This window comes from Streptomyces sp. GESEQ-35, from assembly GCF_017948485.1.
GTDB lineage: Bacteria > Actinomycetota > Actinomycetes > Streptomycetales > Streptomycetaceae > Streptomyces.
Genome location: NZ_JAFFSX010000033.1, coordinates 1 through 112695, shown reverse-complemented (window position 1 = coordinate 112695; position 112695 = coordinate 1). Strand labels below are relative to the sequence as shown.

Sequence of the window (112695 nt, the reverse complement as noted above, 5' to 3'; positions counted from 1 at the left end):
GTGCGGAAGTCCTTCGTCGTCGCGTACAGCATCTTGTTGTACGTCGATCCGGTGTGGCCGGGGTCGTCGTCGGCGTACAGCTTGGACGCCCAGAAGACGACGTACTCGCCGAGCGTGTCGTCCCAGTAGGCCTCCGGCGCCCAGGTGTTGCCCGCGCTGTCCGGGGACACCTTCACCAGGCGCTGGTCGGTCCAGTGGACCAGGTCGGTGGACTCCCAGACCATGATGGACTTGCTGCCGTGCCGCTGGACGTCGTCCCAACTGCCGCTGCTGTTCTGGTACATGCGCAGATCGGTGGCGATCAGATAGAACTTGTCGCCCTCGGGGGAGCGGATCACGAACGGATCGCGCAGGCCCTTCTCGCCGATGGTGGAGGTGAGGACGGGTTTGCCCGCGTTCAACTCGCGCCAGTGCAGCGGGTCGTTGCCGCGGCTGAGGGCGTAGCGGATCTGCTCGCCGTCGGCGGTGCCCTCGCCGGTGAAGTAGGCGAAGAGATAGCCGGCGTACTTGGACTGCTGGGTCACGGGTGGTGCTCCGGACTGTGCGGAACTGGGCGGTGCGGCCAGCAGGCCCAGCAGAAGGGCAAGGAACGGGATCAGGAACGTGCGGGCGGAACGGCGTCTCTGGCGTCGCATGACACATCCTGTGTGACTGTGGGGGTTTCTGTTGCCTTCGGAGTGTCACGGGGCAGCGGCAGGGCGTCAATCGGTGGAGCGGCAGGACCGGGTGAGCGAAAGTTTCGGTGGGACGCGGCAACCTCGTCCGGCTGCGGCGGCGACTGGAACGCGTAACTTCCCCTAGGAAAGGAACGCTCCGTGCGTCAGAGCATCGGACGCCACCGCAGGACCCGCACCCTCTCGATCGCCGCGGCGGTCGCCGTCTCCGCGGGGCGGGAGGCGTCTGTGTCGGCCTGTCGAACGGCGGCGCCCAGGCCGCATCGACGACGGTCACCGTCTCCTCCACCGCGCAGCTGGAGTCGGCCGTCGCGAGCGCGACCGCCGGTACGACCATCCAGGTCCGCGGCGGCACGTACACCCCGGCGACCACCCTCAAGTCCACGGCGAACGGCACCGGTTCGGCGCGGATCACGCTGGAGGCGTACGGCGGCGAGAAGGTGAAGATCGACGGTTCCAAGCTGGGCGACGGCTCCTGGCTGGCCGGGATCTACGGCGACTACTGGACCGTGCAGAACCTCACCTTCCAGAACTCCCCGGCCCAGGGCTTCGTCGCCACGTCGTCCGTCGGCGGCGTCTTCAAGAACCTCGTCACCGCGAACAACGGCGACTCCGGGTTCACCCTGCGCGGCGACGGCACGACCGGCAACCTCGTGCAGAACCTGGACAGTCACGGCAACTACGACCCGGCCGGGCATGGCCAGAACGCCGACGGGATCGCCGTGAAGTTCGGCTCCGGCACCGGTAACAAGATCACCGGGGCGCGGCTGTACAACAACTCCGATGACGGCCTCGACCTGTGGCAGTTCTCCTCGCCGGTCACCATCGAGCACACGTGGGCCTTCGGCAACGGCAGGAACCGGTGGGGCGACTCCGCGTTCGAGGGCAACGGCAACGGGTTCAAGCTGGGCGGCGGGGGCGTTGTGGTCGCGCATGTCGTCAACAACAACGCGGCCTGGGACAACACGTTGAACGGGTTCACCGAGAACTCCAACGCCGGGGCGATCGTGCTGAACCGCAACACCGCGTATGCCAATGCCGAGGCCGGGTTCTACTTCGCCACCGGTAAGGCGCGGTTGGCGCGGAATCTTGCGGTGAGCAACAAGGGTGGGTTGTCGAAGGTGGGTTCCGGCACGGTGAGTGTGGCGAACAACTGGGACGGTGGGGTGAGTACGCCGGGGTTCAAGTCGATGGATGCGAGTACGGCGTACGGGGGGCGTAAGGCGGATGGATCGCTGCCTGCGACGGTCTTTCTGACGACTGGTTCTACGACTATTGGGTCGACCATGAACTGAGTTGTCGGCTGCGGGTTCGTCGTGGCTTGTCGCGCCCACGCGGCGGAGCCGCACATTGATACAGCCCCGCGCCCCTATGGGGCGCGAATGGCCCCGCCGATCGTCATCGGCGGGGCCATTGCTTTGCCGGCTGAGGGGGGCTCAGGCCGGCTCTGCTGACCGAGGGGGGCTCAGGTCAGCAGGTCTATGCAGTCGAACTGCGAGGCGTCCCGTCTTCCACGCACTGGTAGGGACGTTGAAAGTGAGGGTGTGGTTGTTCCCCCGGTGCGAACCCGTTGTGAGACGGCCGTTCGCGAAGGCTAAACGAGGATACCGTCGTTGACGTCTTTCACTCACTGGTACGTGAGGTCGGATGCCGTGAACTTGCAGGAGGTTCCGTCCGGGCCTGTGCCGACTTCGGTGGGCTCGGCGCCCGTGTTGTTGCCCTTGAAGCGGACGCACGTCTTGATCTTCTTGCTGCTGTCGCCGTGGATACGGACCTTGCGCAGCGCGGCCGTGTCGCCGTAGTTCGAGTTGATCCCGACGATCGAGTTCATCGGCGCGGTCACGTCCACGTCGTTGATGATGACCGTGCGCTGGTACTGCGTGGAGCAGTTGCCGCAACTCCGCACCAGCTTGCCGGAGTTGGCCACCTGGAACTTGGTCACGACCAGCTTGCCCGCGCCGTTGAACTGGAGGACCTTGTCCGCCCCGTTCTTCGCACCGCCGCCGTAGACCGTGTACACGGATGACGAGGACTTGCCCTTGAAGGTCGCCGCGTCCTCGCCGACGTCCGTCCACCACACGTTCTGGATCGTGCAGCTGCCCAGGCAGTGGACGCCGTCCGCGGCCGGGGTGCCGATGATCACGTTCTTGAGGACGGCGCCGTCCGCCAGCTGGAAGACCGGGTCCTGACCCTCGTCCTGGCTGTCGCCCCCCAACGCCCCGCTGCCGTAGAACTCCTTGTTGCCGCCGTCGTACGTGCCGGAGACCTTGATGGTGCTGCTCACGGCCTGCTTGCCCGTGGCGGTCGGCCAGGCGGACGCGGCGCCCGCGGAGGACAGCATCGCCGTGGTGACGATCGCCGCGCCCGTGATGCCGAGGGCGGTCGCTCCACCGATCACCGCCCGCCGCCTGGTGACCCGGCGACGGTGGCGGACGCGCTGTTCAGCTCGTGCAGTCATGCCCATTCCTTGCGTGGGAGGGGATCCTTACGTCTCCTGGTCGCCACGTGTGCGGAAAGGGTTGCCGCGTCCTCGGAACTTCTTTACGAATCGCCCTCGGCCGTCGAGTCGTCGCCCTCGTGGGCCGCGAAGTCGCCCGCCACGGACAGCTGTTGGCCGCCGGCGGTGGCCGTCGCCGCGTAGCCGTCGTCGGCCGCGTCACGGCCGCCGCGGGCGTGGTTGTACTGGCCCGCGAACACCCACTCGCCCTTGGCGACCGTCCGGTCCTCCTTGAGCACCCAGGTGTAGACGAGGAAGCCGTCCTGCTCGCCGACGGTGAGTGTGAAGTCCTGCTCGGGCAGCGACCGCCAGGCACCGGCGGAGCTGATCCCGCCGGTCTGCTTGACCTTCAACCGGACGGTCAGCGCCGTCAGTTGCTCATCGACTTCCAGGGTCACATTGCTCTGCGCCCAGAAGTCATTGCTGTGCGGGTCGACCGAGCCGTCCGACCGGAGCGGGCCGTCCTCCTCGCCGTGCGCGGGCGCCAGGGTGGCGGAGGGCGCGGACGGGGACGGCGATGTCTCGGGAGTGCTCGGCGCCTTGGACTCCGGTGGGGTGCTCGGCGTCGGGTCCACCGGCGGGACGGGGGCGCGGCTCGTCGCGTCGGGCGACGGCGCGGGGGTCGGCGAGACGGCGACCGACTGCTGCGGGGAGGGTTCGTCCTGCACGGCGGACGCCACCGCGTAACCGCCGACCGCCAGTACGCTCGCGACCGCGGCGGTGGCACTCACCACCCGCACCCAGCCGAACACGGGCGGGAGGGTGGCCCGGTGGTCGGGCCGGGTCTGCTCGGTCATACCGCGTTCGACGCGGGCCAGGATGCGCGCGCGGTCGGGCTCGTGCTGTCCGGCCGCCTCGTGCAGCCGGGCGCGCAGCTCGTCGTGCACGTCCCGCCGCATCGTCATCGGTTCCTTCCTCCGGCGTCACCGGTGCGGGCCATCGCCGCGTGCACCCTCTGCGGAGCTCCCTGTGTGCCGAGCAGTCTTTGCAGCTCGGCCATTCCCTTCGAGGTCTGGCTCTTCACCGTACCCACCGAGACGCCCAGGGCGAGCGCCGTGTCCTTCTCCGAGAGGTCGAACGCATGCCGCAGCACCACACAGGCCCGTTTGCGGAACGGCAGTCTGCGAAGCGCCTCTTGGACATCGACCACGCCCGCTATGTCAGGGTTCTCGGTCTTCTCCTCGCGCTGCGACCAGAACAGGGCGATACGCCGCCGCTCGCGGACCGCGCTGCGGATCCGGGTGCGGGCGAGATTGGCGACGACTCCGCGGGCGTACGCCACCGGATGGTCTGCGGCACGCACCCGGTCCCAGCGGTGCCACAGCGCCAGCAGCGCATCGGCCGCCAGATCGTCGGCGGCGTCCGACTCACCCGTCAGCAGATGGGCGAGACGCGACAGTTCGGCGTAGTGACGCTCGAAGAAGGCATGGAACTCCACGGAGGCGGCGTCGTCGACGACTGTGCCCACGGGCGACCTCTCCTGGCTGTGCGTGGCGTGTGTTGGACATGTGATCGTCCGGCGATCATCCGGCCGAGGTGCGGAAGCGTAACAGTGCTCGAATGTCAGGTTCGTACGAGGCTTCGAACGACGTGTGGCAGGCCGCACGGTGAGCAGCTCTGATTCCGTAACACGGAGAAAACCTGAAACAGGTTCAACACGGGAACAATCCAGCCAGCACCCGCACCGATCATTCAGGCAACAAGGAGTACGTGACCATGTCCGATTCGCAGAAGGTGGCCGACCGGCCAAGTCCCACGCCATCCGCGGCGAGCAGCCTCGACCGGTTCTTCAAGATCTCCGAACGGGGCTCCACCTTCGGCCGTGAGATACGCGGCGGCTTCGCCACATTCTTCACGATGGCCTACATCCTTGTCCTGAATCCGATCATCCTCGGCAGCGCCAAGGACAAGTTCGGCGAGCAGCTCGACGCCGTCCAACTGACCACCGCCACCGCCCTGGTGGCCGCGGTCATGACGATCATCATGGGCATCGGCGGCAATCTGCCCCTCGCCCTCGCCGCCGGCCTCGGCCTCAACGCGGTCGTCGCCTTCCAGATCGCCCCGCTGATGAGCTGGGACGACGCGATGGGCCTGATCGTCCTGGAAGGCCTGCTGATCTGCGTCTTGGTGGTGACCGGCCTGCGCGAGGCCGTCATGCACGCCATCCCGCAGCCGCTCAAGCAGGCGATCAGTGTCGGCATCGGCCTGTTCATCGCGTTCATCGGCTTCGTCGACGCCGGCTTCGTCACCCGCATCCCCGACATCGCGAACACCACCGTGCCGGTTCAGCTCGGTGGCACCGGCACGCTCACCGGGTGGCCGATCCTCGTCTTCTGCCTCGGAGTTCTGCTCACCGTCGCGCTGCTCGCCCGGAAGGTGAAGGGCGCGATCCTGATCAGCATCATCGCCATGACGATCGTCGCGCTCATCATCAACTCGATCGCCGACATCAAGGCCTGGGGTCTGACCACGCCCGAGTGGCCCGACAAGATCGTCGACACCCCCGACTTCGGACTCCTCGGCCAGTTCAGCCTGTTCGGCGCCTTCGGCGAGACCACGGCCATCACGGTCGTCCTGCTGATCTTCACGCTGATCCTGTCGGACTTCTTCGACACCATGGGCACGGTCGTCGGTGTCAGCGCCGAGGCGGGCCTCCTCGACGAGCAGGGCAACGTCCCGAACCTCGGCCGTGTCCTGCTCATCGACGGTGCGGCGGCGGTCGCGGGCGGCGCGGCATCCTCGTCCTCCGCGACCTCCTACATCGAGTCGGCCGCGGGTGTCGGCGAGGGCTCGCGCACCGGCTTCTCCAACCTGATCACCGGCGGTCTCTTCGCGCTCGCCCTGTTCCTGACCCCGCTGCTGACCATCGTCCCGCTCCAGGCGGCCGCGCCCGCGCTCGTCGCCGTAGGGTTCCTGATGATGACCCAGGTCAAGCACATCGACTGGGACAAGTACGAGATCGCCATCCCGGCGTTTCTCACCATCGCGGTGATGCCGTTCACGTACTCGATCACCAACGGCATCGGGGCGGGGTTCCTGGCGTACGTGGTGATCAAGTCGGTGCTGGGGAAGGCGAAGGAGGTGCACTGGTTGCTGTGGGCTGCGAGCGCACTGTTCTTGGTGTACTTCGCGATCGACCCGATCGAGCAGGTTCTCGGCGTGAAGTGAGGTTTCGCTGCGCGATCGGCTGCGGGTTCGTCGTGGCTGGTCGCGCAGTTCCCCGCGCCCCTGAAGGGGCGCTACTCGATCGCTGCTTCCATCATTGCCTTGGCCACCGGGGCCGCCAGGCCGTTGCCGCTTACCTCGGACCTCGCCGCATCCGACTGCTCGACCATGACCGCCACCGCGACCTGCTTGTCACCGGCCTTCGCGTACGACGTGAACCAGGCGTACGGCGTCTTGCTGTTGTTCTCGCCGTGCTGGGCCGTACCGGTCTTGCCGCCCACCGTCGCGCCCGATATCTGGGCGTTGGTTCCGGTGCCCTTCGAGACCACCGTCTCCATCGCGGACTGCAACTGATCGGCCGTGTCCGAGCTGACGATCCGCGTGGTGTCGGCCCCGTCGTCGTAGTTCTCCAGCACATCGTCACCGCTGTCGGTGATCTCCGACACCATGTGCGGGGTGACCATCTCGCCGCCGTTGGCAATAGCGGCGGACACCATGGCCATCTGCAACGGCGTGGCCGTGACGTCGAACTGGCCGATGCCCGTCAGCCCGGTCTGGGCCTTGTCCATCCCGGACGGGTACACGCTCGTATAAGCCCGCACCGGCACGTCCTGCGTCTCGTCGTTGAAGCCGAACTTGTCGGCCATCGCCTTCAGCTTGTCCTGGCCGACGTCGACGGCCATCTTCGCGAAGACGTTGTTGCAGGAGTACTGAAGCGCGGTGCGGATGTTCGCGTTCTCGCAGGGGGCGGAGGAATTCTCGTTCTTCAGCACGGTCGTCGTGTCCGGCAGCGTGTACGGGTTGGGGCTGTCCGTCTTCTCGTCCACGGACGAGTACAGCCCGTCCTCCAGCGCGGCCGCCGCCACGACCAGCTTGAAGGTCGACCCCGGCGGCAGCGGCTGGCGCAGCGCCCGGTTGGTCATCGGCTTGTCCGAGTCCTTGTTGAGCTTCGTCCAGGCGTCCCCGGCCGTGTCCGCGTCGGTCAGCGACGACGGGTCGTACGACGGGGTCGACACCACCGCGAGGATCTTGCCGGTCGTCGGGTCGATCGCGACGGCCGCGCCCTTCTTCTCGCCGAGCGCGTCGTACGCGGCCTTCTGCACGGCCGGGTCGATCGTCGTGACCACGTTGCCCGGATCGGCCCGCTTGTCGGTGACCGTGTCCATCATGGTCTTCAGCCGGGTGTCCGTGCCGTTGAGCAGGTCCTGGTAGATGCCCTCCAGCTGCGTGGGCGCGTAACTCTGCGAGGCGTAGCCCGTCACCGCGGCGTACAGCTCGCCGTCGGTGTACGTGCGCTTGTACGCGAGGTCGCTGCCCTTCGTCGGTGCGGAACCGGTGATCGACTCCCCGGCCACGATGATGTTCCCGAGCGGCGACGAGTACGTCTCGATCGCGTTCCGCCGGTTCTTGCTGTCGTCTGCGAGTGCCTGGCCGTCGTAGAACTGCACCCAGGTCGCCCGCACCAGCAGAGCGAACACCAGCAGCAGCGCGAAGACCGATGCGCGCCTGATCGTCTTGTTCATCCCGCCAAGAAGACGATCGAGGCGGTGCGGATCGTTCCATTCCGCCCGCCATTCTCATCGGGTGTTCATGAAGCCGGTCAGGACGACTTCAGGAATCCCGCCTCGTACGCGGCGATCACCGCCTGTGTACGGTCCCGGGTGCGCGTCTTCGCCAGGACGGCCGCCACGTGCGTCTTCACGGTGGCGGGGCCGACCCCCAAGCGCCGCGCGATCTCCGCGTTGGTCAGCCCGGCCGCCATGTGCCGCAGCACGTCGCTCTCCCGTCCGGTGAGCCTCGCCACCCAGGCCGGCGGCGTGGCGTACGCGCGCGCGTGCTCGGCGGCGAGGGCCCGTACGGCCGACGGGAACAGCAGGCTGTCGCTGTGCGCGACCAGCCGTACCGCCTGCACGAGCGCCTCGGCCTCCGCCCGCTTGAGCAGGAACCCGGCGGCTCCGGCACGCAGTGCGTCGTACACATAGGAGTCGTTCTCGAAGGTGGTGACGACGACGATGCGGGGCGGCGCGTCGAGCGTGGCGAGGATCTGCTCGGTGGCCCGGATGCCGTCTGCCTCCGGCATGCGGACGTCCATGAGGACCACGTCGGGGAGGAGGTCCCGTACGACCGACACTGCCTCCGCGCCGGTCGCCGCCTCGCCCACGACCTCCATGTCCGGCTCGGCGGAGAGGATCGCGCGTAGGGCGGTGCGGACCATGCGTTCGTCGTCGGCGAGGACGATGCGGATCGGGGGGCGGGTCATGCGGGTCCCTTCGTCGGCAGCCGTACGTGCAGGTGCCAGGTCCCCTCGGCGGCACCTGCCTGCGCCGTGCCGCCGAGCAGGCGGGCCCGGTCTGCGATGCCGTGCAGTCCGCTGCCGGGACGGGTGGGGGCGTTTGGAGGCCGTCGTCTGTCTGCGGGTTCGTCGTGGCTGGTCGCGCAGTTCCCCGCGCCCCTAAAGGGCGCTGCACCGAGGTTGCTCAGTGGGTTCTCCAGGGTGATGTCCAGGTGGGCGCCCTTGACCTCGATGTGCAAGGTCACTTCCTGGTCGTCCGCGTGCTTGACGGCGTTGGTGAGGCCTTCCTGCACGATGCGGTAGGCCTCGCGGGAGACGACGGGCGGCAGGGTCCCGGGGTCCACGGCGATCATGTCGGTGATGTGCAGGCCGCCCGCGCGGGTGCGGCGCAGGAGGCCGTCGAGGTCGGTGGCGAGTGTCGGGGCCGGGACGGTCGAGTCGCCGTCTCTCAACACGCCCAGGACGGCGTCGAGTTCGCCCACCGTGCGGCGTGTGGTGTCCTCGATGGCGGCGAGGGCCTCGCGGACGAACTCCGGGTCGGTGTCGAGGACGCGGCGGGCGGCGCTCGCCTGGAGGGTGACGGCGCTGAGGGCGTGGCCGACGGAGTCGTGCAGTTCGCGGGCGAGCCGGTTGCGTACGGCGAGGTCGGCGGCGCGTGCCTCGGCGGCCGCGAGCCGGTCCTCGGGGGTGGGGCCGAGCAGGGCGGGCGCCCAGCGGGCCAGCAGCGCGCCGGCGCCGACCGCGCAGGCGGCGAGGGCGACGAGCATGGCCACGCCCGCGACCGGCGACAGCGCCAACGCCCAGGGGCGGTCGAGGGCTTCGGGCAGCCCGAGCCGGGTGTCGCGCAGCCCGGCGAAGACCGGCAGCACGATCAGCACGACCGCGAACGGCGGCACCGCGAGCGACATCCCGGCGATGATCCCGCCGAACCCGAGATGCAGCGTGAACCAGGCCGCCGTACGCCCCTTCGCGGACCGGGTCCGCGCGGGCCCGTCGGCGAGCCGGTCCCCGTCCACACCGCACAGCGACCGTACGGCGGCGGCCTCGAGCGGCCGGGTCAGCGGGAACAGGGAGGTGAGGGCGGCGAGGGGCAACCCGATGGCGAACGAGAGGAGTTGGAGGGCGAAGGAGCCGAACACGTTCGTGGAGCCGGTCGCCGGGCCCGCGACCACCGAGCCGACCAGAACGTACGGCATGGCGAGCGCGCCGCCGAGAATCAGATGGATCCAACGGCGGCGGGCCTGCCCCGCGAACAGGAACCGGCCGAACGCTCTCACGCCGGTCGGTCCGCCGGGGCGGTGGACGGCTCGGCCGGCGGTGTCCGTGCCGTCGTGGCGACGGACCGCTCCGGTACCGGCACCGGTCGCCGCACCGCCCCGGCGGACCGCTCCGCGAGGAAGTGGGTGACGAGAGTCGCCACGAGGATGCCGACGATCATCTGGCCAGCGTAGGCGAGGTGCATCACCGGCGTAGGACGGTCGGCGATGTCGTCCACGCCCGGGAGGGACGCGAACGCGAGCCAGCCGCCCCAGCAGGCGGCGACACCCGAGCCGACCCAGGTGAGGGCGAGGGGCACCTTGACGGGCAGGGAGGGGGCGCTGCGGTAGGCGAGCAGCCAGGCTCCGGCCACGGCCGCGACGAGGAAGACGGCGGTCATGGCTTCCAGGACGTAGAAGTCGGAGGTCCGGTCGTCGGCCCGCCCCGCGCTGAGCCCGGCCGCACTGCCGAAGGCCCACAGGAGGTGCAGGGCGATCGGCAGCAGGGCGAGTACGGCGGCCGCGCCGGCCGTGACGCGCTGGGCGGCGCCGACCGCACCGAGGGGCAGCTCCCACACCCGTCCGCGCCAGAGGTGGCCCCAGCGGTCGCGGGCGTACAGCACGAACAGCGTGCCGAGGGCCAGGCCCTGCACGATGAACCCGGTGTACACGACCCCGAACACCCACTCGTCGAGGAAGGGCTCCCGGCCGGTGTCGGAGGCTTTGTTCACGCTGCCGCCGAGCGCCTTCACGAGGAGCTGCAACGGAAACCCGGTCATGATCGGCGCGAGCAGCCCGGTCGCGACCCACACGGGAAACGCCGGCAGCCACGCGGGCAACCGCAGACCCCACGGCCGGGTCAGCACCAGCGCCAGCACGATCACGGCACTGTCCAGCACCACGGAGAGAGTGTTGGCGACGGCCATGGAGGTCCGGTGCTCCAGCAGCGAACTGCCCTCCGGAATCCCCACCCGACTCCCGGCGACCCAGGCGGCCTTGAGGGCGAGATACGGCACGCAGGAGACGACGGCGACGGCACGGAGGAGCCGGCGGGACCTGGTGGCGACGAGTGTCTGCGTCATACGCCCACGCTCCCGCGCGGACCTCGGGGAGCGCCTCCTGCCCCACGACGATCCGCCTCCGCCGGACGGGGGAGGCGGCCTCAGCTCTCCGGTCTCAGCCCTCCGGCTTCAGCTCTCCAGCGTCAGGACGACCTCGTCGATCTCCTCGCCCCGCGCCTGGGCGAAGCCCCTGTCCTGGCCGGTCACCCGGAATCCGCACTTCTCCAGGACCCGCCGGGACCCCTCGTTGTCCGTCGCCGCCCGCGCGTACACCGGGCGTTCGGGCACCTCGGCCAGCAGGTCTCGCAGGGCCGCGGTGGCGATGCCCTGCCCCCAGTAAGCCCGGTCGACCCAGTACGTCACCTCGCGCTCGCCCGGCTCGCCGTAGACCGCCGCGTGCCCGACCACGTCACCGTCCGCCAGGATCGTCCGCAGGACGACGTCCGCCGAAGACCGGTTCCGCTTCCAGTGCGCGTCGAAGGCGTCCCGGTCGGCCGGGTCCTTCGGTGTGAAGGCCGCCATCCGCAGGGCCTCCGGGTCGTTCAGCAGCCGGTAGAAGACCGGCAGATCGCTGTCGTGGACCTCGCGGAGAACGATGTTCATCGGTCAGAGCCTCCTGGTCGCCAGTGTCAGCCGGTCCCGCGCATCGAACAGTGCGTCCTTCACCATCTGCTCGTGGGCGGGGGTCAGCCGCGCCACCGGCACCGAGCAGCTGATCGCGTCCCGGGCCGGGGTGCGGTACGGGATCGCGACGCCGAAGCAGCGCAGCCCCAGCGTGTTCTCCTCGCGGTCGACGGCGAAGCCCTGCTCCCGGACCTGGTGCAGCTCCTCGATGAGCTTCTCGCGGTCCGTGATCGTGTTCTCGGTGAGGGCGGGGAGCGTCTCCGGGAGCAGCTTGCGGACCTGTTCGTCCGAGTAGGTGCTCAGCAGCGCCTTGCCGAGGGACGTCGAGTGCGCGGGCAGCCGGCGGCCGACCCGGGTGAAGGGGCGCAGATAGTGCTGCGACTGCCGGGTGGCCAGGTAGACGACGTTCGTGCCGTCCAGCCGGGCGAGGTGGATGGTCTCCGTCGTGTCGTCCGACAGCCGGTCCAGCGTCGGCCGGGCCGCCGCGACCACCTCGTCACCGTCGATGTACGACGTGCCGACGAGCAGGGCCCGTACGCCGATGCCGTAGCGCGTGCCCGTCGCGTCCGTCTCCACCCAGCCCAGCTCGACCAGTGTGCGGAGCAGCATGTACAGGCTGGACTTGGGGTATCCGACGGCCTCCTGGACCGCCGCGAGCGAGTGCATTCCCGGGCGTCCGGCGAAGTATTCGAGCAGTTCAACCGTCCGTACCGCGGACTTGACCTGCGCTCCGCCCCCCGTCTCGACAGCCGACATCGCCCTTGACCCCTTCGTTCGACGGGAAATAGTCTCCGACAGCATATTCACCATCAGAGACAGCGTTCAGTATATCGAACGACCCTGGTGAATGACCCGTACTGCGGCATTACATGTGTGGAGGGACCCGCGGTGGCAGCAGCACCAGTCTGGAGTGTCGACCCCCGAACCGGGAAGCAGCGGGAACAGGTTGCGGTGGAGGCCACAGCCCAGGAGGTGGACGCCACTGTGCGCGCCGCGCAGGACGCGCGCGGTGCCCTGGCCGACCGTACGGTCCGCTCGGCCTTCCTGCGTACCGCCGCCGACCGGCTGGAGTCGGCCAAGGACCAGCTCGTCGAGGCCGCCGACGCCGAGACCGCGCTCGGCCCGGTCCGGCTGACCGGTGAACTCGCCCGCACCTGCTACCAGTTGCGCGCTTTCGCCGGCATCGTCGACGAGGGTGCCTTCCTCGACGTCGTCATCAACCACCCCGACGCCACCGCGACCCCGCCGATCCCGGACCTGCGCCGCTACAAGGTGTCCCTCGGCGTCGTCGCCGTCTACTCGGCCTCCAACTTCCCCTTCGCCTTCTCGGTCGCCGGCGGCGACACCGCGAGCGCGCTGGCCGCGGGCTGCCCCGTGGTGGTCAAGGCCCACCCCGACCACCCGGCCCTGTCCGAGCTGGTCGCGGCCGTACTGCGGTCCGCCGCCGCGGCGCACGGCATCCCCGCCGGCGTCGTGGGCCTCGTCCACGGCTTCGAGGCGGGCATCGAGCTGATCAAGCACCCGCTAGTCGCCGCGGCCGGGTTCACCGGTTCGGTACGAGGCGGACGTGCCCTCTTCGACGCGGCGGCCGCACGTCCGGTCCCGATTCCCTTCCACGGCGAGCTGGGTTCGCTGAACCCCGTGCTCATCACGGAGGCCGCGGCCGCCGAGCGCGCGGAGGCCATCGGTACGGGGCTGGCCGGTTCCATGACGCTGGGCGTCGGGCAGTTCTGTGTGAAGCCCGGGCTCGTGCTGGCGCCGCAGAGTGCGGCGGGCGACCGGCTGGTCAAGTCGCTCACGGAGGCTGTCAGCGACACCGAGGCGGGCGTGCTGCTCGATCACCGGATGCGCGACAACTTCGTGGCCGGAGTCGCCGAGCGGGCCGAACTGCCCGACGTGGACTCGCCGGTGACACCGGGCGCGGGCAGTCAGCACACCGTCAGCGCGGGGTTCCTGACCGTGCCCGCGCAGAAGCTGGCGGCGGAGGGTGAGCACGAGCTGCTCCTCGAGGAGTGCTTCGGGCCGGTCACCGTCGTGGCCCGCTATGAGGACGAGGCCGAGGCCACGGCCGTGCTGTCGCGCTTGCCGGGCAACCTCACCGCGACCGTGCATCTCTCTTCCGAGGAGGCGGCGGGGGAGGGGCGTGGGCCCGAGCTGCTGGCGGAGCTGACGCCGATTGCCGGGCGTGTGCTGGTGAATGGGTGGCCGACGGGGGTTGCGGTGGCGCCCGCGCAGCATCACGGGGGGCCGTATCCGGCGACGACGTCGACGTCCACGTCCGTGGGCGGTACGGCTATTGAGCGGTGGCTGCGGCCGGTTGTGTATCAGGGGGCGCCTGAGGCGCTGCTTCCTGCGGAGCTGCGGGACGAGAATCCGCTTGGGCTGCCTCGGCGGTTCAACGGGCTGTTGGAGCGGTAGCGGTTGCGCCGTAGGGGTGCGGTCGTCTGCGGGCTGCGGGCCGGCTGTGGCTTGTCGCGCAGTTCCCCGCGCCCCTGGGTGGGCCCACCGGGCCTGAGACAATAGAGCGATGGACGTCCAAGTTCCCGAACTTCCTTTCCCCCTCCGTGCGTATGGACCCGACGGGCACTGGGCCTACGAGGACGGGTTCCTCTCCGGGTGGGCCGGGTCCCGGCAGGATCGGTTCGTGCCGCCCACCGGTGAGGGGCTGGACCCCGCCTCTGATGCGCCTCGCCTCCTGGGCGCCCCTGTCGGGGACTTTCAGCTGATCGCCCGGGTCACCGTCGGGTTCGCGGCGGCCTTCGACGCGGGGGTGCTGTACGTCCATGTCGGTGAGCGGGCCTGGGCCAAGCTGTGTCTGGAGTACTCCCCGGACGTGCCCACCGTCTGCACGGTGGTCACCCGGGGACACTCGGACGACGCCAACTCCTTCACCGTGGAGGGCAGTTCCGTCTGGCTCCGGGTGAGCCGGACCGGTCGTTCCTTTGCCTTTCACGCCTCCCGTGACGGCGAACGCTGGACCTTCGTCCGGCTGTTCACGCTGGGCGGGGCGGAGGAGACCGGCGCCGCCCTGGTCGGTTTCATGACGCAGTCGCCGATGGGGGAGGGGTGTGTGGTGACGTATGACCACATCGAGTTCAGGGCCGACTGGCCGAAGGACCTGCGAGACGGCAGCTGAGCGACCTGGCTAACCGCCGTCGGCCAGGTTGTTGCGGTAGGCGTATCCCACCGCCTGGGCGCGGTCGTTGGCGCCGATCTTCGCGAAGATGCGGTTGATGTGCGTCTTCACCGTGGCCCGGCTCACCACGAGCCGGGCGCAGATCTCCTCGTTGGACAGCCCCTGGGCGATGAGGGTGAGCACCTCGGCCTCGCGCGGGGTCAGACCGTCCGGCAAGGCATCCCGTCGGGTGTCGGACGCGGCGGCCTCGGGCTGGAGGTGGGCGACGAGCCGAGCCTGGACCACGGGGTCGAGCCAGGTGCGTCCGCGGTGGACGTTGCGGATCGCGGCCTCGACCTCGTCGTCGTCCGCGTCCTTGGTCAGATAGCCACGGGCACCCGCGCGCAGCGCCGGGAAGACGGAGTCGTCGTCGGCGTAGGTGGTCAGCACCAGCACCGCGCTCTCCGGCGCCCTCTCCCGTACGGCAGACGTGGCCGCGACGCCGTCGAGCACCGGCATGTTGAGGTCCATGAGGACGACGTCGGGACGCAGCCGCTCGGCCAGTTGGACGGCCTCCGCGCCGTCACGCGCCGCGCCGACCACCTCGATGCCGTCCAGCATGCCGATCAGCAGGACGAGTCCGCCCCGCACGACCTGCTGGTCGTCCGCGACCAGGACCGTGATCCGCTCGCCGTCGTGCTCGGTCATACCGGGACCTCCATCCGCACCCGCCAGCCCTCCGGGGTCGGCCCGGCGCTCGCGCTGCCGCCGACCGCGCTCAATCGCTCCCGCATGCCCCGCAGCCCCAGGCCGGAGCCCTCGACCGGCGCGGCCGGAGGCGGCTCGGGTGTGGTGCGCCGGTCCTCGACCGTCAGGATCGTGCTCCCGGCGTCATAGCGGAGGGCCACCGTCGTGCAGGCCCCGCGGGCATACCGGGCCGCGTTCGTCAGCGCCTCCTGGGCGCCGCGGTACAGCGCGAGGTCGGCGTCCGTGGACAGGGCACGGCGTGCCCCCGTCACGGACAGCGTGACGTCGAGTTCCAGATCGACGCGGTAGCGCTCGACCAGCTCGGGCAGACGGTCCAGCGAGGGCGTCTGCTGTCCGCGCAGCGCGCCCACCGCGCGGCGTGCGTCGCCGAGTCCCTCCTTGACGAGCTTCCCGGCCCTGTCGAGGAGTTCCCGCAGGTCATCGCCGGCGCCGTCGCGCCGCGCCATCCGCCGCGCGGCCTGCACCTGTACCGCGAGACCCGACAGGGTCTGGGCGAGTACGTCGTGCAGGTCCTGGGCGATACGGGTGCGCTCGGCCAGCGCGGCCGCCTCGGCCTCGGCCGCCCGGGCGTCCGCCAGCTGCGCGAGCAGCAGTTCCGCCCGTTCCTCGTTGTCACCGGCCTGCCGCAGGGCGATCGCCATCAGGGCGAGGACCACGCAGAACAGCAGCTGGCTGAGCACGTTCCCCGCGCTGACGTCCGCCCCCGCGAGCTCGGCGGCGACGAGACCGCCCACCACGACGCAGCCGAGTACGACGGCCTGGCGCCGCGGGAGTACGAGAAAGGCGGACAGCACCGCCACCGACGGCGGCAGGACGGACGTGGAACCGGGCTGGACGACACCGAGCGCGAGCCCGAACCCGGTGATCAGCAGGCAGAACAGAACACACGACGCAGGGGCCACCACCTGCCACAGCCCGGAGGCGACGGCGGCCAGCGGCAGCAGGCAACCGGCCAGGACGAGGGTGACGACGAGGTGCTCCCCATGCAGGCCGGGCGCCGGGTCGGAGTACAGCGCCTGCACCACGATGGTGGCCATGATGCCCCACAGCACGGGCCGCAGCCGCCGGCTCCGGCGCTCGCGCCGGGCCCGGACGTCGGCGAGCGCCACGGCCAGTCGCGGACTGACCACGGCCGACGCGCCGCCCGCGAGATCCGTCATGGTCTGAAGGATAGGGAGACGCCCGGTGGCAGGCGCGACGGGCACCGGCCCGGACCCGGGAGGCCGGGGCCGAGCCGATGGGTTGCCGCCGGGTCGGGGACGTTGCCGGAGCGCCATCGGGCTCAGACCCGGGCCGCCGCCGTGGGGGCGTGCGAGGAGATCTGCCGGGCCTTGAGCCGCACCACCGCGAGCCGGAACATGACCTGGGCCAGGGCCATCAGCAGCAGCGCTGCCGTCCAGGCGGCGGCACCGGTGATCAGGTTGTCCTCGCTGAACCGGGCGATCGCCGTGGCGCCGCTGTGGTTGGCCCAGTACTCGAACCCGGCGCGCGCGGCCATGCCCACGATCCACAGGGCCGCGGCCACCGCCCCGGCCTTCGCCAGGGCGACGCCGTCCGAGGCACGGCTCAGCCGCGTGGTGGCACCACAGGCGATGCCCAGGACCGCACCGGCGACGACACCCACGATGTACAGCTGGACGTCGTGCCCCTCGGTCGGGAAGGACTTCAGGTAGTAGGAGGCCGCGGCGGCGACGCACACCACGGGCAGCAGCGCGTTGCGCAGGGTCTGGCGGGTGCCGCGGATCTGCGGGATGACCAGGAGGACCAGGGCCGCGGAGATCAGATAGTCGGTCGTCGTCATGCCCACGAGCGTGCCGCGCGGGACGCCTTTGAACGTCGGCCCGCGAGTTGACCGCGGGGTTGATCCCGTCCTCAACCCACGGGTTGACGTGCCCGCCCCGGGAGCCGGCAGCTGAGCAGCAGTGTCACCGCCAGCAGGGTCGCGCTGATCCCGAGGCTCCACCGCATCCCCGCCACGAAACCGTCGGAGACCAGCGTCCCGAAGGCGGCGATCCCCAGGGCTCCGGCCATCTGCCGCGCCGAGTTGAGCACCCCGGCCGCCAGCCCCGCCCGCTCGGCGGGCACGGCGTCCATCATCGCCGCGGTCAGCGGGGGCACCGTCAGTGCGCAGCCCAGCGCCATGGGGACGAGGAGCAGGGCCACCACGACCGCAGGCGTGCCGGTGTCGACGTACAGCAGGACGAGCAGTCCTACGACGGCCAGCGCCTGCCCCGCCACCATGGGCAGCCGTGCGCCGTAGCGGCCCGCGAGCTTGCCCGCCACCACGTTCGTCACCGCGATCAGCCCGGTCATCGGCAGGAACATCAGCCCGGCGGCCAGCGCCGAGCGGCTCTGGACCTGCTGGAAGAAGAGCGAGAAGACGAACACCATGCTGTAGAAGGCCACGCTGACCGCGGCTCCCGCGGCGACCGTCACCGCGACGGTCCGGTTGCGGAAGAGGCCGAGGGGCACGACCGGATGCGGCCGGCGTGCCTCGACTCGGAGGAACGCGGCAGCGGCGACCACGGCCACGCCCAGCGCCGTCCATCCCGCCGTCCCCCCTTCGATCACCGCGAACGTCAGTGCCGTGAGAGCCACCACCGCCGTCACCTGACCGGGCACGTCCAGCGGTGCGGGACGGCGCTGTGAGCGCGGGGCCCGGAGCAGCAGCGCGAGGATCAGCGCACCGACCGGCAGATTGACGAAGAAGATCCCGCGCCAGTCCCAGGCCGTCGTCAGCACACCGCCCACCACCGGACCCAGCGCCACAGCCGCTGAACCGCCCGCCGCCCACACGGCCACCGCACGCGCCCGCCGCGCCGGATCGGCGTACGCCTGCCGCACCAGCGCCAGCGAGGCAGGGAGCACGACGGCCGCCGCCACGCCCTGCACCACCCGCGCGCCGATCAGGGCGGGCAGATTCGGCGCCAGACCGCAGGCCGCCGAGGCGAGCGTGAAGACGGCGGCCCCGAGCGCGTACGCCCGGCTCGCCCCCGCCCGGTCCGAGAAGGCACCGGTGGACAGCATCAGCGCGGCGAAGGCCAGGGTGTAGGCCTCCACCACCCACTGGAGACCGGACATCCCGCCACCGAGAGAGGAACCGATCGCGGGCAGGGCCACGTTCACGATGGACGCGTCGAGGCAGACCAGCGCGAAACCGAGGAGGCCGGCGGTGAGGGTGAGGGCAGGGGAGGAGCCGTCGGGCTCCAACTCGCCCTCGACAGAGACGAGTTGGTCACCCTTGAGGGTCCGGTTCGTTGGCATGTCCTCATACTGCGGATCTCGGCCCCGGTACAGTAGTGACCGGATTGCCACACACCCGGAGGTTCTGGCCATGTCTCGACCACCCGGCCCGCGCCGTATCGCCGTCGTCGCGCCGTCGCCCGTGTCGATGTTCAACCTCGCCATCCCGGAGATGCTGTTCGACAAGGTCGAGGTGGACGGACGGCCCGGCTACGAGGTGGTCATCTGTGCGGCGGAGCCGGGGCCGTTGCCCACCAGCGGCGGGCTCGACCTGTACGTACGGCACGGACTCGAAGCCGTGCGGGAGGCGGACACGGTGCTCGTCGCGGGGACCGGGGAACCCTTCGAGCCGGAGTCGCGGATCGTCACCGCCGTACGTGAGGCCGCCGCCGACGGCAAACGGATCGCGTCCCTGTGCACAGGCGCCTTCCAGCTCGCCGAGGCGGGCCTGCTGCACGGGCGCGGGGCCACGACGTACTGGGCACACGCCGAGGAACTGCGCCGCCGGTACCCGCAGGTCGACCTGCGCGGCGACGTGCTGTACGTCCAGGACGGGCCGTACCTGACCTCGTCCGGCTACGCCGCCGGCATCGACCTGTGCCTGCACATGATCCGCACCGACTACGGCGCCGCCGTCGCCAACGAGGTCGCCCGCCTCGCCCTCGTCGCCCCCGTACGCCCCGGCGGCCAGACCCAGTTCACCCAGACCCCGCTGCCGCCCGAGCGCGGCATCGTCTGCGCCGACACCCGCGGCTGGGCCATGCGCAACCTCGACAAGCCGCTCACCCTCACCGACCTGGCCCGGCACGCCGGCGTCAGCGTCCGCACCCTCACCCGGCGCTTCCACGCCGAGAGCGGCGTCAGCCCTTTGCAATGGCTGCTGCACCAGCGCATCGAGCGCGCCAAGGAACTCCTGGAGACCACCACTCTGCCCATGGACCAGCTGGCCCGCGCCTGCGGCCTCGGCACCGCCGACTCCCTCCGCACCCACCTGGTCCGCCGCACCGGCCTCACCCCCAGCGCCTACCGAACCCAGTTCACCCGCCTCGGAACCACAACGCAGACACTCACGTCCTCGGCGGCATGATCAACGACAAGCGCCTCCGGGTTGGACCACCCGACTGGGTCGGAGGCGGACGCACAAGCACCCGCAGTCGCGTACGGCGAGAAGGGGACGTGGTGGGGGTGTCCGCCCGCAGCGGTTGGCGCGTCAACACGGGCAAGTTGGTAAGAAACCGATTCCGCGCCGTTCCGAGGACGGACACCCCCACCACGTCCCCGACCCACCACACACACCCGCAGGCGCAACGCGCACCCCACCGAACCCGCACGGGCCGCCGCAGGCATCCCAACCCCACAGCCGCAGGCACCCGCGGAATGAATCCCCGCCGTTTGAACGTTCACCTACTCCGGCGGAGGGAGTCTCCGCTCCCGTGCGACCTGGAGAGCCGAAGACATGCGCGTCGAGATCTGGAGCGACATCGCCTGCCCCTGGTGCTACGTCGGCAAGGCCCGCTTCGAGAAGGCGCTCGCGGCCTTCCCGCACCGGGACGAGGTCGAGGTGGTGCACCGGTCCTTCGAGCTGGACCCGGGCCGCGCCAAGGACGACATCCAGCCCGTGATCACGATGCTCACGAAGAAGTACGGCATGAGCGAGGCCCAGGCGGAGGCCGGTGAGGACAACCTCGCCGCGCAGGCCGCCGCCGAGGACCTGGACTACCGCACCCGCGGCCGCGACCACGGCAACACCTTCGACATGCACCGACTGCTCCACTTCGCCAAGGAACAGGGCCGCCAGAACGAGCTGATCCAGATCTTCTACCGGGCGAACTTCGCCGAGGAGCGCTCCGTCTTCAACGACGACGAACGGCTCGTGGAACTCGCCGCGGAGGCCGGCCTCGACGCCGGCGACGTCCGCAAGATCCTCGCCGACCAGGACGCCTACGCCGAAGACGTCCGCGCCGACGAACGCGAGGCGGCCGAACTGGGCGCGAACGGCGTGCCCTTCTTCGTCCTCGACCGCAAGTACGGCCTCTCCGGCGCCCAGCCCGCCGAGCTCTTCGCCCAGGCCCTCACCCAGGCGTGGGGCGAGCGACCGCCGCTGAAGCTGGTCGGCGAGGGAGCCGAGGCAGACGCCTGCGGCCCCGACGGCTGCGCGGTGCCTCAGGACTGAAGTCGCAGGTCGGGCACGACGTATAAGGATTCCTTCGCGGAACCACGCAGAAATACGCAATGGACTACGACTTCATCGAGGCCCAGAGTGGACCCATGGAGACCTTCGAGAGCTTCGTCCGTTCCGAGTTCGCCCCGAAGAACACCTATCTCAACACCGCGAGCACAGGGCTGATGCCGGCCCGCACGGTGGCCGCCATGCAGACCGCCGTGGAGGCTTCGGCCGCCGGTCGGCCGACCGACATGTTCGCCGACGTCGAGGCCGCCCGCGCCTCCTTCGCGCGCCTGACCCGGGTACCCGACCGCCGGGTGGCGGCGGGCGCCTCGGTCGCCGTCTACACGGGCCTGATCGCCGCCTCCCTCCCCGAGGGCGCCGAAGTCCTCACCGCCGAGGGCGACTTCAGCTCCACGGTGACGCCGTTCCACATCCGCGGCGACCTCAAGGTGCGCACCGTGCCGCTGGAGCGGATCGCCGACTCCGTACGGCCCGGCACCGCGCTGGTCGCGGTGAGCGCTGCGCAGTCGGCCGACGGCCGGATCGCCGACCTGCCCGCGATCCGCGCGGCCGCGCACGAGCACGGGGCGCGTACCTACGTCGACGCGTCCCAGGCCACCGGCTGGCAGGACCTCGACGCGGACGCCTACGACTACGTCACCTCCGTCGCCTTCAAGTGGCTCGTCTGCCCGCGCGGCGTTGCCTTCCTGGTCGTCCCGGAGGACCTCGGCGCCCTCACCCCGGTCTTCGCCGGCTGGGTCGCGGGGGAGGAGCCCTGGGACTCCTGCTACGGCCCGGTCGAGGAACTCGCCCACTCCGCACGGCGGTTCGACGAGAGCCCGGCACTCTTCGCCTACGCCGGCGCCCGCCACTCCCTCGCCCTGCTGGAGGAACTCGGCGTGGACGCCGTGCGCGCCCACGACCTGGCCCTCGCCGACCGGTTCCGCGGCGGCCTGGCCGCCCTCGGCCACGCACCCGTGCCGGCCCCCGGGTCACCGATCGTGTCCGTGCCCGGACTCGGCCACCGGCAACCCGACCTGAGCAGGGCCGGAGTCGAGGTCTCCGACCGCGCCGGCAACCTGCGCGCCGCCTTCCACGTGTACAACACATCCGCCGATGTCGACCGTCTGCTGGACGTCCTGTCTTCGTGAACCACTGGCGCGGGCCGCGCGAGGACGCTAGGAAGGGCACCAGGGGTGGTGGTGCCGTGGAGTCCACGGGCAATACGTCCGTCGAGCTGCCCGCCGACGCGGAGCTGCACCGGCGGCTGGTCTACGGCGACGAGTCCGCGCTGGCCGAGGCGTACACGGCGTACGGCGGCCTGGTGCGGCGCGTCGCCATGCGGGTGACCCGCAGTCCGGCCGCCGCCGAGGACGTGGCGCAGGAGGTCTTCGCCCAGCTGTGGAGCAGACCGTACGCCTTCGACGCGGGCCGCGGCTCGCTGCGCACCTGGCTGTCCATGCTGGCCCACCGGCGGGCCGTGGACTGGGTGCGCAGCGAGGCCCGGCACCGTAAGCACGCCGGAGCCGACGACTCCATGCTCCAGGCCATCCCCGACGCCCGCCCCGGACCCGACGAGACGGTCGTCGACCGCGAACGCTCCCTCCTCCTGCACTCCGCCCTCGCCGAACTCCCGCAGCCGCAACGGGAGGTGGTGCACCTCGCGTACTTCGCGGGCCGCACCTACCGCCAGGCCGCCGTCGAACTCGGCATCCCCGAGGGCACCGCCAAGACCCGGCTGCGCACGGCTCTGCGCACCTTGGCCGAATCTTTGGCCGACCCGCCCGATCCGGCGCTGGAAAGAGGCGCATGATGGCCATGGACAGGGTGCGAGGAGGTGCGGGGTGACCACGGAACACGACGGTGTACGGGATCTGCTGGCCGCCTGGGCGTTCGGCGCCCTGGAACCGGCCGACGAGCGGACGGTCCCGCCGCACCTGGCCCAGTGCGAGAGCTGCGCCGCGCAGGCGGAGCGGTGGCGCCGGACGGTCCGTCTGCTGGACGGCCCGCGCCCGAACGACACCCCCGAACTCCCCGCGTCCGACGTCCTGTCCGGCGCCCTGCGCACCCGCCCCGCCGCACCCCGCGTCGCCGCACACGCGGCCCCGTACGCGGCGGCCGTCGCCGGTCTGAAGGCGCTGCTGCCCGAGGCCGCCGGCCGCTGGGGCACGCCGGTCGTACACGACTGGGACGTGCACGCGACGATCGCCCACCTCCTCGCCGCCGACGAACACCTCGCCGGACTGCTCGGCGTCGACGCGCGGGTGCCGCCCTCGACGATCGTGGACGGCGCACCCTGGGGGGACGCCTGGAACCGGCGGACCGCCGACGTCATCGCCCACGAGTACCGCCGCAGCCCGGACGAGACGGTCGCGGACTGGTCCGCGCAGGCGGGCGCGCTGCTCGCCACCCCCGAGGCCCTGGACGCCGAACGGGCCTCCCACGCCGTGACGTTGATGGGGACACGGCTGCCGGTCGCCGACCACTTCGTGGTGCGCGCCTTCGAGGCGTGGATCCACACCGACGACATCGGCCGCGCCCTGGGCCTCGCGGTCCCGCCGCCGCCCGAGCGGCACCTGTGGCAGCTGGTCCGCCTGGCGGTCCGCATCCTGGGCCGGGCCCTCGGACCCACCGCGCCGCCGGTGCTGTTCGCGATCACCGGCGGCGAGGAGTGGGTGCTGGGTTCCGAGGACGAGCCCGTACGGGCCGAACTCGTCCTGGATCCCCTCGACTTCTGCCTGCTGATCGGCGGCCGTCACACCGCCGACGAGGTCCCGCACGGCGCCACGGGCGACCGGACGGCCGTACGGAACGTGCTGGAGCGGGCGGCGTCACTGGCTTGGCTGTGACACCGCCCGCTCACTGAAGGGCTGCTACTTGACGGGCGTGAAGTCCGTGGCCCCGATGAATTCCGGCCGCCGGATGGGCGCCGCGAACGGGTCGACCGCCGCGTTCTCCACGCTGTTGAACACGATGAACACGTTGCTGCGCGGGAACGGCGTGATGTTGTCGCCCGACCCGTGCATGCAGTTGCAGTCGAACCAGGTCGCCGAACCCGCCCGGCCGGTGAACAGCTTGATGCCGTACTGGCCGGCCAGCGCGGTCAACGCCTCGTCGGACGGCGTGCCCGCGTCCTGCATCTGGAGGGACTGCTTGTAGTTGTCCTTCGGCGTGGCCCCCGCACAGCCGAGGAACGTCCGGTGCGACCCCGGCATGATCATGAGGCCGCCGTTGGTGTCGTAGTTCTCGGTCAGCGCGATCGAGACGGACACCGTGCGCATGTTGGGCAGACCGTCCTCGGCGTGCCAGGTCTCGAAGTCGGAGTGCCAGTAGAAACCGCTGGCCCCGAAGCCGGGCTTGACGTTGATCCGCGACTGGTGGACGTACACGTCCGAGCCGAGGATCTGCCGGGCCCGTCCGACGACCCGCTCGTCCCGCACCAGCGCGGCGAACACCTCGCTGATCCGGTGCACTTCGAAGACCGAGCGGATCTCCTGCGACTTGGGCTCGACGATGGACCGCTCGTCGGCGCGGATCGCCGGATCGGTGACGAGCCGCTCCAACTCCTGCCGGTACACGGCGACTTCGTCCTCGGTGATGATCTGTTCGAGGGCGGCGAAGCCGTCCCGCTCGAAGGCCTGGAGGTCGGCCGCCGAGAAGGGGCCCGGCGTGCCGGGCGCGGACCAGACGACCGGGTCCTGGCGGGGTACGGCCACCTCGGAGGCGCCTCGGGTGGGGTACAGGTCCGTGATCGTGGTCATGAGATGTCAGCCCTCCTCGGTGAGCAGCGGGTACACGCCGTTCTCGTCGTGGTCCTCCCGTCCGGTCACGGGCGGGTTGAAGACACAGATGCAGCGGAAGTCCTGCTTGATCCGCATCGTGTGCCGCTCGTGTCCGTCGAGGAGGTACATGGTGCCGGGCGTGATCGTGTACTTCCGCCCGGTCTCGTCGTCGGTCAGCTCGGCCTCGCCCTCCACGCAGACGACGGCCTCGATGTGGTTCGCGTACCACATCGACGTCTCCGTACCCGCGTACAGGACCGTCTCGTGCAGGGAGAAGCCGACCTTCTCCTTGGCGAGGACGATGCGTTTGCTCTCCCAGGTGCCGGATTCGGCCTTCACGTGCCGGTCGGTGCCTTCGATGTCCTTGAACGAACGGACGATCACGGTGTTGAACAGCTCCTTATCTCGGGTGATTCACACGGTTTCGCGTACGGCACGAGCGAGGACACGCAGGCCCTCGTCGAGCTCTTCGGGGGTGGTGGTGAGGGCCGGCAGCAGTTTGACGACCTCGCTCTCGGGGCCGGACGTCTCGATGAGCAGCCCGAGTTCGAAGGCGCGCTTGGCGACCCGGTCGGCGCGGTCCTTGTCGTGGAACTCCAGGCCCCACACCAGACCGCGGCCCCGGTACTCCTTGATGTCGGCGAGGTTCTCCTCGGTGATGGAGATCATCGCCTGCTCGATCTGCTCGCCCTTGGACCGGGTCTGCTTCTCCATCGCGGAACCGTCGGCCCAGTACGCCTCCAGGGCCGCGGTGGCCGTGACGAAGGCGGGGTTGTTGCCGCGGAAGGTGCCGTTGTGCTCGCCCGGCTCCCAGATGTCCAGCTCGGGCTTGAACAGGCACAGCGACATCGGCAGTCCGTAGCCGCTGATGGACTTGGACACGGTCACGATGTCGGGCGTGATGCCCGCCTCCTCGAAGGAGAAGAACGCGCCCGTCCGTCCGCAGCCCATCTGGATGTCGTCGACGATGAGCAGCATGTCCTGCCGCTCGCACAGCTCGGACAGCGCCCGCAGCCACTCCGGGCGGGCCACGTTGATGCCGCCCTCGCCCTGCACGGTCTCCACGATCACGGCGGCGGGCTTGTTGAGCCCGGACCCCTGGTCCTCCAGGAGCCGCTCGAACCACAGGAAGTCCTCGACCGTGCCGTCGAAGTAGTTGTCGAACGGCATCGGCGTGCCGTGCACCAGCGGGATGCCCGCGCCGGCCCGCTTGAAGGCGTTGCCGGTGACGGCGAGCGACCCCAGCGACATGCCGTGGAAGGCGTTGGTGAACGACACGATCGCCTCGCGGCCCTTCACCTTCCGCGCCAGCTTCAGCGCGGACTCGACGGCGTTGGTGCCGGTCGGCCCCGGGAACATGACCTTGAACGGCAGATCACGCGGGCGCAGGACGAGGTCCTGGAAGGTCTGGAGGAAGCTGCGCTTGGCGGTGGTCGACATGTCGAGCCCGTGCGTGACGCCGTCCCGCTCCAGGTAGTCGATCAACGCCCGTTTCAGCACGGGGTTGTTGTGCCCGTAGTTCAGGGATCCGGCGCCGGCGAAGAAGTCCAGGTACTCGTGGCCGTCCTCGTCGTACATACGGCTGCCCTGAGCACGGTCGAAGACGGTGGGCCAGCCGCGGCAGTAGCTGCGCACCTCGGACTCCAGGGTCTCGAAGACGCTGAGGTCGGGCTGGGTGATGGTCACGACGAATCGCTCCTCGAAGCGTAAGTGTGTGGGGGGAGGTCAGAGAGACAGGGGCCCGATGCGGTACAGCACCTCGGGATCGTGCGGACCGTCGGGGAACTGCCCGGTCTCGAAGAGGACTTCACGCTCGACGCGCGCACCGTGGCGTTCGGCGTACGAGATGAAGAGCCGCTCGGACGCGGTGTTGCCCGGCGTGATGGTGGTCTCGACGTCGGTCAGCGGACGCTCGGCCGCGACGCGCGCGGTGAGCCCGTCCAGCAGTCGGGCGGCGAGCCCCTGTCCCTGGTGCTCGGAGTCGACGGCCACCTGCCACACGAGCAGGGTCCGCGGGCGCTCGGGCCGCACGTACCCGGTGACGAAGCCGACGGGCCTTCCGTCGACGGCGCGCGCCACGGCCGACGTACCGGCGAAGTCACGGCACCACAGCAGATAGCTGTACGAGGAGTTCAGGTCGAGCTTCCCCGAGTCTCTGGCGATTCGCCAGAGTGCGGCGCCGTCCGACACCGCCGGACGGTCGATGTGCAGGTCTGCTTGTGCGGCAGTCATGCGAATTGAATTTACCGAGGGGAAAGCCGAATTGCATGGCCGGACGGGGTTACGTGTCGACGATACATGTGTTATCACGCGGGCGCGAGCCAGGAGGCGGAGGTGCGAGGTATGGCCCGGTTTGCACGGCAGATAAGGGGCAAATCGGCGGCGATGTGTAACGCGTCACAACCATGTAACCCTCACGAGATCTGCCCGAATTACACCGGTTGACGTTCGCGAAATCTTAGTGTTTAGGTCGGGGGAAAGCGGGCAGAAGAATACGGGAAGCTGCTCTCGATTGAATTCCCGAATTGCACGCCGTGAATCCTGTGATTCAATACGCAATTCAGGCTCCGGTCACCCCGTCGATCCGCTCCCGCAGCAGGTCCGCGTGGCCGTTGTGCCGGGCGTACTCCTCGATCATGTGGATGAGCACCCAGCGCAGACTGACCTCGAGACCGGCCACCGGCTGGTCCACCATCCGCCCGGTGTCGTCGAGCGAGTGCCCGGCACACAGCTCGTCACTCCGGGCGATTTCCCGCCGCCACACCGCGAGCGCCTCGTCCAGCCCGCGCTCCGGATCCAGGACGTACCCGGTCGCCTCCCCGTACACCGGCGGCACGTCAAGACCGGCGAACACCCGCTGGAACCAGTTCCGCTCGACCTCGGTGACGTGCTGCACGAGCCCGAGGAGCGTGAGCGAGGACGGCTCGACGGACGCCAGCCGTGCCTGGGAGTCGTCCAGTCCCGAGCACTTCAGCGCGAGCGTGGCCCGATGAAAGGCCAACCAGCCCTGGAGCATGGGGAGTTCGTCACCGGTCATGAAGGGGATGGGGCGACCGTCGGGGAGGGTGAGAGGTGTGTTGGTGGTCATGGGGCGAGCATGGCACGGGGCACTGACATCGGCGCCTTGCTTCGGTACCGCCCTACCGCCCTACCGCCCTACCGCCAGGCAGCCTCAGCCGCCCGCCGAGCCCCGTCCGGATCCACATCCAGCCCCTTCTCGGACAGCGCCGCCCCCAACGCCGCCAGAGACGCCTGGACGACCCCTCGCGTCGCGTCGACGCCATAGTGGTTCACCCGGATCATCTCCTTGGCCAGCGCGCCCCCGCCCGCGGCCAGCGGCAGCGCGGGATCCGACGCCAGCGCCCGGGCCACCAGCTCGGACGCCACCGTCCCGGCCGGTGCCCGCAGGGTCGTGGCCACCGGCGCCGCGTCCGCTGCCTCGTGCACGTACGGCTCCAGCCCTCCGCCGAGCGCCGACGCCCCGGCCCTCGTCGCCGCTGCGGCACCCGCGTGCCGGGCCATGACGGTGTCCGGACCGTCCGCCTCGATCCGCTCCACGCACGCTTCCAGTGCCAGCATCTCCAGCTGGGCCGGGGCATGGAGCAGCGCACGGCGTCCGCCGTCGATCCACCGCTCCTTCCAGTCGAGCAGCGACAGATACGACCGGCGCGGTGCCTGGGGATTCGCCGCCATCCGAGCCCACGCCCGCTCGCTCACCGACACGGCCGACACCCCGGCCGGTCCGCCCATCGCCTTCTGGGCCCCGATCACGCACAGGTCCACGCCCCACGCGTCCGGCAGCACCGGCTCGGCCCCGATGGAGGCGACGGCGTCCAGATAGAAGAGGGCACCGTGCTGCCGTACGACCTCACCGATCTCCCCGACCGGGTTCGTGTTGCCGGTCGCCGCCTCCGCGTGCACCAGCGACACGAAGTCGATCTCCGGGTGCTCGGTGAAGGCGTCCTGGATCTGCGCGGCCGTGACCGCCGTGTGGAAGGGCACGGCCAGATCGATCACCGTGGCGCCGCAGTCCCGCAGCCAGTCGCCGAAGGTCTGCCCGTACGGCCCGGTGATCACGTTCAGTGCGGTCGTGCCGGGCCCGGCGGTCCCGCGGATCGCCCCCTCCAGCGGCAACAGCGCCTCGCCCTGCATGATCACGACGTCCTGCCGGGTACGCAGCAGTCGTGCCACACGGTCCTCGATGGACGCGAAGTGCGCGGCGCTCAGCGGGGCCAGGTCGAGGAAGGGGTGGGTCACGGCGGTGCTCTCTTCGCTCACGGGGATCGACGGAAACGAGGGTAACCGGGTCCCGGATTCCGGACTGGACCGGCGACTTCTTAGGCCGGGCGGCCGCTTGGCCATCGGTTTGGTTTGAGGCGCTCAAACGTTTCCTTATAATCGGAACTCTGCCTTTTCATCGTTCCCCCCACAGGAGGTCCCCCGTGATCACGGTCCTCGGGCGCCGGGCCCGCATTCTGGCCGCCACCACCGCGACGGCCGGGCTGGTGCTCGTGGCCGGCTGCTCATCGGACGACGGCGGCAGCGGCACCCAGACCGCCGCCGGCGGCGTCACCCTGGTCAAGGGCGGTCAGCTCACCACCTGCACGCACCTGCCGTACCCGCCCTTCCAGTCGGAGATCGACGGCAAGGTGCAGGGCTTCGACGTCTCCCTGATCGACCTGGTCGCCAAGGACCTGGGCGTGAAGCAGGAGATCCTCGACACACCGTTCGAGAACTTCAAGACCGGCGCGTTCCTCAACTCCGACGAGTGCGACCTCGCCGCGGCCGGCATGACGATCACCGCGGAGCGCAAGAAGAACGTCGACTTCTCGGACCCGTACTTCGAGGCCACCCAGGCCGTCCTGGCCGACAAGAAGAGCGGCATCAAGTCCTTCGCGGACCTCAAGGGCAAGAAGGTCGGCGCCCAGGCGCAGACCACCGGCGAGGACTACGCCAAGAGCCAGGGCCTCGACCCGGTCTCCTTCGAGTCCTCCGACGCCGTCCTCAACGGTCTGCGCACCGGCCAGGTCGAGGCCGTCGTCATCGACTACCCGGTCGTCCAGGGCTGGCTGAAGGACAAGGCGAACGCCGCCGCCTTCGAGGTCGCCGAGCAGGTCAACACCGGTGAGCAGTACGGCGTCACGGTGAAGAAGGGGAACACCAAGCTCCTCGCCGCCATCAACAAGGCGCTCGCGGACGCCAAGGCCGACGGGACGTACAAGAAGCTGTACGAGCAGTGGATCGGCCCGTACGACGAGTCCGCCGCGTCGCCCTCCGCCTCCTCATGAGCGGCACCACCAAGAGCACTGAAGTCCAGCCCCGCAGGAAGGGGTTGACCCGGAGTCAGAAGCGGCGTGTCTCGCGCGGCATCCAGTACGCCGTCTTCGTCGCGGCCGTGGTCGCCTTCGCGGTCTCGGCCGACTGGGACCGGCTGAAGAACCAGTTCGCCCAGTGGGACATCGCCGAGCAGATGTTCCCGGACGTCATCACGCTGGCGCTGAAGAACACCGTGCTGTACACCCTGTCCGGCTTCGTCTTCGGACTGGTCCTCGGCATGGTGATCGCGCTGATGCGGCTGTCGTCCGTCGGTCCGTACCGCTGGCTCGCGAGCATCTACATCGAGATCTTCCGCGGTCTGCCCGCCCTGCTGATCTTCATCTTCGTGGGCGTCGCCGTGCCGCTCGCCTTCCCGGGCACGGAGATCCCCGGCGGCACGTACGGCAAGGTCGCGCTCGCGCTCGGCCTCGTGTCCGCGGCCTATATGGCGGAGACGATCCGCGCGGGCATCCAGGCGGTGCCCAAGGGGCAGATGGAGGCGGCCCGTTCACTGGGCTTCTCACCGGCCCGGGCCATGGTCTCGATCATCGTCCCGCAGGCGTTCAGGATCATCCTCCCGCCGCTGACGAACGAACTGGTGCTGTTGTTCAAGGACTCCTCGCTGGTGCTGTTCCTCGGCGTCACCCTGGAGGAGCGCGAACTGTCCAAGTTCGGCCGCGACCTGGCCAGCCAGACCGCCAACTCCACGCCGATCCTGGTCGCGGGCCTGTGCTACCTGCTCGTCACGATCCCGCTCGGCTTCGTCGTGCGTCGCATGGAGACGAAGGCCCAGGAGGCCATCAGATGAGTCGTCCAGAGATCCAAGTCCGGGACCTGCACAAGTCCTTCGGCGACAACGAGGTGCTGCGCGGCATCGACCTGGAGATCGGCCAGGGCGAGGTCGTGTGCGTGATCGGCCCGTCCGGCTCCGGCAAGTCGACGCTCCTGCGCTGCGTGAACCTGCTCGAAGAACCCACCAAGGGCCAGGTCTTCGTCGGCGGTACGGAGGTCACCGACCCGGATGTCGACATCGACGCCGTACGTCGCCGTATCGGCATGGTCTTCCAGCAGTTCAACCTCTTCCCGCACCTCTCGGTGACCGAGAACCTCGCACTCCCGCAGCGCCGGGTGCTGAGGCGGGGCAAGGCGGAGGCCGCCAAGGTCGCCGCCGAGAACCTGTCCCGTGTGGGCCTGTCCGAGAAGGCGGACGCCTACCCGTCGTCCCTGTCGGGCGGCCAGCAGCAGCGCGTCGCCATCGCCCGCGCGCTGGCGATGGGCCCCGAGGTGATGCTGTTCGACGAGCCGACGTCGGCGCTGGACCCGGAACTGGTCGGGGACGTCCTGGCCGTCATGCGCATGCTGGCGAACGAGGGCATGACCATGATGGTCGTCACCCACGAGATGACCTTCGCCCGCGAAGTCGCCGACCGCGTCGTCTTCATGGACGGCGGAGTAATCGTCGAAGAGGGCAACCCGGAGCAGGTCATCACCAACCCGACCCACGAACGCACGCGCCACTTCCTGTCCCGCCTACTCGACCCGGCGATGGCAGACGTGGAGGAGGACAGCGCCCCGTAAGGGGCACGGGGCTGTATCGATTTGCGGCTCCGCCGCGTGGGCGCGACCAGCCACAACGGACCCGTAGCCGACGAACTATCGTGCCTGGCATGAGCAATCAGGCGGTGCTGCATGTAAAGGGGCGGGTCCTCGTCGGCCCAGAAGACATCCGCGACGAACTCTGGGTGGTCGGCGGAAGGGTCACCTACGACCGCCCGGCCCGCGCCGGCGACATCCGCACGGTCGACGGCTGGGCCCTCCCCGGACTGGTCGACGCCCACTGCCACGTCGGCCTCGGCCTGCACGGCCCGGTCGACGCGGACGTGGCCGAGAAGCAGGCGCTGACCGACCGGGAGGCCGGCACGCTGCTCCTCCGCGACGCGGGCTCGCCCTCGGACACCCGCTGGATCGACGACCGCGAGGACCTGCCGAAGATCATCCGGGCCGGCCGGCACATCGCCCGCACCCGCCGCTACATCCGGAACTTCGCGCACGAGATCGAGCCGGACGACCTCGTCGCGTACGTCGCCCAGGAGGCCCGCCGCGGCGACGGCTGGGTCAAGCTGGTCGGCGACTGGATCGACCGCGACCTCGGCGACCTGTCGGCCTGCTGGCCGCGCGGGGCGGTGGAGGCGGGGATCGCCGAGGCGCACCGCCTGGGCGCCCGTGTGACGGCCCACTGCTTCGCCGAGGACTCGCTCCGTGACCTGGTCGAGGCGGGCATCGACTGCATCGAGCACGCGACGGGCCTCACCGAGGACCTGATCCCGCTGTTCGCCGAGCGTGGCGTCGCCATCGTCCCGACCCTGGTCAACATCGCCACCTTCCCGCAGCTGGCCGCCGGCGGCGAGGCCAGGTTCCCTCGTTGGTCGGCCCATATGCACCGGCTGTACGAGCGCCGCTACGACACGGTCCGCTCCGCCTACGACGCCGGTATCCCGGTCTACGTCGGCACGGACGCGGGCGGCTCCCTGGCCCACGGCCTGGTGGCGGGCGAGGTCGCCGAACTGGTCACCGCCGGTATCCCACCGGTCGAGGCCCTCTCCGCGACCGTCTGGGGCGCTCGGAGCTGGCTGGGCCGCCCCGGTCTCGACGAGGGGGCACCGGCGGACCTCGTCGTGTACGAGGGCGATCCGCGGGCGGACGTACGGGTCCTGGCGGCGCCGCGGCGGGTGGTGCTGAACGGGCGGGTCGTCGGCTGAGCGGCTCGCGGTCGCTCAGTGCGCGGCGTTCTGCGCCGGCAGGTTGAAGACGTGCTGCGGACTGACGATCTTGGTGATCGCGTCGCCGAGGAGCGTGCTGGGCTCCGTGTTCTTGTAGTTGATGTCGGTGTTCAGCAGCACGACGATGCCGGCCCGGGCCGACGGAAGGTAGATCGTCAGGGACTCGTAGCCCGGCAGTGAGCCGTTGTGCCCGATCCAGCCCTGGACGTTGAAGATGCCGAGGCCGTACCCGGCGCCCGGGATCGTGGTGGGCGGTGTGGTGAGCCGCTGCTTCTGGGTGGCGGGGCTGATCAGGGTGGTGCCGTCGGGCAGGACGCCGGTGGCGACGGTCGGCGCCCACAGGCGCAGATCCTCCAGCGTGGAGATCATCGCGCCGGCCGCCCAGGCCCAGGAGGGGTCCCAGCCGGCGCTGTCGGCGACCTTCCCGTCCGCGGTCTGGTTCGTGTACCCCTGGGCGTGCGGGTCGGGGAATGTCGCGTCGGTCGGGAAGATCGTGTCGTCCATGCCGGCCGGATCGAGGATGTTCTCCTCGATGTAGTCGTTCAGCGGCTGATCGCCGGCCTGCTCGACGACCAGACCGAGCAGGATGAGGTTGGTGTTGCAGTAGTAGAACTCCGCGCCCGGCGCGAACAGCACGGGGTGCTTGAACGAGTAGGCGAGCAGTTGCTGCGGGGTGAAGGGGCTCTCCGGATCGGACGTCAGCGCCTTGAAGAAGTCCGGGTCCTCGGAGTAGTTGAAGAGCCCACTGCGCATCCCGGCCAGCTGACGCAGGGTGATCTTGTCGCCGTTGGGCACGTCGTCGACGTACTGGTCGATCGTGTCGTCGAGGTTGACCTTGCCCTCGTCGACCAGCTTCAGCAGCGCCGTCACGGTGAAGGTCTTGGTCTCGCTGCCGATGCGCGTGAACAGGTCCGGCGACATCTTCCGGCCGTCGCTCTTGTCGGCGACTCCGAACGACTTCACGTGCGTCCCCTGGTCGGGCGTCCATATCCCCACGGTCACTCCGGGTATGTTCGCTTCGGCCATGACCTTCTGCACGGCGTCGTCGACCTGCTGTTTCACCGCGGGAGTGAGCGTCTCGAAATCGTCCGTCGCCGCGGGGGAGGGCGACGGTTGTTCGGTACTGGTTGTGGGGGTGGGCAGCGGCGCCCCGAAAGCGGTTCCGCCCCCGACGGGAACCGCGAGTATGCCTACCGCCGCGGCGGTGACGGCCCCCTTGCGCAGTCGTCCGCACGAACGCGTCATGGGCTGACTCCAAGCACCCGAAGCGAAGCCCGCGACCAGGGCCGCAAGGCCCTTTCCCTCAGCATAGGAGCGCTCGTGCCGCGTTGCCTGTCGGCGCGTGGCGCGGCGTCGTGTTGACGTTTGCGCCCCTTGGTGCTCCGGAGTGTCAACCGGCGCGTTCGAGTCAAGGCAGTTGAACGAGTGACTATGGGGAACATCCGTGCCGACTGATTCGAAAAGGTTCACGGAAAACCCACGATGGGGTGAAGTGGCACCGGAATGCCGCCGGTTCACCCTCAGTGCGTAATCCTTGCCGGGTCCCAGGCAAGTCTCCTTTGGGGGTCCCCACCTTGAATGGCACCAACTTCCGTATGCCCGCACGGCGTCTCGCCACTGTCGCGACGGCCACCGCCCTGGCCGCCGGTCCCGCGGCCCTGGCCGGCGCGGGCCCCGCCCACGCGACCGACGACGGCCGCGCAAGCGCTGTCGTACTGCGCACCGGGCTTGATGTGTCCCTGCTGAACAAGACCGTGAACGTCCCGCTCACGGTCTCCCTGAACGAGGTTCAGGCGCCGCAGAGCGCCGAGAAGACCGCGCTCACCGCCCAGTTGAACGGCGTCGAGGGCGGACAGCCGATCCAGGTGCTGCGCGCGGACGTGGCGGCCTCGAAGGCGACGGTCGCCGACGGCAAGGCGGAGGCCTCCACCAACCTCGCCCATGCGAACCTCCACGTCCCCGGACTGCCGCTGCTGTCGCTCATCGAGGTCGAGGGCGTGACGTCGAAGGCGACCTGCGAGGCCGGTGAGACGCCCAGCGCCTCCTCGAACCTGCTGGGAGCCGTCACCGTGCTCGGCAAGAAGGTGACGGTGAGCACCGGCGGCACAACGGACGTGAAGGTCCCCGGCGTCGGCGAAGTCCGGCTGGATCTGTCGAAGACCGAGACGACGACGACCAAGGCGGCCGCCACCGCCCTCGAACTCAAGGTCTCCGTCAACCCGTTGAAGCTGAACGTGGCCGAGGTGACGGGCACCCTCACGCTCGCCGAGGCGACCTGCGAGGCACCCGCCGCACCCGCCGCCCCCAGCCAGGAGCCGGGCGCCGAGGTCGAGCCGCAGGGAGACCAGGCCGCTCCGGCCGAGGACGGGCTGGCCGAGACCGGCGGCAGCTCGGCGACCCCGTACCTCGCGGGCGGCGCGATCGCCCTGGTGCTGGCGGGCGGAGGAGCGGTGCTGCTGTCGCGTCGACGCCGGAGCTGAGTCCCTAGACCTTCTGCTCAGCGCTGGGCCAGTGCCCGGCCCAGCGCTTGAAGGAACGAGTCGGCCGTCCCCCGGTCCCGCACCGCCAGCCGCAGCCACTCCTCGTCGAGGCCCGGGAAGGTGTCCCCGCGCCGCACCGCGAACCCCAGCTCGCGCAGCCGTCGCCGTACGTCGGCCGCGCGCGGCAGCCGTACGAGGACGAACGGACCTTCGGCGGGCTCGACGACCCGCAGCCCGTCTGCGGAGAACTCCTGGAGCCCGGCCACCAGATGGGCCCGGTCGGCGGCGACGCGGTGTGCGGCGTGCGCGGCCTCAGCCAGCGCCTGTGGCTCCATACAGGCCTCGGCCGCGGCCAGCGCGGGCGTGGACACCGGCCACAGGGGCTGGGCGCGCTCCAGGTCGGCGATGGTCTCCGGGGCGGCGAGCACGTAACCGATCCGCAGGCCCGCCAGCCCCCATGTCTTGGTCAGACTGCGCAGGACGACCAGGCCCGGTACGTCCGTCCGCCCGGCCAGCGTCTCCCGCTCACCCGGAACGGCGTCCATGAACGCCTCGTCGACCACCAACGTCCGCCCGGGACGGGCGTGTTCGGCGATCGTGTCGGCCGGATGCAGCACCGACGTCGGGTTGGTCGGGTTGCCGATCACCACCAGGTCTGCGTCCTCGGGTACGGCGGCCGGGTCCAGCCGGAAGCCGTCGTCCGCCCGCAGCAACACCCGGTCGACGGTATGGCCCGCGTCCCGCAGCGCCGCCTCCGGCTCCGTGAACTGCGGGTGCACGACGACCGGTTGGCGCACCTTCAGCGCCCGAGCCAGCAGCACGAAGGCTTCGGCGGCTCCAGCGGTCAGCAGCACCCGTTCCGGCGCGAGCCCGTGCCGCGCCGCCACCGCCGCACACGCGCGGCGCCCGTCCGGGTAGGCCGCGAGCCCGCCCAGCGAGGCGGCGATCCGCTCGCGCAGCCAGGACGGAGGCGTGTCGGCGCGTACGTTGACGGCCAGGTCGACGAGGGCCGAGCCGTCGTCCCGCACCTCGGCGTCACCGTGGTGCCGCAGGTCGTGCCCGTCCTCAGTGCGCATGCGCATGTCCGCCGTGGTGGTGCCCGTGATGGTGGTGGCCGTCGTCGTCCGGGTGGAAGTGCGGCTGCTGCGGCAGACCCACCTTGTCCTCGAAGCCGGGCAGCGCGATCCGGTAGACACAGGAGTCGCAGTTCATCCGCAGGTCGCCCCGCACGGCCTCCTCGTACCGTTCCATCACCAGATCGAGCAGCTCCGGCTCCGGGCCGATGACCTCGGCCGAGCGCACCTCGATCTCGGGATGCGCGGCCGACCACCCCTCGGTCTGCGCCTTCACCCGGTCCGGCAGGATGCCGGTGAACAGGAAGTAGGGGAGTACGACGATCCGGCGCGCGCCCAGCTTCACGCAGCGGTCGAGGCCGCTCGGCACGTCCGGCGCGGCGAGCGACACGAACGCCGTCTCCACGCCCGCGTATCCGCGCCCTTCCCACAGCAGCCGGGCCGCCTTGTGCACCTCGGCGTTGGCATCGGGATCCGTGGACCCCCGCCCGACCAGCAGCACGGTGATGTCCGCCCGGTCGTAGGGCGTGCGGGCCGGACCGCCGAGGGCCTCGTCGAGCCGCCGCTCCAGCACGCTCAGCAGCGCCGGATGCGGGCCCAGCGGACGGCCGTAGGTGTACGAGATCCCGGGGTGCCGCTCCTTCTCGCGGGCCAGCGCCGCCGGGATGTCGCCCTTGGCGTGCCCGGCGGACACCAGCATCAGGGGAACGGCGGCGAACCGTTGCACCCCCCGCTCCACCAACTCGGCCACCGCGTCGCCCAGCGGCGGCGGGGACAGTTCGATGAAGCCGCCCGCGACAGGCAGTTCGGGGCGGCGTAGCCCCAACTCCCGTACGAAGTCACGGAACGCCTCGGCTCCGGCTTCGTCCCGGGTGCCGTGGCCGGCGATGAGCAGGGCGGGCGGAGCGGTGGTCACTGTTTCTCCTCGGCATATGAAGTGGGGTGGTGCGGCAGGGTGCGGAGACGGTTCACAGGGCCTCCTCCTGCCAGCGGTAGCCGCGCGGCGTCACCATGCGCCCCGCGATGTCCCGGGTCGCGGTGTTGCCCACGGTGACGACCGTCATCATGTCGACCGTCGCCGGATCCAGGGCGTCCAGGGTCGTCAGCCGGCCTGACTCGTCCGGCCGTGAGGCATTCCGTACGACTCCGACCGGCGTCGTTCCCGTCCGGTGCTCGGCGAGGATCGTGAGCGCCTTCGGGAGCTGCCAGTCGCGGCCGCGGCTGCGCGGGTTGTAGAACGTCACGACGATGTCCGCCTCGGCCGCCGCCCGCACCCGCCGCTCGATGACCTCCCACGGCGTGTGCAGGTCGGACAGGCTGATCGACACATGGTCGTGCCCGAGCGGCGCACCGAGGATCGCGGCGGCCGCGAGCGCGGCGGTCACGCCGGGTACGCCCACCACGTCGATGTCGTCGGAGGCCTCGGCGAGCGCGGGGGAGGCCATGGCGTACACGCCGGCGTCGCCGCTGCCGATCAGGGCGACGGCCTGTCCGCGCCGGGCCTCCTCGACCGCGGTCCGCGCCCGCTCCTCCTCCGCGCCGAGCCCCGACTCCAGCACCCGGGTGCCGGGCCGCAGCAGGTCACGGATCTGGTCGACGTACTGATCGAGGCCGACGAGTACGGAGGCGCGCCGCAGTTCGGCCTTGGCGCGCGGGGTGAGCAGATCCCGGGCGCCGGGTCCGAGCCCGACGACCGCGAGGCGCCCGCGCGCGGGGCGTCGTACGACGGCACACGTGACCATCGCCGACTTCCGCTTCGGCACGAGGAGTTCACCACCGCCGATCAGCGCCGACGCCTCCGCCACGGAGGGGGTGCCGACGGCGGCGAGCGGCGCGTCGGAGGGGTTGGGCACCTCGACACGGGCCAACTCCTCGGCGGAGTACGTCACCAGCGGCACCCCGAGCCGCTCGGCGGCCGCGACGATCCCTGGCTCCTCGGCCTTGGCGTCGACGGTGGCGAGTGCGGCGAGGCTACGGCCGGACAGTCCCGCCTCCAGCAACGTGCCCTCGACGAGCCCGAGGACCTCGTCGACCGGGGCGTTCCTGGAGGCGCCCACGCCGACGACGAGCGACGGCGGGCGCAGGACCACCTCGTGCCCGGAGGGCTCGACCGCGCGATCGGTGACCCGGATGGTGTACGCACCGTGCGGTGCCACGGGGAGGGGCGGCAGCGGCCACGGCACCTCGGTCTCCAGGGTGACGGCTTCGCCGTCCAGCAGCGCACGGGAGACCGCGGGTACCGCCCCCTCCACCGGGAACCCGAACGTGTCGAGACCCGGCACCCCGACGGAGTCGGTCGCCGTGGTCACCACCGGCTCGGCACCCAGCAGCTCGCCCACTTCCAGGGCGAGTTCATTGGCCCCGCCCCCGTGCCCGCCGACCAGCGACACGGCGAACCGCCCGCCCTCGTCGACGCACACCACTCCGGGATCGGCCCGCTTGTCGGACAGCAGCGGCGCGATCAGCCGTACCACCGCCCCCGTGGCCAGAAAACACACCAGCTGCTCGCACTCCGCGAACGCGGTCCGTACGGCGTCCCCGACCGGTCCGTCGTACGCGCGAGTCCGATCCGGCCACGCCGCGGCCAGCCGGTCCCGCGCAGCCGCGCCCGCCGTGGTGGCGGAAATGAGGCCGATCACTGGGCAACTCCCTTGATGTCGTCGGGTTCTTGAGGTCTGACGCCCCACAGCAGAAAAACGGGATTGGTCGCCGCGAGCCGGGTCACGTCCCCCGGCAGCGGCGCCAGCCGCGACGACTGGAGCAGCACTCCGTCGCAGCCGAACCCGGCACCGGTGAGCGCCTCGCGCACCGCCGGTACCCGGTCGAGGGCGGCCATGGCGACGACGACCGTCCGCCGGGCGCGTAGCGCGCATCCCGCGACGATGGCGGGCAGGTCGCGCCCGCCCCCGCCGACGAACACGGCGTCGGGATCGTCGAGTTCGGACAGCACGCCGGGCGCGCTCCCGTGGACGGTCCGCACGTCCACCCCGTGTGCGGCGGCGTTCGCGCGGATCCGCTCGATGCCGTCCCCGGCCTTCTCGACGGCGACGACGGCGGCGCCGAGCCGCGCGCACTCGACGGCCACGGAGCCGGAGCCCGCGCCGATGTCCCAGACCAGATCGCCGAGACGCGGCCCGAGCCGGGCCAGGGCCAGCGCCCGTACCTCGAACTTGGTGATCATGGAGTCGCGGTGGGCGAACCCGGCCTCGTCCAGCGCCCATCCGGCGGGCCCGACGCCGGGTCCGGCCACCGTGCGCACGCCCTCCGAAGTCCGCGCCTCGTCCAGGCACAGCACCACACTCACCGCCGTGCCCCAGTCACGCCCGGCGGCCTCGCGCGGCGTCACCCGCTCCACCCGCTCACGCGCGGGGTCGCCCAGCGCGGACGCGACGACGAGGACGCGCTCGCTGTGCACCAGGGCGGCCCCCAGTTCGGCCGGACCGGACCCAGGACCCGTCAGCACCGCGACCTTCGCCTGCGCCCGGCAGACATTGACCGCCGTCCGCAGCTCCCGCCCGTGCGCGCTCACCACCACCGCGTCGTCCCACGTCAGCCGGGCCCGCGCGAAGGCGGCGGCGACGGAGGACACACCGGGCCGGATGTCGAGCAGCCCGGCACCGAAGCGCTCGGCGAGCACCCGGACGATTCCGAAGAACCCGGGGTCACCGGAGGCCAGTACGACGACCGGCGCCTGCTTGCCGACGTACGCCTCGATCCGGTCGAGCGCGGGCGCCAGCGGACCGAGCACGACCCGCTCGGCTCCCGACGGCAGCGGTACGGCGTCCAGATGGCGCTGCCCGCCGACCACCAGCTCCGCGGCGCCGAGGACATCCTCGGCAGGCGGCGCCCCCGTCCCCGTACCGACGACCGTGATCATGTACTCGCCCCTCGCTCGCGCAGCGCCTTGCGGGCCTCGGGGTCGGCCTTGCGGTAACCGTGGAAGTGGCCGGGGTGGTACAGGTGCGAGCGGGTGCCCTGGGCGTCGAGGGCGGGGCCGACGAGGAAGAGGGTGTGCTTCCAGAGCTTGTGCTCCTTGACGGTCTCCTCCAGGGTCTCGATCGTGCAGCGCACGACCAGCTCCTCGGGCCAGGTCGCCTGGTAGGCCACCACGACCGGCGTGGTCGTCGGATAGCCGCCCTCCAGCAACTCCCGTACGAGCTGCCCGCTGCGGGCGGCCGACAGGAAGATCGCCATGGTCGTGCCGTGCTTGGCGAACTCGCGGACCTCCTCGCCGGGCGGCATGGGCGTCTTGCCGCCGCCGAGCCGGGTGAGCACGACGGACTGCGCGACCTCGGGGATCGTCAGCTCCCGTTGGGCGAGCGCGGCCACGGCGGAGAAGGCGGAGACACCGGGCACGATCTCGGTGGCGATACCGAGCGAGGCACAGCGGTCGACCTGCTCCTGTGTGCCGCCCCAGAGAGCGGGGTCGCCGGAGTGGATACGGGCCACTCTGAGGTTCTCGTGACGGGCCCGCTCGTAGACGGCCACCACGTCCTCCAGGGACATCGTCGCCGAGTCGAGGATCTCCGCGTCCTCACGCGCATGCTGGAGGACCTCCTCCTGGACCAGGCTGGCCGCCCAGATCACGACATCGGCCTCGGCGATGGCGCGCGCGGCACGGAACGTCAGCAGATCGGCGGCGCCGGGGCCGGCACCGACGAAGGTCACCTTGCCGGCGGTGGCATCGGCCATGGGGAATCGGTCCTCTCGTACAAGCAAAGCGGTCCTACAAGCTGCAAAGCGGTCTTGCGAATTCGGCGGTCCTACGAAGTCGGGCGAAAAGTCAGTGCGTACGGGAGTGCCGGACATGCGCGCACGCACAGTGATCCGATAGCAAGGCCCTATGGCGGTCTTCGTCGCGCTCGGCGCGTTCCTGATGACGCTGGCCGGCGGCTGGACGGCACAGCGCGTGACCGACCGCCGTCATCTGGTCCTGGGCCTGACCGGCGGCCTGATGCTGGGCGTGGTCGGCCTGGACCTGCTGCCGGAGGCGCTGGAGGCGGCGGACACGGACGTCTTCGGCGTACCCGCGGCCCTGGTGCTTTTCGTGGCCGGTTTCCTCCTCGCCCACCTGGTGCAACGGCTGCTGGCCGCACGAGGAGCGGGCCGTACCCCCGAGGTGGGCATGTCGGCGGGGGCCGCGATGGTGGGGCACAGCGCCATGGACGGCGTCGCGATCGGTGCCGCGTTCCAGGTCGGCGGGGACATGGGCGTGGCGGTCGCCCTCGCCGTCATCGCACACGACTTCGCGGACGGCTTCAACACGTACACGATTACCCGCCTGTACGGGAACGCCCGCCGCCGGGCGATCGCCATGCTGGTGGCGGACGCCGCGGCCCCCGTCCTCGGCGCGGCCTCGACGCTTCTGTTCACCATCCCGGAGGAACTGCTCGGCTACTACCTCGGCCTCTTCGGCGGCGCACTGCTCTACCTCGCCGCGTCCGAGATCCTCCCCGAGGCCCACCATGCGCGTCCCGCCCGCTCGACGCTGCTGTGCACGATCGCCGGAGCGGCCTTCATCTGGCTGGTGGTGGGCATCTCCGGCTGAGCCGCCCGCACCGCGGCCGTTCACAGCTTGCCGCCCCGCCCGCCGTCGCGTCGCGCGGGCGCGATGAGCGTCGACAGATAGGGGAGGGGCGAACCGTCGAGCTCCGCGGCAGGCCGCACCGACTCCTCCGGCAGCCCGAGCGCCGACCCCCACACGGCGTCGTCGAGCCGCCCGGTCTCCCTGAGCGCCTCGGCGACCTCCCCGGCCTGCCGCCCGAACTTGTAGGCGACAACGGTCCCCGGCCCGGCCAGCGCGTCCTTGAGCACCGCGGCCCCGGCGGTCACCGGCACGAGCGTGAGCGGCTCGGTCCCCTCGGTGAGCACGGCCCCCGACCGCGCGGCGAGATCCTGCATGGCGGTGATGCCGGGCACGGTCTCCACGACCGTTCCGGGCACCAACTCGCCGATGGTCTGCGCGAGATAGGTGAACGTCGAATAGACGTTGGGATCGCCGATGGTCGCGAAGGCAACGGCCCCGTGTGTCCCGAGGAGTTGCGCAACCCGCTCCCCGGCAGCGTCCCAGGCGGCCTCCCGCCGCCCCCGGTCACTCCGCTCGTTCAGTGCGAAGACGACCCGTACGACCTTCTCCTCGGGCACGTAGTGCAACACGGTGGCCTCGGCCCGCCCCCGCTCGCCCGTATCCATCACGGGCACGACGACGACATCGGCGGCACGCAGAGCATTGACGCCCTTGACGGTCACCAGCTCCGGATCGCCGGGGCCCACCCCGACTCCGATCAACCTGCTGCTGCTCATGACGTCCGGCACCTCTCCACGAACCGACGGGCCACACCGGGCTCGGACGCCCAGTGCGTGTGCAGATAACTCGCGTGCACACCCTGTTGTACAAAACCTTCGACCCGCCGGTGAGGGGAGCGAACCCCCCAGGCGGGAGCCGCCCCCGAGCCCGGCTCGACGACCGTCCGATGAAACTCGTGCCCCCGCATCCGCGTCCCGGCCACAGCGAGCACACTGTCGCTCACGGCCACCGCGTCCCGATACCCGAGGCTGAGCCGCTCACTCATCCGGGCCGTCGCGTCCAGCACCCCGCACATCGGCCGCCCGTCCAGCTCCCGGCACAGATACAGCAGCCCGGCACATTCGGCGGCGACGGGAGCGCCGGTCTCCGCGAGGGCGGCGACGGTTTTACGCAGCGGTTCGTTGGCGGACAGCTGCTCGGCATACACCTCGGGGAAACCGCCCCCGATCACCAACCCGCGTGTCCCGTCCGGGAGTTGCTCATCCCGCAGGGGGTCGAACGTGACGACTTCGGCACCGGCGGCGGTGAGGAGTTCGGTGTGCTCGGCGTAGGAGAAGGTGAACGCTTCTCCGCCGGCGACTGCGACGACGGGCCCTCGCTTCTCAGCCGACCGAGTCGGGTGGTCGTGGGTGGGCGAGGCAAGGACCTCAGCCGCATCCCAAGCCGCACACGACAACGCACCCGCACTCCGCGCCAGCGCCACCAGCGCACCCAGGTCGCAACCGTCGGAGACCTGCGCGGCCATCGCCGCCACGGCATCCACCGCCTCCGCCCGCCGCTCCGCGACCGGAACCAGTCCGAGGTGCCGGGACGGCGTGTCCACCTGCGGGGCCCGCCGCAACGCACCCAACACCGGCACCCCCACCGACTCCAACGCCTCCCGCAACAACCCCTCATGCCGATCCGACGCGACCTTGTTCAGGATCACGCCCCCGACCCGCACCTCCGGATCCCACGACACGAACCCGTGCACCAACGCCGCCACGGACCGCGACTGCGACGACGCGTCGACGACCAGCACCACCGGCGCCCGCAACAGCTTCGCGACCTGAGCCGTAGACGCCAGTTCACCCTCCCCCGCGGCCCCGTCGTACATCCCCATCACACCCTCGACCACGGCGATGTCACACCCGTGCGCCCCCTGCGCGAACAACGGCCCGATCAACTCCGGCCCGCACATGTACGCATCGAGATTCCGCCCCACCCGCCTGGTGGCGAGCGCGTGATACCCGGGATCGATGTAGTCCGGCCCCACCTTGTGCGGAGACACGGCAAGCCCCCGCGCGGCGAACGCGGCCATCAAGCCCGTGGCAACGGTGGTCTTGCCGCTGCCGGACGAGGGCGCGGCGATGACCAACCGGGGAACGGACGTCACCACTCGATGCCTCTCTGGCCCTTCTGCCCGGCGTCCATCGGATGCTTGACCTTGGACATGTCGGTCACGAGATCGGCGAAGTCGACCAGCTTCTCGGGCGCGTTCCGCCCGGTGATCACGACATGCTGGTTCCCCGGCCGGTCCCGCAGCACGGCCACGACCTCATCGACGTCGACCCACCCCCAGTGCATCGGATAGGCGAACTCGTCCAGCACATACAGCTGGTACGTCTCGGCGGCCAGATCCCGCTTGACCTGCTCCCAGCCCTCGCGGGCCTTCTCCTCGTTGTCCATCTGGGAGTCCCGCTGGACCCAGGACCACCCCTCGCCCATCTTGTGCCAGGCGACGGACCCGCCCTCCCCGGAGTCCCCGAGCACCCGCAGCGCCCGCTCCTCGCCGACCTTCCACTTGGCCGACTTGACGAACTGGAACACCCCGACGGGCCAGCCCTGGTTCCAGGCCCTGAGCGCCAGCCCGAACGCCGCGGTGGACTTGCCCTTCCCCACTCCCGTGTGCACGACGACAAGAGGACGGTTACGGCGCTGCCGGGTCGTCAGTCCGTCGTCCGGCACCACACTCGGCTGTCCCTGAGGCATTACGCGGCCCTCCTCTGTACGTCCTTCACGAGCCCGGCGATGGAGTCCGCCCGCAGCTCGTCCAGCGTCACGGCCGTACCCCCCAGCTCACCCGCGAGCTGCCCGGCGAGCCCCAGCCGCACGGGCCCGGCCTCGCAGTCGACCACAACGGACGCGACCCCGTCGGCAGCGAACAACCGGGCCGCCCGCCCGGCCAGCGCAACGGGCTCGGGCCCACCGGTGGCCCGCCCGTCCGTCACCAGGACGACCAGCGCGCGCCGAGCGGGATCCCTGAGCCGCTCCACCCGCAGCACGTCATGCGCCTTCAGCAACCCGGCGGCCAGCGGCGTCCGCCCACCGGTCGGCAGGGACTCCAGCCGAGCGGCCGCGGCATCCACAGAGGACGTCGGCGGCAACGCCACATCGGCGGCGGACCCGCGGAAGATCACCAACCCCACCTTGTCCCGCCGCTGATAGGCATCGAGCAGCAGCGACAGCACGGCCCCCTTAACGGCGCTCATCCGCTGCCGGGCCGCCATCGACCCGGACGCGTCGACGACGAACAGCACGAGATTGCCCTCGCGCCCTTCCCGGGTCGCCTGCCGCAGATCGTCCCGCCGTACGACGAGCCCACGCCCGACCCGCCCACGGGCCCGCTGATGCGGGGCGGCCGCCTGCACGGTCGCCGCCAGGTGCAGCTTGGTCAACGCCCCTCGGGGCCGCCGCGACCCCGTCGTCCGCCCGTGCTCGGTCCGCGCCCGCGAACGCCGCCCGGCGGCACCCTCCCCGATGCCGGGGACGCTCAGCACCTTCGTACGAAACGGTTCCGCGGCCCGTACGGCGGACTGCTCCCCGGGGCCCGAGGGCTGCGGCTCGCCATCCTCACCGGCCTCGGGCCGGGCGCCCGTGTCACCGCCGCCCTGCGGACCGTCGTCCTCGGGCGGCTGCCCGCCGCCCCCGCCCGGTCCGCCGTCGTCGGGGTCGGGGTCCGGGTCGTCGTCGCCGGAGAACTCCTCCAGCGTCTCGTCGAGCTTGTCCTCGTCAAGTCCCGGCGCGTCAAAGGGATTCCGCCGCCGCCGGTGCGGCAGCGCGAGCAGCGCGGCCTGCCGTACGTCCTCCGCCAGCACCTCGGTCCGCCCGGCCCAGGCGGCGAGCGCGGTGGCCGTCCGGGCCATCACGATGTCGGCGCGCATTCCGTCCACCTCGAAGGCCGCGCAGGTCGCCGCGATCTGCCGCAGCGCACCGTCGCCGAGTTGCACGGACGGCAACAGCTTCCGCGCCGCCACGATCCGCGCCCGTACGGCGGCCTCCTCGTCGGCCCAGCGGGCGGTGAAGGAGGCGGGATCGTCGTCGTAGGCGAGCCGTCGCCGTACGACCTCCACCCGCTGGTCCGGCTCCCGTGACGCCGCGACCTCGACGGTAAGACCGAACCGGTCGAGCAACTGCGGCCGCAGCTCGCCCTCTTCGGGGTTCATGGTCCCGACGAGCAGGAAACGGGCGGCGTGGCGGACCGACACCCCTTCGCGCTCCACGTACGACGCGCCCATCGCGGCCGCGTCCAGGAGCAGGTCGACGAGGTGGTCGTGGAGGAGGTTGACCTCGTCGACGTAGAGGATTCCGCGGTGTGCGTCGGCGAGCAGGCCGGGCTCGAAGGCCTTGACGCCCTCGGCGAGCGCCCGCTCGATGTCGAGGGCGCCGACAAGCCGGTCCTCGGAGGCGCCGACAGGCAACTCGACCATGCGGGCGGGGCGTTGCACCCCGGCACCGGCTTCGTGCGGGCCGTCCGGACAGGCCGGGTCGGGCGCGCCGGGGGCGCAGGAGAAACGGCATCCGGCGACCACGTCCACCTCCGGCAGCAGCACCGAAAGCGCCCGTACGGCCGTCGACTTGGCGGTGCCCTTCTCGCCGCGCACCAGCACGCCGCCCACCGCCGGCGACACGGCGTTCAGCAGCAGCGCGAGCCGCAGATCGTCCTGGCCGACGACCGCCGTGAAAGGAAAGGGAGTACTCACTGGTCGTCGCCCTCCAGATCGCCTTCGAGCTCCAGGTAGGTGGCGCGCAGCCGTTCGAGGGTGTCCGCGTCGGGCTCGGCCCACAGTCCACGGTCGGCGGCTTCGAGCAGCCGCTCGGTGATGCCGCGCAGCGCCCAGGGGTTGGACTTCTTCATGAAGTCCCGGTTCTCCGGGTCGAAGACGTACTCCGCGCTCAGCTTCTCGTACATCCAGTCGTCCACGACCCCGGCCGTCGCGTCGTAGCCGAAGAGATAGTCGACGGTCGCCGCCATCTCGAAGGCGCCCTTGTAGCCGTGCCGCCGCATCGCCGCCATCCAGCGCGGGTTGACGACGCGGGCGCGGAAGACGCGGTGGGTCTCCTCGCCGAGGGTGCGGGTCTTGACCTGGTCGGGGGTGGCGCTGTCACCGACGTACGCCTCGGGGGAGGCGCCGGTCAGATGCCTGACCATGGCGACCATGCCGCCGTGGTACTGGAAGTAGTCGTCGGCGTCGACGAGATCGTGCTCGCGGGTGTCGACGTTCTTGGCGGCTACGGCGATCCGCTTGAACGCCGTCTCCATGTCCCCGCGCGCCGCCCGCCCGTCCAGCCCGCGCCCGTAGGCGTAGCCGCCCCAGACCGCGTACACCTCGGCGAGGTCGGCGTCGGAGCGCCAGTTGCGCGCGTCGATCAGCGGGAGCAGCCCGGCGCCGTACGCGCCCGGCTTCGAGCCGAAGATACGGGCCGTCGCGCGCCGTCGGTCGCCGTGCTCGGCGGTGTCCGCGTCGGCGTGGGCCTTCACATAGTTCCGGTCTGCGGGCTCGTCCAGCTCGGCGACCTTGCGGACGGCGTCGTCGATCAGCCCGACCACGTGCGGGAACGCGTCCCGGAAGAAGCCGGAGATACGGACCGTGACGTCGATGCGGGGCCGGCCGAGCTCCGTCAGGGGCACGATCTCGAAGCCGGTCACGCGGCGTGAGGCGTCGTCCCACACCGGGCGGCAGCCGAGCAGCGCGAGGATCTCGGCGATGTCGTCGCCCTGGGTGCGCATGGCGGACGTACCCCAGACGGTGAGGCCCACGGACTTCGGGTACTCGCCGGTGTCCTGGAGATACCGCTGCACCAGCGAGTCGGCGAGGGACTGCCCGACCTCCCAACTCAGCCTGGACGGGATGGCCTTGGGGTCGACGGAGTAGAAGTTGCGGCCGGTCGGCAGGACGTTGACGAGACCGCGGGTGGGGGAGCCGGAGGGGCCCGCGGGGACGTAACCGCCGTCGAGGGCCTTGAGGATGTGCCCGATCTCGTCGGTGGTCCTCGCCAGCCGGGGGACGACCTCACGGCATGCGAACTCCAACACGGCGACGGCGTCGGGGAGTTCGGTGCCGAGGACGTCACGGACCAGGGAACGGCTTTCCGCGACCGCCCAGTTGCGCTCCTCCATCCCCTCCGCGACCCGGCGGCACAGCTGCTCCAGCAGGTCGATCGCGTCGGCGGCCGAACGTGACGGCCCCTCGACGAGGTCCGTCAGCTCGACCGGAAGCTTCACCGGCGCACCCGGCTCGGCGAGCAACTCCTTCTCGACGAGACCGAAGTGCTGAGCGAGCGAAGCCCGCAGCCCCGGCAGCGCGTTCGCCTGACCGCCCCACACCTGCGAGGCACGCAGCACGGCGAGCACGAGATTCACGCGCGGTTCGTCGGCCGGCGCGCCGCCGAGAATGTGCAGCCCGTCGCGGATCTGCACGTCCTTGATCTCGCACAGATAGCCGTCGATGTGCATGACGAACTCGTCGAACGCGTCGTCGTCCGGCTGGTCGTCCACATGCAGGTCGTGGTGGAGCTCGGCCGCCTTGACCAGCGTCCAGATCTGCGCCCTCACGGCCGGGGCCTTCGTCGGGTCCAGGTCGGAGACGAGCGCGTACTCGTCGAGCAGCTGCTCCAGCTTGGCCAGGTCGCCGTAGGTGTCGGCGCGTGCCATCGGCGGCACGAGATGGTCGACGACGGTGGCGTGCCCGCGCCGCTTGGCCTGGGTGCCCTCGCCGGGGTCGTTGACGATGAACGGGTAGATCAGCGGGAGTTCACCGAGTACGGCGTCCGGCGCACAGCCTCCGCTGAGCCCGAGTCCCTTGCCCGGCAGCCATTCCATCGTGCCGTGCTTGCCCATGTGCACGATGGCGTCCGCGCCGAAGCCCCCCTCCGATGTTGCAGCCTCCAGCCAGCGGTACGCCGCCATGTAGTGGTGCGACGGCGGCATGTCGGGGTCGTGGTAGATCGCGATCGGATTCTCGCCGAAGCCGCGCGGCGGCTGGATCATCACGACGACGTTCCCGAACTGGAGGGAGGCGAGGACGATGTCGTCGCCGTCCACGTACAGGCTGCCCGGCGGCTCGCCCCACGCCTCCAGCATGGCGTCCTTGAGGTCGGGGTCGAGCTTGTCGAACCACGCCCGGTAGTCGGCCAGCGGCACCCGCGCGGGCGCGGAGGCCAACTGCTCCTCCGTGAGCCACTCGACGTCGTGGCCGCCGGCCGCGATGAGCCGGTGGATCAACTCGTCGCCGTTGTCCGGGTATTCGGTCAGGGAGTACCCGGTGTCCCGCAGCGCGTCGAGGACCCGTACCGCCGAAGCGGGGGTGTCGAGCCCGACCGCGTTGCCGACCCGGGAGTGCTTGGTCGGATAGGCGGTGAAGACGAGCGCGAGCTTCTTCTCCGCGTTCGGCTTGTGCTTCAACCGGGCGTGGCGCACGGCGATTCCGGCGACCCGCGCGGCCCGCTCGGGGTCGGCGACGTACACCGGCACATCGTCCGGACCCTGCTCCTTGAAGGAGAACGGGACCGTGATGAGGCGTCCGTCGAACTCCGGGATCGCGACCTGCATCGCCGCGTCCATGGGGGACAGGGCGGCATCGGACGCGTCCCAGGCCGCCTTGGACGAGGTCAGGCAAAGCCCTTGCAGGACAGGGATGTTGAGGATGTTGAGGGCGCCCACGTCCCAGGCGTCTTCGTCGCCGCCCGCGGACGCCTCCGAAGCGTGTGTGCCGCCGGCGGCGAGGACGGTGGTGACCAGCGCGTCCGCCCCGCTGATCAGCTCGTACACGCCCGACCCGGCGCTGCGCAGCGAACCGCAGTACACGGCAAGGGCGTTGGCGCCCCGGGCCTCGATCGCGTCGCACAGAGTGTCCACGAAGGCGGTGTTGCCGCTCAGTTCGTGGGCGCGGTAGAAGAGCACGGCGACGGTCGGACGCTCCGTGTCCAGTACGGGGTCGCCGTGGACGCCGTACTCCGCCATCTCCCGCGGCCCCTCGAAGCCCTCGCCCGTCAGCAGCACGGTGTCGGAGAGGAAGCGGGCCAGCTCGGTCAGGTTCTCCGGGCCGCCCTCGACGAGATAGCGCAGCGCCTCCGCGACCACACCGGCGGGCACGGACGACTCGGCCATCAGCTCCGCGTCGGGAACCGTCTCCCCGCCGAGCAGCACGGTCGGGATGCCGGACGCCCGGAGCGCGGCGAGCCCGTCCTCCCAGGCCCGCTTGCCGCCCAGCAGCCGTACGACGGCGATGTCCGCGCCCTCGACGAGTGCGGGCAGCTCCTCCGCCACATCCACCCGGGTCGGGTTGCCGATCCGGTAGTCGGCACCGGAAGCGGCCCGGGCCGCCAGCAGATCCGTGTCGGCGGTCGACAACAACAACACTGTGCTCATGCGGGCGCTCCCGGTGGAATGAAAGGCAGTCCTTGTGGCGCGCCCGACTCGATGAGCCGCCAGAGCGCGTCCGTGTCCGCGTGCTGTTCGATCAGATCGCCGAGCCGGTCGAGCTGCTCCTCGCGCAGCGCGGCGAACGACGTGTCGGCGGCCGGTACGAAACGACGGCCCGCGGCGGCCGCCACCTCACGCAGAAACGCCCGCCGGAAGCCGTCCGACTCCAACGAGCCGTGCCAGTGCGTGCCGTAGGTCTGACCGACCCGGCAGCCATCCAAGAAGGGTTCTCCGCCGACGACTTCGGCGACTCCGTGGTGGATCTCGTACCCTTCGACCGGCTCGCCGAGGGCCTCACCGAGGGGCCGGGTCAGGGTCTTCTCACGGGCGAACCGCACCCGCACGGGCAGGATCCCGAGCCCGTCCACCTGTCCCCGGCGGCTCTCGACGTCGTCCTCGATGTGCTCGCCGAGGACCTGGAAGCCGCCGCAGATACCGAGGACGGGCCGGTGGTCGGCGGCCCTGCGGACAAGGGCGTCCGCGAGACCGCGCTCATGCAGCCACTCCAGGGCGCGGACGGTCCCCCTGGTCCCCGGAATGACGACGAGGTCGGCGTCCGAGAGCTCCTCGGGCCGGTCCACGAACCGCACCACGACACCCGGCTCGGCGGCGAGGGCGTCGACGTCCGTGAAGTTGGACATGAGCGGGACGGCGCAGACGGCGACCCGCAGCACGTCCTCGCCGACGGGCGGGGCGACGTTCGACTCCCGCACGGTCCCCCGCAGCGAGACCCGCAGCCCGTCCTCCTCATCGATGCCGAGGCCGTGCTGGAAGGGCAGGACGCCGTAGGTCCGCCGCCCGGTGAGCCCGTGGAGCATGTCGAGCCCCGGTTCCAGGAGGCTGACGTCCCCGCGGAACTTGTTGACGAGGAACCCGGCGACGTGCCGCTGATCCTCGGGGGACAACAGGGCGACGGTCCCGAAGAACGAAGCGAAGACCCCGCCACGGTCGATGTCCCCGACCACGAGCACGGGCAGCCCGGCATTGCGGGCGATCCCCATGTTGACGATGTCGGTGCGCCGCAGATTGATCTCGGCCGGACTGCCGGCCCCCTCACAGATCACCGCGTCATACGTGCCCCGCAACTCGGCAAGACAGTCGAGCACGGTCCCCAGCAGCCGCTCCTGCCGCCCACCGTGATAGCCGCGTGCACTCAACTCACCCACGGGCTTCCCCATGAGCACGACCTGACTGCTCTGCTCGCCCCCGGGCTTGAGCAGCACGGGATTCATCAGCACGTTGGGTTCGACGCGACAGGCCTGCGCCTGCATGGCCTGCGCCCGCCCGATCTCCGCGCCCTCCTTGGTGACGAACGAGTTCAGGGACATGTTCTGCGCCTTGAAGGGCGCGACCTTGACGCCCTGTCGCACGAGCCAGCGGCAGATCCCGGCGGTGACGACACTCTTACCGGCGTCGGAGGTGGTGCCGGCGACGAGCAGACCGCCGTTCATGAGGCACGTCCCTTCACGACGAGGCGCACGGCGACACAGGCGCCGAGCGCGAGCAGACCGACGCGCCGGGAGAGCCGTACGGCCCGTTCGACGTCGGGTACGGCGACGGCGCGACCTTCTCGGTTCAGCACCGGCCGGTGCTCGACCCGTCCGCCGTACGACAAGGTCCCGCCCAGCCGCACGCCGAGCGCCCCCGCGAACGAGGCCTCCACAGGCCCGGCGTTGGGGCTCGGATGCTGCGCGGCATCGGCACGCCAGGCCCGTACGGCCCCCCGCGGCTCGTCACCGGTCACGGCGGCGAGTACGGCGGTGAGTCGCGCCCCCGGCCAGCCGGCGAGGTCGTCGAGGCGGGCCGAAGCCCAGCCGTAGCGCCGGTACTTGGGCGACTTGTGCCCGACCATGGCGTCCAGCGTGTTCACGGCCCGGAACCCGAGCAGCCCCGGCACACCGCCGACGGCGCCCCACACGAGCGCTCCGACGACGGCATCGGAGGTGTTCTCGGCGACGGACTCCACCACCGCCCGCGCGATCCCGTCGGCGTCCAGCGCCTGCGGATCCCGCCCGCACAGATGCGGCAGCCGGGCCCGCGCCCCGTCGACGTCCCCCGCCTCCAGGGCCCGCCCGATACCCCGCGCCTCACGAGCGAGCGAAGTCCCGCCGACGACTGCCCAGGTGGCGACGCCGGTCAGGGCGATGGAGGCGGCAGGGGAGGACCGTACGATCCGGGAGGCGACGGCGCCGAGTGCGACGGCGCCACCGGCACACACGGCGGTGTGCAGCGCGCCCCACCCGCGATGGTCGCGCCACAGCACCCGTTCCACGGCGCCGGCGGCCCGCCCGAACGCGGCGACCGGATGCCCGCGGCGCGGATCGCCGAGCAGCAGGTCACCGATGAGTCCGGCGGCGGCGCCGTACGCGAAGACGCGATCGGCACGCATGCGGCTCAGCCGGCCACGGGGTCAGGCAGAGACCTGGTACTGCACCTCGAACGGCAGCCGAGCATCGCGATTTGTCCTCACTCAGGGTGTCCACGCCCTGGTTCGACTGGACCGGCGGTGAGAGTTCCTGGCTCCCGGGGATTGCTACCCCGGTGACAGTGGCGGGACCGCGCCGGATTCACACCGGCTTCCTCTTCTGCCGCCGTACATGGCTCCGGCAGTCCACCATGGGGTTGGAAGGGCCGTCAACTTGCCGTTGACCTGCGACGGGGGAGTGTGCTGAGGCCCACACACGTGAGGTGCGGGACGGTGATCCGTCCCGCACCCCGGGTGCTTTCACGCGCCGTGTGTCACGCGACGATCAGATAGATCCCGTAGGCCACCGCCGCCGCGCACGCGGCGAAGCAGGTGTACGCGGCGGTGACCGCGAGCGCCGCGGAGTCGCCCTGCGCCGTGGCGCGTTCGCGCCGGGACAGGCCCGCGACGCCGAGGGTGAACAGGGCCACGAGGGCCACGGTGACCACGAGGCTGACGCCGAAGACGGAGCCCAGAGCCGCCCAGTCGATCTTCATGTTGCTGCTTCCTCGAGTACTGGGTGGGGGTCAGACCGTGGCCTGCGAAGACGCCGGCTCCGTGGACGGGGCGGGGATCGTGGCCGCCAGCTCCTCGGCCACCGTGCCCGCGGGCGGCGGGGTCACCGCGGCGATCGCCGTCGTCACCACGCTGGCCGGCTCCTCCGCCGCGTCGTTGACGTTCGTGTGGTCGACGACCTCACGACGGGAGCGCTGCCAGATCGCGGCGCTGGAGGCGATCAGGAAGACCGCGACCAGGGCGGTGCCCCAGCTGCCGAAACCGGTCACCCATTCCGCGACGGCGCCGACCAGGGCCGCCGCCGGCAGCGTCAGCCCCCAGGCGACGAACATCCGGGTGGCCGTGGACCAGCGGACGACCCCGCCCTTGCGGCCGAGGCCCGCGCCCATCACCGCGCCGGAGACGGAGTGCGTGGTGGAGAGGGAGAAGCCGATGTGGGAGGAGGCCAGGATGACCGTGGCCGCGCTGGTCTGGGCGGCGAAGCCCTGCTGCGGCTGGAGGTCGGTCAGGCCCTTGCCCATGGTGCGGATGATGCGCCAGCCGCCGAGGTAGGTGCCGAGTGCGATGGCCAGGCCCGCGGAGAGGATCACCCAGGTGGGAGGGTTCGAGCCGGGGGCGATGGCGCCGCCGGTGACCAGGGCGAGGGTGATGATGCCCATCGTCTTCTGCGCGTCGTTGGTGCCGTGGGCCAGCGAGACCAGACCGGCGGAGGCGATCTGGCCGGCCCGGTAGCCCTTCGCGGCCGCCTTGCCGTCGGCCTTCCTGCCGAGGGAGTACGACAGGCGCGTGGCGAGCAACGCGGCGACACCGGCGACGATAGGGGCGGCGATCGCCGGGATCAGCACCTTGGTGACGAGCGCGTCGCCGTGGACCGCGCCGACGCCGGCCGAGGCGATGGTGGCGCCGATCAGACCGCCCATGAGGGCGTGCGAGGAACTGGAAGGGAGCCCGACCAGCCAGGTCAGCAGGTTCCAGAGAATCGCGCCGACCAGGGCGGCGAAGATGACCTCGGGACGAATACCGGTCTCGTCGACGAGCCCCTTGGAGATGGTGTTGGCGACCTCCACCGAGAGGAAGGCGCCGACGAGATTGAGGACGGCGGACATGGCCACCGCGACCTTGGGTCTGAGCGCACCGGTCGAGATGGTCGTGGCCATCGCGTTGGCGGTGTCGTGGAAACCGTTCGTGAAATCGAACGCGAGTGCGGTGATCACCACAATCGCGAGGATCAGCGAGAAGCTTTCCATTTACCCAGGCAATCGTTCGAGGTCGTTGGCCGGTTGAACGTAGGTAACCTGAATGAACGGAAGATGAACTGAGCAGGGCCGCACGGTGTCCGGAAGGGGTGTTGTCGCCCCTTGGGGTCCGCGCGGCCCAGATGCCCCAAGGGTTAGGAGCCTCGGGCAAACTTCTTCAGTTGAGACTGGGATCCGTTGAAGAGATTCTGGTCGCCGGGCAGACTGCCGCTGTTGTCGTACTGCCAGAAGGTCCAGACCCCCCAGCCCGCCGGCAGCGTTCCCGCCGTCGACGAGTTGTAGCGGGCGACCCACAGCGCATGGTTCGAGGCGAAGGCCCGGCTGCTGCCGGTGCACTTGTTCCACCAGTGCGCGGTCGTGTAGATCACCGGGCGGCGTCCGGTGAGCCGCTTCACCTCGTTGCTGAACGCCTTGATCCAGGCGACCATCCTGGAATTGCTCATCTTGTAGCAACTGTGCTTCTTGTCGTACGGGTTGTACTCGATGTCGAGCGCGGGCGGCAGAGTCCAGCCGTCCGCCCGCCAGGCTCCGCCGTTGCGTATGAAGTAGGCGGCCTGGGTCTTGCCCGACGACTTGTTGGGCAGCGCGAAGTGGTAGGCCCCGCGGACCAGGCCCGCGTTGCGCGAGCCGTTGTACTGCTGGCTGTAGTAGGGGTTGCGGTAGGTGTGGGACTCGGTCGCCTTGACGTAGACGAACTTGGCGCCTTTGTTCGCCGCGCTCTTCCAGTTGACGTTCTTCTGGTGCGACGAGACGTCGTGTCCCTTCGGCTTGCTCGCGGCGAAGGCCGGAACCTCGGTGAGGGCGATCCCCCCGACGGCGAGCGCCGTCATGGATGCCGCTATGACGTGGGTGCGACGACGGAACGGTTTGCGATCACGAGCCATATTTCCCCCCGGAATGGCGACGTGCACGACAAATCCCCCAGAGGCTACTGGAAGATCCTTGAACGCTCATCGATCTCCGGCCAAGCCCGGAGCGAGGGGCATCTGTGCCTGTATGCACTCTTCCGGGCGTCCGTCTCCTGCCCTAAAGTGCCCCCGCCCGACGGCGGGTTGACGCCGCGCCTGGCAGGATCGCGGCATGGCTGAGCAGCGGCGGGATCAGCGGGGTGCGCGGGAGGAAGTACAGGTTGTGGGGGAGCCGTGGGGGAGGGATGTGCTCGAGGAGGAGGCGGACGCCTGGGAGGCTCTGGTCACCGCGGCCCGCAGGACCGTGTCCGACGGACTCGTCGTCGGCACGTCCGGCAATGTCTCCGTACGCGTCGGGGACACGGTCCTGGTCACGCCGTCGGGCGTCCCCTACGACCGTCTCGCGCCGGGCGACGTGACCGGCGTCGACCTCGACGGCCGGCAGGTGCTCGGCACCCTCGTCCCGACCAGTGAGCTGCCCATGCATCTCGCCGTCTACCGCACGACCGACGCCCGCGCCGTCGTCCACACCCACGCGGTCCACGCCACGGCCGTCTCCACCCTCGTCGCCGAGCTCCCGCTGATCCACTACATGGCCGCGGCGCTCGGCGGACCCGTCCGAGTCGCCCCATATGCGACGTACGGCACCGACGAGTTGGCCGAGAACATGCTCCACGCACTGACCGACCGCTCCGCCTGCCTCCTCCAGAACCACGGCACGACGGCCTACGGCAGCACCCTCGACCAGGCCTACGACCGCACGGCCCAGCTCGAGTGGATGTGCCGCCTGTGGCTCACGGCGTCCTCGGTACCGGGGCTGTCACCGAGCCTGCTGTCGGGAGAGCAGCTGCGGGAGGTGGGGGAGAAGCTGCGCGGGTACGGGCAGCGGGGGTGAGGATGCCTTCTGCACCGGCCGGACGCCCTGTACCACCGGAAAACGCACCTGTCGCACCCGCCCGATGACGTCCTTCGGCTGGCCGACAACCGGCTCCGCCAGGACACTGAACCCGTGCGCACTGTCAAAGCGGCGGCCGCGGCCGTCACCGTAGCCCTGGCAGCCGGCGCAGCCAGCGTGGCCGCCGGCCGGTACGCCAGCGATGCCGCGCTCAAGGCGCCCGCGGGACGGCCCCTGCCCAGCGAACCCCGGCTCACCGTGCACGCGACGGCCGCCGGCCAGATCGCGCTCACCCGGGCCCTGGCCTCCACGCGCCCCGGCACCTACGGCCTCGCCGGCGACGCCTCACACGCTGTCGTCGGCCCCGTCCTCGATGCGGCGAACCACTCCGCCGACTCCGTCGTACGCCGCCTGGAACGCGTCACCCACGGCACCCTGGAGCCCGGCGACAAGGTGTGGCTCACCCCGAACGTGTACGTCGGCAACCCCGGCGCCGCCCTCGGCCTGGACCACGCCGACATCGACATCCCCGGCGAACTCGGCTCCCTGCCCGCCTGGTTCGTGCCCGGCGCGCGGGACACCTGGGTCATCGCGGTGCACGGCCTCGGCACCACCCGGGAGCACGCCATGAACATCATGGAGTTCCTGGGCCGCCGTGGCTTCCCGGTGCTCGCCCTCGCCTACCGTGGCGACCTCGGCGCCCCCCGCTCACCGGACGGCCTGAACCACCTCGGCGAGACCGAGTGGCGCGACCTGGACGCGGCGATCCGCTACGCCGTGCGGTACGGCGCCCAACAGGTCGTCCTGCACGGCTGGTCCACCGGCGCCACCATGGCGCTGCGCGCCGCCGCGCACTCGGGGCTCCGCGACCGTGTCTCGGGGCTCGTCCTGGACTCCCCGGTGCTCAGCTGGGAGACGACGCTGCGCGCCCTGGCCTCGGCCCGGCGCACCCCGGGCGCCCTGCTGCCGCTGGCGGTCCGCGCCGCGCAGGGCCGCACCGGAGTGCACGGCGACCGCATCGCGGAGTCCGCCGACCCCGCCCGGCTCTCGGTACCGGCCCTGATCTTCCATGGCCCCGACGACACCGTGGCCCCCTGGGTCCTCTCCCGCCGCTTCGCCGCGGGCCGCCCCGACCTGGTCTCCCTCCACACGGTCCAGCGAGCCCCGCACGGAGCCATGTGGAACGCCGACCCGGAGTCCTACGAAGAGACGCTGCGCCGCTTTCTGACACCGTTGATGTGACCTCCCCGCAGCCCGGTCCCACAGATTCCGTTTAATGCCGTATCACTGGCCTGTTCTCGGCCCTCCACCGCTCGCAGAACCCCGTGCGTTGGCCCTCCCCGTCGCCCGCCGTGACATTCCGTTTGGGTTTTCTGACCGTCAACCGGAAGACTGCACCCGTGACGTCCCGTATCCCGCGCGACTCCAGGCTTCGACTCGTCCGCCCGCGACCCCTGGCCGCCGCCCCCCGAGCGATGAACCAGCGGCGCTCGCGCCGCCCCGCACCGCGCCCCCCGGAGGGCACTCCCGCCCAGGCGGAACTGGCCAGAATGGCTCGCTCCGGTCTTGCCTCCGCGGCCCGCGTCGCCCACTGGGCCGACACCGCACTGCGCCCCGGCCGCGACGGAGCGGGCCCCGACGGCAAGGGCACGCTGTCCGACTCGACCGCCGAACTGGCGGCCGGGGACCTGAGCCTGACCGTGGCTCAGGTCCGCGCCGACTGGGACACCGCCCGCCTCGCCGGTCTCGTCGAGGTGCACGGCGACAGCGCCCGCCCCGGCTGGCGGCTGCGCGCCTGGGACCGTGACGACAGCGCCGTACTGCGCGGCTGGGTCGCCCTCTTCGACGCCTGGTCGCTCGCCCATCCGGAACCCGCGGACCACGAGCCCGCCGCCGTCGCCGAGGTCGTCTCGGCCATGCCCCAGGTGCTCTCCTTCCTCCAGCTCTCCGCCGGCCCCGTCCCGGTCGAGCAGCTCCTCGACCTCCTGGAACAGCGGGTCACCGAACTGCGCACCGAGCGCTGCGAGATCCCTTACGGTCCGCAGCCCGAGCCGACGCCAGTGGCCACCGACGCCCCCCTCGACCCGCTCCTCGACTGGGCCCTGCACGCTCTGGCCGCCGTCGGAGCCCTCACCTGCGGCGACGGACAGGCCACGCTGACCCCGCTCGGCAGCTGGGCGGTCTGGGTCAAGCTGGAGCAGATCTGCGTCGCCGCGCAGAGCCCCGCCGGGAACATCGAGCAGGCGGCCGAGGGCATGCTCCGCGGCTGCGCCCAGCTGCGCCCGAAGGCGGCCCGCGACGAGTACCGCGCCTGGCTCGCCGCCCGTCCCGTCGGCAGCGCCGTCACCGAGCTGCTCGACGCCGCCCGCGGCGAGGACGCCCTGCTGCGCGGCCTCGCCTTCGAGGCGCTGCGCGTCGTCGGCGCCCCCGCCGAGCCCGACGTACGCTCCGTGGCCGACGAGCCGACGCTCAGGCCCTACGCCCTGCTGTGGCTCGCCGAGCACGACGGCGTCGACCCCGAGGACGCCCATGAGGCCCTCACCCGCGAAGAGGCCACCTGGCTGTGGGTCGACACGGCCGCCGCCGTCGCCGACCACGGCGAGGCCCCCCTGCTCGTGCGGCACCTGGAGTCCGCGGTGCAGCCGACGGTCCCCATGCTGCTCGACGAGGTGCGTGCCGTCGGGCACCCCCGCACCGTCCAGGTCCTCGTCGCCCTCGCCGCGGCACACCCCGACCCCGCCCTGGCCAAGGCCGTACGCCGGGCGGCCTTCCAGGTGCACACCGGGGGAAACTAGCGCCCGGTCAGCCCCCCATCCCTGGGGCTCAGCCCCCTATCTCCGGGGCGTACGTGCCGAAGCTCCAGATGTTGCCCTCGAGGTCCCGGGCCATGTAGTCCCGGGAGCCGTAGTCCTGGTCCGTCGGGGGCATCAGGATCTCCGCGCCGTGCTCCACGGCGCGCTGGTGGTGGGCGTCGACGTCGTCCACGACGACGTACACCCCCGTCGTGCCCGCGTCCTTCATCGCCGCGTCGAAGACACCGCCGCGGCCCTTCGAGCCGAGCATGATCGCGCCGTTGCCCTGCGCCAGCTCCGCGTGCATCACCGCGCCGTCCTCACCCTCGTACACCGACAGCTCGCTGAAGCCGAAGGTCTCGGTGAGCTGCCGGATCGCCGCCTTCGCGTCCGCGTACAGCAGTGTCGGGTAGATGCTCGGACTCGCGCCGCCCGTGGCCGCCATGACGATCACTCCCTTGTCCACGCTGGAAAACCGCCGGAAATTGCCGGGATTTGCTGCCTGTTGCCAGTCTTGCACCCACCACTGACACCGGGCTCTGCCGACCGCCGCCGACTGGCTCCCGGCCCGCGGCGGCACGGGCGTCCTGCGCCTCATCGTCGACGGGCACCTGCGCCGGGTGCTGCCCGCGCGCAGGGGCTGCGCCCACGAGCCTGAGCGTGCCGTACGTCACGGTGGAGCGCGCTGCTCATCGCGCACCCCTGTGGGGACGTCGCCTGGACTGCCCAGCTCGTCGCGGTCGACGGCCTGGGCCGGATCACCCCGCACCGCACCCACCTCGGCAACGAAGGCCCCGGCGCGCGGTCCGAACACCGGAACGACGGAAAAGCGCTTGCACCGCCCCGTTAGAATTGCCTCCATGGCCATTCTCCTCGCGCATTAGACGGCGGGAACGTCCTCAGCCGCCCACCCGCCAACCCCCCTCCGCCCTGGAGTCTGTCCGTGATTTCCGCCTCCGGTATCGAGCTGCGCGCCGGTGCCCGCGTCCTCATCGAGTCCGCCACCTTCCGTGTCGCCAAGGGCGACCGCATCGGCCTGGTCGGCCGTAACGGCGCCGGCAAGACCACCCTCACCAAGTGCCTGGCAGGTGAAGGCAACCCCGCCGGCGGCACCATCACCCGCTCCGGCGAGGTCGGTTACCTCCCGCAGGACCCCCGCACCGGCGACCTCGACGTCCTCGCCCGCGACCGCATCCTCTCCGCGCGCGGCCTCGACCTACTGATCCGCAAGATGCGCGACAACGAACAGCGCATCGCCAACGGTCAGGGCGCCACCCGGGAGAAGGCCCTCAGGCAGTACGAGCGCCAGGAGACCGAGTTCCTCACCAAGGGCGGCTACTCCGCCGAGGCCGAGGCCGCCACCATCGCCGCCGCGCTGAGCCTGCCCGACCGGGTGCTCGGCCAGCCGCTCCATACGCTCTCCGGCGGTCAGCGCCGCCGTATCGAGCTGGCCCGCATCCTGTTCTCCGACGCGGACACCCTGCTCCTCGACGAGCCCACGAACCACCTCGACGCCGACTCGATCGTCTGGCTGCGCGACTACCTGAAGACGTATCGCGGCGGCTTCATCGTGATCTCCCACGACGCCGACCTGGTCGAGACGGTCGTCAACAAGGTGTTCTATCTGGACGCCAACCGCGCCCAGATCGACGTCTACAACATGGGCTGGCGGCTCTACCAGCAGCAGCGCGAGGCCGACGAGAAGCGCCGCAAGCGCGAGCGGCAGAACGCCGAGAAGAAGGCCGCCGCACTGCACTCGCAGGCCGACAAGATGCGCGCCAAGGCCACCAAGACGGTCGCCGCGCAGAACATGGCCAAGCGTGCCGACCGGCTGCTCGCCGGGCTCGAAGCGGTACGCGCCTCCGACAAGGTCGCCAAGCTCCGCTTCCCCGAGCCCGCGTCCTGCGGCAAGACCCCGCTGATGGCGGAGGGACTGTCGAAGTCGTACGGCTCGTTGGAGATCTTCACCGACGTCGACCTGGCCATCGACAAGGGCTCCCGAGTCGTCATCCTCGGCCTCAACGGCGCCGGCAAGACGACCCTGCTGCGCCTCCTCGGCGGCGTCGAGACCCCCGACACCGGCGAGGTCGTCGAGGGCCACGGCCTCAAGCTCGGCTACTACGCGCAGGAGCACGAGACCCTCGACCCCGAGCGCACGGTCCTGGAGAACATGCGCTCCGCCAACCCGGACCTCGACCTGGTCGAGGTCCGCAAGACGCTCGGCTCGTTCCTGTTCTCCGGCGACGACGTCGACAAGCCCGCCGGAGTCCTCTCCGGCGGTGAGAAGACCCGTCTCGCCCTGGCCACCCTCGTGGTGTCGTCGGCCAACGTCCTGCTGCTCGACGAGCCGACCAACAACCTCGACCCGGCCAGCCGCGAGGAGATCCTCGGCGCACTGCGCACCTACAAGGGTGCGGTCGTCCTCGTCACCCACGACGAGGGCGCGGTCGAGGCGCTCCAGCCGGAGCGGATCATTCTGCTTCCGGACGGAGTCGAGGACCTGTGGGGCGCGGACTACGCGGATCTCGTCGCCCTGGCTTGATCGAATGCGTGATCCACAGCGTATGGATCATTCGGCTCATCCTTGATCCATCATCTGTGTGAGATCTCCTCGTACCGAGGTGTGTCCTACATCGATTTACCGGCCGAGCCCTTTATCGACAAGGGCTCGGCCGTCCTGCTTCTCTGACCAGGCACTTCGCGGAACAACCCGTTCGGCCGTACGGACAGTTCTCTGCGGAATCACAGATTCCGTATGTGGGGATGCGCTCCTGTCGTCAAAACCCTGTCTTACGGACCTTGCCGAATGGGTGGCCATCAAGGCCCGGAGGGGTGATCATGAGGGGACCAGAGCGCACTTCCCATGAGGAGGCACGGGTGGCCGAGACTCTGAAGAAGGGCAGCCGGGTAACCGGCGCCGCGCGCGACAAGCTCGCGGCAGACCTGAAGAAGAAGTACGACTCCGGTGCGAGCATCCGAGCGCTGGCCGAGGAAACCGGTCGCTCGTATGGCTTCGTACACCGGATGCTCAGTGAGTCGGGCGTCACGCTGCGTGGGCGTGGCGGGGCGACGCGAGGCAAAAAGGCCGCATCGTCCTGAGCCCGGGCGGCCCACCGCTTTCGATGGTGGCCACCCGGTCGGTCGACTGATCGGCCGGGTGGTTACTGTGCAGTCACTTAACGATGCCTACCGTGTGGTACGGCATCCAGGATGACCGCACTCATCGGAGGCGCTCCATGGCTTCGCCCGACCAGGACGTTGTTGCCCAAAGTCCCGAAGGTCCCGTACTCGACAAGGACGGCGTACTGCTCACCGTCGACGACGCGATCGCCACGGTGACGCTGGCCAACCCGGCCAAGCGCAATGCGCAGAGCCCCGCGATGTGGCGTGCGCTGGGCGAGGCCGGGCGGTTGCTGCCGGGCAGCGTGCGTGTGGTCGTGCTGCGCGGGGAGGGCAAGTCCTTCTCCGCCGGTCTCGATCGACGGATGTTCACGCCCGAAGGCATCGAGGGCGAGCCGTCGTTCATCGACCTCGCGCGCGGCAGCGACGCCGAGCTGGACGCGTCCATCGCCGGGTTCCAGGAGGGCTTCACCTGGTGGCGGCAGAGCGACATCGTGTCCATCGCCGCCGTCCAGGGGCATGCCATCGGGGCCGGGTTCCAGCTTGCCCTGGCGTGCGACCTGCGCGTCGTCGCGGACGACGTGCAGTTCGCCATGCGCGAGACCAGCCTGGGCTTGGTGCCGGACCTGACCGGCACGCATCCCTTGGTGGGACTCGTCGGATACGCACGGGCGCTGGAGATCTGCGTGACCGGGCGCTTTGTGCCGGCCGAGGAAGCCGTGAGCACAGGGCTGGCCAATCTTGCGGTGCCGGGTGAGCAGTTGGACGCGGCCGTACAGGATCTGGCGGCGGCGATCGTGGCCGCGCCCCGGGACGCCGTGATCGAGACGAAGGCGCTGCTGCGTGGGGCCGGGGAGCGGACCTACGAGGAGCAGTGTGCCGCTGAGCGGGCTGCGCAGTCTCGGCGGCTCAGGGAGCTGGCAGGGCTGGGCGAATGAACGGCGGGGTCAGGTGACAGCTGTCACCAGCACCGCCACCGTCGGGGCGCTCCGCAGCGCCTTCGACACCGCCGCGCGGACCTCTCGGGCCACGTCCAGAGCTCGGTGGTCCGCGGCTGTCGCCAGTTCCAGGCGTACGTGAGGGTGCGGCAGGGTCGTGTCGTCGGCCTGCCGTTCCTCGATGTGAACAGCCCGCCCCAGCGTGCCCGTCAGGGCCGTCACCCCCGGCACACCGAGCGCTGCCTCGGCCACACGGGCTTCATCGCCCTCCCGGACTTCCGAAGCCTCCCTCGGCTCGGGCGGTCGTACGGCTGCGGGCCCTGTGTCCTCGTCCAGCAGGGCCGTCACCCGCAGGTCCACGTCCGTCACCGTCAGGCCCAGCTGTTTCGTCGCGGCCGTTGCCAGCGTGCTGCGCAGGCGGGCGGCCGTCGTCGGCAGTGGCGCCGAGGGTGTCGCGGCGAAGTCCGCCGTCAGACGGAGCGGGCCGGGCCGTAGTGCGCTCGGCGGGGGCGCTACGGCGGGCTCCTGGGCGTCATCCGGATCCGTGAGCGCGATCCGCAGTGCGCCCAGGCGTACCCCGCGCACCCCCTCCGCCGCGCGCTGGAGTACCGCCTCGGCCGCCTTCTCCGTGATCCACGCGCCGTCGCGCGGGCCGCCCAGCGGGACGAGTCTGCCCAGCCCCAGCTGCTGTCGTACTGTCTGCGCCAACCGGTCGGACGTCATTGCCCCAGCCTGCCGCATCCCCGGCGCGCGAGAGCGGAACCGCACTTACCGTGGTCGAAGGGGACTACGACCGAAAGGGACGTGCGGCGATGACCGACATGACGGAACGGAACCGGACGCAGACCCCGGAGGGCGAGAACGAGCCGCCGGTGCAGACCCGTAAGGCGACCAAACGCGGGGGCGGGGAACCGGCGAGCCGGGGGCGGACCACGATCGCCGACGGGGTAGTGGAGAAGATCGCCGGGCTGGCAGCCCGGGATGTGATGGGCGTACACGCCATGGGGAGTGGGCTGTCGCGGACCTTCGGAGCCGTGCGGGACCGGGTTCCCGGCGGGACGAAGTCCGTGACACGGGGTGTGAAGGCCGAGGTCGGGGAGGTGCAGACCGCGCTCGATCTGGAGATCGTCGTCGACTACGGCGTGTCGATCGCCGATGTGGCACGGGATGTGCGCGAGAACGTGATCGCGGCCGTCGAGCGGATGACCGGGCTTGAAGTCGTCGAGGTCAACATCGCCGTGAGTGATGTGAAGCTCCCGGAGGAAGAAGAAGAGGAGCAGGAACCCCGGATTCAGTGACCCGTCGGCGACCGAACCGCCAAGGAGCGCACCATGAGCATGGCTGTGATCGGCATGATCGCCGGAATGGCCCTGGGCTTCGCCGGATACTTCGGCGGGTTCGGCGCCTTCCTGCTGGTGGCGGCGCTGGGCGCCATCGGGTTCGTGGTCGGCCGGTTCCTGGAGGGAGACCTGGACGTCGGCGACTTCTTCCGCTCGCGTAACGACCGACGGCGGTGACGTCCGTGAGCGCAGGGGCCGCCGAGCTCCGCAGACCCCGGGCTGCCGTACCGCCCGGAGAACGTGGCGCCACGCGGATCGCCGACCGGGTCGTGGCGAAGATCGCCTCGCAGGCGGCGCGCGAGGCGCTGGGCGCGCTGCCCCCGGACGCCGCTCCGCCGCACGCCTCGGTCGTCGTGCACCACGACACCGTCCGCGTCCGTGTCAGCCTCGACCTCGGCTACCCCTCCGACGTCGGTCACCAGTGCGCCTCCGTGCGTCGGCACGTCACACAGCGGGTAGTCGCTCTGGTGGGCATGGAGGTACATGAGGTGGCCGTACAGGTGGAGCGGCTGCATCCGGTACCGGTACCCGGCGTGGCACAGGGGAGGACGCAATGAGCGAGGCCCAGGGGTCCGAGAGCACTCAGCAACTGCCCGTCCTGGAAAAGACGGACGAGGGCGGGCTCGGCCAGTCCGCCTCCGCGGCGGACTACGAACCCGTCGGCGGAGAGAGCGGCGGCCGCTTCTGGTCGGCACGCCGTGTCCCGGCCGCCCTCGTCGCGCTGCTGCTCCTGCTGGTCGCCGGCGCCTTCCTGTACGACATCGCCGCCGTCCGCGCCGACCGGCCGGCCATGTCCTGGCGCCGTGAACTGGCCGTTCAGCTGGCCGAACGCCCCCTCGACGACATCTGGGTGCTCGTCGGCGCGGGCGTCGCCGCGGCTCTCGGCCTCTGGCTGATCCTGCTCGCGGCCACTCCCGGCCTGCGTGCTGTGCTGACGATGCGGCGCACCCACCCCGACGTACGCGCCGGCCTCCACCGGGACGCGGCCGCCCTCGTGCTGCGCGACCGGGCCATGGAGGTGTCCGGTGTGCAGTCGGCAAGGGTGCGGATGCGCCGCTCCAGGGCCGACGTCCGCGCGGTCTCGCACTTCCGCGAACTGGACGACGTACGCGCCGACTTGGACGCCACACTCGCGGACGCGATCAAGGGTCTGGGGCTGGCCCGGGCCCCTGCGCTGTCGGTACACGTCCGGCGGCCCGGACGGAAGGGGTGAGCGCGGTGCTCAGTGTCGTCAATCGGGTGCTGCTCGGGGTCGTGGGCCTGCTGCTGGTGGTGATCGGGGGTTCCGTGCTCGCCGTCGGGCTCGGTCTGAACCCGCCCTCCTGGTGGATTCACGACGGACAACACGACGTGCTGCTGAACGACGCCGAGCGCACCCGCTGGCGGGACGACGGCTGGTGGTGGCCGACCGTCCTCGCCGTACTTGCCGTCCTCGTCCTGCTCGCCCTGTGGTGGCTGACCGCCGTACTGCGCCGGCACCGCCTGGCCGAGGTCCTGGTCGACACCGGCGACGGCGAGGGCGCCCTGCTGCGCGGCCGGGCCCTGGAAGGCGTACTGGCCGGCGACGCAGCCCAACTGGACGGCGTCGCCCGCGCCCACGCTGAACTCACCGGCCGCCGCAGCACCCCCGAAGCCCGCGTACGCCTCCTCCTGGAACCCCACGTGGACCCCGGCGACGCCCTCAACCACCTCACCACCCAGGCCCTGGCCCACGCGAAAGACTCGGCGGGCCTCGAGTCACTCCCGGCGGAAGTACGACTGAGGGCAGCCAAGCACCGCGCGGAAAGGGTGACTTGAAACCAACAAAGGGTGCCTTGAAACCAACGGGGCAGCAGCGCACCTAAGGGGCGCGGGGAACTGCGCGACCAGCCCCCACGCACCCGCACCCGGCAACGATGCATCAGAACCCGTGACGTGCTCCGCCATCCACAGGCACCATGATCCCCGTCAGATAGGACGCGGCAGGCGACATCAGAAAAGCCGCCGTTCGCCCGAACTCCTCCGAAGTCCCATACCGCCGCAACGGAATCCGAGACTCGTGCGCGGCCCGAGTAGCCTCAGGATCCGCCGACAACCCGTCCAGCTCGCGCACGCGATCCGTGTCGATCCGAGCCGGCAGCAATCCGACCACCCTGATCCCGCGCGGGCCCAACTCGTCCGACAGGGACTTCGCGAACCCGGCAAGACCCGGCCGCAGCCCGTTGGAAATCGTCAGCCCCGGAATCGGCTCGTGCACGGACGCGGACAGCACGAACCCGATGACGCCCCCGGCATCAAGCTCCGCGGCCGCCGCCCGCGCAAGCCGGACCGCCCCGAGGAACACCGACTCGAACGCCGCCTCCCACTGCTCGTCCGTGTTGTCGGCGGCAAACCCCGGCGCAGGACCGCCGACGCTCACCAGAACCCCGTCGAACCCACCGAAGTGCTCACGCGCGGCCGCGATGAGACGCGCCGGCGCCTCCGGGTCGGCGTTGTCCGCGCCCACCCCGACGGCGTTCGCCCCCAGCTCGGAGGCGGCCTCGGCGGCAGTCTCGGCGTCCCGCCCTGTGATGATCACCTTCGCCCCGTCGGCGACGAGCTCGCGCGCGGCCGCGTTGCCCAGCCCACGGGTGGCTCCGGTGACGACGTACACCCGGTCCTTCAGTCCAAGATCCATGGCCCCTATCCTGCCGTGTCGCCCCCGAACAGGGCGAGGGCGGTGTTCACCAGACCGATGTGACTGAACGCCTGCGGGAAGTTGCCGAGCTGCCGGCCGGCGACCGGGTCGTACTCCTCGGCCAGCAGTCCCACGTCGTTGGCGAGCCCCACCAGCCGTTCGAACAGCTCGCGTGCCTCCTGCGTACGCCCCGTCATGTGCAGCGCCTCCGCGAGCCAGAACGAGCAGGCCAGGAACGTGCCCTCGCTGCCCGTCAGCCCGTCGACGGGCGCGGTGTCGGTGTCGTAGCGGTGCAGGAAGCCGTCATGGCTGAGCTCGGCGCGGATCGCCTCGATGGTGCCGGTGACGCGCGGGTCGTCGGGCGGCAGGAAGCCGACACGCGGGATGAGCAGCAGCGCGGCGTCGAGTTCACGGGAGCCGTAGGACTGCGTGAAGGTGTTCCGCTCGGCGTCGTAGCCCTTCTCGCACACCTCGCGGTGCACCTCGTCGCGCAGCTCGCGCCAGCCGTCGAGGTCGCCCTCCAGCTTCGGGTTCTTCTCCAGGGTGCGCACCGCCCGGTCCGCGGCCACCCAGACCATCACCTTCGAGTGCACGAACTGACGGCGGCCGCCGCGCACCTCCCACAGCCCCTCGTCCGGCTGCCGCCAGTGCGAGCGCAGCCACTCGACGAGGGCGACCTGAATCGCCCACATGTGCGGCTTGGTGGACAGTCCCGCGTCCCGGGCCAGCGCCAGCGAGTCCATGACCTCGCCGTACACATCCAACTGGAGCTGTTCCACGGCCTGGTTGCCGATGCGTACGGGGGCTGAGCCCGCGAAGCCGCACAGCCAGGGCACCTCGAACTCGGGCAGCCGCCGCTCGCCCGCCAGGCCGTACATGATCTGTAGGTCGGCCGGGTCACCGGCGACCGCGCGCAGCAGCCAGTTGCGCCACGCCTCGGCCTCCTCCCAGTACCCCGCCGACAGTCCCACGTTCAGGGTGAGGGTGGAGTCGCGCAGCCAGCAGTAGCGGTAGTCCCAGTTGCGTACGCCGCCCAGCTCCTCGGGGAGCGAGGTGGTGGGGGCGGCGACGATGCCGCCGGTCGGCTTGTAGGTGAGGGCCTTGAGGGTGATCAGGGAGCGTACGACCGCTTCCTTGTAGGGGCCGTCGTAGCGGCAGCGGTCCGCCCAGGCCTGCCAGTCCTCGACACTCGCGTCCAGCGTCTCGTACGGGTCGATGAGCGGCGGACGCGGCTCGTGCGATGGGTGCCAGGTCAGGACGAAGGCGACCCGCTCGCCCTTCTCGACCGTGAACTCCGAGTGCGTGCCGAGGTCCTCGCCCCAGGTGTGCACCGGGGGCTCGGTGCGCAGCCACGCCGAGTCCGGGCCCGCGATGGCCACGTGGTGACCGTCGGAGCGGCGCATCCAGGGCACGATCGAGCCGTAGTCGAAGCGGAGCCGGAGCGAGCTGCGGACGGTTACCCGGCCGCCGAGTCCTTCCACGATGCGTACGAGATCGGGGGCGATATCGCGCTGCGGCATCAGGTCGGTGACACGGACCGAGCCGTCGTCGGTGTCCCACTCGGTGTCCAGGACGAGAGTGTTCGGGCGATAGCTGCGGCGCGTGCAGAGACCTCTCGCGCCCTTGGGGGCGATGCGCCAGTGGCCGTTCTCCTCGTCGCCGAGCAGCCTGGCGAAGCAGGCGGCCGAGTCGAAGCGGGGGAGGCACAGCCAGTCGACCGAGCCGTCCCGGCCGACCAGGGCCGCCGTCTGTTCGTCGCCGATGAGAGCGTAGTCCTCGATGCGGGGGTGCACGGGTTCCGGGTTCCCGGCGGGGGTGAGGGGCAATCCGGTCCGGGCCGGGAGAGTGACGGGCCGGTCTACACCGCCGCGGGTTCGGCCGGCGCGGTCTCGTCCGCCCCGTCCTCCTTCTTCGCCCGCTCACGCGTCTCGCGGCGGACCAGGATCACCCAGCCGATGGGGACGCCCGCCGAGAACAGCCACCACTGGATGGCGTACGCGTAGTTCAGCGCCGCGTCCTCGTTGCCGGGACTGCCGAGCAGCTCCGGGGTGTCGCCCTTCGGCTCGGGTGCCGTCTGCGCGATGTAGCCGCCGAGCACCTGGGCGTCGAGGCGCTGCGCCTCCTGCGCGCTGTTGATCAGCATGATCTGCCGGTCCGGCAGGCCCTCGAGATTCTTGATGCCGCTCGCCTCGGTCGTCTCGTCGGGCATCAGCCGTCCGGTGACGGTGACCTCGCCGCTGGGCGGTGCGGGGATCTTGGGGAACGTGGTCTGGCTCGGGCTGTCCGCAGGGATCCAGCCGCGGTTGACGAGCAGGACCTTGCCGTCGTCGAGGACGAACGGGGTCAGGACGTGGTAGCCGACCTCGTCGTCGGAGTTGGTGCGGCGGCGGACGACGAGCTCGTGGTCGGTGTCGAAGCGGCCCTTCGCGGTCACCCGGTGGTACCGCTCGTCGGTGGTGACGGCGTGTCCGGGGGAGGTCAGCTTCTCCACGGGTACCGGCTTCGCGGTCAGCGCGTCGGCGACGAGTTCGTTCCGGGCGGTGCGCATCTCGTAGCGGTGCATCTGCCAGATGCCCAGCCTGATCATCGTGGGGATGAGGAGGAGGGCGACCAGCGTGAGGATCACCCACTGCCGGGACAACAGGAAGCGGTACACCCCACGACCGTACAACTCGGTCGTGGGGTGCGGTCAGGCGGGTACCGGGTCACACGTTGTCGACGATCCCCACCTTTCCCTCCGCGCGGGCACAGTGGGCGCCGCAGAACCATTGGCCCTCGACCTCGACGCCCTGCCCGATGATCTGGACGCGGCAGTGCTCGCAGATGGGTGCCATGCGGTGGATCGCGCAGGAGAAGCAGTCGAAGACGTGCACCGCGCCCTGCGCATGGACCTCGAAGGTCATTCCATAGTGATTGCCGCAAACTTCACATGTCGCCATGCGCCACAGGGTGGGCCGTCGCCGTGGCCCGGGCGAGACGGCTCCGGGCGAGTCGCGCGGCAATCACCCGTCCGTACGGTCACTGCTCCGACGCCAGTTCCACGTCCCCGAGGAGTTGTCCGAACGCCGCCTCGTCGACCACCGGCGTGCCGAACTGCCGGGCCTTGACGACTTTGGACGTGCCCGAATCCGGGTCGTTCGTGACCAGCAGGCTGGTCAGCCGGGACAGGCTCGTCGCGACATGGAGCCCGGCATCGGTCGCCCGGTCCTCCAGCAGCTCGCGCTCGACGGACGTGTCACCGGAGAAGGCGACGCGCATACCCTGCTTGAGCCTTTTGCCCGCTTCGTAGCGGCCGGGGTTGGGATACGGGCATGCGGGCCTCCTGCGGGCGGGCCGCCAACTGCCGGGCCGATAGCTGCTGTAGCCGCCCGCCTGCTGTCCGACCCGGGGCGCGGGCCGGTCCGTCCACTCGGTCAGCGGGCGGCACTCGTGCAGCGGCAGCCGTACGCCGTCCTGCGCGGCGGCGTACAGGCTCGGCCGGAACGCCTCCGCCAGCACGCGCGCGTCGTCCAGCGCGTGGTGCGCCCGCTGCTGTACGACGCCGAAATGCGCGGCGAGCGACTCCAGCTTGTGGTTGGGCAGCGGCAGACCCAGCTCCTTCGAGAGCGCGATGGTGCACAGCCGCTGCCGCACCGGCGCCTCGCTCCGCGCGCGTGCGTACTCCCGGGCGATCATCTGCCAGTCGAAGACGGCGTTGTGCGCGACGAGCACCCGGCCTTCCAGCCGGGTCGCGAACTCCTCGGCGATGTCCTGGAAGAGGGGCGCGCCCTCGAGCACGTCGCTCGTCAGACCGTGAATCCACACCGGGCCCGGGTCCCGCTCCGGGTTGACCAGCGTGTACCAGTGGTCCTCGACCTCGCCGCGGGCGTCCAGCCGGTAGACGGCCGCGGAGATGATCCGGTCGTCCCGGGCCAGGCCCGTGGTCTCCACGTCAACGACCGCGTATCCCTGGGGATACGCGGCCGGCCACACTGTGGGGGACGACACTGCGGTCGTACGGTCTTCGAGCATGGTCACTGAGGATACGGGCCGGGTCCGACAGTCCTGTCCGTCAGGTGCCGTATCCCGTCCGGGTGTTCGAGCGGCGCGAATGTCCGTGCGGTGCCTCGGGCGGGAGCGTCGGTACGACTCCGGCGGCGCCCCGGGTGCGATCCTCCCCGGTGTGACGGAACCAACTCACGACGAGCCCCACGGCGGCGCCCTCGGGGCACGGCTCAACTGGCTGCGGGCGGCGGTCCTCGGCGCCAACGACGGCATCGTGTCCACCGCCGGTCTGGTCGTCGGCGTCGCCGGCGCCACGGACGACCGCTCGGCGCTGCTGACGGCGGGGCTCGCGGGCCTCCTCGCCGGTTCCATGTCCATGGCAGCGGGGGAGTACGTGTCGGTGTCCACCCAGCGGGACTCGGAGCAGGCCGCGCTGGACGTCGAGGAGCGGGAGCTGCGGGAGGAACCTGAGGCGGAACTCGAGGAGCTGACGGAGCTTCTCGAGGAACGCGGGCTGTCGCGGGACGTGGCCCGGGAGGCCGCCGTCCAGCTGACGGAGCGTGATGCGCTCAAGGCGCACGCGCGCGTGGAGCTCGGCATCGATCCCGAAGCCCTGACGAACCCGTGGCACGCGGCCGGGGCGAGCTTCGTCGCCTTCACGGTGGGCGCCTTGCTGCCGTTGCTGGCGATCGTGCTGCCGGGAGCGGACTGGCGGCTCCCGGTCACGGTGGTGTCGGTCGTGGTCGCGCTGGTCGTCACGGGGTGGAGCAGCGCGCGGCTGGGCGGGGCGGAGCCCGGACGGGCGGTGCTGCGGAACGTGGGGGGCGGGGTGCTGGCGATGGGCGTCACGTACGCGGCCGGGTCGTTGTTGGGGGCTGCGGGGGTGTAGTGGGGTGCGATGAGGTTGCCCGACTTGGTGGAGATCGCCAACAAGTAAGCGCGTACCCCCGGTAATACTTGTGGGTAACAACGTCTAGCCCCGGACGACCAGCGGTTCTACGGTGCCTCCATGCCGAACCTGCCCGATGTCGTGCTGTGGTCGATACCCGCCTTTGTACTGCTCACCGTGATCGAGATGATCAGCGTCCGTATTCACCCCGACGACGACGCCGCGGGGTACGAGGCGAAGGACGCCGCGACGAGCGTCGGCATGGGCCTCGGCAGTCTCGTCTTCGACCTGCTCTGGAAGATCCCCATCGTCGCCATCTATACGGCGATCTACGAACTCACCCCGCTGCGTGTCCCCGTCCTGTGGTGGACCGTCCCGCTGATGCTGTTCGCGCAGGACTTCTTCTACTACTGGTCGCACCGCGGTCACCACGTCATCCGCATCCTGTGGGCCTGCCACGTCGTCCACCACTCCAGCCGGAACTTCAACCTCACCACCGCGCTGCGCCAGCCCTGGACGTCCCTGACCGTCTGGCCGTTCTACGTCCCTCTCGTCGCGTGCGGTGTGCATCCGGCCGCCCTCGCGTTCTGCTCTTCGGCGAACCTCGTCTACCAGTTCTGGATCCACACCGAGCGCATCGACAAGATGCCCCGCTGGTTTGAGTTCGTCCTCAACACGCCGTCGCACCATCGGGTGCACCATGCCTCGCAGGGCGGCTACCTGGACCGGAACTTCGGCGGGATCCTCATCGTCTGGGACCGCCTCTTCGGCTCCTTCGTCGCCGAGACCGAACGGCCCGTGTACGGGCTGACCAAGAACATCCACACGTACAACCCGCTCAAGGTCGCCACGCATGAGTACCTCGCCATCGCCAAGGACCTGAAGGCGGCGGGCAGTTGGCGCGAACGGGCGGGGCGGGTGTTCCGGGGACCGGGCTGGCAGCCCGCCCCGACCGCTCCGGCGCCCGTCGAGGAGACGACGGCCGCGTGAGCCGCTCGCGCGCTCTCCTCGGCGCCTTCGCCCTCGCCGCCGTCGCCGACCTCGTCTTCCTCGCCGTCGGCTCCGACGCCGGGCACACCGTGGCCAAGCCGCTGCTGATGCCCCTCCTCGCCGCCTGTGCGTACGTCCGCGGCGCCCCCCGTCTGCTCCTCGCCGCGCTCCTCTTCGGCTGGGGCGGCGACGTCCTGCTCCTGTCCGACGCCGAGCCCGCCTTCCTCGCCGGAATGGCCTCCTTCGCGGCCGGACACGTCTGCTACCTCGTTCTCTTCAAGAGGTACGGCGCCGTGAACACGGTCCCACGCGCGCGTGCCGCTCTCCTTGCCCTCGGCTATGCCACTGCCCTGGTCACTACCGTCGCCCTGCTCTGGCCGGACCTCCCCGCCGATCTCCGCGTCCCCGTCGCCGGCTACAGCGCCCTGCTCACGGCCATGGCATACGGGGCCGTCACCCGGTTCGGACTGCTCGCCGGGCTCGGTGGCGCCCTCTTCATGCTCTCCGACACCCTCATCGCCACCGGCGTCGCCGAGTGGCCGCAACTGCCACGGCCCGACTTCTGGATCATGCTGACCTACGCTGCCGCCCAGCTCCTGCTGGTCAGAGGGACGCCGAGGGTCGTCGAAGCGCCAACGGCACCCAAGGCGCTCGTCACCAACTGAAGGCTCACCACCTGATCGGCACCGGCAGCGCCGTCAGCAGCGCCGACGCCGCGACCACCACTCCCAGCACCATGACCTCCGCCCGTGCGGGGGAGCAGGCGGTCAGCGGGTCGGCCGCGCGGCGCAGCCGGATCCGGGCCCACAGGGCGAGTGCGGCCACGGCGGCCACGAGGAGCACCTTGGCGAGCAGGACGCGCCCGTACGCCGTCGTCGTCAGCTGCTCCAGGACGGTGTCCGGCGGCATCCGACGCAGCGAACTCCACACCCCGGTCGCGGTGATGGCGGCGAGCAGAACGGCGGCCACGCGCGCGTAGAGCCCCAGCAACGCCGCTCCCGTCGGCGTGTCGTGCCGCAGCCTGCGCAGCACGTGCAGCAGCCCGCCCGCCCACAGCGTCGCGCAGGCCAGATGAACGAGCGTCAGCCCGGAGCCGATCAGCGGGTCGTGCTCGGTCGTGGGGTGCGCGCGCAGCGCCTCCGCCACGACCACCGCGGCCAACGGCCAGACGACGGTGGCCGGTCGCCCGGAGAGGGCGCAGAGGCCTGCCACGAGGAACGCGTTGACCTCCACCAGCGCCAGCTTGCCGTCACGCGAGGCGTAGAGGCCGCCGACGTCGATCTCGGAGAGGCTGCTCGGCACCAGATTGCCCGTGGCCACGACCGAGGCGAGCCCCAACGTGGCGACGAAACCGACGCCGGCCGCGTACGGCGCCCAACTGCGCGGCGCCTCGCCCGGAGTGCCGGGCACGGCCCGGGCCAGCCGGTTCACGAACAGCTCGCCCACCGGGACGCAGAGCGCCGCGAACACCACCGTCCGGAGCAGGGCGATGCCCCCTGTGCCGGGCGCGGCGGCCTCCCCGGTGCCGTGCAGCGAGGCGGACGGACCGAGCAGCGGGATCAGTGCCGCCAGCACCGCCAGAACGAGCACGGCGACAGCCCGGCCGGCACCGGGGCGCCGTAGGGCCCCTTCGTCGTCCACCCCGGGAGTGGGTCTTGTCAAGGTCACCCCAAGATCTTCACCAACCGTCGCAGAACGGGCAAGCGCCACGTGGCCGGCGACACGGCATTCCACCCATGGGTACGTTTTCGGGCGCCCCGACACTCAGGGACTCGGTCCCCCTCCCACGCCGGCCATCCACCCCTCCGCCCCTCAGGCCCACCGCGCCGGATCGGACCCCCAGACCCCCGGTGGCCGCCCCCAGTCGACCGGACCGCCCACGAAGGAGACCGGCGGCAGGGCGTACCGCAGCCGCCCGAGCGGACTGTCGGTCTCAGCCAGTCGGCCATCCGGCCCGCCGTGCGTCAAGCCCCCGGCGTCCCCGGGACAGACCCCGTCCATCAGCCACGCCGCCGTCCGCGCCAGCGCCAACCGTACGAACCTGCTGCCGCCGTCGTACGAACGCTCGGTCAGTGCGCGCAGCACCCCGGCCGCCAGCAGATAGCCCGTGCCGTGGTCCAGCGCCTGCGCGGGCAGCGCGCCGGGCCGCTCCGGAGAGCCCTCGACCGCGGCGATGCCGGTCGCGACCTGCACCAGGCTGTCGAACCCGCGCCGCTCCCGCCACGGCCCGTACGCACCCCACGCCGACAGCTGTGCCACGACCACCCCGGGCCGACGCTCGGCCAGTGCCTCGGGCGACAGCCCGAACCGGTCCAGGGCGCCCGGCCGGTACCCGGTGACGACCACGTCCGCCGCCGCGAGCAGTTCCTCGAAGGCGCGCCGGTCGGCCACCAGGTCCAGCCTCGTCGACCGCTTCCCGAAGCCCGTGTCGGCGTGCTGGTCGGGCAGTTCGGGCAGCTGAGGCGCGTCCACGCGCAGCACGTCGGCGCCCAGCAGGGCGAGCGTGCGGGTGGCGACGGGCCCCGCGATCACCCGGGTCAGGTCCAGCACCCGCAGCCCGGCAGCGGGCAGCAGCGGACCGCTGCCGACCGGCGCGAGCACGCGCGCGTGCGTCATGTCCAGCCGCCCGCGCTCGACCAGCGGCCGCCCGGCCACTGCGAGGCCCTGCGGGTGCCCGGCCCACTCCTCGGGCGTTCGCAGCGCCACCGCCAGGCCGCCGGCGGCGTACACCGCCTCCTCGACCTCCAGGGCGGACCGCTCGGCGAGCACCGACTCGACTACGGACACCCGGTCGTCGGACAGTCCCAGCGCGGAGAGCAAGCGCGCCCGGTGATGCGGATAGTTCGCGTGCGTCCGCACCCAGCCGTCCGCCGTCCGCCAGAACCGCGACAACGGAGCGAAGCTGACCGGCGCCCGCCCGTCGACGAGCAGATGCCGCTCACTGACGAACGCCGTCGCCACGGCCCCGTCGTCCACCCGCACCCCGGGCACCTCGCCCAGCCCGCCCCGCAGCGCCCCCAGCTCGGCGGCCGCCAGCGCACACACGCCCACGCAGGCCCGCGCCAACTCCCGTACCGGAAGCCGCGCTTCGAGCGCCCCCTTTCGGGCGGTCACTGAGATCCGCGGGACCAGAGCGGGATCACCGCCGAGCGCGGACCAGACGTACTCGATGTCAGCCATGAGCAGCACTATGCGGCGTTGACCCGGTCAACACGCACGGGAGGGCCGGACGGAAGAACCGCCCGGCCCCCACAGGCCGTGCTACTTAGTCACCGCGTCCAGCGCGTCCGCGGTGCCCCAGCCGTAGAAGCCGTTGCGGTTCTTCGTTCCCTCGCACACCGCGTCGACCTTGCCGTCACCGTCGATGTCGTACGGGTCCGTGCACGGCGTGGCGTCGGCCTCGGCGTACAGGAGGGCCTTCACCAGGGCGGGCGGGGCATACGGGTGCGTCGACTTGATGAGCGCGGCGACGCCCGCGACATGCGGCGACGCCATCGACGTACCGGCCATGTAGCCCCAGGTGCCGCCGGGCAGCGTGCCCAGGATCAGGCCGCTGGTGGCCGGCGGGGCCGGGGTCTGGAAGCGGGTCGAGTCGCCGCCGGGGGCGGCGATGTCGATGATGCCCAGACCGTGGTTGGAGAAGGACGACTTGATGCCCTTCGCGCCGGTCGCCGCGACCGTCACGACACCCGGGAGCTGGGTCGGGATGTCGTAGCACTCGGACGGGTCGATGACCCGCTCGGTGGGCGTGGCGTCGTTCGGGGAGACCGGGTCGGTGATCTCGTCGGCGGAGAGGTCGTAGTTCTCGTTGCCGGCCGCCGCGACGTTGACCGTGCCCTTGCGCTCCGCGTACTGCGAGGCCCGGGAGACGGCGTCCACGAGCGCCTTCTGGTCCGGGTCGTCCTTGCAGTTGAAGTACCAGGGGTCGGTGTAATAGCTGTTGTTGGTCACGTCGACGCCGTGCGTGGCCGCCCACATGAAGCCGCAGACGACCGCCTCGGTGTAGAAGTAGCCGGCGGTGGTGGACACCTTGATGCCGGACACCTTCACCCCGGGCGCCACGCCCGTCATGCCGACGCCGTTCTTGGCGGCCGCGATCTCGCCGGCGACATGGGTGCCGTGCGGGCTCTCCGTCGCGCCCGGCCGCCAGGCCCCGTCGGTCGTGTCGGGCTTGCCCGTCACGCAGTTGACGGACGCGTCGCGGTCGAAGTTCGGCGCGATGTCGGGATGGGTGTCGTCGACACCGGTGTCGATGACGGCGACGGTCACCTTGGAGCTGCCCAGCGTCTTCTCGTGCGCCTTGTCCGCCTTGATGGCGGGCAGATCCCACTGCAACGGCTCCAACGGGTCCTGCCCGTCGGCGGCCTCGGCGGCGTCGGCCTCGGCCGCACTGATCACCTTCGGCGTGCCGACATCGGTCGTCGACTGCGCGGGCAGCGGCGCGTTGCGGGTGTTGCCGGCCGAGTCCACCCCGCGCACCGTGCGCAGGATCTTCGCGAAGTCGGGGTTCGCCGAGTGGACGACGATCACGCCGATCTTGTCGTACGACGTCACGATCGTGCCGTCGGCCTCGGCTATGGCCTTCTTCACCTGGCCGGGAACGCCGTGCCCGGGGCGGACGTTGACGACATAGCTGAGCGACGTCGCGTCGGCCGAGACGGGGGCCTCGGCTGCGGACGCGGTGACGTTCGGCAGGAAGGCGAGTGCCGTCGCCATGGTCATCCCGACCGGGATCGCCATCGCTCTGCGGTAGCGCGGGTGAGGCGCTGTCATGGTCTCTCCAGTTCGTTCGTGGTACGGGCGGACCGTGCGGGAAGCCCGGGCGGCGCGGCCCCGTCGAGACCGCGCCGTCGAGTTCGGGCTATTCCACCGCGTCCAGCGCGTCGACGATGCCGGATCCGTAGAAGCCGTTGACACGCTTCGGGCCCTCGCACACCGCGTCCTGCGTGCCGTCACCGTCCTGGTCGTACGAGTCGGGGCAACCGGGGTTGTCGGCCTGCGCCTTGAGCAGCGCCCGCAGCTGCGCCGGAGTCGCCTTAGGGTGCGTCGACTTCAGCAGCGCGGCGACACCCGCGGCGTGCGGCGAGGCCATCGAGGTGCCCTGTAGGAAGCCGTACGAGTTGTTCGGCATCGTCGACAGGATGCGGCCGTTCTTCGAGGGCGTGTCGGGTATCTGGTACAGCCGGTCGCCGCCCGGCGCCGCCACGTCGACGACTCCCTTGCCGTACGTGGAGTAGTACGACTTGAGGTTGTTCACGCCGACCGCGCTGACCGTGACGACACCCGGCAGCATGGTCGGCACGTCGAAGCACTCGTGCGGGTCGATGGTGCGCTCGACGGGAGTGGAGTCGTCGGGGCTGGAGTCGTCGACGAGGGAGTCCGCGTCCAGGTCGTGGTTGGAGTTGCCGGCCGCGGCGACGTTCAGGGTGCCCTTGCCCTGGGCGTACAGCTGGGCCCGGTTGACCGCGTCGACGATCGCCTTCTGGTCGGGGTCGTCCAGGCAGTTGTACAGCCACGGGTCCACGTAGTAGCTGTTGTTCGTGATCTCCACGCCGTGGTCGGCGGCGAACACGAACGCGCACACGACGCTCTCCGGGTAGAAGAGGCCGTTGACGGGGTCGGTCACCTGGATCCCGGCGACCTTGACGCCCGGCGCGACTCCGGCGACACCTATGCCGTTGCGGGCCGCGGCTATCTCACCGGCGACGTGCGTGCCGTGGTAGTCCTCCGCGGTGTACGGCCGCCAGGAGCCCTCACTGGTGTCGGCCACGCCGCCGACGCAACTCGCGGACTGCGAGCGGGAGAAGTTCGGGGCGATGTCGGGGTGGGTGTCATCCACGCCGGTGTCGATGACGGCGACGGTGACCTTCTTGCTGCCCGGGTTGATCTGCGCGGCCTTGTCGGCGCCGATCGCCCGCAGGTCCCACTGGTCGGCCTCGAGGGGCTCGCTCGCGCCCGCGGCGGCGGAGGCCTTGGCGACCTTCGCTGCCTGCTCCTTCGTCAGGAGCTGTGCGGCGCCTTCGTCCGTCGTCCCGGCGGCGGTCAGCGGTGCGGTGCGGGTGGCACCCGCCGACTGCACGCCGCGGACCGCGCGGATCTGAGCGCCGAAGTCAGGGTTCGCCGAGTGCACGACGATCACACCGATCTTCGCGTACGTCTCGACGACGGTGCCGCCGGCCGCGGCGATCGCCTTCTTCACCGAGGCGATGGTGCGATGGTCCGTCTTCGTGTTGACGACGTACGCCAATTCGGGTGCGTCCGCGGCCTGCGCGGCCGGCTCCGCGATCGGGGCGGCCGAGGCGGCCGCGGGCAGGAAGCCGAGGGAGGCGGTCAGCGACAGAACGACCGGCACGGCGAGAGCGAGCCGGCGTCTGGAACGCAGATGAGGCATGGGATCTCCACATCATCCGGAAACGAAACAGGCCCGAGGCACAGGTGGTGCTCGGGCAGGTACATGTCGGGTGGCGCAGGGCGAAACTATCCCCCGACAGCGCTGGCCAGCAATGACTTACCCGAGGTGACTTCGGAAAGAAGTGCCGGGAGTTGAACCGGTCCTCGCGTGGCGCCGTGACCTTGGGCAGGAGGCCCGAGCACGATCGAGCCCCCTGTTGGATCACGCTCGGAGGCCACTAACATCGCCACCCGGCTCAGGTGATCCACGTCACCACCCGTACAACGCCACCCGCAACGCGAGGAGACTCCGTGGCTACCGACGCACCGCCCCCCTCGAAAGAAGAACACCAACTCCCCTCCACAGAGGAGTTCGTCGAGGTGCAGGAGAGCGCGGAGTTCGGTGAACTGCGCCGCTCCTACCGCTCCTTCGCTTTCCCGCTGACCGTTGGCTTCATCGCCTGGTACCTGCTGTACGTCCTGCTGTCCAACTACGCGGGTGACTTCATGGGCACCAAGGTGGTCGGCAACATCAACGTCGCATTCGTCCTCGGCATCGCCCAGTTCGTCACCACGTTCCTCATCGCCTGGTGGTACTCGCGGCACGCCGCCGCGAAGCTCGACCCCAAGGCAGAAGCGATCAAGTCCAAGATGGAGGGCGGCGCATGAGCCCCGCGATCACCCTTGCGGCCGGCGAGGCCAGCGAGCACCGGCCACTGATCATCAGCCTGTTCGCGGTGTTCGTCGTCGCGACCCTGATCATCACCGTCTGGGCCGGCCGCCAGACCAAGGACGCCGCCGACTTCTACGCGGGCGGCCGCCAGTTCAGCGCCTTCCAGAACGGCCTCGCGGTCTCCGGCGACTACATGTCCGCCGCGTCCTTCCTCGGCATCGCGGGTGCCATCGCCCTCTTCGGCTACGACGGCTTCCTGTACTCCATCGGCTTCCTGGTCGCCTGGCTGGTCGCCCTGCTCCTGGTGGCCGAGCCGCTCAGGAACTCCGGCCGCTACACCATGGGCGACGTCCTCGCCTACCGCATGCGCCAGCGCCCCGTCCGCACCGCGGCCGGCACCTCCACGATCGTCGTGTCGATCTTCTACCTGCTGGCCCAGATGGCGGGCGCGGGCGTGCTCGTCTCGCTGCTCCTCGGCATCACCTCCGACGCCGGCAAGGTCGGCATCGTCGCCCTCGTCGGCGTCCTGATGATCGTGTACGTCTCCATCGGCGGCATGAAGGGCACCACCTGGGTCCAGATGGTCAAGGCCGTGCTGCTCATCACCGGCACCATCCTGATCACCTTCCTGGTGCTGCTGAAGTTCAACTTCAACATCTCCGACCTGCTCGGCACCGCCGCCGAGAACAGCGGCAAGGGATCCGCCTTCCTGGAGCCCGGACTCCAGTACGGCCTGAACGGCACCACCAAGCTCGACTTCATCTCCCTGGGCATCGCCCTCGTGCTCGGCACCGCCGGTCTGCCGCACATCCTGATCCGCTTCTACACGGTGCCCAACGCCAAGGCCGCCCGGAAGTCCGTGAACTGGGCGATCGGCATCATCGGCGGCTTCTACCTGATGACCATCGCGCTCGGCTTCGGCGCCGCGGCCCTGATCTCGCAGGACGAGATCATCGCCTCCAACCCGTCCGGCAACACGGCGGCGCCCCTGCTCGCCCTGCACCTCGGCGGCGTCGACTCGGCGTGGGGCGCGATCCTGCTCGCCACGATCTCGGCGGTGGCCTTCGCGACGATCCTTGCTGTGGTCGCCGGTCTCACGCTCGCCTCGTCGTCGTCCTTCGCGCACGACATCTACGCCAACGTCATCCGCAAGGGCGAGGCCACCGAGAAGGAGGAGATGCGGGCGGCCAAGTGGGCGACCGTCTTCATCGGCATCGTCTCCATCGCGCTCGGCGCCCTCGCCCGCGACCTGAACGTGGCCGGCCTGGTCGCGCTGGCCTTCGCGGTCGCCGCCTCGGCCAACCTGCCGACCATCCTCTACAGCCTGTTCTGGAAGCGGTTCACCACGCAGGGCGCCCTGTGGTCGATCTACGGCGGCCTGATCGTCGCCGTCGGCCTGGTGCTGTTCTCGCCGGTCGTCTCCGGGGACCCCAAGGCGATGTTCCCCGACGTCGACTTCGCCTGGTTCCCGCTGAAGAACCCGGGCATCATCTCGATCCCGTTCGGATTCCTGATGGGCTTCCTCGGCACCTACCTGTCCAAGGAGGAGCCGGACACCGGCAAGTACGCCGAGCTGGAGGTCCGCTCCCTCACGGGCACCGGGGCGCACTGACTCCACCCCGCTTCGCGGCCGCGTCGTAGGTCTCTACGACGCGGCCGCGTCTTGAGTGGTGGGATCGGGACCCTGTTGTTGTCAGTGACGTCGCGTAGGCTCGCAGGTGTCGGAAAATGATTGATCCGCTGCGAGGGAGGGGGCCCACGTGCTCATCGACACCTTTGGCCGAGTGGCCACCGACCTGAGGGTCTCGCTCACGGACCGGTGCAACCTCCGCTGCACCTACTGCATGCCCGAGGAGGGCCTGCAGTGGCTGTCCAAGCCCGACCTGCTCACGGACGACGAGATCGTCCGCCTGATCGACATAGCCGTCACCTCCCTGGGCATCGAGGAGGTCCGCTTCACCGGCGGCGAGCCCCTGCTGCGCCCCGGCCTGGTGGGCATCGTCGAGCGGGTCGCCGCCCTGGATCCCCGCCCCCAGATGTCCCTGACCACGAACGGCATCGGCCTCAAGCGCACCGCGAGCGCCCTGAAGGCGGCGGGCCTGGACCGGGTCAATGTCTCGCTGGACACCCTCCGCCCGGACGTCTTCAAGGCCCTCACCCGCCGGGACCGCCACAAGGACGTCATCGAGGGCCTGCACTCCGCCCGCGAGGCAGGACTGACCCCGGTCAAGGTCAACACGGTCCTGATGCCGGGGCTGAACGGCGACGAGGCCCCGGACCTCCTGGCCTGGGCCGTCGAGCACGACTACGAGCTCCGGTTCATCGAGCAGATGCCCCTGGACGCCCAGCACGGCTGGAAGCGCGACGGCATGATCACGGCAGGCGACATCCTGGCCTCCCTGCGCACCCGCTTCGAGCTGACCGAGGAGGGCTCCGAGGAGCGCGGCTCGGCCCCCGCCGAACGCTGGATCGTCGACGGCGGCCCGCATGTGGTCGGCGTCATCGCGTCCGTCACCCGCCCGTTCTGCGCCGCCTGCGACCGCACCCGTCTCACGGCCGACGGTCAGATACGCAACTGCCTCTTCGCCACCGAGGAGACAGACCTCCGGGCCGCCCTCCGCTCGGGCGCCCCCGACGAGGAGATCGCCCGCATCTGGCGCCTGGCGATGTGGGGCAAGAAGGCAGGCGCAGGCCTCGACGACCCGACATTCGTCCAGCCGCAGCGGCCGATGTCGGCGATCGGGGGCTAGGGCTGCTGGGTCGGGGGCTGGGACTGCTCGGAGCGCTCCCACTCCGTCAGCAGGACCACGTCCTTCAGGAACCCCCGTACACCGAGGAACTGCGAGAGGTGCTCGCGATGCTCCTCGCACGCGAGCCACGTCTTGCGCCGCTCCGGCGTGTGGATCTTCGGGTTGTTCCAGGCGAGGACCCACACGGCCGCGGCACGGCAGGCCTTCGCGGAACAGATCGGCGTCTCGTCACTCACAGGTTCGTCTCGCAAAAGGTCCACAAAAGGCGACGCCGAGCAGCCACGGGGGGAGCTGCCCGGCGTCGGTCTGTCGCTCCGACGGGGGATGCGGAGCGCCTACGAAGTATGTCACGGGATCCCGGTCGCCCGGCACCGGAACAACATGATTGATCTGAGCTTTTCCTGAGCTTGGTACGGAGCCGACCTCCGTTCGGAAGGGGCCCCTGGAGCTCATGTCCGGTCGTGCCGTTCGCTTCTTCCGCCCTGCCCCGGATCGGCCGTGACATCCTCCGGCACCGGTTCCGTGAAGCCGTCGTTTTCGCGCGGCGGCGCGATCATCGGCGGCGTCGGCGCGGTCACGAACGTCGACGGGAGCGACGGCGCGTTCTCCCGCCCGGCGTTGGCGATCACCACCGAGATGTAAGGGAGCACCGCCCCGAGCACCAACGCCACGATCGCGACGTGCCGTTCGACGTTCCAGAGCGAGACTGCGAGGATCACGGACACCGTTCGGACCGACATCGAGATGATGTACCGTCGCTGCCGCCCGCGCACATCATCCTGAAGGCCCGCCCGGGCCCCGGTGATCCGGAATACCTGGGCGTTGCCGCCGGTGTGCTGCTTCCGCATCACATTCCACCATCCGCCCGCATCGGACTCTCCCCGGCCCGTACCCGCTCCGCCCGGGCGGAGGAGCCGAGCCCGGACAGCCTCCACGTTACGCCGCACCTGCGTCGCCTACGAGACCGGGGCATCTCCTGCCAGGGCGAGTGGCCTGCGCCGGAGCGTGTACCGCCGTACCCGACATGCGCCGTAGCGCGAACGGGCCGACACTGGGCGTAATGCTCACGTCGAGCCGTACGAGGAGGCAGCCATGGGCTGGTTGTGGGCGATCATCGTGGGATTCGTGCTGGGGCTGATCGCGAAGGCGATCCTGCCGGGCAAGCAGCACAGCCCTCTCTGGCTGACCACCATCTTCGGCATGCTCGGCGCCATCGTCGGCAACTCCATCGCCCGAGGAGTCGGCGTCGACGAAACTTCCGGCATCGACTGGAGCCGCCACGCGTTCCAGCTGGTCGCGGCGATCATCATCGTGGGCGTGGGCGACATGTTGTACATGGCGACGCTGGGCAAGAGGAAACAACGGACGTGACTACAGCGCCCCGTCAGGGGCGCGGGGAACTGCGCGACAAGCCACGACGAACCCGCGGCCCGCAGACCACCGCACCCCTACGGGGCTACCCGCCAACAACCTCCACCGCCGCCAGATTCTTCTTCCCGCGCCGCAGCACCAGCCAACGCCCGTGCAGCAGATCCCCCTCCACCGGGACGGAGTCCTCCGCGGCGACCTTCACGTTGTTCACGTACGCCCCGCCCTCCTTCACCGTGCGCCGCGCAGCGGACTTGCTGGCCACCAGACCGACCTCGGCGAACAGGTCGACGACCGGACCGAGCTCGGCGACCTGGACATGCGGCACCTCGGAGAGCGCCGCGGCCAGTGTCCTGTCGTCGAGCTCCGCCAGCTCGCCCTGACCGAAGAGAGCCTTCGACGCGGCGATCACGGCGGCCGTCTGGCCGGCGCCGTGCACCAGCGTCGTCAGCTCCTCGGCGAGCGCGCGCTGCGCGGCCCGGGCCTGCGGCCGCTCCTCCGTCTGCTGCTCCAACTCCTCCAGTTCCGCGCGGGACTTGAAGGACAGGATGCGCATGTACGTCGAGACGTCCCGGTCGTCCACGTTCAGCCAGAACTGGTAGAACGCGTACGGCGTCGTCATCTCCGGGTCGAGCCAGATGGCACCGCCCTCGGTCTTGCCGAACTTGGTGCCGTCCGCCTTGGTCATCAGCGGAGTCGCGATGGCGTGCGCATTGGCGTGCGGTTCCAGCCTGTGGATCAGGTCGAGGCCGGCCGTGAGGTTGCCCCACTGGTCGCTGCCGCCCTGCTGGAGCGTGCAGCCGTACCTCCGGTACAGCTCCAGGAAGTCCATGCCCTGGAGCAGCTGGTAGCTGAACTCCGTGTAGCTGATGCCTTCCTCGGACTGTAGGCGCCGGGCGACCGAGTCCTTGGTCAGCATCTTGTTGACGCGGAAGTGCTTGCCGATGTCCCGGAGGAACTCGATGGCGGACATCCCGGCCGTCCAGTCCAGGTTGTTCACCATCACCGCGGCGTTCTCGCCCTCGAAGGAGAGGAACGGCTCGATCTGCGAGCGCAGCCGGGTGACCCAGTTGGCGACCGTCTCCGGGTCGTTCAGCGTGCGCTCCGCGGTCGGGCGCGGATCACCGATCTGACCCGTCGCGCCGCCCACGAGGGCGAGCGGGCGCAGCCCCGCCTGCTGGAGCCGGCGCATGGTGAGGACCTGCACCAGGTGGCCGACGTGGAGACTGGCCGCCGTCGGGTCGAAGCCGCAATAGAACGTGACGGGACCGTCCGCGAGCGCCTTGCGCAAAGCGTCCTCGTCAGTGGACAGGGCGAACAGCCCGCGCCACTTCAGCTCGTCGACGATGTCCGTCACGGTTCTCGTATCTCCCTGAAGCGATCTTGTCGGCGGTCGAGCGACAGCCGACTACGAGGTTATACGCCCTGACTGACAGAGCTCATATTGAAGTCCGGCACCCGCAGCGCGGGCATCGCGGCCCTGGTGAACCAGTCGCTCCACTCCCGCGGCAACGTCTTTTCCGTCCGCCCCGCCTCCGCCGCCCGCCCCAGCAGATCCACCGGCGACTCGTTGAACCGGAAGTTGTTGACCTCGCCGCTCACCTCGCCGTTCTCGACGAGGTAGACGCCGTCCCGGGTCAGGCCGGTCAGCAGCAGCGTCGCCGGGTCGACCTCGCGGATGTACCAGAGGCAGGTCAGCAGCAGCCCGCGCTCGGTGCTCGCGACCATCTCCTCCAGGGACCGGTCCGCGCCCCCGTCCAGGATGATGTTGTCGATCGCGGGCGCCACCGGCAGCCCGGTCAGACCCGCGCTGTGCCGGCTGGTCATCAGGTGCCCCAGCTCACCGGCGCGCACCCACTCGGTGGGTGTCAGCGGCAGCCCGTTGTCGAACACCGACTGGTCGCCACCGGAGGAGTGCGCGATCACGAAGGGCGCGGACTCGAGGCCTGGCTCGTTCGGGTCGCTGCGCAGGGTCAGCGGCAGCTCGGTGAGTGTGTCGCCGACGCGGGTGCCGCCGCCGGGCTTGGAGAACACCGTGCGGCCCTCGGTCGCGTCCCGGCCCGACGCCGACCACATCTGGTAGATCAGCAGGTCCGCGACGGCGGTCGGCGGCAGCAGCGTCTCGTACCGGCCCGCGGGCAGCTCGATCCGCCGCTCCGCCCAGCCGAGCCGTACGGCCAGCTCGGCGTCCAGCGCCGCCGGGTCGACGTCCTTGAAGTCCCGGGTCGACCGCCCCGCCCACGCCGAGCGGGCACGGTCGGGCGACTTGGCGTTCAGCTCCAGCGTCCCGTTGGGCTGGTCATGACGGAGCCGCAGACCCGTCGACGTACCCATGTACGTCGACACGAGCTCATGGTTGGCGAACCCGTACAGCTCGCGGCCGCCCGCACGCGCGCGTGCGAACGCCTCGCCGAGCGCCGGGGCGAAGTCGGCGAACACGGTGGACGACGTCTCGGCCGGGGCGTCCGTGAAGTCCGGCGACGCCGGTACGTCCGTGACCAAGGGCTGCGCGTCCTCGGCGGGCCCGGCACCGCGTGCGGCGGTCTCGGCGGCCCGCACCAGCGGCTCCAGGTCGTCGACGGTCACCGCGGAGCGCGAGACGACCCCGGAGGCGGTGCCCTCCTTGCCGTCGACGGTCGCGATGACCGTGAGCGTGCGCCCGCGCGTGACACCGTTCGTGGTGAGCGCGTTGCCCGCCCAGCGCAGGTTGGCGGTCGACTGCTCGTCGGCGATCACGACGCAGCCGTCGGCCCGGGACAGCTCCAGTGCCCGCTCCACGACCTCGTGCGGCTTGCTCGTACGCGCGCTCATCGACCGGCCTCCTGCGTGGTGTTCAGAATGTTGACGCCCTTGAAGAGGGCGGACGGGCAGCCGTGCGAGACCGCGGCCACCTGGCCCGGCTGGGCCTTGCCGCAGTTGAAGGCGCCGCCCAGGACATACGTCTGCGGACCGCCGACTGCCGCCATGGAGCCCCAGAAGTCGGTGGTCGTCGCCTGGTAGGCCACGTCCCGCAGCTGACCGGTGAGCCGCCCGTTCTCGATCCTGAAGAACCGCTGGCCGGTGAACTGGAAGTTGTAGCGCTGCATGTCGATCGACCAGGACCGGTCGCCGACGACATAGATGCCGCGGTCCACGCCCCCGATCAGGTCCTCCGTGGAGAGCCCGGCGGGGTCCGGCTGCAAGGACACGTTGGCCATGCGCTGCACGGGCACATGGCCGGGGGAGTCGGCGAACGCGCACCCGTTGGACCGCTCGAACCCGGTGAGCTTCGCGATCCGCCGGTCCAGCTGGTAGCCGACGAGCGTGCCGTCCTTCACCAGGTCCCAGGACTGGCCCTCGACGCCCTCGTCGTCGTACCCGATGGTCGCGAGGCCGTGCTCGGCGGTGCGGTCACCGGTGACGTTCATCAGCTCGGAGCCGTAGCGCAGCTTGCCCAGCTGGTCGAAGGTGGCGAAGGAGGTGCCGGCGTACGCGGCCTCGTAGCCGAGCGCCCGGTCCAGCTCGGTGGCGTGGCCGATGGACTCGTGGATCGTCAGCCACAGGTTGGACGGGTCGACGACGAGGTCGTACAGACCCGGCTCGACACTGGGCGCACGCATCTTCTCGGCGAGCAGCTCGGGGATCCGGGCGAGCTCGTCGTCCCAGTCCCAGCCGGTGCCCGTCACATACTCCCAGCCGCGGCCGACGGGCGGCGCGATGGTGCGCATGGAGTCGAACTCGCCGCTCGACTCGTCGACCGACACCGCCGTCAGTTGCGGATGCAGCCGCACGCGCTGCTGGGTGGTCACGGTCCCGGCGGTGTCGGCGTAGAACTTGTTCTCGTGGACGGTGAGCAGTGAGGCGTCGACGTGATCGACCCCGTCCGCCACAAGCAGCCGGCTGCTCCAGTCCGCCAGCAGCCCGGCCTTCTCCTCGTCGGGCACGGTGAACGGATCGATGTCGTACGAGGAGATCCACGTCTGCTCGGCGTGCACGGGCTCGCCGGCGAGATCGACCCGCTCTTCCGACCCCGCCGCCCGGATCACCTGCGCGGACAGCTTGGCCATCGCCACCGCCTGTGAGGCGACCTTCGCGGCGGCATCGAGGGTCAGGTCCACGCCGGACGCGAATCCCCACGTCCCGCCGTGCACGACGCGCACCGCGTACCCGAGGTCCGTGGTGTCCGACGATCCGGCGGGCTTGGCGTCCCGCAGGCGCCAGGACGCGCTGCGCACCCGCTCGAACCGGAAGTCCGCGTGCTCCGCCCCAAGCGCACGCGCGCGTGCCAGCGCGGCGTCGGCCAGGGCGCGTAGGGGAAGTGCCGTGAAGGTTTCGTCGATCGTATGAGGCACGGAGGTCTCCCTGCTGTCGTGGCCTGTCGCTCCGATCATGTCGCCCATCCCGCCCACGGACCACACGTTTCCGGCTGACGTGCGCGTCTTTCTGTAGGGACCCCACAGTGAGTGCCGTAAGCCGCTGTCGGTGCCCGATTGTCCGTAGAAGGGCGGGGACCGATAGGTTTTTGAGGTGAAGCCGCCTGTCATCCAGGTGTTTCGGGGGAACCAAACCGCTAGTGAAAGGGTGATCCGTTGAGCCGCTCGGTTCTCGTCACCGGAGGCAACCGGGGCATCGGCCTCGCCATCGCCCGCGCTTTCGCCGATGCCGGCGACAAGGTCGCGATCACATACCGCTCGGGTGAGCCACCGTCCGGCTTCCTCGCCGTCAAGTGCGACATCACCGACACCGAGCAAGTGGAGCAGGCCTACAAGGAGATCGAGGCCGAGCACGGCCCGGTCGAGGTTCTGATCGCCAATGCCGGCGTCACCAAGGACCAGCTCCTGATGCGCATGACCGAGGAGGACTTCACCTCGGTCATCGACACCAACCTCACCGGCACCTTCCGCGTCGTCAAGCGCGCCAACCGCGCCATGCTGCGCGCCAAGAAGGGCCGGGTCGTCCTCATCTCCTCGGTGGTCGGGCTGTACGGCGGTCCCGGCCAGGCGAACTACGCCGCATCCAAGGCCGGACTGGTCGGCTTCGCGCGCTCCCTCGCCCGTGAGCTGGGCTCGCGCAACATCACCTTCAACGTCGTCGCACCCGGCTTCGTCGACACCGACATGACCAAGGCGCTCACCGACGAGCAGCGCGAGGGCATTGTGAAGCAGGTACCGCTCGGCCGGTACGCGCAGCCGGAGGAGATCGCCGCGACGGTGCGGTTCCTCGCCTCGGACGACGCCTCGTACATCACTGGAGCCGTCATTCCCGTTGACGGCGGACTGGGAATGGGTCACTGATCACCATGAGCGGAATTCTCGAGGGCAAGCGCGTCCTGATCACCGGTGTGCTGATGGAGTCCTCCATCGCCTTCCACACCGCGAAGGTCGCCCAGGAGCAGGGTGCCGAGATCATCCTGACCGCGTTCCCGCGGCCCACGCTGACCGAGCGCATCGCCAAGAAGCTGCCCAGGCCCACGAAGGTCATCGAGCTCGACGTCACCAACGACGAGCACCTCGGCCGCCTGGCCGATGTCGTCGGCGAGGAGCTGGGCGGCCTGGACGGCGTTGTGCACTCCATCGGCTTCGCGCCGCAGGACGCCCTCGGCGGCAACTTCCTCAACACTCCGTTCGAGTCGGTTGCCACGGCCATGCACGTCTCGGCGTACTCCCTGAAGTCGCTCACCATGGCCTGTCTGCCGCTGATGCAGAACGGCGGCTCGGTCGTCGGCCTCACCTTCGACGCGCAGTACGCCTGGCCCCAGTACGACTGGATGGGCCCGGCCAAGGCCGCCCTGGAGGCCACCAGCCGCTACATGGCGCGTGACCTGGGCAAGCAGAACATCCGCTGCAACCTGATCTCCGCGGGGCCGATCGGCTCGATGGCCGCCAAGTCCATCCCGGGCTTCAGCGATCTGGCCGCCGTCTGGGACAGCCGCTCCCCGCTGGAGTGGGACCTCAAGGACCCGGAGCCGGCCGGCAAGGGTGTCGTCGCCCTGCTGAGCGACTGGTTCCCGAAGACCACGGGCGAGATCATCCACGTCGACGGGGGTCTGCACGCCATCGGTGCGTGACGCTCGGCGGACATCAGAGGGCTCGCGTTCCGGTCGGAGCGCGGGCCCTTCGTATGTCACCCGTTCGGCCCACCCGCCGGGCGGGGTGGGGGCACAGCCGCACACCCTGGATTACGCGTTCACCACACGCTTCCCTCCCCAGCACGGCCGAGGAGGTCCCCGTTGTGCGCCTTTCCAGCAGCCTGACCTCAGTGACCGTCGCCGTCGTTCTCGTACTCGCCCTGTCGTACGAGGCGATGCCGCACGCGCGTGTGGACGTACGGAAACCCGCCGCGCCGGAACCGTTCGGCGCGGCGTGCCGGAGCAGGCTCATCGGCTCGTATGTGACCGCGTTCTGCCACAACCCGTATCCGCGAACGGACAGCGTCCGACTGCACATCGAGTGCGACCGCTGGTGGGACGTCGACAGCGACGGTGCCGCGGTCGAGGCCGGGCCCGCGCAGACCGTGCGTCTGACCGGCCGCTGCTGGAAAGAGGTTCGCTCGGTGTGGGTCAGCCACCGGAAGCGGGCGCTGTGAACCGCCCGGGACGGCACAGGAACGGATAGCTCGCGGCCTCGTCGGCCGCCGCCGACGTGTCGCCCGCGCGGATCGCGTCGACCAGCCGGGTGTGGTCCATGTAGGTCTCCGGGGTCAGCTCCTCGCCGACGTCCTCGCGCAGCCAGTCCCGCAGTACCTCGCTCAGGTCCGCGTGCATGGCCGTCATCGCCTCGTTGTGGGAGGCGGCCACCACTGCCAGGTGGAAGGTCGCGTCCGCCGCCACGAAGGCCTCCGCGTCACCGGACGCCCAGGCCTCCTCGCGGCGCACCAGCAGCGCGTCGAGCTGTTTGAGGTCCTTCTCGGTCCGCCGCTCGGCGGCCAGCTTCGCGGCGCCGGACTCCAGCGTGGAGCGCAGCTCGGCGATGTGCCGCGGATCGGCGTCGGCGAAGCGGCGGTGCATCACTCCGGCCAGCTCGCTGGTCGCGACGACGTAGGTGCCGGAGCCCTGGCGGATGTCCAGCAGGCCGTTGTGCGCGAGGGCGCGGACGGCCTCGCGCACCGTGTTGCGGGCGACGCCGAGCTGCTCGACCAGCTCGGGCTCCGTCGGGATGCGCGAGCCGACCGGCCACTCACCCGAGGTGATCTGGTTCCGCAGTGCGGCGATGACCTGTTCGGACAGCGCCGACCGGCGGGTGTGGCTCAGGGGCATGGCTCACCTTCGCACGGGACGGGCGGCCGGGGACGACCAGAGGGTGGACAACCAATCATCCCATGATTCTATGATGGGCCTCATGGCAAGCGAGGAAACCCTGACGGCGAAGTCCATGGCGATACGTAGTTCGGCCCCCGGAGAAAGCGAATCCCCGTCGTCCCCGCGCGCGTGGACGACACGACTGGTCGTCCTCGGCATCGTGCTCGCCGCCGTCAACCTCCGCCCCGCCATCACCAGCCTCGGCGCCCTCCTGGAAGAGGTCCGCGACGGGCTCGGCATGAGCGGCAGCGTGGCCGGCCTGCTCACCTCCGTGCCCCCGCTCTGCTTCGCCCTCTTCGGCGTCATGGCCCCACGGCTCGCCCGCCGCTTCGGGCCGGGCGCGGTGGTGTGCGCCGGAATGGTCGCGATCACCGCGGGCCTGCTGATCCGGCCGTACGCCGGGAGCACGGCCGGATTCCTGGCCGCCAGCGCCCTCGCACTCATGGGCATCGCGGTCAGCAACGTGCTCATGCCGGTCATCGTCAAGCGCTGGTTCCCGGACCGGGTCGGATCCATGACCGGCCTGTACTCGATGGCCCTCGCCCTCGGCACCTCCGCCGCGGCCGCGGTGACCGTGCCCATGACCGACGCGCTGGGCGGCAGTTGGCAGTCCGGGCTCGCGGTGTGGGCGGGGCTCGCGGCCGCCGCCGTACTGCCGTGGATGGCGCTCGCACGGCAGCGGGGTGCTGAGCCGGCCACCGAGGCACGCGCGCGCGTGGAGCCCGCCCTGCGCATCACCCGCAGCCGTACCGCCTGGGCGCTCGCCGTCTTCTTCGGGCTCCAGGCCACCGCCGCCTACATCACGATGGGCTGGATGGCGCAGATCTTCCGCGACGCCGGTGTGCCCGCGGGCACGGCCGGGCTGCTCCTGGCCGTCACGATGGTGATGGGCGTGCCGCTCGCCTTCGTCATCCCGCGCATGGCCACCCGGTTGCCCCATCAGGGCCCGATCGTGATCGCGCTCGGCGTCTGCGGTCTCGCCGGATACGCCGGCCTGTACACCGCGCCGGCCGGCGGCGCCTGGGCCTGGGCTGTGCTGCTCGGCATCTCGAACTGCGCGTTCCCCCTCGCCCTCACCATGGTCGGGATGCGGGCCAGGACCGGCGCGGGTGTCGCCCAGCTGTCGGCGTTCGCGCAGAGCACCGGGTATCTGATCTCCATCCCCGGTCCGCTCCTGGTGGGCGTCCTCTACCAGCACAGCGGCGGCTGGGGCCTGCCGATCGCGCTCATGACCGGCCTGATGATCCCCCAGATGCTCGTCGGCGTCCTGGCGGGCCGCCCCCGCACGGTGGAGGACGAGGCGCCCCACTGAGCGCACCTGCGCGGACCAGGGCGGCCGTCTGTGCCCACCTCCGCGTCGGGGCGGTCTGCCGGGTCCCGCTTCCCGTGTCGGGGCGGCCGTCTGCGCCCGCCTCCCGCGTCGGGGCGGTCTGCCGGGCCCCACCTCCCGTGTCGGGGCGGCCGTCTGTGCGCGCCTCCCGTGTCGGGGCGGTCTGCCGGGTCCCGCTTCCAGCGTCGGGGCGGCCGTCTGCGCCCGCCTCCCGCGTCAACGCGGCCTGCCGAGTCCCGCCTCTCACGACCGGGCGGTCTGCTGAGCTCCGCCTCCCACGGTCGGGCGGCCCGTTGAGCCCGACGTCCGGGGACCTGGGCGGTCCGACGAGCCCTACCCCCGCAGACCTCGGCGGTTCGGCGGGTGCGAGACTTGGTGCATGTCGCCAGTGCTCGAGCCGAACCCGCAGAACGGCCAGAAGAAGATGCTGCTCGTCTTCGGCTCGTTCTTCGCCATCTTCGTGATCATCGCCATCATCGCGACGATCGCCTCGCCGTGACCGCCCACGGGTCCGATGGTGGGGCTAGCACCACCATCCCCTAGGGGGCGAGTGTCAGGGTCAACTGGGTGGATCACCGGATGGGTTGAGGGCTCAGGACTCCGTAACTTCGAAGTGTGACCGCGAGAGGCGGACACGGACCACTCGAAGACTCACGGAGGCGTCATGTCGGCCCCTACGCAGACCCGGCTCCACCCGGCGCGCTCGGGCCGCCCGGACATCAGGCTGCCCTGGTGGGCCCTGGCCCTTCCCGCACTCGCCTTCGTCACGCTGCTCCTGCTGATACTCAACCCGTCCGACGCGCAGGCGGCGACCGCCGATCCGGCGATCACCCAGCTCATCGAGCATATTCGGCAGTTGATAATGCGCTGAACACCTGCTGAGCCGCCGGTCAACTCCCTGCGCCCGTTGGCCTGTTTCATGCGAAGCTGGGACGCATGAGCGTCGCAGAACCCCGCAGGATCGTCCTCTTCCGGCATGCGAAAGCCGACTGGCCACAGGTGACCGACCACGAGCGGCCGCTCGCTGAGCGGGGCCGCATGGACGCCGCAGTCGCCGGACGCAAGCTGGCCGACACCCACATCCCCTTCGATCTGGCCCTGTGCTCCACCTCGGCCCGGACCCGGGAAACCTGGAAGCTCGCGGTCCAGGAATTCCCCCACCGGCCGAAAACGGTCTACGAGGAGCGGGTCTACGAGGCCTCGCCCGGCGAACTGATCGCCGTGTTCAACGAAACCCCGGACGACGCGCAGAACGTCCTGCTGATCGGCCACAACCCGGCCGTCCAGGGCATGACCGAGATCCTCGCGGGCTCGGCCGAGGGCGACACCCTGGAGCGGCTGAACCGCCGTGGCTTCCCCGCCGCCGCCTTCGCGGTCCTGTCCTTCGAGGGCTCGTGGAAGTCCCTGGAACCGGGCACGGCCACGCTGCGCGACTACTGGGCACCCTCCGAGTAACCCCCCACACGACCAGCGAGGGGCCCGGCACCACACCGGTGCCGGGCCCCTCGTACGCCGGCTCAGTCCTCGTCGTGGGTGTCCGCCGCCTCGACCTCTTCACGGGTGACGCCCAGCAGATACAGCACCGTGTCCAGGAAGGGAAAGTTCACCGCGGTGTGCGCGGCCTCGCGGACGACCGGCTTGGCGTTGAAGGCCACGCCCAGCCCGGCCGCGTTCAGCATGTCCAGGTCGTTGGCACCGTCACCGATCGCCACGGTCTGCGCCAGCGGCACACCCGCCTCGGCGGCGAACCGGCGCAGCAGCCGCGCCTTGCCCGCCCGGTCCACGATCTCGCCGGTGACCTTGCCGGTCAGCTTCCCGTCGATGATCTCCAGGGTGTTGGCCTGGGCGAAGTCCAGCCCGAGACGTTCCTTCAGATCATCTGTGACCTGGGTGAACCCGCCCGACACCACGCCCACTTGGTAGCCGAGCCGCTTCAGCGTACGGATCAGTGTGCGCGCGCCCGGCGTGAGCCGCACCTCGCTGCGCACCTTGTCCACCGCCGAGGCGTCGAGCCCCTTCAGCAGCGCCACGCGCGCGTGCAGGGACTGCTCGAAGTCCAGCTCCCCGCGCATCGCGGCCGCCGTCACCTCGGCGACCTCCTGCTCGCAGCCGGCGTGCGCGGCGAAGAGCTCGATCACCTCGTCCTGGATGAGTGTCGAGTCCACGTCCATGACGATCAGGCGCTGCGCGCGCCGGTGCAGCCCGGCGGCGACGACGGCCACATCGACACCCAGTGCCGCCGCGTCGGTCACCAGGGCGGTGCGCAGCGGCTCGGTCTCCACGCCGGACACCGCGAACTCGACCGCCGTCACCGGGTACTTGGCGAGCCGGAAGATACGGTCGATGTTGCCGCCGGTGCGGGTGATGCGGGCCGCGACCGCGGCGGTCGCCTCCGCGGTGAGCGGATGCCCGAGCACGGTCACGAGTGAACGGCCGAGGCCCCGTGGCCGGTTGTCGCCGGTGCCGGAGATGATCTCCGCCTGCATCTTCATGGACTCCGCCCAGCTGTGGACGGTGGCCCTCAGGTCCCCCTCGAGTCCGCGCGGCGGCTCGGTCACCAGGACGCACAGCACCATCCGGCCACGCGTGACGACCTGCTCGATGTCGACCACGTCGACCGAGTAGGCGGCGAGGGTGTCGAAGAGGCCGGCCGTGATGCCCGGCCTGTCCTTCCCGAAGATCTTGACGAGAAGAGTGGGGACCTCGGAGGTCTGCGAAGCGCTCATGGTGCTTCCACCGTATCCGGCACCCTGTGCCGACCGCTCCGGAGGTCCGCCTAGCGGACGCAGAACACTGAGTGACGCTCGGGTGACAGCAGGCTGACAGGTAGCTCACAGGGAGGCGGCGGCCGCCGACGGACACGGCACGGTCACCGGCCCGTCGGCTCACTGCCCCCTCGGTGTCCCCGGACGCGGAGGCGGAGGCGGAGGGGGTGGGGGTGGGGGAGGCGGCGGAGGCGGTGGCCGCCGCTCGTCCGGCGAGGCCGGTTCCTCGTCTCCCCGACGTGACTTGGCGGACCGCCGCGGCCACCGTGGCGGTGGGTCCATCGGCTGGGCCATGGTGGGCGCGCCGTATATGTCGCCGCCTGCCGGCGGGCCACTCGCCGGCCGGGGCTCGTCGGACGGCGACGTCGGTCCCCGGTCCGGGCCGGGCCGCGCATCCTCAGGACCTCGCAACTCGTCCGGCACCTGGAGATACGGGTTGGTGGCCGGGTTCGGCGCCCGGTACGGCGTACCGGGCGCGTACGGCCCGGACCGCCCAGAGTGCTGCGAAAGCGCGACCCCCTCGGCCGTCACGCCCGTGGCTCCCGCGCCCACGTCACCGCGTGCCAGCGGCGAGGCCGCCCGCCCCGCGGCCCCGGTCGCCCGGGCCAGCAGCGCCCCGGCGGCCCCCGCCCCCGCACCCCAGGCGGCGCCCAGGAGCAACGCCATGCCGAGATGCCCGTGCAACTCGATCCCGGCCCCGAAGGCGTCGACGCCCAGCACCGACAGCGAGGCGTCCACCGACAGGTCCGTGAGCCACGCGAGCAGCGGCAGCGCCAGCGCGGTCGCGATCCCGAGCCGCAGCGCACACCGCCCGGCGAAACCGAGGGCGCCTGGATCCCGTACGCCTCCTGGGTCCCGTACGGCCCCCGGATCCCGTACGAGCCCCGAAGCCCTCACTAAAGGTGTCCGCACCGCATGCAGCACTCCCGCAAGCAGCATCATCAGTGCGGCCGCGATCCCCAGCAGCCATACGCGCCCGTCCAGTTCGGCCAGTCGGCTGAGGGAGACTGACTGGTCGGCCTCCGAGCTCAGCAGGTCGTCCAGGGGATCCGGCAGAAGGGCGGTCAGGGGGCCGGAGGCGCGGCCGTCCCACGGGACGAACAGGCCGATCGGGATGCCCAGCCAGACGCCGTTCGGGGCGCCGAGGAGGGCCGCGCCGGCGATGCGCTTGGGGTGGTCGTCGCCGATCGCCGCGTACGCCGCCGCCGCGAGCCCCGCGGCGACCGCCACCAGCAGCACCGTGACGAGGGCGGACACGGCCGGCCGTACCACCCGGTGGACGACATCCCAGCCGGGCGGCAGGGGAGTGCGGCGGGAGGCCAGCAGGGCGATCAGCAGGATTCCGGCAGACCAGACCAGGCCGCCGAGCAGCGTGGGCACCGTGTCGACGGTGAAGCCGACCGCCGCCTTTGCGTCGATGAGGTCGCCGACCTGGTCGGGCAGCAGTCCGCCGATGTCCCCGATGTCACCCACGCCGGGGATCTCCAGGCCGCCGCCGCCCCCGCCGCCGCCGGGCAGGTCGTCGAGGCCCAGCGCGCTTCCGTCGATCGTGATGACGTCATGACCGGCCCAGGCCAGCCCGCCCAGCGTCGCCACGAACAGCGTGACCACCGCGCCCGCTCGGGCGAGGAGTTCGGACGGGGAGATCACAACACCGGCCGTGCGCAAGGACCGTAGAAAGAACCATGACAGCAGGAGCGCGCCGACCAGGCTCACTCCCAATGGCGTGATCTGGATGGCGGTGTTCGCCTCCGCCCCGGTCAGCCCGAACGCGGACACATCGCCCGACGGCGTGACCGAACCACCCGCCCCGAGTGCCACGACCGCCGCGGTCATCGGACCGAGCGAGGCCGTCGAGTCGGCCTCCAGCAGGTGCAGGCCGAGCGCGGCCGTGCCCGCCATGCCTATCAACGCCCAGCTCACGGCCGCGATTGCGGACAGCAGGACGTCTCCCCAGGGCACCTTCCTGACTCGGTGAACGGTCTCGACGCTGGTGCCGGTGCTCATGGCAGACCCCCCGATCCGCGGCGCGGCGCTGCCGCCGCGCGTGTCCCCCCTCGCGGGGGATTACCACTCTCCGGGCCGGTTTCAACCCCGTCAACGGAACCAGCCGATGCGTGTGTGCGTGGTGTGGAAAAGGCCCGGCTTTCGGTCAGGGGGCGGAGCCTGAAATAGTTCCCGACGATGTTCGACATCCCTAGACTCCCTGTGATGGGGGTAACTCGGGGGACTACTCAGTGGGGCATGGAGTGCCGGAACTCGTACTGGAATCGAATGGACGGACCTGGACGCTCGACCCGTCCAGGCCATACACCCTGGGACGTGATCCGCAGGGGGACATCGTGCTCGACGACGCCAGGGTGTCCTGGCGTCACGCCACGATCAGCTGGGGCGGGCGCAGTTGGGTGATCGAGGACCACGGCAGCACCAATGGCACGTTCGTGCAGGGCCAGCGGGTCCACCAGATGGAGATCGGCCCCGGCTCGGCCGTGCACCTGGGCAACGCGACCGACGGGCCGTGCCTGAACGCGTCCGGCACCGCGGCCGCTGTCGTGCAGCCCCAGCAGCAGCCGTACGCCGCGCAGGGCGCGAGCCCCGGCTGGGCGCAGCAGGCGCCACAGCAGCAGACTCCTCCGCAGCAGGGCTGGCAGCAGCCCGCGCCGATCCCGCAGCAGCAGGGTCCCAGCGGTGGTGCGGGGGCGCCGCCGGTCTACGGCGACCGCAGCCCGACCACGTTCCACCAGTTCTCCATCGGCCGTGTCATGCGCATCGGCCGTGCCCTGGAGAACGACCTGGTCGTCTCGGACCTCCAGGTCTCCCGCAACCACGCCGAGTTCCACTCGATGCCCGACGGCCGTATGGAGATCCGCGACCTGGGCTCGCACAACGGCACGTACGTCAACGGTCAGCCGATCGCCAAGGGCGGCGCGCAGCTGCTGGGCCCCGCGGACATCGTCGGCGTCGGTCACTCGACGTTCCGGATCGTCGGTGACCGGCTCGAGGAGTTCGTCGACACCGGTGAGGTCTCCTTCTCCGCACGCCACTTGACGGTCACGGTCGACGGCGGCAAGCAGATCCTCAAGGACGTCTCCTTCGGCGTCCCGGAGAAGTCGCTGGTCGCGGTCATCGGCCCGTCCGGCTCCGGCAAGTCGACCCTGCTCAAGGCGCTCACCGGCTACCGGCCCGCCAACGAGGGCGACGTCCTCTACGACAACCGGAACCTGTACAAGCAGTTCGCCGAGTTGCGCCAGCGCATCGGTCTGGTCCCGCAGGACGACATCCTGCACAAGGAGCTGACCGTCAAGAAGGCTCTCAAGTACGCGGCCAAACTCCGCTTCCCGGCCGACACCACGGGAGCCGAGCGCCAGGACCGCATCAACGAGGTGCTGCGCGAGCTGAAGCTGGACATCCACAAGGAGAAGAAGGTCACCTCCCTCTCCGGCGGCCAGCGCAAGCGCGTCTCCGTGGCTCTGGAACTGCTCACCAAGCCGTCGCTGATCTTCCTGGACGAGCCGACCTCCGGTCTCGACCCGGGCATGGACCGCGATGTCATGCAACTGCTGCGCGGCCTCGCCGACGACGGCCGTACGGTCCTCGTCGTCACCCACTCCGTGGCCGAGTTGGCGAGCTGCGACAAGCTCCTGGTGATGGCTCCCGGCGGCTCGGTGGCGTACTTCGGCCCGCCCGAGGAGGCGCTGAACTTCTTCGGCTACGACACCTGGGCCGATGTCTTCTCCGCCTTCGAGAACTACCGCGACTACGACTGGGCCGGACGCTGGAAGGGCTCACAGCACTATCAGATCTACGCCGCGGACATCGACGCCGTTGCCGCGCAGTCCGTACACATGCCGCCGGCCCAGGCGATGCGGCCGCCGAAGCCGCAGGGCTGGCTGTCCCAGTTCAGCACGCTGGTGCGCCGCTATGTCTCGGTGATCGCCTCGGACAAGGGCTTCCTGGCCCTGATGGTGATCCTGCCGGCCGTCCTGGGCGCGGTGAGCCTGCTCATCGACTCGGGAGAGAGCCTGCTGCCCAACCCCGCCAACGCGCAGGGCACGAGAATCCCGAACGGCACGGCCACCACCGTCCTGCTGATCCTCGCGGTCGGTGCCTGCTTCTCCGGCGCCGCCAACTCCGTCCGTGAGCTGATCAAGGAACGGGTCATCTACGAACGGGAGCGCGCCACCGGCCTGTCCCGCTCGGCGTACCTGATGTCCAAGGTGTTCGTGCTCGGCGTGATCACCGTGCTCCAGGGCCTGCTGGTCGGTGTCATCGGCTTCGCCAGCAGGGAGATCCCGAAGGAGGGCCTGGTCTTCAGCAGCGGCATTCTGATCGAGCTCTCGATCCCGATCATGGCGCTGGGCTTCACCTCGATGATGTTCGGTCTGATCATCTCGGCGCTGGTGAAGACGTCCGAGAAGACCATGCCACTGCTGGTCATGTTCGCGATCATCCAGGTCGTGTTCACCGGCTGTCTGTTCGCCCTGAACGGCTCGATCGGCGTCAACCAGTTCTCGTACCTGATGCCGTCCCGCTGGGCGGTCGGCGCCGCGGGCGCCACGCTGGACTTCAACAAGATCAGCCCGCCCGAGGCGGGCGGTAGCACAGACCCGCTGTGGGAACACACGGTCGCTGCCTGGGGCATGGACATGGCCGCCCTGATCGCCATCGGGGTGATCTGCGGCTTCTTCGTGGCCCGCTTCCTGCGGCGGCACGAGCCGGAGGTCATGCGGAAGTAGGCCCGGCAGCGAGCGAGCGAGCGAGCGAACGAAGCGCGGCGCCCCGTCCGGGGCGCCGCGCTTGTGCGTTACGCGAGGCTGAGGTCCGCGCTGACCTCAGTACGCGCTGTCGACGTTGTCGATCGAGCCGTACTTGTCGGCCGCGTAGTTGGCGGCGGCGACGATGTTGGCGACCGGGTCGTACTGGCTGTGGGCCGTGCCCGCGACGTGGTAGGCGTCGAAGGTCGGCTTGATGACCTGAAGCAGACCGATCGAGGGGACACCGTTGATGGCGTTGATGTCCCAGTTGTTGATGGCGTTCGGGTTGCCGGAGGACTCGCGGATGATGTTCCGGTGGAGCCCGCTGTAGGTACCCGGGATGCCCTTCTTGTCCATGATGTCGAGGGCGTTCTTGATCCAGCCGTCGAGGTTGTTGGCGTACGTCTTCGCGGCGACGGGCTTGACCGCGGCGCGCTGCGCGGACCGGCTGGCGGCCGCCTTCGCCTTGCGCGCGGACTCGGCCTTCTTCTTCGCGGCGGCAACAGCAGCCTTGTGCTTGGCGTGGGCCACGGCGGCCTTGTGCTTGGCATGGGCCGCGGCGGCCTTCTTCTTGGCCGCGATCTGCTCGGCCTTCAGGCTGGCGTCGGCGAGCTGGTCGGTGACGCTGGCCTTGACGTCCTTGATCTGCTCGGAGCTGTACGCCACCTTGCCGGCGGGGGCCTCGGCCGTGGTCGACTGCGCGTTGCTCGGCACCGCGGAGATCGCGACCGCGGCGGCGCCGAGCGTGGCGACTCCGGCGATGGCGATCTTGTGGGTACGCGTCAGGGCGCGACTATGACCAGGGTTCTTGGTGTTCTTCGGCATGGTAGATGGACCTCTTCGAATAGCGCGGAGGTCGCTCGCTGTCCGGCAGGGGGACACGGGTGCTTCCGGCACAAACGCCGCGGGGCGATACCCGCGGCGCTGAGCGACGGGAGCCATTGTTAGCGGCCGCAAAAACGCCATGCAAAGGTGTGACGTACGATCCCGGGTAGTGGATCAGGGAAGGGCAAAACGGGACAGACCGGAGCGTCTTTCCCGCTCATGCCGGGCCTCTTTGTCTCCTATTGACCTTCGTACGTGATCTGCGCCCTATGTGCGGCCTCACATCGGCCGGGTAACAGTCTCACCGGTAGTTGCTGAAGCAATGCTCTGTGTGAGCGTTCTCCGCCGACAGGACGAGATGTACGTCCCCGAACTCGTGCCACAGGTAGCGCCCGCGCAGCGCCTCCTCATACCCCCGGTGTACGGCCGCCTGTCCCGCGATCGCCTCCAGCATCAGCAGATGCGAGGCCTCCGGCTCGTGCAGCCCGGTCAGCAGCCCGTCCACCACCCGTACCCCGTGCTCCGGGGTGACGACCAGATCCGTCCATCCCGCACGCGCGCGTACGACCCCGTCGGGCCCCGCCGCCGACTCCACCGCCCGCACGGCCGTCGTACCGACCGCGATCACCCGCCGTCCGCCGGCCCTTGCCGCATTGATCAGCCGCGCCGATGCCTCCGGCACCGCGAAGCGCTCCGGATACGGCGGCTCGTGCACCTCGGCCGAGGCCACCCCGGTGTGCAGCGTGACCGGGGCGAACTGCACACCCCGGCTCACCAGCTCCGCCACGAGCCGTGCCGTGAAGGGCCGGGCGGCACTGGGCATCTCCGCGCTGCCCGAGCCGTCGGGGCCGGGGAGGGCGAAGACCGTCTGGTACACGGACAGAGGCTGGTCCTTCTCCGTGTACGAGTAGCGGATCGGCCGACCGTGCTCCCGGAGCAGGCCGAGCACCTCGGCCCCGGCCGCCCGGGCCCACCACAGCCGCTCGCTCACCGCCTCCTCCAGGACCAGCCGTACGCCCGCAGGCAGCCGCACCTCAGTACCCGCCGGGCCGCCCGCACGCGCGCGTGTGGTGCCCTTCCCGTCGGGATCCCGCAGCTCGACCGCCCACCGCCCGTCGTCCCCGCGCGTGGAGAAGTGCACGACCACACGCGCGTGCCCGATCCGCCCGTCCACGGCGGCGGCGAGCGTCGGTGACGTATTGACGACGAGCAGATCCCCGGCCCGCAGCAGCCGGGGCAGCTCCGTGAACGCGTGATGCGACACCTCGCAGCCTCGCGACACCAGCAGCCGTACGGCGTCCCGGCCGAGCCCCGGCCCACGCTGCTCGACCGGCACGCGGGCGGACAGCTCCTCGGGCACCTGCACGGCCAGGGTCATCGCCCCTCCACCAGGGAGGCCGCGCTGTCGGGTCCTCTTGACGCCGTCCTCGCACGGCTCGGTCCTGGTGGGCCTCCCGGGTTTCGGGTCGGCTGTGTCGGACTCTGTCGGTCGGTTGTGCTGTCCGTCATCGAGTCACCTCCAGCAGGTCCGGCGCCGCGTACCGGCCGCTCGGCGGGTCCTCTTGGCGCCGTCCTCGCACCGCTCGGTCCTGGTGGGCCTCCCGGGTTTCGGGTCGGCTGTGTCGGACTCTGTCGGTCGGTTGTGCTGTCCGTCATCGAGTCACCTCCAGCAGGTCCGGCGCCGCGTACCGCCCGCTCGCCGGCCGCTCGTCCAGCAGTCGTAGGAAAGCGGGCACCACAGTCGCCGGCGCCGGCCGCGGATCGTCGTCGTCCGGTACGGCCGCCGCGTACAGGTCCGTGGCCATGTCCCCGGGATCCACCGCCCACACCCGCAGCCCGGGCTCCTCCTCGCCGAGCACCGCCGCGAGGTGGTCCAGGGCAGCCTTCGAGGCCCCGTAGCCGCCCCAGGTCTCGTACGCCTCGGCGGCCGCGTCCGAGCTGACCGAGATCACCGCGCCCGCCTTCGACGCCCGCAGCCGCGGCAGCGCCTCCTGGACGAGACCCAGCGCGGCCACCACGTTCACCTCCAGCGCCCGCCGCAGGCCCTTCAGGGACAGCGTGTCCAGCCGTACGAGCGGCTCTGCGCCCAGCGCACTGGCGTTGTTCACCAGCAGATCGACCCCGCCCAGCTTCCAGGCGGCCGCGACCAGCTCGGCCCGGTGCCCGGCGTCCGTGACGTCACCCGGCAGCGCCGTCACGCGCGTGCCGTACGCCGACACGGCCGCGGACGTCTCGTCCAGCACCTGTGCCGTTCTGGCGTCCAGCACCAGATCCCAGCCGCGTGCGGCCAGCGCCTCGGCGAGCGCCCGCCCCAGCCCCTTCGACGCCCCCGTGATGATCGCTACCGGCATGGCACACGTCCCCTCGTCCTCGACGCCGTTCGACGTGCCCTCAACGTAGGAACGGGACTGCGTGCGGCGCCTCGGACGCGGGCCGCAATGCAGCAAGGCCTTTCGCCCTAAGCCCGCGACTCCGGGGACCTGCGGCCTAGGCCCACAGCCCTAGGCGGTGGCCGCCAACGGTCCGATCCGCGTTGTCCGACCCCGCCGGTACCGTGAGGGCATGAGTCAAGGCCCCCGGTCCGGCCTCGCCGCGGTGAGCTCCGCGCTGCTGGCCATGAGCAGACACCTGGAGGTGCGCGACGTCCTCAAGACGATCGTCGCCTCGGCCCGCGAGCTGCTCGACGCGGAGTACGCCGCACTGGGCGTGCCGGACGACCACGGAGGCTTCGCCCAGTTCGTGGTCGACGGGGTCAGCGACGAGCAGTGGAAGGCCATCGGCCCGCTCCCGCGGCAGCACGGAATCCTTGCCTCGATGCTGCACGAGGCGAAGGTGGAACGCCTCGCAGACGTGCGCAAGGACCGCCGGTTCGAGGGCTGGCCGTCGGCACATCCCGACCTGGTCGACTTCCTGGGCCTGCCGATCCGTGACGGCGACGAGGTGATCGGGGCGCTGTTCCTCGCCAACAAGCTGAGTCCTGCGGGGGGAAACGCCCCGTGCCCGAAACCGGACGGCAGCTGCGGCTTCACCGAGGACGACGAGGAACTGCTCTCGATCCTCGCCCAGCACGCGGCCATCGCCCTCACCAATGCCCGCCTCTATGAGCGCAGCCGCGAGCTGACCATCGCCGAGGAGCGCTCCCGCCTCGCCCACGAACTGCACGACGCGGTCAGCCAGAAGCTCTTCTCCCTGCGCCTGACGGCCCAGGCGGCCGCCGCCCTCGTCGACCGCGACCCGTCCCGCGCCAAGGGCGAGCTGCACCAGGTGGCCCTGCTCGCCGCCGAGGCGGCCGACGAACTGCGCGCCGCCGTCGTCGAGTTGCGTCCCGCGGCCCTCGACGAGGACGGCCTCGTCAACACCCTGCGCACCCAGATCCAGGTCCTCGACCGCGCCCACACCGCGCGCGTGACGTTCGCCGGGCGCGGGGTGCGGGCGCTGCCCGCCGCTCAGGAGGAGGCCGTGCTCCGTGTCGCCCAGGAGGCCCTGCACAACGCGCTGCGGCATTCGGGCGCGCAACACGTCGACGTGACGATGGACCGGCGCGGCAGCGGAGCCGTCCTGCGGGTCATCGACGACGGCAGCGGCTTCGACCCCCAGTCGATACGCCGCGCGGGCCGCCACCTCGGCCTGGTCTCCATGCGGGACCGGGCGAGCGGGGCCGGCGGCAGCCTGACGGTGGAATCGGCGCCCGGCAAGGGCACCACGATCGAGATGGAGGTCCCCGGTGGCTGACGCAATCAGGGTGCTGCTGGTCGACGACCACCAGGTGGTCCGCCGCGGACTGCGCACCTTCCTCGAAGTGCAGGACGACATCGAGGTCGTGGGCGAGGCCGCGGACGGCGCCGAAGGAGTCGCCCGAGCCGAGGAACTGAAGCCCGACATCGTCCTCATGGACGTCAAGATGCCGGGCATGGACGGCGTCGAGGCGCTGCGCAAACTCCGCGAGCTGAACAACCCCGCGCGCGTGCTCATCGTCACCAGCTTCACCGAACAACGCACGGTGGTCCCGGCCCTGCGCGCCGGCGCCGCCGGTTACGTCTACAAGGACGTCGACCCCGACGCCCTCGCCGGCGCCATCCGCTCCGTGCACGCCGGCCACATCCTGCTCCAGCCCGAGGTCGCGGGCGCCCTGCTGTCCCAGGAGGAGGCCAACTCGGGCCAGGGAAGAGGGGGTTCGCTCACGGAACGGGAGCGCGAAGTGCTGGGTCTCATAGCCGACGGCCGCTCCAACCGGGAAATCGCCCGCGCACTGGTCCTCTCCGAGAAGACGGTGAAGACGCACGTGTCGAACATCCTGATGAAGCTCGACCTGGCGGACCGAACCCAGGCCGCGCTGTGGGCAGTACGCCATGGTGTGACCGGATAGGACCCGTTCTGATCGGCAACATGGAGGGTTCCGCTCCGGACTGAGATTCATACCGTCGTGGGAATGTCCCCCGGATGGCGCATCCTTCGTGGATCTCCGCCGTTCTTCAGTGCGTGCTGCGGCGACTGCCGCGGCGATCGCAAGGAGGGCTTAGAAGTGAAGAAGCTGAAGAAGGTAGCGGCCGTGACGATGGTGGCCGGCGGGCTGGTCGCCGCCGGTGCCGGTATGGCTTCCGCCACCGACGGCGCCGTGGCCAATGGCAAGGCCGTGGGTTCCCCGGGCATCGGCTCGGGCAACGTCGTCCAGGCCCCGATCCACATCCCGGCGAACGTGGTCGGCAACAGCGTGAACGTCGTCGGTGTGCTGAACCCCGCCTTCGGCAACCTGGGCATCAACCGCTGACCTCCCTCGCGGAGCAGCAGTGACCTCCGGCCTCCCGGGAACCCACCCCCGGGAGGCCGGTCAGCGTCTCGCCTGCCGCAGGGCCGTCCCTTATCGCACCCCTCGCTCCCGCTCCTCCACAACCGCGTTGTACGCCGCCACCTGTGCCCGCCGCGCAGTCCGCTCCACCGGCCGCAGCGCAGCACCCCGCGCAGCCATCTCGCCCGCGCTCACCGCACCCCCGTGTCCGTTCTCGTACGCCACCGAGACCAGCACCCCCACACGCTGTGCCAACTCCAGCACCCGCACCGCCCGCGGCGGATACCCCGGCGCCAGCACCTCCCGCCCCCGTTCGGCCCGAGCCCGATACGCATCGATCGCCGCCTCGGCCACCGGCCCGGACCCGGCGACATCCAGCCGCGACAGCACCTCCGTCGCGTCCCGCAGCGCCTCCGCCAGCTCCCGCTCGGCCTCGCCCAACGACGGCACATCAGCCGGCGGAGCCTCGCGTACCGTCAGGCAGTGCCACACGACCTCGACATGCACATCACCGTCGGGCCCGGCTTCGTACACTTCGGGCACCAACCCGAGCGCGGCGCCGAAACAGATCACCGCTTCCTCGGCCTCCAGCGCCCGCGCGTTGAACTCCGGCGGCCCGCTCAGCCCCAGCGGATGCCCGGGCTGGGGCAGCGCGACCCGCAGCCCGGTCACCCCGAGCGCCCGCAGCCGACCCAGCGCGAGCGTGAGCCCGACGGGCGCGGTCTCACCAGGGAGCCCCTCCACTCGATGCACCGCGTCCTCGCCGACGATGGCGAGAACAGCGTCGTCCGGAGAGGCAAGTCCGACCAAAAGGGCATTTCCCCAAGCGGCAAGGCGTCCTGAACGCGGTTCCGAAAGCATGCCTCCACCCTAAGGACCGGACCGATGGAATGGAGCAGCCGACCGGTGGCGTAGATTTCGTTGAGGGCTGCGCCCACCGGCGCACGCGAGAAGCCGACGCCGAGACCGGTCACACTGCAAGGGGAGACAACGCGCTCATGAGCGATGTTCTGGAGCTTCAGGACGTATCCGTGGTCCGGGAGGGCCGGGCACTCGTGGACCAGGTCTCCTGGTCGGTGAAGGAGGGCGAGCGCTGGGTCATCCTCGGTCCCAACGGCGCCGGCAAGACCACCCTCCTCAATGTCGCGTCCAGCTACCTCTTCCCCAGCAACGGCACCGCCACCATCCTCGGCGACACCCTCGGGAAGGTCGACGTCTTCGAGCTGCGCCCGCGCATCGGCATGGCCGGCATTGCCATGGCCGACAAGCTCCCCAAGCGTCAGACCGTCCTACAGACCGTACTGACCGCCGCGTACGGCATGACCGCCGGCTGGCACGAGGACTACGAGGACGTCGACGAGCAGCGTGCCCGCGCCTTCCTCGACCGCCTCGGCATGAGCGACTTCGTGGAGCGCAAGTTCGGCACGCTCTCCGAGGGTGAGCGCAAGCGCACCCTCATCGCCCGCGCCCTGATGACCGACCCCGAACTGCTGCTCCTCGACGAGCCCGCCGCCGGACTCGACCTCGGCGGCCGCGAGGACCTCGTACGCCGCCTCGGCCGACTTGCCCGCGACCCGATCGCGCCCTCGATGATCATGGTCACCCACCACGTCGAGGAGATCGCCCCCGGCTTCACCCACGTCCTGATGATCCGTCAGGGCAAGGTCCTCGCCGCCGGCCCCCTGGAGCTCGAACTCACCTCCCGCAACCTCTCCCTCTGCTTCGGACTGCCTCTCGTCGTCGAGCAGGTCGGCGAGCGTTGGACCGCACAGGGCCTCCCGATGTCCTGAACTCCCGGGACTACAAGGTAAGAAGCGTGTGCCGACCCGATCTGCGCCCTGTCCGCGCGGAGTCCCCGGTCCTACCATGACCTTGTGGATATCGACCCGTGGTTGTGGTGGCTCATCGGTGCGGCAGGGCTCGGTATCGGGCTCGTGATCACCGCGATGCCCGAACTCGCCATGCTCGCGGTGGGCGCGGTCGCGGCCGCGGTGACCGCCGGCGTCTTCGGCGGTGACGCCGTCTACCAAGTCGCGGTCTTCGCCGTCGTATCGACCGCACTCATCGCCGTCATCCGGCCCATCGCAGCCCGGCACCGCGCGCAGCGACCCCAACTCGCCACCGGCGTAGAGGCGTTGAAGGGCAAACAGGCCGTCGTACTGGAGCGCGTCGACAGCTCCGGCGGCGGCCGGATCAAGCTCGCCGGAGAGATCTGGTCGGCACGCTCCCTCGACACCGACCGTGCCTACGAAGTAGGCCAGGAAGTGGACGTCGTGGACATCGAGGGTGCCACGGCAATCGTCATGTGACCTTGTCATTCGGCGTATGGCGCAACTGAACCGAAGAACCCACGAGTTACGCGACGGTCTGTCACACTCGACCAGCAAGATCTTCAACAACAAGATCTTCAACAGGCATAAGATCTTCCGAAGGCGTCTAGGCGGAGAAGGGTACGGGGAAGCGACGATGGAACCGGTCATCATCGTCCTGATCATTCTGGTGGTGTTGGTCTTCATCGCCCTGATCAAGACGATCCAAGTCATCCCGCAGGCCAGTGCCGCCATCGTGGAGCGCTTCGGCCGCTACACGCGGACGCTGAACGCGGGCCTCAACATCGTCGTTCCATTCATCGACACCATCCGCAACCGCATCGACCTGCGCGAACAGGTCGTGCCCTTCCCACCGCAGCCGGTGATCACCCAGGACAACCTGGTCGTCAACATCGACACCGTCATCTACTACCAGGTGACCGACGCCCGGGCCGCGACCTATGAAGTCGCCAGCTATATCCAGGCGATCGAGCAGCTCACCGTCACCACGCTCCGCAACATCATCGGTGGCATGGACCTGGAACGGACCCTGACCTCCCGCGAGGAGATCAACGCGGCCCTGCGCGGCGTCCTCGACGAGGCCACCGGCAAGTGGGGCATCCGCGTCAACCGCGTGGAACTCAAGGCCATCGAGCCCCCGACCTCCATCCAGGACTCGATGGAGAAGCAGATGCGCGCCGACCGTGACAAGCGCGCCGCGATCCTCCAGGCGGAAGGTGTCCGGCAGTCCGAGATCCTGCGCGCCGAAGGTGAGAAGCAGTCCCAGATCCTGCGCGCCGAAGGTGAGGCCAAGGCCGCCGCCCTGCGCGCAGAGGGCGAGGCCCAGGCCGTCCGCACGGTCTTCGAGGCGATCCACGCCGGCGACCCGGACCAGAAGCTCCTCAGCTACCAGTACCTCCAGATGCTCCCGAAGATCGCCGAAGGCGACGCCAACAAGCTCTGGATCGTCCCCAGCGAAATCGGCGACGCCCTCAAGGGCCTGTCCGGCGCCATGGGTAACTTCGGCAACCTGGGCGGCGGTTCGGGCAATGGAGGCTCCGCCCCGGCCACGGAGCGCCGAGAGAAGCCGACGCTGGACTAACAACTAACGGTGACCCCCGCGCCCCTCATTAGGGGCGCGGGGAACTGCGCGAGCAACCACAAGCAATCCGCAGGCAAACGAAGACGCGTACCCCTACGGTCTAGGCAGCCGGCTGCGCAAGCCAATCCGGCAGCGCAGCAAAGTCGTCCTGCCCCAAAGCCAAGAGCATCGCATCCGCAGGCGAGGGCTCGAACGGCTCCCGGAGCAGCGGCATCCCCGCCTCCACCGGCGTCCGATTCGCCTTACGGTGATTGTCCTCCGCGCAAGAAGCCACCGTATTCAGCCACGTGTCCTGCCCACCCTGCGACCGAGGCAACACGTGGTCCACAGTCGTCGCCCGACGACCGCAGTACGCGCACCTGTGCCGGTCCCGCACCAGAACACCCCGCCGCGACCACGGAGCTTGTCTTCGGAAGGGCACCCGGACATACCTGCACAACCTGATCACCCGGGGCGCCGGTATATCGACCGCGGCTCCGCGCATACGCAGTTCGGGGTGGGCCTGCTCGACAACAGCCTTGTCCTGCAGCACCAGAACGACGGCTCGATTCAACGTCACCGTCGACAGCGGCTCAAAGCTCGCGTTCAGTACCAGCGTGTCCCGCATACCAGCCCACCTCCCGTGTTGCACCGGCCCACCCCGTGGCGGGCTGGGATCAACTCTGGCCGGGCACGCCGAGATGGACAACGCAATATCTGCTGCTCCCACGGGGGGTAACCCCCGCGTCCCCCGGCAACAAAATGCCCGCCCCTGATCACTTCCAAGACCAGGGACGGGCAAACGTTCAATGAACGTCAGGCTTCGGCGGGCACCTCGTACTCACCGATGAGCTGGGCGCGCGCCAGCGCGTGGAACCGCAGATTGAAGCCCACGAAGGCCGGGCTGGCATCCGAGTCCGGGCCGAGCTTCTCCTGGTCCACGGCGTAAACCGTGAACACATAGCGGTGCGACCCGTCCCCGGGCGGCGGCGCGGCACCGCCGAAGTCCTTGGTGCCGTAGTCGTTACGGGCCTGGATCGCACCCTCGGGCAGCCCCTCGAACTTGCCGCTGCCCGCACCCTCCGGCAGCTCGGTCACCGAGACCGGGATGTCGAAGAGGACCCAGTGCCAGAACCCGCTGCCCGTAGGGGCGTCGGGGTCATAGCACGTGACGGCGAAACTCTTGGTCTCGGGCGGGAAGCCGTCCCACCGCAGTTGCGGCGACGTATTGCCGGCCGCATAGACCTGAGCGTCCTTGAGCGTCGCACCTTCCTCGATGTGCTCGCTCGTGACCGTGAACGACGGCACGGGCGGGTGGAAGTCATGGGGGAGCGGCCGCCGCTTGAGCTCGGTCACCTCGGTACCTCCTGATCGGTTCCTACTCAGTGGTCCCGAGCCTAGAACCAGTTGCGCTTGCTGCCGACCTCGGACAGCCACTGGTTGAGATACGCCACCCAGTCGGTGCCCTGGTAGTCGTGCAGCCCCACCTGGAAGGACCGGAAAGTGTCACTGCCCTCGCTGAACAGCCCCGGCTTCTTGTCCATCTCCAGGACGACGTCCATGGCGTTCGAGTCCGCGACAAAGGTCAACTCGACCTGGTTCAGCCCCCGGTACTGCTGTGGCGGCTGGAACTCGATCTCCTGGTAGAACGGCAGCTTCTGGCGCGTGTTCCGGATGTGACCGCGCTCCATGTCCGCGCTCCTGAAGCGGAAGCCCAGCTGAATGAACGCGTCCAGCAGCGCCTTCTGCGCCGGCAGCGGGTGCACGTTGATCGGGTCCAGGTCACCGGAGTCGACCGCGCGCGCGATCGCCAGCTCCGTGGTCACCCCGATGTTCATCCCGCGCAGCGGCTGCCCGTCGATCATGGTGATCGGCGTCTCCCACGGGATCTCCAGCCCGAACGGCACCGCGTGCACGGCGCCTGCCTGTAGCTGGAAGGCTCCGCCGAGCCGCTCCTTCGTGAACTCGATGTTCTGCTTGTACTCCTGGTCGTCGTGGCCTTCGACCTCGACCTTGGCCTGAAGCCCGACCGACAGCTCCTGGATCTCCTGATCGACGGACCCACCCTGGATCCGCACCTCGCCCTGGACGACACCGCCCGGAACGACGTTGACCTCGGTCAGGACCGTCTCGACCGAAGCCCCGCCGGCCCCCAGACTCGCGAGCAGCTTCTTGAACGCCATGTCTCTTCCCTCTCGCATGGATCCCTTGATCCCTACAAACGCACTACGGCCGTGGCCGGTTCCGCGCCTTCACCCTGGCAAGGAGAAGGCCTCCTGACCACCCCGCCGCACCCACCGGCCTGCACTACGCTCGGACGGCATGATCGCGACCCCCGACCGTACGCCCCTCCCCCGGGAGTTCTTCGACCGACCTGTACTGGAGGTCGCCCCCGACCTCTTGGGTCGCATCCTGGTGCGCACGACCCCGGACGGTCCGATCTCCCTGCGCCTCACAGAGGTCGAGGCGTACGACGGCCCGAACGACCCCGGCTCACACGCCTATCGCGGGCGCACGCCCCGCACCGACGTGATGTTCGGTCCGCCCGGCCATGTGTACGTCTACTTCACCTACGGCATGTGGCACTGCATGAACCTGGTGTGCGGTCCGGACGGCACGGCCAGCGCCGTCCTGCTCCGCGCCGGAGAGATCGTCGAGGGCGCAGAACTGGCCCGCAAACGTCGACTCTCGGCCCGAAATGACAAAGAACTGGCCAAAGGACCGGCCCGCCTCGCCACGGCCCTCGACGTGGACCGAGCCCTGGACGGCACGGACGCATGCGCCTTCGGTGCGACTCCGTTGCGCATCTTGACGGGTACGTCCGTCCCATCTGACCAGGTGTGGAACGGGCCACGTACCGGTGTCTCCGGAGACGGCGGCGTGCACCCCTGGCGCTTCTGGATCGCCAACGACCCGACGGTGAGCCCTTATCGGGCTCATACGCCCCGACGCCGCCCAACTTGACGCGCCCCTGAGCGGTCCGTAATGTAGCCCGAGCCGCTGAACCGGTTACGGCGATTCGCCAGCAGCCGGAAGCGGCCAACCCACTACCTACGACTCCCTCTCAGCGGGGGCGAATTCGGCGTGCCTGCATGCCTGAATTCCAAGCCTGCGGAACTCGATTATGAGTTGGCGAGGGAATCGGCTAGCGTAGTGAATGTCGAAAGGCCGACGGACGAAAGCCCGGGCCGCACGACGAATCCCGCCGACAGGGAATCGGATCGAGAAAAGGATCTGATAGAGTCGGAAACGCAAGACCGAAGGGAAGCGCCCGGAGGAAAGCCTTAAGAGTGTCTCTCGGGTGAGTACGAAGGAAGCGTCCGTTCCTTGAGAACTCAACAGCGTGCCAAAAATC

At 70.4% G+C, this 112695-nt stretch carries 110 protein-coding genes, 1 pseudogene and 1 riboswitch (1 of these 112 only partly in view); of the genes and pseudogenes, 48 read left to right on the top strand and 63 right to left on the bottom strand.

Features of this window, described 5'->3' with window-relative positions:
* Window positions 1-635, bottom strand: partial view of a family 43 glycosylhydrolase gene (locus tag KCH87_RS42275; protein WP_210593258.1) — the 5' portion only. 1585 nt of this gene lie to the left of the window's left edge; 635 of the gene's 2220 nt are visible here — the first part of the coding sequence; it begins with the start codon at window positions 633-635; the stop codon falls past the left edge of the window.
* A 180-nt stretch (window positions 636-815) separates the two neighbouring features.
* On the opposite strand from KCH87_RS42275, the pseudogene KCH87_RS42270 reads away from it, so the two are divergent.
* Window positions 816-1969 (top strand): annotated as a pseudogene (locus tag KCH87_RS42270) (right-handed parallel beta-helix repeat-containing protein).
* A 332-nt stretch (window positions 1970-2301) separates the two neighbouring features.
* On the opposite strand, the gene KCH87_RS42265 reads toward KCH87_RS42270, so the two are convergent.
* The 3 genes from KCH87_RS42265 to KCH87_RS42255 form a co-directional block, all read right to left on the bottom strand.
* A complete protein-coding gene (locus KCH87_RS42265) occupies window positions 2302-3132 on the bottom strand; it encodes a pectate lyase (RefSeq protein ID WP_210593257.1) in 831 nt (276 codons plus the stop codon).
* An 83-nt stretch (window positions 3133-3215) separates the two neighbouring features.
* Window positions 3216-4076 (bottom strand): hypothetical protein, encoded by an 861-nt coding sequence (locus KCH87_RS42260; protein WP_210593256.1) that lies wholly within the window; start codon window positions 4074-4076, stop codon window positions 3216-3218.
* A complete protein-coding gene (locus KCH87_RS42255) occupies window positions 4073-4639 on the bottom strand; it encodes a SigE family RNA polymerase sigma factor (RefSeq protein ID WP_210593255.1) in 567 nt (188 codons plus the stop codon). The genes KCH87_RS42260 and KCH87_RS42255 overlap by 4 nt, the downstream gene beginning before the upstream one ends.
* Window positions 4640-4887: 248 nt before the next feature.
* Between KCH87_RS42255 and KCH87_RS42250 the strand changes: the two genes are divergently transcribed.
* Window positions 4888-6339 carry an NCS2 family permease gene (locus KCH87_RS42250; RefSeq protein ID WP_210593254.1) on the top strand — a complete coding sequence of 484 codons (1452 nt, stop codon included), beginning with the start codon at window positions 4888-4890 and terminating at the stop codon, window positions 6337-6339.
* Between the two features lie 71 nt (window positions 6340-6410).
* On the opposite strand, the gene KCH87_RS42245 is transcribed toward KCH87_RS42250, so the two are convergent.
* From KCH87_RS42245 to KCH87_RS42220, 6 genes are all read right to left on the bottom strand, one after another.
* Window positions 6411-7859, bottom strand: a complete 1449-nt coding sequence (locus KCH87_RS42245) for a penicillin-binding protein 2 (protein ID WP_210593253.1) — start codon at window positions 7857-7859, stop codon at window positions 6411-6413.
* Window positions 7860-7936: 77 nt separating this feature from the next.
* Window positions 7937-8596, bottom strand: a complete 660-nt coding sequence (locus KCH87_RS42240; RefSeq protein WP_210593252.1) for a response regulator transcription factor — start codon at window positions 8594-8596, stop codon at window positions 7937-7939.
* A complete protein-coding gene (locus KCH87_RS42235; RefSeq protein WP_210593251.1) occupies window positions 8593-9906 on the bottom strand; it encodes a histidine kinase in 1314 nt (437 codons plus the stop codon). The genes KCH87_RS42240 and KCH87_RS42235 overlap by 4 nt, the downstream gene beginning before the upstream one ends.
* Window positions 9903-10967, bottom strand: a complete 1065-nt coding sequence (locus KCH87_RS42230) for a hypothetical protein (protein ID WP_247197607.1) — start codon at window positions 10965-10967, stop codon at window positions 9903-9905. The genes KCH87_RS42235 and KCH87_RS42230 overlap by 4 nt, the downstream gene beginning before the upstream one ends.
* A gap of 108 nt (window positions 10968-11075) precedes the next feature.
* The gene (locus KCH87_RS42225; RefSeq protein ID WP_210593250.1) at window positions 11076-11549 is read right to left on the bottom strand and encodes a GNAT family N-acetyltransferase; all 474 of its coding nucleotides are present in this window, start codon (window positions 11547-11549) and stop codon (window positions 11076-11078) included.
* 3 nt (window positions 11550-11552) lie between these two features.
* On the bottom strand, window positions 11553-12326 hold the full coding sequence (locus tag KCH87_RS42220) for an IclR family transcriptional regulator (protein WP_210593249.1): 774 nt from the start codon (window positions 12324-12326) through the stop codon (window positions 11553-11555).
* Window positions 12327-12458: 132 nt separating this feature from the next.
* On the opposite strand from KCH87_RS42220, the gene KCH87_RS42215 reads away from it, so the two are divergent.
* Window positions 12459-13988, top strand: a complete 1530-nt coding sequence (locus KCH87_RS42215) for an aldehyde dehydrogenase (NADP(+)) (protein WP_210593248.1) — start codon at window positions 12459-12461, stop codon at window positions 13986-13988.
* A 109-nt stretch (window positions 13989-14097) separates the two neighbouring features.
* Window positions 14098-14706: a DUF1349 domain-containing protein gene (locus tag KCH87_RS42210; RefSeq protein ID WP_210593247.1), complete on the top strand. Its 609-nt coding sequence runs from the start codon at window positions 14098-14100 to the stop codon at window positions 14704-14706.
* A 9-nt stretch (window positions 14707-14715) separates the two neighbouring features.
* Here the strand turns inward: KCH87_RS42210 and KCH87_RS42205 are convergent, their stop codons facing one another.
* The 4 genes from KCH87_RS42205 to KCH87_RS42190 form a co-directional block, all read right to left on the bottom strand.
* A complete protein-coding gene (locus KCH87_RS42205) occupies window positions 14716-15393 on the bottom strand; it encodes a response regulator transcription factor (RefSeq protein ID WP_210593246.1) in 678 nt (225 codons plus the stop codon).
* Window positions 15390-16613, bottom strand: coding sequence for a sensor histidine kinase (locus KCH87_RS42200; protein ID WP_247197606.1), 1224 nt, complete (start codon window positions 16611-16613; stop codon window positions 15390-15392). Before KCH87_RS42200 ends, KCH87_RS42205 begins: the two co-directional genes overlap by 4 nt.
* A gap of 122 nt (window positions 16614-16735) precedes the next feature.
* On the bottom strand, window positions 16736-17254 hold the full coding sequence (locus KCH87_RS42195) for a hypothetical protein (protein WP_210593244.1): 519 nt from the start codon (window positions 17252-17254) through the stop codon (window positions 16736-16738).
* A 71-nt stretch (window positions 17255-17325) separates the two neighbouring features.
* The gene (locus KCH87_RS42190) at window positions 17326-18717 is read right to left on the bottom strand and encodes an MFS transporter (RefSeq protein ID WP_210593243.1); all 1392 of its coding nucleotides are present in this window, start codon (window positions 18715-18717) and stop codon (window positions 17326-17328) included.
* 70 nt (window positions 18718-18787) lie between these two features.
* Here KCH87_RS42190 and KCH87_RS42185 point away from each other — a divergent pair, with 70 nt between their 5' ends.
* The 5 genes from KCH87_RS42185 (at window position 18788) to KCH87_RS42165 (ending at window position 23712) form a co-directional block, all read left to right on the top strand.
* The gene (locus KCH87_RS42185) at window positions 18788-19783 is read left to right on the top strand and encodes a GlxA family transcriptional regulator (RefSeq protein WP_210593242.1); all 996 of its coding nucleotides are present in this window, start codon (window positions 18788-18790) and stop codon (window positions 19781-19783) included.
* Window positions 19784-20152: 369 nt separating this feature from the next.
* Window positions 20153-20869 (top strand): DsbA family oxidoreductase, encoded by a 717-nt coding sequence (locus tag KCH87_RS42180; RefSeq protein WP_210593241.1) that lies wholly within the window; start codon window positions 20153-20155, stop codon window positions 20867-20869.
* A 59-nt stretch (window positions 20870-20928) separates the two neighbouring features.
* Window positions 20929-22014: an aminotransferase class V-fold PLP-dependent enzyme gene (locus KCH87_RS42175; RefSeq protein WP_247197605.1), complete on the top strand. Its 1086-nt coding sequence runs from the start codon at window positions 20929-20931 to the stop codon at window positions 22012-22014.
* A gap of 56 nt (window positions 22015-22070) precedes the next feature.
* Window positions 22071-22676 carry an RNA polymerase sigma factor gene (locus tag KCH87_RS42170; RefSeq protein ID WP_210593240.1) on the top strand — a complete coding sequence of 202 codons (606 nt, stop codon included), beginning with the start codon at window positions 22071-22073 and terminating at the stop codon, window positions 22674-22676.
* A gap of 31 nt (window positions 22677-22707) precedes the next feature.
* A complete protein-coding gene (locus KCH87_RS42165) occupies window positions 22708-23712 on the top strand; it encodes a maleylpyruvate isomerase family mycothiol-dependent enzyme (RefSeq protein WP_210593239.1) in 1005 nt (334 codons plus the stop codon).
* Window positions 23713-23736: 24 nt separating this feature from the next.
* Here KCH87_RS42165 and thpD read toward each other — a convergent pair whose 3' ends face one another.
* The 6 genes from thpD to KCH87_RS42135 form a co-directional block, all read right to left on the bottom strand.
* Window positions 23737-24624, bottom strand: a complete 888-nt coding sequence (thpD, locus tag KCH87_RS42160) for an ectoine hydroxylase (protein WP_210593238.1) — start codon at window positions 24622-24624, stop codon at window positions 23737-23739.
* 6 nt (window positions 24625-24630) lie between these two features.
* Window positions 24631-25029: an ectoine synthase gene (locus KCH87_RS42155; protein WP_210593237.1), complete on the bottom strand. Its 399-nt coding sequence runs from the start codon at window positions 25027-25029 to the stop codon at window positions 24631-24633.
* Between the two features lie 30 nt (window positions 25030-25059).
* The gene (gene ectB, locus KCH87_RS42150; protein ID WP_210593236.1) at window positions 25060-26331 is read right to left on the bottom strand and encodes a diaminobutyrate--2-oxoglutarate transaminase; all 1272 of its coding nucleotides are present in this window, start codon (window positions 26329-26331) and stop codon (window positions 25060-25062) included.
* 39 nt (window positions 26332-26370) lie between these two features.
* Entirely contained in the window at window positions 26371-26877 is a 507-nt protein-coding gene (ectA, locus tag KCH87_RS42145) for a diaminobutyrate acetyltransferase (RefSeq protein ID WP_210593235.1), read from the bottom strand.
* A gap of 328 nt (window positions 26878-27205) precedes the next feature.
* Window positions 27206-27733, bottom strand: coding sequence for a DinB family protein (locus tag KCH87_RS42140; RefSeq protein WP_210593234.1), 528 nt, complete (start codon window positions 27731-27733; stop codon window positions 27206-27208).
* Window positions 27734-27801: 68 nt separating this feature from the next.
* A complete protein-coding gene (locus KCH87_RS42135) occupies window positions 27802-28902 on the bottom strand; it encodes an aminotransferase class V-fold PLP-dependent enzyme (RefSeq protein WP_210593275.1) in 1101 nt (366 codons plus the stop codon).
* Window positions 28903-29087: 185 nt separating this feature from the next.
* On the opposite strand from KCH87_RS42135, the gene KCH87_RS42130 reads away from it, so the two are divergent.
* From KCH87_RS42130 to KCH87_RS42115, 4 genes are all read left to right on the top strand, one after another.
* Entirely contained in the window at window positions 29088-29933 is an 846-nt protein-coding gene (locus KCH87_RS42130; RefSeq protein WP_210593233.1) for a transporter substrate-binding domain-containing protein, read from the top strand.
* Complete coding sequence (locus tag KCH87_RS42125; RefSeq protein ID WP_210593232.1) at window positions 29930-30769, top strand: amino acid ABC transporter permease; 840 nt, start codon at window positions 29930-29932, stop codon at window positions 30767-30769. The genes KCH87_RS42130 and KCH87_RS42125 overlap by 4 nt, the downstream gene beginning before the upstream one ends.
* Window positions 30766-31539, top strand: a complete 774-nt coding sequence (locus tag KCH87_RS42120) for an amino acid ABC transporter ATP-binding protein (RefSeq protein WP_210593231.1) — start codon at window positions 30766-30768, stop codon at window positions 31537-31539. Before KCH87_RS42125 ends, KCH87_RS42120 begins: the two co-directional genes overlap by 4 nt.
* Before the next feature lie 89 nt (window positions 31540-31628).
* A complete protein-coding gene (locus KCH87_RS42115) occupies window positions 31629-32720 on the top strand; it encodes an amidohydrolase family protein (protein WP_210593230.1) in 1092 nt (363 codons plus the stop codon).
* Between the two features lie 15 nt (window positions 32721-32735).
* On the opposite strand, the gene KCH87_RS42110 is transcribed toward KCH87_RS42115, so the two are convergent.
* Window positions 32736-33986 carry a serine hydrolase gene (locus tag KCH87_RS42110; RefSeq protein ID WP_210593229.1) on the bottom strand — a complete coding sequence of 417 codons (1251 nt, stop codon included), beginning with the start codon at window positions 33984-33986 and terminating at the stop codon, window positions 32736-32738.
* Window positions 33987-34315: 329 nt separating this feature from the next.
* Between KCH87_RS42110 and KCH87_RS42105 the strand changes: the two genes are divergently transcribed.
* Window positions 34316-35221 (top strand): SCO1860 family LAETG-anchored protein, encoded by a 906-nt coding sequence (locus tag KCH87_RS42105; RefSeq protein WP_210593228.1) that lies wholly within the window; start codon window positions 34316-34318, stop codon window positions 35219-35221.
* 17 nt (window positions 35222-35238) lie between these two features.
* Here the strand turns inward: KCH87_RS42105 and cobC are convergent, their stop codons facing one another.
* The 5 genes from cobC to cobM are packed head-to-tail and all read right to left on the bottom strand — an operon-like array spanning window position 35239 to window position 40986.
* Window positions 35239-36297 (bottom strand): Rv2231c family pyridoxal phosphate-dependent protein CobC, encoded by a 1059-nt coding sequence (gene cobC / locus KCH87_RS42100; protein WP_247197628.1) that lies wholly within the window; start codon window positions 36295-36297, stop codon window positions 35239-35241.
* Window positions 36287-37210, bottom strand: coding sequence for a sirohydrochlorin chelatase (locus tag KCH87_RS42095; RefSeq protein ID WP_210593226.1), 924 nt, complete (start codon window positions 37208-37210; stop codon window positions 36287-36289). Before KCH87_RS42095 ends, cobC begins: the two co-directional genes overlap by 11 nt.
* 52 nt (window positions 37211-37262) lie before the next feature.
* On the bottom strand, window positions 37263-38933 hold the full coding sequence (cobJ, locus tag KCH87_RS42090) for a precorrin-3B C(17)-methyltransferase (RefSeq protein WP_210593225.1): 1671 nt from the start codon (window positions 38931-38933) through the stop codon (window positions 37263-37265).
* The gene (gene cbiE / locus KCH87_RS42085) at window positions 38930-40171 is read right to left on the bottom strand and encodes a precorrin-6y C5,15-methyltransferase (decarboxylating) subunit CbiE (protein ID WP_210593224.1); all 1242 of its coding nucleotides are present in this window, start codon (window positions 40169-40171) and stop codon (window positions 38930-38932) included. Before cbiE ends, cobJ begins: the two co-directional genes overlap by 4 nt.
* The gene (gene cobM / locus KCH87_RS42080; RefSeq protein ID WP_210593223.1) at window positions 40168-40986 is read right to left on the bottom strand and encodes a precorrin-4 C(11)-methyltransferase; all 819 of its coding nucleotides are present in this window, start codon (window positions 40984-40986) and stop codon (window positions 40168-40170) included. Before cobM ends, cbiE begins: the two co-directional genes overlap by 4 nt.
* 151 nt (window positions 40987-41137) lie before the next feature.
* On the opposite strand from cobM, the gene KCH87_RS42075 reads away from it, so the two are divergent.
* Complete coding sequence (locus tag KCH87_RS42075) at window positions 41138-41842, top strand: ZIP family metal transporter (protein ID WP_210593222.1); 705 nt, start codon at window positions 41138-41140, stop codon at window positions 41840-41842.
* Window positions 41843-41862: 20 nt separating this feature from the next.
* Here the strand turns inward: KCH87_RS42075 and cobI are convergent, their stop codons facing one another.
* The 10 genes from cobI to KCH87_RS42025 all read right to left on the bottom strand — a co-directional run bounded on the left by cobI (window position 41863) and on the right by KCH87_RS42025 (window position 55405).
* Window positions 41863-42609 (bottom strand): precorrin-2 C(20)-methyltransferase, encoded by a 747-nt coding sequence (cobI, locus tag KCH87_RS42070; protein WP_210593221.1) that lies wholly within the window; start codon window positions 42607-42609, stop codon window positions 41863-41865.
* Window positions 42594-43979 carry a cobyrinate a,c-diamide synthase gene (locus tag KCH87_RS42065; RefSeq protein ID WP_210593220.1) on the bottom strand — a complete coding sequence of 462 codons (1386 nt, stop codon included), beginning with the start codon at window positions 43977-43979 and terminating at the stop codon, window positions 42594-42596. Before KCH87_RS42065 ends, cobI begins: the two co-directional genes overlap by 16 nt.
* On the bottom strand, window positions 43973-44572 hold the full coding sequence (gene cobO / locus KCH87_RS42060) for a cob(I)yrinic acid a,c-diamide adenosyltransferase (RefSeq protein ID WP_210593219.1): 600 nt from the start codon (window positions 44570-44572) through the stop codon (window positions 43973-43975). Before cobO ends, KCH87_RS42065 begins: the two co-directional genes overlap by 7 nt.
* Entirely contained in the window at window positions 44572-46563 is a 1992-nt protein-coding gene (locus KCH87_RS42055; RefSeq protein WP_210593218.1) for a putative cobaltochelatase, read from the bottom strand. Before KCH87_RS42055 ends, cobO begins: the two co-directional genes overlap by 1 nt.
* Complete coding sequence (gene cobN / locus KCH87_RS42050) at window positions 46560-50231, bottom strand: cobaltochelatase subunit CobN (protein WP_210593217.1); 3672 nt, start codon at window positions 50229-50231, stop codon at window positions 46560-46562. The genes KCH87_RS42055 and cobN overlap by 4 nt, the downstream gene beginning before the upstream one ends.
* The gene (locus KCH87_RS42045) at window positions 50228-51736 is read right to left on the bottom strand and encodes a cobyric acid synthase (RefSeq protein ID WP_210593216.1); all 1509 of its coding nucleotides are present in this window, start codon (window positions 51734-51736) and stop codon (window positions 50228-50230) included. The genes cobN and KCH87_RS42045 overlap by 4 nt, the downstream gene beginning before the upstream one ends.
* Window positions 51733-52674, bottom strand: a complete 942-nt coding sequence (locus tag KCH87_RS42040; RefSeq protein ID WP_210593215.1) for a cobalamin biosynthesis protein — start codon at window positions 52672-52674, stop codon at window positions 51733-51735. Before KCH87_RS42040 ends, KCH87_RS42045 begins: the two co-directional genes overlap by 4 nt.
* A 100-nt stretch (window positions 52675-52774) precedes the next feature.
* A riboswitch (cobalamin riboswitch) is annotated at window positions 52775-52917 on the bottom strand.
* Between the two features lie 107 nt (window positions 52918-53024).
* On the bottom strand, window positions 53025-53246 hold the full coding sequence (locus KCH87_RS42035) for a hypothetical protein (RefSeq protein WP_210593214.1): 222 nt from the start codon (window positions 53244-53246) through the stop codon (window positions 53025-53027).
* A 30-nt stretch (window positions 53247-53276) separates the two neighbouring features.
* The gene (locus KCH87_RS42030; RefSeq protein WP_210593213.1) at window positions 53277-54512 is read right to left on the bottom strand and encodes an inorganic phosphate transporter; all 1236 of its coding nucleotides are present in this window, start codon (window positions 54510-54512) and stop codon (window positions 53277-53279) included.
* Window positions 54513-54655: 143 nt separating this feature from the next.
* A complete protein-coding gene (locus KCH87_RS42025) occupies window positions 54656-55405 on the bottom strand; it encodes a lysozyme (RefSeq protein ID WP_210593212.1) in 750 nt (249 codons plus the stop codon).
* Between the two features lie 196 nt (window positions 55406-55601).
* Here KCH87_RS42025 and KCH87_RS42020 point away from each other — a divergent pair, with 196 nt between their 5' ends.
* The 3 genes from KCH87_RS42020 to KCH87_RS42010 all read left to right on the top strand — a co-directional run bounded on the left by KCH87_RS42020 (window position 55602) and on the right by KCH87_RS42010 (window position 59119).
* Window positions 55602-56324 carry a class II aldolase/adducin family protein gene (locus tag KCH87_RS42020; RefSeq protein ID WP_210593211.1) on the top strand — a complete coding sequence of 241 codons (723 nt, stop codon included), beginning with the start codon at window positions 55602-55604 and terminating at the stop codon, window positions 56322-56324.
* A gap of 114 nt (window positions 56325-56438) precedes the next feature.
* Window positions 56439-57566, top strand: coding sequence for an alpha/beta hydrolase (locus KCH87_RS42015; RefSeq protein ID WP_210593210.1), 1128 nt, complete (start codon window positions 56439-56441; stop codon window positions 57564-57566).
* A gap of 158 nt (window positions 57567-57724) precedes the next feature.
* A complete protein-coding gene (locus tag KCH87_RS42010; RefSeq protein ID WP_210593209.1) occupies window positions 57725-59119 on the top strand; it encodes a hypothetical protein in 1395 nt (464 codons plus the stop codon).
* 28 nt (window positions 59120-59147) lie between these two features.
* On the opposite strand, the gene KCH87_RS42005 is transcribed toward KCH87_RS42010, so the two are convergent.
* Together KCH87_RS42005 and KCH87_RS42000 are read right to left on the bottom strand one after the other, a co-directional pair.
* Window positions 59148-59561 carry a VOC family protein gene (locus KCH87_RS42005; protein ID WP_210593208.1) on the bottom strand — a complete coding sequence of 138 codons (414 nt, stop codon included), beginning with the start codon at window positions 59559-59561 and terminating at the stop codon, window positions 59148-59150.
* 225 nt (window positions 59562-59786) lie between these two features.
* Window positions 59787-59978, bottom strand: coding sequence for a hypothetical protein (locus tag KCH87_RS42000; protein ID WP_210593207.1), 192 nt, complete (start codon window positions 59976-59978; stop codon window positions 59787-59789).
* An 81-nt stretch (window positions 59979-60059) separates the two neighbouring features.
* Here KCH87_RS42000 and KCH87_RS41995 point away from each other — a divergent pair, with 81 nt between their 5' ends.
* The 3 genes from KCH87_RS41995 (at window position 60060) to KCH87_RS41985 (ending at window position 63174) form a co-directional block, all read left to right on the top strand.
* The gene (locus KCH87_RS41995; protein WP_210593206.1) at window positions 60060-61658 is read left to right on the top strand and encodes an ABC-F family ATP-binding cassette domain-containing protein; all 1599 of its coding nucleotides are present in this window, start codon (window positions 60060-60062) and stop codon (window positions 61656-61658) included.
* A gap of 335 nt (window positions 61659-61993) precedes the next feature.
* Window positions 61994-62215, top strand: coding sequence for a helix-turn-helix domain-containing protein (locus KCH87_RS41990; protein ID WP_004002281.1), 222 nt, complete (start codon window positions 61994-61996; stop codon window positions 62213-62215).
* 137 nt (window positions 62216-62352) lie between these two features.
* On the top strand, window positions 62353-63174 hold the full coding sequence (locus KCH87_RS41985; RefSeq protein ID WP_210593205.1) for an enoyl-CoA hydratase/isomerase family protein: 822 nt from the start codon (window positions 62353-62355) through the stop codon (window positions 63172-63174).
* 9 nt (window positions 63175-63183) lie between these two features.
* On the opposite strand, the gene KCH87_RS41980 is transcribed toward KCH87_RS41985, so the two are convergent.
* Window positions 63184-63897 (bottom strand): nucleopolyhedrovirus P10 family protein, encoded by a 714-nt coding sequence (locus tag KCH87_RS41980; RefSeq protein WP_210593204.1) that lies wholly within the window; start codon window positions 63895-63897, stop codon window positions 63184-63186.
* Between the two features lie 89 nt (window positions 63898-63986).
* Here KCH87_RS41980 and KCH87_RS41975 point away from each other — a divergent pair, with 89 nt between their 5' ends.
* Genes KCH87_RS41975 through amaP form a run of 5 tightly spaced genes read left to right on the top strand, consistent with a single transcriptional unit; the run spans window position 63987 to window position 66311 of the window.
* Entirely contained in the window at window positions 63987-64472 is a 486-nt protein-coding gene (locus tag KCH87_RS41975; protein WP_210593203.1) for an Asp23/Gls24 family envelope stress response protein, read from the top strand.
* A gap of 33 nt (window positions 64473-64505) precedes the next feature.
* The gene (locus KCH87_RS41970; RefSeq protein WP_210593202.1) at window positions 64506-64691 is read left to right on the top strand and encodes a hypothetical protein; all 186 of its coding nucleotides are present in this window, start codon (window positions 64506-64508) and stop codon (window positions 64689-64691) included.
* Window positions 64688-65071, top strand: a complete 384-nt coding sequence (locus tag KCH87_RS41965; RefSeq protein WP_210593201.1) for a hypothetical protein — start codon at window positions 64688-64690, stop codon at window positions 65069-65071. Before KCH87_RS41970 ends, KCH87_RS41965 begins: the two co-directional genes overlap by 4 nt.
* Window positions 65068-65727 carry a DUF6286 domain-containing protein gene (locus KCH87_RS41960; protein ID WP_210593200.1) on the top strand — a complete coding sequence of 220 codons (660 nt, stop codon included), beginning with the start codon at window positions 65068-65070 and terminating at the stop codon, window positions 65725-65727. Before KCH87_RS41965 ends, KCH87_RS41960 begins: the two co-directional genes overlap by 4 nt.
* Window positions 65728-65732: 5 nt before the next feature.
* Complete coding sequence (gene amaP / locus KCH87_RS41955) at window positions 65733-66311, top strand: alkaline shock response membrane anchor protein AmaP (protein WP_210593199.1); 579 nt, start codon at window positions 65733-65735, stop codon at window positions 66309-66311.
* Between the two features lie 103 nt (window positions 66312-66414).
* Here amaP and KCH87_RS41950 read toward each other — a convergent pair whose 3' ends face one another.
* The 5 genes from KCH87_RS41950 to KCH87_RS41930 form a co-directional block, all read right to left on the bottom strand.
* Window positions 66415-67170 (bottom strand): SDR family oxidoreductase, encoded by a 756-nt coding sequence (locus KCH87_RS41950; RefSeq protein WP_210593198.1) that lies wholly within the window; start codon window positions 67168-67170, stop codon window positions 66415-66417.
* Between the two features lie 5 nt (window positions 67171-67175).
* Entirely contained in the window at window positions 67176-68963 is a 1788-nt protein-coding gene (locus tag KCH87_RS41945; protein WP_210593197.1) for a glycoside hydrolase family 15 protein, read from the bottom strand.
* Between the two features lie 65 nt (window positions 68964-69028).
* The gene (locus KCH87_RS41940; protein WP_210593196.1) at window positions 69029-69826 is read right to left on the bottom strand and encodes an SURF1 family protein; all 798 of its coding nucleotides are present in this window, start codon (window positions 69824-69826) and stop codon (window positions 69029-69031) included.
* A gap of 49 nt (window positions 69827-69875) precedes the next feature.
* On the bottom strand, window positions 69876-70109 hold the full coding sequence (locus tag KCH87_RS41935) for a hypothetical protein (protein WP_210593195.1): 234 nt from the start codon (window positions 70107-70109) through the stop codon (window positions 69876-69878).
* A 79-nt stretch (window positions 70110-70188) separates the two neighbouring features.
* Complete coding sequence (locus KCH87_RS41930; protein ID WP_210593194.1) at window positions 70189-71181, bottom strand: DEDDh family exonuclease; 993 nt, start codon at window positions 71179-71181, stop codon at window positions 70189-70191.
* Between the two features lie 151 nt (window positions 71182-71332).
* Here KCH87_RS41930 and KCH87_RS41925 point away from each other — a divergent pair, with 151 nt between their 5' ends.
* The 3 genes from KCH87_RS41925 to KCH87_RS41915 all read left to right on the top strand — a co-directional run bounded on the left by KCH87_RS41925 (window position 71333) and on the right by KCH87_RS41915 (window position 73698).
* Window positions 71333-72043: a VIT family protein gene (locus KCH87_RS41925; protein ID WP_210593193.1), complete on the top strand. Its 711-nt coding sequence runs from the start codon at window positions 71333-71335 to the stop codon at window positions 72041-72043.
* 120 nt (window positions 72044-72163) lie between these two features.
* Window positions 72164-73033: a sterol desaturase family protein gene (locus KCH87_RS41920; RefSeq protein WP_210593192.1), complete on the top strand. Its 870-nt coding sequence runs from the start codon at window positions 72164-72166 to the stop codon at window positions 73031-73033.
* Window positions 73030-73698 (top strand): lysoplasmalogenase, encoded by a 669-nt coding sequence (locus KCH87_RS41915; protein ID WP_210593191.1) that lies wholly within the window; start codon window positions 73030-73032, stop codon window positions 73696-73698. The genes KCH87_RS41920 and KCH87_RS41915 overlap by 4 nt, the downstream gene beginning before the upstream one ends.
* A 4-nt stretch (window positions 73699-73702) precedes the next feature.
* Here KCH87_RS41915 and KCH87_RS41910 read toward each other — a convergent pair whose 3' ends face one another.
* From KCH87_RS41910 to KCH87_RS41895, 4 genes are all read right to left on the bottom strand, one after another.
* Window positions 73703-74701: a CopD family protein gene (locus KCH87_RS41910; RefSeq protein ID WP_210593190.1), complete on the bottom strand. Its 999-nt coding sequence runs from the start codon at window positions 74699-74701 to the stop codon at window positions 73703-73705.
* Between the two features lie 144 nt (window positions 74702-74845).
* Window positions 74846-76213 (bottom strand): CoA transferase, encoded by a 1368-nt coding sequence (locus tag KCH87_RS41905; protein ID WP_210593189.1) that lies wholly within the window; start codon window positions 76211-76213, stop codon window positions 74846-74848.
* Between the two features lie 81 nt (window positions 76214-76294).
* Complete coding sequence (locus KCH87_RS41900; protein ID WP_210593188.1) at window positions 76295-77806, bottom strand: S8 family serine peptidase; 1512 nt, start codon at window positions 77804-77806, stop codon at window positions 76295-76297.
* 88 nt (window positions 77807-77894) lie between these two features.
* Window positions 77895-79424, bottom strand: a complete 1530-nt coding sequence (locus KCH87_RS41895) for a S8 family serine peptidase (RefSeq protein ID WP_210593187.1) — start codon at window positions 79422-79424, stop codon at window positions 77895-77897.
* Window positions 79425-79735: 311 nt separating this feature from the next.
* Between KCH87_RS41895 and KCH87_RS41890 the strand changes: the two genes are divergently transcribed.
* From KCH87_RS41890 to moaA, 3 genes are all read left to right on the top strand, one after another.
* The gene (locus tag KCH87_RS41890) at window positions 79736-80092 is read left to right on the top strand and encodes a DUF485 domain-containing protein (RefSeq protein WP_210593186.1); all 357 of its coding nucleotides are present in this window, start codon (window positions 79736-79738) and stop codon (window positions 80090-80092) included.
* Window positions 80089-81708: a cation acetate symporter gene (locus KCH87_RS41885; RefSeq protein WP_210593185.1), complete on the top strand. Its 1620-nt coding sequence runs from the start codon at window positions 80089-80091 to the stop codon at window positions 81706-81708. The genes KCH87_RS41890 and KCH87_RS41885 overlap by 4 nt, the downstream gene beginning before the upstream one ends.
* A gap of 148 nt (window positions 81709-81856) precedes the next feature.
* Entirely contained in the window at window positions 81857-82846 is a 990-nt protein-coding gene (moaA, locus tag KCH87_RS41880) for a GTP 3',8-cyclase MoaA (RefSeq protein WP_210593184.1), read from the top strand.
* Here moaA and KCH87_RS41875 read toward each other — a convergent pair.
* Window positions 82843-83082 carry a hypothetical protein gene (locus KCH87_RS41875; protein ID WP_210593183.1) on the bottom strand — a complete coding sequence of 80 codons (240 nt, stop codon included), beginning with the start codon at window positions 83080-83082 and terminating at the stop codon, window positions 82843-82845. The genes moaA and KCH87_RS41875 overlap by 4 nt on opposite strands.
* Window positions 83083-83295: 213 nt before the next feature.
* Window positions 83296-83694 (bottom strand): DUF3099 domain-containing protein, encoded by a 399-nt coding sequence (locus KCH87_RS41870; protein ID WP_210593182.1) that lies wholly within the window; start codon window positions 83692-83694, stop codon window positions 83296-83298.
* 244 nt (window positions 83695-83938) lie between these two features.
* Here KCH87_RS41870 and KCH87_RS41865 point away from each other — a divergent pair, with 244 nt between their 5' ends.
* A complete protein-coding gene (locus KCH87_RS41865) occupies window positions 83939-84217 on the top strand; it encodes a GlsB/YeaQ/YmgE family stress response membrane protein (RefSeq protein WP_210593181.1) in 279 nt (92 codons plus the stop codon).
* Between the two features lie 85 nt (window positions 84218-84302).
* On the opposite strand, the gene tyrS is transcribed toward KCH87_RS41865, so the two are convergent.
* Genes tyrS through KCH87_RS41850 form a run of 3 tightly spaced genes read right to left on the bottom strand, consistent with a single transcriptional unit; the run spans window position 84303 to window position 88584 of the window.
* On the bottom strand, window positions 84303-85571 hold the full coding sequence (gene tyrS / locus KCH87_RS41860; RefSeq protein ID WP_210593180.1) for a tyrosine--tRNA ligase: 1269 nt from the start codon (window positions 85569-85571) through the stop codon (window positions 84303-84305).
* 59 nt (window positions 85572-85630) lie between these two features.
* The gene (locus KCH87_RS41855; protein WP_210593179.1) at window positions 85631-87025 is read right to left on the bottom strand and encodes a metallopeptidase TldD-related protein; all 1395 of its coding nucleotides are present in this window, start codon (window positions 87023-87025) and stop codon (window positions 85631-85633) included.
* On the bottom strand, window positions 87022-88584 hold the full coding sequence (locus KCH87_RS41850) for a TldD/PmbA family protein (RefSeq protein WP_247197600.1): 1563 nt from the start codon (window positions 88582-88584) through the stop codon (window positions 87022-87024). Before KCH87_RS41850 ends, KCH87_RS41855 begins: the two co-directional genes overlap by 4 nt.
* A 198-nt stretch (window positions 88585-88782) precedes the next feature.
* On the opposite strand from KCH87_RS41850, the gene fabG reads away from it, so the two are divergent.
* From fabG to KCH87_RS41835, 3 genes are all read left to right on the top strand, one after another.
* On the top strand, window positions 88783-89487 hold the full coding sequence (gene fabG / locus KCH87_RS41845; RefSeq protein WP_210593177.1) for a 3-oxoacyl-[acyl-carrier-protein] reductase: 705 nt from the start codon (window positions 88783-88785) through the stop codon (window positions 89485-89487).
* Window positions 89488-89492: 5 nt separating this feature from the next.
* Window positions 89493-90260: an enoyl-ACP reductase FabI gene (fabI, locus tag KCH87_RS41840; RefSeq protein WP_210593176.1), complete on the top strand. Its 768-nt coding sequence runs from the start codon at window positions 89493-89495 to the stop codon at window positions 90258-90260.
* 164 nt (window positions 90261-90424) lie between these two features.
* A complete protein-coding gene (locus tag KCH87_RS41835; protein ID WP_210593175.1) occupies window positions 90425-90778 on the top strand; it encodes a hypothetical protein in 354 nt (117 codons plus the stop codon).
* Here KCH87_RS41835 and KCH87_RS41830 read toward each other — a convergent pair.
* Window positions 90753-91448 (bottom strand): FadR/GntR family transcriptional regulator, encoded by a 696-nt coding sequence (locus KCH87_RS41830; RefSeq protein ID WP_210593174.1) that lies wholly within the window; start codon window positions 91446-91448, stop codon window positions 90753-90755. The genes KCH87_RS41835 and KCH87_RS41830 overlap by 26 nt on opposite strands.
* Window positions 91449-91518: 70 nt before the next feature.
* Between KCH87_RS41830 and KCH87_RS41825 the strand changes: the two genes are divergently transcribed.
* From KCH87_RS41825 to KCH87_RS41815, 4 genes are all read left to right on the top strand, one after another.
* Entirely contained in the window at window positions 91519-92802 is a 1284-nt protein-coding gene (locus tag KCH87_RS41825) for a CynX/NimT family MFS transporter (protein WP_210593173.1), read from the top strand.
* Between the two features lie 397 nt (window positions 92803-93199).
* Complete coding sequence (locus tag KCH87_RS50320; protein ID WP_282613072.1) at window positions 93200-93319, top strand: SGM_5486 family transporter-associated protein; 120 nt, start codon at window positions 93200-93202, stop codon at window positions 93317-93319.
* 165 nt (window positions 93320-93484) lie between these two features.
* On the top strand, window positions 93485-93691 hold the full coding sequence (locus KCH87_RS41820) for a hypothetical protein (RefSeq protein WP_210593172.1): 207 nt from the start codon (window positions 93485-93487) through the stop codon (window positions 93689-93691).
* A gap of 65 nt (window positions 93692-93756) precedes the next feature.
* Window positions 93757-94275 (top strand): histidine phosphatase family protein, encoded by a 519-nt coding sequence (locus tag KCH87_RS41815; RefSeq protein WP_210593171.1) that lies wholly within the window; start codon window positions 93757-93759, stop codon window positions 94273-94275.
* A gap of 62 nt (window positions 94276-94337) precedes the next feature.
* Here KCH87_RS41815 and serB read toward each other — a convergent pair whose 3' ends face one another.
* Together serB and KCH87_RS41805 are read right to left on the bottom strand one after the other, a co-directional pair.
* A complete protein-coding gene (gene serB / locus KCH87_RS41810) occupies window positions 94338-95546 on the bottom strand; it encodes a phosphoserine phosphatase SerB (protein ID WP_210593170.1) in 1209 nt (402 codons plus the stop codon).
* Window positions 95547-95705: 159 nt separating this feature from the next.
* The gene (locus KCH87_RS41805) at window positions 95706-97592 is read right to left on the bottom strand and encodes a streptophobe family protein (RefSeq protein ID WP_210593169.1); all 1887 of its coding nucleotides are present in this window, start codon (window positions 97590-97592) and stop codon (window positions 95706-95708) included.
* A 242-nt stretch (window positions 97593-97834) separates the two neighbouring features.
* On the opposite strand from KCH87_RS41805, the gene KCH87_RS41800 reads away from it, so the two are divergent.
* A complete protein-coding gene (locus tag KCH87_RS41800) occupies window positions 97835-100321 on the top strand; it encodes an FHA domain-containing protein (protein WP_210593168.1) in 2487 nt (828 codons plus the stop codon).
* 96 nt (window positions 100322-100417) lie between these two features.
* Here the strand turns inward: KCH87_RS41800 and KCH87_RS41795 are convergent, their stop codons facing one another.
* The 3 genes from KCH87_RS41795 to KCH87_RS41785 all read right to left on the bottom strand — a co-directional run bounded on the left by KCH87_RS41795 (window position 100418) and on the right by KCH87_RS41785 (window position 103515).
* On the bottom strand, window positions 100418-101164 hold the full coding sequence (locus KCH87_RS41795; protein WP_210593167.1) for a transglycosylase SLT domain-containing protein: 747 nt from the start codon (window positions 101162-101164) through the stop codon (window positions 100418-100420).
* Window positions 101165-101465: 301 nt separating this feature from the next.
* Window positions 101466-102542, bottom strand: a complete 1077-nt coding sequence (locus KCH87_RS41790) for an S-adenosylmethionine:tRNA ribosyltransferase-isomerase (RefSeq protein ID WP_210593166.1) — start codon at window positions 102540-102542, stop codon at window positions 101466-101468.
* A 274-nt stretch (window positions 102543-102816) separates the two neighbouring features.
* Entirely contained in the window at window positions 102817-103515 is a 699-nt protein-coding gene (locus KCH87_RS41785; RefSeq protein WP_210593165.1) for an SDR family oxidoreductase, read from the bottom strand.
* Window positions 103516-103726: 211 nt separating this feature from the next.
* On the opposite strand from KCH87_RS41785, the gene KCH87_RS41780 reads away from it, so the two are divergent.
* The 3 genes from KCH87_RS41780 (at window position 103727) to KCH87_RS41770 (ending at window position 105932) form a co-directional block, all read left to right on the top strand.
* On the top strand, window positions 103727-104896 hold the full coding sequence (locus KCH87_RS41780) for a GAF domain-containing sensor histidine kinase (RefSeq protein ID WP_210593164.1): 1170 nt from the start codon (window positions 103727-103729) through the stop codon (window positions 104894-104896).
* Complete coding sequence (locus tag KCH87_RS41775; protein ID WP_210593163.1) at window positions 104889-105530, top strand: response regulator transcription factor; 642 nt, start codon at window positions 104889-104891, stop codon at window positions 105528-105530. Before KCH87_RS41780 ends, KCH87_RS41775 begins: the two co-directional genes overlap by 8 nt.
* A gap of 156 nt (window positions 105531-105686) precedes the next feature.
* On the top strand, window positions 105687-105932 hold the full coding sequence (locus tag KCH87_RS41770; RefSeq protein WP_210593162.1) for a chaplin: 246 nt from the start codon (window positions 105687-105689) through the stop codon (window positions 105930-105932).
* A 90-nt stretch (window positions 105933-106022) separates the two neighbouring features.
* On the opposite strand, the gene KCH87_RS41765 is transcribed toward KCH87_RS41770, so the two are convergent.
* Complete coding sequence (locus KCH87_RS41765; RefSeq protein ID WP_210593161.1) at window positions 106023-106811, bottom strand: hypothetical protein; 789 nt, start codon at window positions 106809-106811, stop codon at window positions 106023-106025.
* 137 nt (window positions 106812-106948) lie between these two features.
* Between KCH87_RS41765 and KCH87_RS41760 the strand changes: the two genes are divergently transcribed.
* From KCH87_RS41760 to KCH87_RS41750, 3 genes are all read left to right on the top strand, one after another.
* Window positions 106949-107740 carry an ABC transporter ATP-binding protein gene (locus tag KCH87_RS41760; protein WP_210593160.1) on the top strand — a complete coding sequence of 264 codons (792 nt, stop codon included), beginning with the start codon at window positions 106949-106951 and terminating at the stop codon, window positions 107738-107740.
* Window positions 107741-107824: 84 nt separating this feature from the next.
* A complete protein-coding gene (locus tag KCH87_RS41755; RefSeq protein WP_210593159.1) occupies window positions 107825-108259 on the top strand; it encodes an NfeD family protein in 435 nt (144 codons plus the stop codon).
* 157 nt (window positions 108260-108416) lie between these two features.
* The gene (locus KCH87_RS41750; RefSeq protein WP_210593158.1) at window positions 108417-109361 is read left to right on the top strand and encodes an SPFH domain-containing protein; all 945 of its coding nucleotides are present in this window, start codon (window positions 108417-108419) and stop codon (window positions 109359-109361) included.
* A gap of 100 nt (window positions 109362-109461) precedes the next feature.
* Here the strand turns inward: KCH87_RS41750 and KCH87_RS41745 are convergent, their stop codons facing one another.
* The 3 genes from KCH87_RS41745 to KCH87_RS41735 all read right to left on the bottom strand — a co-directional run bounded on the left by KCH87_RS41745 (window position 109462) and on the right by KCH87_RS41735 (window position 111523).
* A complete protein-coding gene (locus KCH87_RS41745; RefSeq protein ID WP_210593157.1) occupies window positions 109462-109968 on the bottom strand; it encodes an HNH endonuclease in 507 nt (168 codons plus the stop codon).
* Window positions 109969-110156: 188 nt separating this feature from the next.
* Window positions 110157-110696, bottom strand: a complete 540-nt coding sequence (locus KCH87_RS41740; RefSeq protein ID WP_210593156.1) for a YbhB/YbcL family Raf kinase inhibitor-like protein — start codon at window positions 110694-110696, stop codon at window positions 110157-110159.
* Window positions 110697-110737: 41 nt separating this feature from the next.
* Window positions 110738-111523: a sporulation protein gene (locus KCH87_RS41735; protein ID WP_210593155.1), complete on the bottom strand. Its 786-nt coding sequence runs from the start codon at window positions 111521-111523 to the stop codon at window positions 110738-110740.
* A 139-nt stretch (window positions 111524-111662) separates the two neighbouring features.
* Here KCH87_RS41735 and KCH87_RS41730 point away from each other — a divergent pair, with 139 nt between their 5' ends.
* The gene (locus tag KCH87_RS41730; protein ID WP_210593154.1) at window positions 111663-112304 is read left to right on the top strand and encodes a DNA-3-methyladenine glycosylase; all 642 of its coding nucleotides are present in this window, start codon (window positions 111663-111665) and stop codon (window positions 112302-112304) included.
* Window positions 112305-112695: the final 391 nt, after the last annotated feature.

Excerpts from the sequence above, each read along its gene's own strand:
- KCH87_RS42265 (WP_210593257.1), bottom strand. The coding sequence starts at position 3,132 with ATGACTGCACGAGCTGAACAGCGCGTCCGCCACCGTCGCCGGGTCACC.
- KCH87_RS42260 (WP_210593256.1), bottom strand. The coding sequence starts at position 4,076 with ATGACGATGCGGCGGGACGTGCACGACGAGCTGCGCGCCCGGCTGCAC.
- KCH87_RS42250 (WP_210593254.1), top strand. The coding sequence starts at position 4,888 with ATGTCCGATTCGCAGAAGGTGGCCGACCGGCCAAGTCCCACGCCATCC.
- KCH87_RS42245 (WP_210593253.1), bottom strand. The coding sequence starts at position 7,859 with ATGAACAAGACGATCAGGCGCGCATCGGTCTTCGCGCTGCTGCTGGTG.
- KCH87_RS42240 (WP_210593252.1), bottom strand. The coding sequence starts at position 8,596 with ATGACCCGCCCCCCGATCCGCATCGTCCTCGCCGACGACGAACGCATG.
- KCH87_RS42230 (WP_247197607.1), bottom strand. The coding sequence starts at position 10,967 with ATGACGCAGACACTCGTCGCCACCAGGTCCCGCCGGCTCCTCCGTGCC.
- KCH87_RS42225 (WP_210593250.1), bottom strand. The coding sequence starts at position 11,549 with ATGAACATCGTTCTCCGCGAGGTCCACGACAGCGATCTGCCGGTCTTC.
- KCH87_RS42220 (WP_210593249.1), bottom strand. The coding sequence starts at position 12,326 with ATGTCGGCTGTCGAGACGGGGGGCGGAGCGCAGGTCAAGTCCGCGGTA.
- KCH87_RS42210 (WP_210593247.1), top strand. The coding sequence starts at position 14,098 with ATGGACGTCCAAGTTCCCGAACTTCCTTTCCCCCTCCGTGCGTATGGA.
- KCH87_RS42205 (WP_210593246.1), bottom strand. The coding sequence starts at position 15,393 with ATGACCGAGCACGACGGCGAGCGGATCACGGTCCTGGTCGCGGACGAC.
- KCH87_RS42200 (WP_247197606.1), bottom strand. The coding sequence starts at position 16,613 with ATGACGGATCTCGCGGGCGGCGCGTCGGCCGTGGTCAGTCCGCGACTG.
- KCH87_RS42195 (WP_210593244.1), bottom strand. The coding sequence starts at position 17,254 with ATGACGACGACCGACTATCTGATCTCCGCGGCCCTGGTCCTCCTGGTC.
- KCH87_RS42190 (WP_210593243.1), bottom strand. The coding sequence starts at position 18,717 with ATGCCAACGAACCGGACCCTCAAGGGTGACCAACTCGTCTCTGTCGAG.
- KCH87_RS42185 (WP_210593242.1), top strand. The coding sequence starts at position 18,788 with ATGTCTCGACCACCCGGCCCGCGCCGTATCGCCGTCGTCGCGCCGTCG.
- KCH87_RS42180 (WP_210593241.1), top strand. The coding sequence starts at position 20,153 with ATGCGCGTCGAGATCTGGAGCGACATCGCCTGCCCCTGGTGCTACGTC.
- KCH87_RS42175 (WP_247197605.1), top strand. The coding sequence starts at position 20,929 with ATGGACTACGACTTCATCGAGGCCCAGAGTGGACCCATGGAGACCTTC.
- thpD (WP_210593238.1), bottom strand. The coding sequence starts at position 24,624 with ATGACCACGATCACGGACCTGTACCCCACCCGAGGCGCCTCCGAGGTG.
- ectA (WP_210593235.1), bottom strand. The coding sequence starts at position 26,877 with ATGACTGCCGCACAAGCAGACCTGCACATCGACCGTCCGGCGGTGTCG.
- KCH87_RS42140 (WP_210593234.1), bottom strand. The coding sequence starts at position 27,733 with ATGACCACCAACACACCTCTCACCCTCCCCGACGGTCGCCCCATCCCC.
- KCH87_RS42125 (WP_210593232.1), top strand. The coding sequence starts at position 29,930 with ATGAGCGGCACCACCAAGAGCACTGAAGTCCAGCCCCGCAGGAAGGGG.
- KCH87_RS42120 (WP_210593231.1), top strand. The coding sequence starts at position 30,766 with ATGAGTCGTCCAGAGATCCAAGTCCGGGACCTGCACAAGTCCTTCGGC.
- KCH87_RS42115 (WP_210593230.1), top strand. The coding sequence starts at position 31,629 with ATGAGCAATCAGGCGGTGCTGCATGTAAAGGGGCGGGTCCTCGTCGGC.
- KCH87_RS42110 (WP_210593229.1), bottom strand. The coding sequence starts at position 33,986 with ATGACGCGTTCGTGCGGACGACTGCGCAAGGGGGCCGTCACCGCCGCG.
- cobC (WP_247197628.1), bottom strand. The coding sequence starts at position 36,297 with ATGCGCACTGAGGACGGGCACGACCTGCGGCACCACGGTGACGCCGAG.
- cbiE (WP_210593224.1), bottom strand. The coding sequence starts at position 40,171 with ATGATCACGGTCGTCGGTACGGGGACGGGGGCGCCGCCTGCCGAGGAT.
- cobM (WP_210593223.1), bottom strand. The coding sequence starts at position 40,986 with ATGGCCGATGCCACCGCCGGCAAGGTGACCTTCGTCGGTGCCGGCCCC.
- KCH87_RS42075 (WP_210593222.1), top strand. The coding sequence starts at position 41,138 with ATGGCGGTCTTCGTCGCGCTCGGCGCGTTCCTGATGACGCTGGCCGGC.
- cobO (WP_210593219.1), bottom strand. The coding sequence starts at position 44,572 with ATGCCTCAGGGACAGCCGAGTGTGGTGCCGGACGACGGACTGACGACC.
- cobN (WP_210593217.1), bottom strand. The coding sequence starts at position 50,231 with ATGAGCACAGTGTTGTTGTTGTCGACCGCCGACACGGATCTGCTGGCG.
- KCH87_RS42045 (WP_210593216.1), bottom strand. The coding sequence starts at position 51,736 with ATGAACGGCGGTCTGCTCGTCGCCGGCACCACCTCCGACGCCGGTAAG.
- KCH87_RS42040 (WP_210593215.1), bottom strand. The coding sequence starts at position 52,674 with ATGCGTGCCGATCGCGTCTTCGCGTACGGCGCCGCCGCCGGACTCATC.
- KCH87_RS42035 (WP_210593214.1), bottom strand. The coding sequence starts at position 53,246 with ATGAAGATCGACTGGGCGGCTCTGGGCTCCGTCTTCGGCGTCAGCCTC.
- KCH87_RS42030 (WP_210593213.1), bottom strand. The coding sequence starts at position 54,512 with ATGGAAAGCTTCTCGCTGATCCTCGCGATTGTGGTGATCACCGCACTC.
- KCH87_RS42025 (WP_210593212.1), bottom strand. The coding sequence starts at position 55,405 with ATGGCTCGTGATCGCAAACCGTTCCGTCGTCGCACCCACGTCATAGCG.
- KCH87_RS42020 (WP_210593211.1), top strand. The coding sequence starts at position 55,602 with ATGGCTGAGCAGCGGCGGGATCAGCGGGGTGCGCGGGAGGAAGTACAG.
- KCH87_RS42005 (WP_210593208.1), bottom strand. The coding sequence starts at position 59,561 with ATGGCGGCCACGGGCGGCGCGAGTCCGAGCATCTACCCGACACTGCTG.
- KCH87_RS42000 (WP_210593207.1), bottom strand. The coding sequence starts at position 59,978 with ATGGAGGCAATTCTAACGGGGCGGTGCAAGCGCTTTTCCGTCGTTCCG.
- KCH87_RS41985 (WP_210593205.1), top strand. The coding sequence starts at position 62,353 with ATGGCTTCGCCCGACCAGGACGTTGTTGCCCAAAGTCCCGAAGGTCCC.
- KCH87_RS41980 (WP_210593204.1), bottom strand. The coding sequence starts at position 63,897 with ATGACGTCCGACCGGTTGGCGCAGACAGTACGACAGCAGCTGGGGCTG.
- KCH87_RS41975 (WP_210593203.1), top strand. The coding sequence starts at position 63,987 with ATGACCGACATGACGGAACGGAACCGGACGCAGACCCCGGAGGGCGAG.
- KCH87_RS41970 (WP_210593202.1), top strand. The coding sequence starts at position 64,506 with ATGAGCATGGCTGTGATCGGCATGATCGCCGGAATGGCCCTGGGCTTC.
- KCH87_RS41960 (WP_210593200.1), top strand. The coding sequence starts at position 65,068 with ATGAGCGAGGCCCAGGGGTCCGAGAGCACTCAGCAACTGCCCGTCCTG.
- KCH87_RS41950 (WP_210593198.1), bottom strand. The coding sequence starts at position 67,170 with ATGGATCTTGGACTGAAGGACCGGGTGTACGTCGTCACCGGAGCCACC.
- KCH87_RS41935 (WP_210593195.1), bottom strand. The coding sequence starts at position 70,109 with ATGGCGACATGTGAAGTTTGCGGCAATCACTATGGAATGACCTTCGAG.
- KCH87_RS41930 (WP_210593194.1), bottom strand. The coding sequence starts at position 71,181 with ATGCTCGAAGACCGTACGACCGCAGTGTCGTCCCCCACAGTGTGGCCG.
- KCH87_RS41920 (WP_210593192.1), top strand. The coding sequence starts at position 72,164 with ATGCCGAACCTGCCCGATGTCGTGCTGTGGTCGATACCCGCCTTTGTA.
- KCH87_RS41905 (WP_210593189.1), bottom strand. The coding sequence starts at position 76,213 with ATGGCTGACATCGAGTACGTCTGGTCCGCGCTCGGCGGTGATCCCGCT.
- KCH87_RS41900 (WP_210593188.1), bottom strand. The coding sequence starts at position 77,806 with ATGACAGCGCCTCACCCGCGCTACCGCAGAGCGATGGCGATCCCGGTC.
- KCH87_RS41895 (WP_210593187.1), bottom strand. The coding sequence starts at position 79,424 with ATGCCTCATCTGCGTTCCAGACGCCGGCTCGCTCTCGCCGTGCCGGTC.
- KCH87_RS41885 (WP_210593185.1), top strand. The coding sequence starts at position 80,089 with ATGAGCCCCGCGATCACCCTTGCGGCCGGCGAGGCCAGCGAGCACCGG.
- KCH87_RS41870 (WP_210593182.1), bottom strand. The coding sequence starts at position 83,694 with ATGCGGAAGCAGCACACCGGCGGCAACGCCCAGGTATTCCGGATCACC.
- KCH87_RS41865 (WP_210593181.1), top strand. The coding sequence starts at position 83,939 with ATGGGCTGGTTGTGGGCGATCATCGTGGGATTCGTGCTGGGGCTGATC.
- KCH87_RS41855 (WP_210593179.1), bottom strand. The coding sequence starts at position 87,025 with ATGAGCGCGCGTACGAGCAAGCCGCACGAGGTCGTGGAGCGGGCACTG.
- KCH87_RS41850 (WP_247197600.1), bottom strand. The coding sequence starts at position 88,584 with ATGATCGGAGCGACAGGCCACGACAGCAGGGAGACCTCCGTGCCTCAT.
- fabI (WP_210593176.1), top strand. The coding sequence starts at position 89,493 with ATGAGCGGAATTCTCGAGGGCAAGCGCGTCCTGATCACCGGTGTGCTG.
- KCH87_RS41830 (WP_210593174.1), bottom strand. The coding sequence starts at position 91,448 with ATGCCCCTGAGCCACACCCGCCGGTCGGCGCTGTCCGAACAGGTCATC.
- KCH87_RS41825 (WP_210593173.1), top strand. The coding sequence starts at position 91,519 with ATGATGGGCCTCATGGCAAGCGAGGAAACCCTGACGGCGAAGTCCATG.
- KCH87_RS50320 (WP_282613072.1), top strand. The coding sequence starts at position 93,200 with ATGTCGCCAGTGCTCGAGCCGAACCCGCAGAACGGCCAGAAGAAGATG.
- KCH87_RS41820 (WP_210593172.1), top strand. The coding sequence starts at position 93,485 with ATGTCGGCCCCTACGCAGACCCGGCTCCACCCGGCGCGCTCGGGCCGC.
- KCH87_RS41815 (WP_210593171.1), top strand. The coding sequence starts at position 93,757 with ATGAGCGTCGCAGAACCCCGCAGGATCGTCCTCTTCCGGCATGCGAAA.
- serB (WP_210593170.1), bottom strand. The coding sequence starts at position 95,546 with ATGAGCGCTTCGCAGACCTCCGAGGTCCCCACTCTTCTCGTCAAGATC.
- KCH87_RS41805 (WP_210593169.1), bottom strand. The coding sequence starts at position 97,592 with ATGAGCACCGGCACCAGCGTCGAGACCGTTCACCGAGTCAGGAAGGTG.
- KCH87_RS41795 (WP_210593167.1), bottom strand. The coding sequence starts at position 101,164 with ATGCCGAAGAACACCAAGAACCCTGGTCATAGTCGCGCCCTGACGCGT.
- KCH87_RS41790 (WP_210593166.1), bottom strand. The coding sequence starts at position 102,542 with ATGACCCTGGCCGTGCAGGTGCCCGAGGAGCTGTCCGCCCGCGTGCCG.
- KCH87_RS41785 (WP_210593165.1), bottom strand. The coding sequence starts at position 103,515 with ATGCCGGTAGCGATCATCACGGGGGCGTCGAAGGGGCTGGGGCGGGCG.
- KCH87_RS41780 (WP_210593164.1), top strand. The coding sequence starts at position 103,727 with ATGAGTCAAGGCCCCCGGTCCGGCCTCGCCGCGGTGAGCTCCGCGCTG.
- KCH87_RS41765 (WP_210593161.1), bottom strand. The coding sequence starts at position 106,811 with ATGCTTTCGGAACCGCGTTCAGGACGCCTTGCCGCTTGGGGAAATGCC.
- KCH87_RS41760 (WP_210593160.1), top strand. The coding sequence starts at position 106,949 with ATGAGCGATGTTCTGGAGCTTCAGGACGTATCCGTGGTCCGGGAGGGC.
- KCH87_RS41750 (WP_210593158.1), top strand. The coding sequence starts at position 108,417 with ATGGAACCGGTCATCATCGTCCTGATCATTCTGGTGGTGTTGGTCTTC.
- KCH87_RS41745 (WP_210593157.1), bottom strand. The coding sequence starts at position 109,968 with ATGCGGGACACGCTGGTACTGAACGCGAGCTTTGAGCCGCTGTCGACG.
- KCH87_RS41735 (WP_210593155.1), bottom strand. The coding sequence starts at position 111,523 with ATGGCGTTCAAGAAGCTGCTCGCGAGTCTGGGGGCCGGCGGGGCTTCG.
- KCH87_RS41730 (WP_210593154.1), top strand. The coding sequence starts at position 111,663 with ATGATCGCGACCCCCGACCGTACGCCCCTCCCCCGGGAGTTCTTCGAC.